Below are 81,542 nucleotides of genomic sequence, written 5' to 3' on the forward strand. Positions count from 1 at the left end.
TAGAAGTAAAAATATCGTCACGAACTACTTTTTCAGAAATTACAATCGCATCCTCAAAGTTGTACCCTTTCCAAGGCATAAACGCCACTTTCAAGTTACGTCCAAGAGCTAACTCTCCATTTTGAGTTGCGTAACCTTCCGATAGTACTTGACCAGCAACAACTCTATCCCCTTTTCTTACGATAGGTTTAAGGTTGATACTTGTACCTTGGTTGGTTTTTCTAAATTTAATTAGATTATATGTTTTTTCATCTGGTTCAAAACTAACCATTCTTTCTTCCTCAGAACGATCGTATTTGATAGTGATTATATTAGCATCAACGTACTCAATAACTCCATCACCTTCAGCATTTATCAATACTCTAGAATCAGAAGCAACTTGACGCTCTAAACCTGTACCTACAATTGGAGCTTCAGGACGAATCAAAGGAACCGCCTGACGCATCATGTTAGATCCCATCAAGGCTCTGTTCGCATCATCATGTTCCAAGAAAGGAATCAAAGATGCAGAAATAGATGCAATCTGGTTCGGCGCAACGTCAGTATAATCAACTTTTGAAGGCTCAATTACTGGGAAATCACCTTCTTGACGAGCAATAACATCCTCAGCAGTAATTTTACCAGCAGCATCCATTTGAATGTTAGCTTGTGCAATCAACATACCTTCTTCTTCTTCAGCACTTAAGTAAACTGGAGTAGACTCTAAATCTACAACTCCGTTAGTTACTTTACGGTAAGGTGTTTCAATGAAACCCATTCCGTTTACTTTAGCATAAACACCAAGAGATGAAATCAAACCAATGTTTGGTCCCTCTGGAGTTTCAATTGGACATAAACGTCCGTAATGCGTATAGTGAACGTCACGTACCTCAAAACCAGCTCTCTCTCTAGAAAGTCCACCTGGTCCTAGTGCAGATAATCTTCTCTTGTGCGTAATCTCGGCAAGTGGATTTGTTTGATCCATAAACTGAGACAACTGGTTTGTTCCAAAGAAAGAGTTGATCACAGATGATAATGTTTTAGCATTAATCAAATCTATTGGTGTAAACACCTCGTTATCTCTAACGTTCATTCTCTCACGAATGGTTCTAGCCATACGAGCCAAACCAACACCAAATTGTTGAGACAATTGCTCACCAACTGTTCTTACACGACGATTAGATAAGTGATCAATATCATCAATCTCAGCTTTTGAGTTGATTAATTCAATCAAATATTTAACAATAGTGATGATATCCTCTTTGGTCAAGACTTGCTTTTCCATTGGGGTATCTAAACCTAATTTTTTATTAATTCTATAACGACCTACTTCACCTAAGTTATAACGTTGATCAGAGAAAAATAATTTATCAATGATACCACGAGCAGTTTCCTCATCAGGCGGTTCAGCGTTACGTAATTGTCTATAGATATGTTCAACAGCCTCTTTTTCAGAGTTTGTTGGATCTTTTTGTAACGTATTATGAATGATAGCATAATCACCTTGATTTGCATCTTCTTTGTGCAACAAAATAGATTTAACGTTAGAATCTATGATTTCCTCTACATTATCTTTATCGATAATTGTATCTCTATCAAGGATTATTTCGTTACGTTCGATAGAAACTACCTCACCAGTATCTTCATCAACAAAATCCTCATGCCATGTATTCAATACACGCGCCGCTAATTTTCTACCGATATATTTTTTAAGACCTGTTTTCGAAACCTTAATTTCTTCAGCAAGATCAAAAATTTCAAGAATATCCTTATCTCTTTCAAAACCAATAGCTCTGAATAAAGTTGTTACAGGAAGTTTTTTCTTTCTATCAATATACGCATACATTACACTATTGATATCTGTAGAAAATTCAATCCAAGAACCTTTAAACGGAATTACTCTCGCAGAATACAATTTTGTACCATTTGCATGGAATGATTGACCAAAGAAAACTCCAGGCGAACGATGTAATTGAGATACAACTACACGCTCAGCACCATTGATCACAAAAGTACCACTTGGTGTCATGTAAGGAATTGTTCCTAGATAAACATCTTGAACAATCGTTTCAAAATCTTCGTGTTCTGGGTCAGTACAATATAGTTTTAACCTTGCTTTTAAAGGTACACTATAAGTAAGCCCTCTTTCTATACATTCTTGAATTGTATAACGTGGTGGGTCTACAAAGTAATCAAGGAATTCTAATACGAAATTATTTCTCGTATCAGTAATTGGAAAATTCTCCATGAAGGTATTGTAAAGCCCTTCGTCACCTCTTTCGTCTGATTTAGTTTCTAATTGAAAAAAATCTTTAAACGATTTAACCTGAACATCTAGAAAATCTGGATAGTCAGGAATGTTTTTAGTTGAGGCAAAATTCAATCTTTCAGTCTGATTTGTTAGCATCAATGAACAAAATTTTGATTAAAAAGTAATTTTATTATACAAATAACAAGCTATTTGTATGCTTATTTTACAGTCATTACATCTTTAAAAACTAATTAAGGATAACTACTTTCTTATTATCTATTAATTTTTTTTCATCGTAATGGGTAAAATATATTTCGATAAATAAAATAAGTATCTAAAAAACACTAGATTTTAATTATACGAAAAAATGGTTTAGGTCAAAAGGTGATTAAACCCATGACCTAAACCGTATTCATTAAACGGAGTTTAATTATTTAAGCTCAACAACAGCTCCAGCTTCTTCTAAAGATTTTTTAAGACCTTCAGCCTCTTCTTTAGTTACACCTTCTTTAACGTTACTTGGAGCGCTATCAACTACATCTTTAGCTTCTTTCAAACCTAAACCTGTAAGTTCTTTAACTAATTTTACAACTGCTAATTTAGAAGCACCAGCCTCTTTCAATACAACTGTAAATTCAGTTTGAACTTCTTCAGCAGCAGCTTCACCACCACCTGAAACTACTACAGCTGCAGCAGCTGGTTCGATTCCGTACTCATCTTTTAATATTGTTGCTAATTCGTTAACTTCTTTAACTGTAAGGTTAACTAATTGTTCTGCGAATTGTTTCAAATCTGCCATTTTTTTATCGTTTTAAAATGATTTGTAAAATATAATTTATTTATTGTGCGCGTAATTCGAATAATATTAGATAAAATCTAAAATTATTAAGCTTCAACTTCCTCAGAAACCTCTTCGCTACCAGCGAATTGGTTTTGTAAAGCAGAAATAACTCTCTGTGCAGGTGATTGTAATAATCCAATGATTTCACCAATAAGCTCTTCTTTAGATTTGATAGTTGCTAATGCATCTAATTGGTCATCACCTAAATAAATTTCAGAGTTAATGTAAGCACCTTTTAAAATAGGCTTAGCTGATTTTTTTCTAAAATCTTTAATGATTTTTCCAGGAGCATTAGCCACATCTGAAATAAAGATAGCGCTATTACCACTCAATACTGAAGGTAAATCACCATAATCATTATCAGAAGCTTCCATTGCTTTTGCAAGCAACGTGTTTTTTACAACCTCTAATTTTATACCTGCTTTAAAACAAGCTCTTCTTAAACTTGAAGTAGTTTCTGCATTAAGTCCTGAAATATCAGATACATATATAATATTTGTACCAGCTAACTGTGCAGTTAAATTTTCAATCGCGATTGATTTTTCTTCTCTAGTCATACTAAAAGTTATTAACTACCAATTATACTGCTTTAGGATCCAATGCAATAGCAGGACTCATTGTGCTTGTAAGGTGTATACCTTTAATGTATGTACCTTTAGCAGCAGTTGGCTTAAGTTTAATTAATGTTTGAATAATTTCGTGTGCATTGTCATAGATTTGCTCAGCTCCAAAAGAAACTTTACCAATTCCAGCATGAACAATTCCAGTTTTATCAACTTTAAAGTCAATTTTACCAGCTTTAACCTCTTGAACAGCTTTAGCAACATCCATAGTTACTGTACCTGTTTTAGGGTTTGGCATTAAACCTCTTGGTCCTAATATACGACCTAAAGGACCTAATTTACCCATAACAGCTGGCATCGTGATAATTACATCAACATCTGTCCAACCATCTTTGATTTTTTGTAAATAGTCATCAAGACCTACATAATCAGCACCAGCTGCCAAAGCCTCAGCTTCTTTATCTGGAGTAACTAATGCTAATACTTTTACATCTTTACCAGTACCGTGAGGTAATGTAACAACACCTCTTACCATTTGATTCGCTTTTCTTGGATCTACACCCAAACGAACTGCGATATCAACAGACTCATCAAATTTTGCAGAAGCTATAACTTTGATTAATGCAGCAGCATCTTTCAAAGAGTATAGTTTATTCTTCTCAATTTTAGAAGCAGCCTCTTTTTGCTTTTTTGTTAATTTTGCCATTTCTTTCTCTTAATTAAAAAGGAGCATCTCCTGATACAGTTATACCCATAGATCTAGCAGTTCCAGCGATCATGCTCATTGCAGATTCGATTGTGAATGCATTTAGATCTACCATTTTATCTTCAGCTATCGCTTTGATAACATCCCAAGTAACACTAGCTACTTTTTTACGATTTGGTTCACCTGATCCAGACTTTAGCTTTGCAGCCTCCAATAATTGAACGGCAGCTGGAGGAGTTTTTACAACAAAATCAAATGATTTGTCTTTATACACAGTAATTTGTACTGGGCATATTTTGCCAGGTTTATCTTGTGTTCTAGCATTAAATTGCTTACAGAACTCCATGATATTAACCCCAGCAGCTCCTAAAGCAGGTCCAACCGGTGGCGACGGATTCGCAGCACCTCCCTTAACTTGTAGTTTAACTACCTTACTAATTTCTTTAGCCATTTTTTAAAAAATTTAACACCATAATCATTGGAAGCGATTACAGTGGATATTATAGATGTAACAAAAATTATACTTTTTCAACTTGCATAAAACTAAGTTCTAATGGTGTTTTTCTACCGAAAATTTTAACCATTACTTCTAGTTTACGCTTTTCTTCATTTATTTTTTCAACTGAACCATTAAATCCATTAAATGGACCATCAATTACTTTAATTGTCTCTCCAACATTAAAAGGAATAGATCTAGTATCAGTATTTACAGCAAGTTCATCAACCTTACCTAACATTCTGTTAACCTCAGACATTCTTAAAGGAACAGGCTCTCCACCTTTAATCTCACCTAAAAAACCAATAACGCTAGTAATTGATTTTATAATATGAGGTATTTCTCCAACAAGATTCGCTTCTATCATGACATAGCCAGGAAAGTAAACTTTATCTTTAACTAATTTTTTTCCCTCTTTAACAGTTACTACTTTTTCAGTAGGAACTAGAACTTGAGAAACATAATCAGTCATTTCTAATCTTGCAATTTCAGTCTCAATATAAGCTTTAACTTTATTCTCTTGGCCACTTACCGCTCTAACGACATACCATTTTTTTACATTCACATCTGCCATAACAAATAAATTAAGCTTTTATCCAGTTAAAAAATCCAGCTAAAGCTTTTGCGAAAATTTCATCAACTCCCCATGTTCCCAAGGCAAACAATACAGAAAATACAGCCACAACAATCGTGAGACGCTGTACCTCAGACCATTCTGGCCAAGTTACATTTGATTTCAACTCTTCAAATGCTTCTGATATGTAATTTACAACTTTTGTCATTGTGATATATTTTTTTGCACGGGCGGAGGGATTCGAACCCCCATCAACGGTTTTGGAGACCGCTATTCTACCCTTGAACTACGCCCGTAGAATAAAAAACAATGTCGTCGTTAAACGACACTGTTTTTGAATTTATTTTTTTGTAGATTAACCTACAATCTCAGTAACTTGTCCAGCTCCTACTGTTCTACCACCTTCACGGATAGCGAAACGTAAACCAACGCTCATTGCGATTGGGCTTAACAAAGATACATTGATAGTTAAGTTATCTCCTGGCATTACCATCTCTACACCTTCTGGTAAAGTAATAACTCCTGTTACGTCAGTTGTACGTACGTAGAACTGTGGACGGTAGTTGTTATGGAATGGAGTGTGACGTCCACCTTCTTCTTTTTTCAAGATATAAACCTCAGCTTTGAAAGTTGCGTGTGGCTTAACAGATCCTGGCTTAATGATAACCATTCCTCTTTTGATAGATTCTTTATCAACACCTCTTAATAATAAACCTACGTTATCTCCAGCTTCACCTCTATCAAGGATTTTACGGAACATCTCAACTCCAGTGATAGTAGAAGTCAATTTTTCAGCTCCCATACCAATGATTTCAACTGGATCTCCTGTATTAGCAATACCTGTTTCGATACGACCTGTAGCAACAGTTCCACGTCCAGTAATTGTAAATACATCCTCAACTGGCATCAAGAAAGGTTTTTCTGTATCTCTGATTGGCTCTTCGATCCAAGAATCTACAGCTTCCATCAATTCAAGAATTTTAGGAACCCAAGCAGCATCATTATTCAATCCACCTAAAGCAGAACCTTGAATAACTGGACAGTTGTCACCATCATATTCGTAGAAAGACAACAAGTCTCTAATTTCCATTTCAACAAGCTCTAATAACTCAGCATCATCAACCATATCCACTTTGTTCATGAAAACTACCATTCTAGGGATACCTACTTGGCGACCTAAAAGGATGTGCTCACGTGTTTGTGGCATTGGTCCATCAGTTGCAGCTACAACAAGAATAGCTCCATCCATTTGAGCAGCTCCTGTAACCATGTTCTTCACGTAATCCGCGTGACCTGGACAGTCAACGTGTGCATAGTGACGATTAGCAGTTTCATACTCAACGTGAGATGTATTAATTGTAATACCTCTTTCTTTTTCTTCAGGAGCATTATCAATTTGATCAAATGATTTTGCTTGACAGTAACCAGCATCAGATAATACTTTTGTGATTGCTGCTGTTAAAGTAGTTTTACCGTGATCTACGTGTCCGATCGTACCAATATTTAAGTGTGGTTTCGAACGGTTAAAGGTTTCTTTTGCCATTTTACTTAATTTTAATCTTGTTATATATTAATTTTTATTTCCTACTTACTTGAGCCAACTACGGGAATTGAACCCGTGACCTCTTCCTTACCAAGGAAGCACTCTACCTCTGAGCTAAGTCGGCAGAACCTCTTATCAAAGAGCTCGAATTACAATTTGGGAATTTTTCAATCCACCAACCACAATTCAAGTTTTTCTTGTGGGGAGAGCAGGATTCGAACCTGCGAAGTTCACACAGCAGATTTACAGTCTGCCCTCGTTGGCCGCTTGAGTATCTCCCCAACTTTTTTTATTTTATACCTCAATAATTTGAGCCGGCGGAGGGACTCGAACCCACGACCTGCTGATTACAAATCAGCTGCTCTAGCCAACTGAGCTACACTGGCAAATCAATAAAAAAAGTCCGCTATTTCTAACGGACTGCAAATGTATAGATTTTATCTCTCAATCAAAACATTTTTTGAAAAAAATTTATATTAAATATGAGAACTAATCTTTTCTTTTCTCTTGAGCAACATTCGCTCTAGAGATTCTGAAGACAACTCTATCGCTTCTTCAAAGGTTTTACACTGCTTTTTTACCAGAAATTCATCACCTGGAACAATTATTTTTACTTCGGCAATTTTATTTTCTTTTTCACTAGTTTTCTCAACTTTCAAAAAAACATCCGACGATACAACCTTGTCATAGTACTTTTCTAATTTATCCAATCGCTCTTGAACAAAATCAACTAGCTTCTTGTCAACTGTAAAGTTAACTGCGTGTACACTTACCTTCATAATCTTCTTTTTTTTTAATGGTTCAAATTGTATTATTCTTTTCTCGCGGGTGCGCTTTTGCATATACATTTTTAAGCTCAGCTAAACTGTTATGGGTATAAACCTGAGTAGAAGCTAAACTTGAATGTCCAAGCAACTCTTTAACGGAGTTTAAATCAGCCCCATTATTTAACAAATGAGTAGCAAACGTATGCCTTAAAATGTGAGGACTTTTTTTTAACTTTTCAGATATATTACTAAAGTACGAATTTATTAATCGATACACAAAAGAATCACTTAATTTATCTCCTTTTTTAGTTAGAAAAAAACACTCTCCATCATTAATTACATCCAATGTTCTTCTTTCTTCTTGATAACGAGATATTTGATCTTTAAGTATAGGCAACAACGGAACTATTCGCTCTTTATTTCGCTTTCCTAATACTTTTATAGTGTTGTTTAACAAATTTACATCTGAATTTTTTAAATGTATCAACTCGGTCCGGCGAATACCGGTAGCATAAAACAACTCTACAACTAGAGCATTTCTTATTTGCTCAAAACCTTCAGCATGCTGGGTTTCAAACAAAAGATTTTGCATTTCATTTTCCGAAAAAGGTATTTGTACTTTTTTAGCTGTTTTGAGAGCTTTATGTTTTAGTAAAGGACTTGTCTCAATTTGCTTTATTTTCATTAAAAATTTAAAGTAGGCTTTAAGGGAAGCTACTTTACGATTGACAGAACTATTCGAAACCGACTTATCCACTAGTGAGACTATCCAGTTTCTTATTTGAGCATAATGAACATGATCTATAGTTTCTTGGTCAAATTCTTTTTTAATGTAATCCGAAAATGTATCTACATCCACACAGTAAGCCATAATGGTGTGTGCTGAATATTTTTTCTCAAAAGTGAGATAATCTCGAAATGCATCTTTATTAGTAGCCATAAAAAAACCGTTAGCATCAAAGTTATTAAATTTTGATCACTAACGGTTTTATTTTTCTGTAAAATAGATTAACTCTCTAAGTTATCTCTCATATTTTGGATATAAGCCGCTTTTTGAATTTTGATTCTATTCGTTACTGAAGGCTTAATAAAAGCAGTACGTGCTCTTAATTGACGAACAGTTCCTGTTTTATCAAATTTTCTTTTGTAACGTTTTAACGCTCTATCGATATTTTCTCCGTCTTTAATTGGTATAATTAACATAATATAGACACCCCCTTTCTTTAGGCTGCAAAAGTAGGATAATAAAGTGAACTAACAAGTGTTTGGATAATTTTATTTAATTTTACCCATAAAATAAAGTTTATGTGGTTTATCGTAATTTCTACCCTATTGCTTTTCGCAAGTATTTTACCCTATATGCCACTCACACATTGGTTCTATAGATTTTTTGAGTTTGGCAAAATTCAGATACTTATTTTACAGATTACGGCTTTAGTCTGTAGTTTTATCTTAATCGACGAACTATACAGATTCTTCAGTTATTGACTTTAATAAGCATTATAATCCATCTTGCAGCCCTTTATAAGTATACCTCTTTTCACAAGTCAGTACAAAGAGAAGCTTGTGATATTTCTTCAGAATTAATTACTGTCCTTTCGGCAAACGTATTTCAAGAAAATAAAGAACATGAGAAATTTATAGCTTTAGTTCACAAATACAATCCTGATATTATTTTAACCATGGAATCTGATGAAAATTGGGAAAAGGCACTATTAGTTTTGGATCACAAATACAAATACAATGTCAAAGTAGCCTTGGACAACACCTATGGAATGCATTTATATTCTAAATTAAAAATAACAAATCACAATGTTCATTATTTTGTGGCGGATGATCTGCCCAGTATTGAGGCTAAAATAAGAACTGCTGACAATTTTGAATTCACTTTCTTTGCCGTTCATCCTCCACCGCCAAGTCCTACTGAAGAAGAAAATTCTAAAGAGCGTGATGGAGAACTTTTGAGTATTGCAAAAAAAATAAAACAAAACGCCGATACCTGTGTTGTAGTTGGGGATTTCAATAATGTAGCTTGGGCAAAATCCTCAATCCTTTTTAGAAAAACCAGCGAGACAATTGACGGAAGAATTGGTCGCGGATTCATTTCAAGTTTTCATACCAAATATTGGTTTTTAAGATTCCCTATTGATCTAATGTTTCACACACCAGATGTATTTATTGATAAATTAAAAAGTTTAGAACATTTTGGATCTGATCATTTTCCAATATATGCAAAGTTTTTCATCAACAAGAAAACATCCGTACAACAACACTTAACAGAAAACTTAGAAGAAGGAGAGCATGAGATTGTTCAAGAAATAATCGAAGAAGGCATAAACGAAAAAAGCGACAATCGTAACTGATTGTCGCTTTCTTTATAGTTTTAAAAAATACTGACGCATTATACAACTTTTTGTAAATCGCTATTTCTTTAATTTAACTATTTTTTTATCTCCAAAAATTAGAAAAATAGAAATTTTTTAAACTCAATATCCTTTGTTTGAAATAATTTCAGACCAGCTATTATTTCACAGCCGGCTCATAATTTTGATTATCAATAATCATTTTTCCTAAAATTTCTTTTAAGATTTCTGATGTTCCTCCACCAATAGGCCCTAGACGACTATCTCTAAACAAGCGTGCCAATGGATACTCTTCCATGTAACCGTAGCCTCCTAACATTTGTAAACAACTGTAAATGGTCTCATCGGCTACTTTTGTAGATTTTAATTTTGCCATTGTTGCTTCTTTAACTACATATTCCCCCTTATCAAGACGGGCTACTGCAGCATAATTGAAAATTTTACAATGCTCTACGTCCGTTGCATGTTCTACAAGCGTATGTCTTAATGCTTGGAACTTACTGATTTTTTTACCAAAAGCCTCACGTTGTGACATATATTCAATAGTATAATCAATAGCATATTCACCTCTAGCGTGTGCATTAATTGCCATAATCAAACGCTCTAAAGCAAAATGCTGCATGATATAAGGAAATCCTTTACCCTCTTCACCCATTAAATTTTCAGCAGGGATTTCTACATTATCAAAAGCAATTTCAGCTGTATCAGATGCTCTCCAACCTAGTTTATCAAGTTTTGAAGCTGATATTCCTTTCAAACCCGTATCCATCAAAAAAATACTAATTCCCTTGTTACCAAGTTCTGGATTTGTTTTGGCAGCCACAATGTAATAATCAGCATATATACCATTAGTAATAAATGTTTTTGATCCATTAATTACATAATTGTCCCCTTTTTTAACGGCGTTAGTGCGCATTCCCGCAACATCGCTACCTCCAAAAGGTTCCGAGATACATAAAGCACCTATTTTCTTTCCAGCGATACTCGGGACCAAGTAATCTTGTTTTATCCTTTCATCACCTTCGGCATTTAAGTGTGTCATAGCCAAATAAGCATTAGCCCACATGGCTGCAGCAAAACCTGATGATTTTATTTTTTGTAATTCCTCAAGGAAAATAACCGTGTAAAATAAGTCTAAACCAAGACCGCCGTATGCCTCTGGGTAAGCTATACCAAAATAACCCATTTCCCCGAATTTCTCCCAAATAAAGCGCTCTATTGTTCCTGTTTTTTCCCATTTCTCAATGTGCGGAACTACTTCTTTTTGTAAAAAACCTTTTAAACTTTCTCTAAATGCTTGATGCTCCTCTGTGAAGTAAATTGAATTCATATGTTTTTTTTTCTTTTTAACAAATTTTAAATTGATAGAAACTAGATACAAAGTCAGTTTCTTGATAAGTGCCAAAAAATCAAAATTGGAAAGAACAATAAAATAACATTTTACAAATTATGATAAAAAAACGTACTTTTTATTCTAGTTTTTTGATAGTTCTATTTAAAGTCCAAATATAAGGCAATTATTTTTGCTTTATCAACAGGAAATCCCTTAATTTTTGTTAAATCCTCAATATTTTTTATGTTTCCATTCATACTTCTATATGTTACAATTTCTTTAGCAAGTGCATATCTAAAGTAATGAAACGTGCTAAGTTCTTTTAAAGACGCATTATTGATGTCAACTTTCTTGATATTAGGAAGTGTTCCAACTTTAAAATGAATGTTCAGTTTTTCTAAAACTTCTGGTGACAGTCCCCATATTTCATCCATTTGCTCCATTGAGACAAACCCTCCAAGAGTTTCTTTTTGTTTTAAAATTCGGGTAGAAATAGCATCTCCTATTCCGTAGACCTTCATCAAACCTTCTTTATCGGCTTGATTGATATCTAATACTGATACCTTTTCTTTTTTGGCGAAAGCCTGATACTCCTGATTTTTATATTCTTTATAAGGAGACGTGCCTTTTTTATACTCAACCCAATTAGGGAACTTAAACAAGGGAGACATGGTTTCAAGTAATGAATCTGAAATTTGTGTTACCCGCTGAAATTCTTCTGGGGAGTTCACAAATTTATTCTGCTTTCTAAAAGCAAGTAACCTGTCTATTTCTTGTGTAGACATTCCTAATTTATAGCCTATGTAATCTGAAATAAAATTGGGATTGAATGCATACTGTTGTTTTGGTAAATTTTCAGTAACATTCTTCTCATAATCTAAAGTTGACTGCAACGCAATCCACTGTAACTCCTGCGGTGACTGTTTAATAGTAGTACTAAAATCATAACAATAATAGCATATTTGTAAAAAAATAATGATGGTAAATAATGCTATAATTCCAAAACGTTGTTCTTTATTGAACTTTAAAAAGGATTCAAAAGCTTTGAAGTTCATAATTTGATTGAAATCATTAAAAGTTAAATGAATATAAAAATAAAAAAAATATAGAATCAATCCTTAAAAAATATGAGTATTTAAACCAAAAATATAAGAGTAATTATAATAAATTGACAAAAAAGACATGAAAAAGGATTTTAAAACATTTTTTATGAGTTAAAAATCAATTATTGTTTTTATTTTTTATAAAAAACAATACATTTGGAGCTTAATAACTTAAAACATTAAACAACCATGTCAATTTGGAGAGTTAAACCAGTATCAGCTTTTGAAGCTGATATGAAAAAAAGTCAATTAAAAAGAGTTTTAGGAAAGTGGAGCCTTACTGCAATTGGTATTGGAGCTATTATCGGAGGAGGAATATTCGTTCTTACAGGTACAGGAGCCTATAATCATGCTGGACCAGCACTAGCACTTTCATTTGTTATTGCGGGTATTGCCTGTGTATTTGCAGCGTTGTGCTATTCTGAATTTGCTTCTATTTTACCTGTAGAAGGATCTGCTTATGCCTATGCTTATGGAACTATTGGAGAAATATTTGCTTGGATAATTGGCTGGGGATTAATACTTGAATATGCTATGGGATCTATGACTGTCGCCGTTTCGTGGTCAGGCTATTTCAATAAAATGCTGAAAATGTTTGGTATAAAACTCCCTGAGTGGCTTACCACTGACCCAGCGAGTTATACTGGCGAAGGATTTTCAATGAACTTACCCGCTTTTTTAATTGTAATTTTGGTCATATCTTTATTAATAAAAGGTACTGAAAAGGCAGCTAGCGCTAACAACTTTATTGTAATCTTAAAAGTATCTGCTGTAATTTTTGTAATTATTGCTGGTGCATTCTTCATAAATGTAGACAACTGGTCTCCATTTATACCTGATGTACAAACTATTATAGTTGATGAAAAACCGCATCAAGCTTACGGACTCAAAGGTATTATATCCGGAGCTGCGGCCATTTTCTTTGCATATGTAGGTTTTGATGCTGTTTCTACTCAAGCTGGTGAAGCAATCAATCCTAAAAAGGACGTTCCATTTGCTATTATTGTATCATTATTAGTATGTACAATTCTTTACATATTAGTATCATTAGTTTTAACAGGTATGATTAGCTACCAAGACTTTAACCCACTAGGAAAATATCCTGAAGCTATTAAAGCTCCCGTAGCTTATGCATTTGATATTGCTGGACAAGCATGGGCTGGTTATATTATTACAATAGCTGCTACTGTAGGTTTGATATCAGTATTAATGGTAATGATCATGGGACAGTCACGTATATTCTTAGGAATGTCAAAAGATGGTTTGATTCCTCCTGTTTTCTCAAAGGTTAATCCTTTATCTGGTACGCCAAAAACAAACTTGATGATCTTAGGTGGATTTATTGCTACTGTTGCTGCCTTTACACCGATTAGTAAATTAGCAGAAATGTGTAGTTTTGGAACTTTATTCGCCTTTACAATGGTATGTGTCGCTGTGTGGATTCTGAGAATTAAACAACCTGGTTTAGAACGAACTTTTAAAGTACCTGCTTTACCAGTAATTGCTGTTTGTGGTATAGCAATTAACATTTATTTAATGACTCAACTAAGTTTAGATGCTCAAAAATTCTCGATGGGCTGGTTAGGAATAGGTCTCTTAATTTACTTCCTTTACGGAAAAAGAAATTCTAAATTGAACAACCCACAAAACTAAAATTAAAAAGGCTCCTAATAATTAGGAGCCTTTTTTTATTTATTTTACAAATCAAATACTGAAGTTCGTTTTGCCCTTATGAGATCTTTTAACTTCATCCAAAATGCGAGCGTAAGATACACTGCAAACCATAATCCAGCAGTGACAAAGGAAAGGTATATAAAAAAAAGACGCACACTACTTGCCCGCATTCCAAGAGTATCTGCTAATCTGGAAGAAACATGAAATCCGTGTTTTTCGAAAAAAAATTTTATTTTTAAAATTGCTGACATCTAGGAATGAATTTAATAAATACAAAAATACAACTCTATAATCACATCTTCTTATTCTTGTCTATTTGTTTTTGAGCAAATCCATACCGATACTACATTGTAAACACAAACTTTGGTTGCAATACTCATTTTTCAATTGCAAAAGTGATTGTGAATAAAAAGCATTTTTTGAAACTATTCCGAAAGAGGTAAACTTATCCACAATCGAATTTTTCTCTGGTGCAATTTCCATAAGCAAATTGATAAAATCCTCTGCTATTTCTTTACCCTGACTCTTTAGATAGGCAAATTGTATCGGAATTATGGTATTGATTACAATCAAATCAACGAATGATTTAGAGAGCCTTTTATTCTTTTTAGGACTTACTTTATCAAACTGATAATGTGTATTCCAATACAACGATGAAGGAATTTGAAACAAATTATAACAACTTTGTAAAGACTTTAAAGCACTAATTTTTGAAAATAAATTTTGATGTAAATGGTACAAATTTGACAATTGAGAAAGTCTAATTGTGGGAAAATTATCTGGGCGATGTTTAAAAAACTGAACAGGCTCTATAATTTCTTTATCAAGCTGGTATTTATGAAGTAAATAAAAATACCTGAATTTCAAATCCTTAAAATAGTTATCCTCTTTATCAGCATCTAATAAACCTGCGGTACCAAAAATTAAAGCTTCTAAATTTTCAACTTCAAAACTTTCTTTTCTAATGGTAGCAAATGGAATAGATTGTGCAATTTTTAAAAAAGTGTCTCCGTTGGTGTTTAAGCCAAAATTTTTGGCCAAAAGACAAAATAAAACCGCTTCCCAATCTTGATTAGTTTGATTTAATAAATCGAAAATAGGTTTTGATTTACGTTCTAAACGTTCAAAAAACAATCGTTCTTGCCAATTTTTCAATACAAACTCATCAACTTGATTAATTTGTTTCTCGCAGAAAATCCAAGATTTAGGAGCTACAAGAGATTGATAGTTGCTAAGAATTGAGGGATCAACATAATTTTTAAGCTCTAAAACTGGTATTTCGGTATTGTTTTTTCGGTGAATTTCGGTGTCATGTTCCCAAACTACATGCAAAATAACACTATCGTAGGCATCGTCTTTTTCGTGATGATGTACATACCAATCAGAAGATTTTATATGTATTTCAACATTTCCAGCCCATTTTTGACCCTCAATAAGGATTTGAGCATTAAAAAAATCAGGGCCCGAAAGTTCTAAATACTGCCCAACATTTATGATAGTCAAGGATTCACCTTGATGTGTTTTCAAATCTAGAATATTGAATTTTTTAAATCTCCAGATGTAATGAAGAAAATCTTCTTTCATATTGTTTATATTTCACTACTTACTAAATTAGTGAAATAATCTATTCTGAGCAAAACATAATTCGAATTTAAGGTAAACAAGCTAAGTACTATCTATTTCAATAAGTACAATTGTGCACAAGCTCGCGCATCAGACAGCGCTTCATGGTGGTTAAGTTCTATGTTCATTTCTCGACAACAATCACTCAGTTTTGTAGGCTTAAATCCTTTTCCTCGGTATATTTTGACCGTACATTCCCATCGATCAGCGATATTTAGATCCGAATAATCTAAATAGTTATTCGCCATGGACTTAGCCAAAACATTCCTATCAAAACTCTCATTATGAGCAACAATTACACGATTATAAAGCCTTTTGTGGATTTCAGGATATATTTCAGCAAAAGTCTTTGCGTACTCTGTATCGTATGGATGAATACCATGCACTTGAATTGTGTATGGGGAATAGTAATTATTAGGTGGTTGTATCAAGGTAACAAATTCATCAACAATGATACCGTTTTCAACGGTTACAATACCTACAGAGCAAGGGTGATAACCAATTGCTGTTTCAAAATCTATTGCAGTAAAAGTCACTTTATTTCTATATTAAGGTAATATTTACAAATATACATCAAAAATAAGTTCCTCATACTCCAAATAACTTTTAACCTATTCGTGAAATAATTTCAATAAAATAAAAAAAGCCTACAAAGTAAAAACAATGTAGGCCTCTAATACTATTTATAACTATTTATTTAATAGAACCAATAATATCATATTTAGTAATAATATGGTGATTCCCATTTGCTAATTCAACTAAAACAGCTTCGTTTTCTTTTGTGAATAATTTAGAAACCTCTTCAATAGGTGTTCCCTGCTTCACTATTGGAAAAGGTTTACCCATAACCTCTTTTATCGGTTTATCAGCTACATTTTTATCAGCAACATAACTTTGAAACAAATCACTTTCGTCAACAGAGCCTACAAAACCAGTAATGTCAATTACCGGAATTTGAGAAATCTTGTATTTACGCATGCGCTCAATAGCATGTGAAACCAACTCTTCGGTGCGAACAACAATAAGTGGCTTATCAATATGATCTTTTATAACATCTTCTGCCTTAGTTACTTCTTCTTCTAAAAATCCACGTTCACGCATCCATTCATCATTATACATTTTCCCTACGTAACGGCTTCCTGAATCATGAAAAAGCACAACAACTACGTCTTCTGGCTTAAAATGTTCTTTTAATTGAAGCAAACCTTTAATGGCAGCACCTGCCGAGTTCCCTACAAAAATTCCTTCTTCAAGTGCAATTTTCCGAGTGTAAACTGCCGCATCTTTATCTGTAACTTTTGTAAACCCATCAATAAGGGAAAAATCAACATTTTTAGGAAGAATATCTTCCCCTATACCCTCGGTGATATAGGAATAAATTTCGTTTTCATCAAAAATTCCGGTTTCATGATATTTTTTAAATACAGATCCGTAAGTATCAATTCCCCAAATTTTGATGTTTGGATTTTGTTCTTTTAAATATTTAGCAGTACCTGATATCGTTCCACCCGTACCAACACCTACCACGAAATGGGTAATTTTACCGTTAGTTTGTTCCCAAATTTCTGGACCCGTTTGCTCATAATGCGCAATTGCATTAGATGGATTATCGTATTGATTGACATACCATGAATTAGGTGTTTCCTCAGCTAGCCGTTTTGAAACTGAGTAATATGATCTTGGATCAGTAGGCTCTACATCAGTAGGACAAACAACAACTTTTGCTCCTACGGCACGTAGAATATCCATTTTTTCTTTAGATTGTTTATCAGAAATAACACAGATTAATTTGTATCCTTTAATGATAGCAACTAGTGCAAGTCCCATTCCTGTATTCCCTGAAGTACCTTCAATTATGGTTCCTCCGGGTTGTAATCTACCATCAGCCTCGGCATCTTCAACCATTTTAACTGCCATTCTATCTTTTACAGAATTTCCTGGATTAAAAGTTTCTACTTTTGCAAGTACAAGAGCATCCACTTCGGCGGTTACTCTATTTAGTTTTACTAAAGGTGTGTTGCCTATTGTTCCTAATATATTTTCGGCGTAGCGCATTTGGTTATAAATTTTAAATGATATATTGTAGTCTATAATGGTGCAAAGATAACATTTTTGCAAGTAATATTCTTGTATAAGACAGATTGCGTTCGTGATAGAAGCGGCATCCTTTTCTTGCTTTCTTTAAGCAAGAAAAGATATAGCGCATAGCACGGAAAAACGCCCTAAAGAAAATTGAAATTAATTGAAAAAGTTCCAGATTAAACCAAAACGAATTGTGAAATCACGAGATGGATTATTAGGTGAAGCATAAAAATTATTACCCGTAAGGCTTGAATTAAAATGTTCTGCTTTTAAGTAAATTCTAGTCCTTTGAATTTTGGCATTTATAAAAAAATCTAAATTTGGGTGATTCCCAATTTGTTTCTCGTTTTGAACAAAAAACTCGCCAATTAACGGGTTGTATTCATTCGCAAAGTAATTTGAAAAATAATTTAACGAAACTCCCGTTTGTAAAAACAATGCATTTTTGAAGAAATAATTAGAATAATAAATCGTATTTCTTGTTACCACTTCCGGCACGTTTAAAACAAGTTCATCTTGTGTTGTTTTTTGAAATAAAACAGTATTGTCAAGAGCAAAATTACCAAAACTAATTTCTTTACTTAACTTTAAAGAAGCATAATTTATAGTTCCATTATACTGAGCAGGTGTCACAATTTGAGTCCGAACACTTTTTTGCTGGTTGTTTGCAATGTTAGCAAAGTATAAATAATCATTAAGTATGGTATATTGAAAATCAATTTCAACCCAAGGAGAAACTACATTAGCATTTATTCTATTGATTTTTTCATTTTTAAAATCATTAGACCAGTTGTACTGTATATAACTACTTTGGTATAAGTTATAATTATTATTTGGCAACTTATTCAAATTTTGATATTGTAAAGACAGTTGAAAATCTTCATTAAAATTAAATATAAAATTTGCATCTAGATTTGATAAAGATTGCGGTGTTATGGATCGTTGATACGAGAAATCACCAGAGATTTTTTTTTGATAAAAAGCGTATTTACCTGATATGGTATTAATATCTTGACTTAAGGAATTAGGAATATTAGTTTGATTGTTAAAAATTAAAATCCTATTGTAATACGAATTTGATCTAAAATCATCAATAAAAAAATAAAACTTACCCAATAAACTGTTTTCTAACGTCACCCCTACTTTATTGTACAATTTATTATAGCGGGTTTGGTCGTTTATATTGGAATTAATAAACGAATCACCAAAACGTTCAACAGCTGAAGAACCTACCGTTGAGGGAACTGTACGCTGATTGTATTCGAAAAATCTATTCTCATAATTAACTTGATGCGAAACATACAAATTTGTATTCCCTTTTTCCGGATTTATTCTAAAATTATGATCCAGAAAAACTCTTTTCCCTTTTAGGAAAGACTTTGCATCTGTAAAATACACTTCAAACCGCTGTCTATTATTAAAGCTTGTGTTTTCACTTTCAAAATCTTCAATAGTAGTAATGCCACCATTCTCTTCATTTAAAATGTCTTGAAAAGTGTAATGCGCCTTTGCAAAATAACGCTTGTTCTTTGTATTATAGCTAGTAGTAAACCTAAAATTACCCGTACTAGATAATTGGTTCAGATATTCCCCCTCAGACCGAAGTCCCTTATATGCAATAGAAAAATTAAGATTTTCTGACGTATTCAGAGTAATAAAAGCGTCTACAGATTGACCTCTATTTATGGTAGTTTTAAAATACAACTCGGTAACAGGCGTAGCAACCGAATAATACCGTAAATCCTGTGCTTCTAAAAAATTAAAATGCTTGGCTTTAAAGCCAAACTCAGGTAATGGGTTGTACTCTCTTAGGCTATACTGTAAGGTATTATATGTTTGCCCATCATTTGCAAAAGGAAGTAAACCAAAAATATCTTTTCGAAGATAGTTATGACTATATTCTTTTTGAATGGTCAAAGAAGTGTCTATATAAGTAGTGTCGTTATCAATCGTGATTACTTTATAAAGATCAATTGATGCTATTTTTTCTTTTTTCGATTTGATAGGTTCCGTACTTTTATATGCATCAACATTACCCATTTTTCCAAGCTTACGCCCTTGCGAGTAAAACAAAGCTGGCAGTGATAAAAAACAAAACAATAATAATATTCTCATTTGAAAGAAATCTAATTAGTAGATTGTAAATATATTTTATTCCAACAAAGGTAAATGAAAATACTATTTAAAATAAAAAAACCCGCTATAAAGCGGGTTTTACAAAATTATATTTTGATTAATCAATAAAAGGATTATTCAATGTTTCTTGTTGAGGAATTAAAAAAGATAAACGTGGATCATCAAAAGCAAAACTTTGTCCTTTTAAATAAAGGTGATTGGTTGCTCTTACACTTCCTTTTTTATTACGCTTCATCGCTAAATACACTTTACCTTCACCCCACAACTCTCTACGAGTTTGTGTATAAATTTCGTTTTGCAACGCAGTACCAGTTAAAGCATCAACGTATGCATAATCAGCTGGCGCATTGAAACGGATACTCAACAATTTTTTTAAACTTGTAATCGCTGGACCATCAAAGCCTAACTTAGCATTTGCCTCAGCGTTCATTAATAAGAACTCATCTGATCTCATGTAGATATAGTCAGTTTCGATTACTCTTTGTCCACCAACTACACGTTTAGGATCAAAAAATTTACTTGAAGGTCTACCAGATGCAGAAAACTGTGTTCTTCTAATATCGGTCGTAGGGATGGAAAGAAACAAATCTCTATCGATATTTTTAGGATCTCCAGCCCATGCATAACTATAGGTAAAGAAATCCATTTGTCCCCACCAAGAAATTAAATCAAGATTGATTGCGTTAGTTAAATCAACACCCCACATCCAACTAGGAGTATTAACATTATTAAAACCAGAATCAGGATTAGTTAAAGCACCAGTTCCTGAAAGAACTGCAGCAGCTTGACTTTTAGTAGTCAATGGGTAGGCAGCTAAAATATCATTAGTTAACGAAACTACTTTCCCTAAATCATCAGGAGTTGCACGTGAACTATATACATATGCTAACAATCCTTTAGCAACATTTTTATCAATATTAAATTTTGCACTACGAGAATAGCCATCTAAATAAGAAATAGACTCTGTCAAATCTTTAACCATCAAAGCATAAACATCTGCTGTGCTACTCTTTGGTTGATTTGCTGATTTTGCATCAGTGTATATAGGCAATATCAAAGCGCTAGCATCGTACTTAATTGCATATAATTGAGACAGATAAAAATATCCGTATGCACGAAGAGCTTTGGCTTGACCCATAATAAATTTTGCCTCTTGATCTACAGGAACAGCATTAGTGCCTCCTAAAGCGTCTATAACTTGGTTAGCACCAAAAATAATTCTGTAATAATATCTCCAAGGCTTATAATTTTCATTATTAGCAAAGTTTGGAGTGGCAGTCAATTGCGTTATACCTTGATACCACCCATAATTATTTGCCGTATAGGCCATATCAGAGGTTAATAAATCTAAGGTAATGTCAACACCTTTTTGACCAAAATCACTATGATCGCCGGTACCTCCACTTCCAGTGGTGTACATGGAAGAGTAAACACCCGAAAGTAATGCGTTTAAGACTTTAGGGTTGATTTCTGCAATATCTGCCAACTGTGCATCAGTAGTAGTGGCACCATCAGGTAGTGTATCTAAATACTCTGAATCACAAGAGATAAAAAGTGTGGAGACCACTAAACTAAATATTAATATTTTTTTCATAATTTAAATTTTTTAAAATTTTACACGTGCTCCAAATGAAACTGTAGAAAGGGGTGAATAACGGTAAGTATCCGAAGAACCTGCCTCACTTGTAGATGGATTAAAACCATTTCTCTCTGACTTCAACCATAAATTATCTCCAGAAACCCAGAAATTTAAATTGGCTAAACCTATTCTAGAAACAATCTCTTTTGGAAGAGTATAACCTAACTTCACGTTATTTAAAGAAATATAGTCTGCTTTTGTAAGGAAACGAGTAGAAGCTGAATTTGCATTCGCATCGTTACCATTTGACAATCTTGGAACATTAGTGATATCCCCTGGTTTTTGCCAACGAGCTTGTATGTCCTCGTGCCAGTTATTTGAACCCGCTTGACCAGTACTCATTAAACCAGCGTATGCACCATCATATGAATAGCCACCGAAACTATACAATAACTGAACAGATAAATCAAAACTTTTAAAACCTGAGCTAAGATTTAAAGCACCTCTAACCTTAGGCACAGCCGTTTTACCTACATACTTTACAGCAGCTTGGGCATAAGTCTTAGTTACCGTTTGAGCTATACCGCTTACATTGTTTGGATTAGTCTTAACATATTCTTCCATAGATGTTATAAAAGGCTCTGTTGCTGCGTCACGAGCACCATTTGCATTGGCATCGAAATAATACGCATTCCATTGAGCACGACCATCAGTAGGATCTACTCCAGCCCATTCTCTCAGATAAAAATCAAATATAGAATGCCCTACTGCTCTACCATAAATACCATCAATATCAATAATTTTTTGTTGATTAGTCGCCGGATCAATAGGCATACGTGTTAATTTATTTTCAATGATCTCTCCATTCACAGTTACATCCAGGAAGTAATCATTCCCTTTCAGTACGTGTCCTGTTACATCAAATTCTAAACCATTATTTACTAAAGCACCATCGTTCACAAAAATTGAAGCATATCCTACTGAAGGACCAACACGTCTGTTAAAGAATAAGTTGTCTGTCACTTTGTTGTAGTATTCAACATTCACGTCTAAAAACTTACCCAATCTAAATTCAACACCAGTTTGAAACATGTTAGAGGTTTCCCATGTTAAATCAGGATTACCTTTAGAATTAAATCCTATCGAGATTTGATCGTTTAAGTTATTAATTGAATAAGAATCATATCCAGAATATAAAGAGGCACCCCCTTGATCACCTATTACACCATAACTTGCTTTTAACTTCAAGTATTTCATCCAACTTGAGTCTTGTAAGAATGCTTCATTAGAAACTACCCATCCAGCTCCAACAGCTCCAAAAGTTCCCCATTTTTCGTTAAGAAATCTTGATGACCCATCTCTCCTAACAGTTCCTGAAAGGTAATAAGTGTCTTTTAAACTATATGACAATTGTCCAAAAAAGCTCTCTAAAGTGAATCTATCTGTAAAAGAGTCCGAAGGATTACTAACCACAGCATTTCCTAACTCAGTTCCATCAGGATCTAATAAATTATATTTAGATGCCGTCAAAACTTTGTTTTCATAATTCGTATTTTCATGAGCTAAGAGCGCATCAATTTTATGATTTCCAAAAACCTTGTTAAATCGCAATAACTTTTGAAAGTTGTAATTCAACAATTCCGTATTTTGCTTGTATACTGAACCATTTTGCGAAGCAGAAGGGCCATAAAATGGATTTTCTTGATTTGTATAAGCGTTATTGTAGTATTGCGCTCCAAATTTAGTTTCAAATTTCAGGAAATTTGTAATTTTAAAATCCAATGAAGTATTAAAATTAAGCTCGTTGCGTTTTGTTTCGTTAGTGCTACGAATTGCATCTGAGATTGCATTTGTCAAACCACCAAAACCTCTTGTTTCTCCATAATCATAAATTCCACCGCCATAGATAGGATCTTGTATGATAGCACCTGAAGCATCACGCTTGAATAATGGATAAATTGCAGGAAGGTTATCTACGAACCAGAAAACGCTTCCCGAATCAGAAGATTGACCATTATTGTTTGTTGTAGAATTGGTGTAACCAAAATTCACATTTCCAGACAACCATGGTTTCACCTGATGTGTAACATTTAAACGTGTCGTAATACGGTCAAAACTTGAATTAGCAATATATCCCTGGTCATTCAAATAACCGATAGAGCTATAATATTTTGTGTTTCCTTGACCTCCAGCCATTGTTAAATTAGCCTCTTGACGAATAGAATTCTGGAACCCAAAATCTGCCCAGTTTTCTGGATTATAACGGCGAGTCACACCTGCTTTTACAAGGCCAGTAGTAGGATCAATCAAACCAGCACCATCCGTTACATTCCACATATTGTAAGTAGGGTTAATACCTCCATTAGTAGGATTAAATAAACTTTGATTGGCATAAGTAATAGAATTTGCTGCTGACAAATTATTTACGTAAGTTCCTTGATTCTTTAAAGACTCCCAAGCATATTGAATATATGTTTCAGGAGATCGAACTGTATTGTACCTAGGTAGTAAAGAAAAATTAACCCCAATTTTAGTATCTACTTCAATGTAGCTTGAATTAGTCTTACCTGCTTTAGTAGAAATAAGAATAACACCATTAGCTCCTCGCGAACCGTAAATAGCAGTAGCCTCTGCATCTTTCAATACAGTCGTCGAAGCTATATCAGTTGGGTTAATTGAGTTTAAAGTACCGCTGTATGGTATACCGTCTACCACATAAAGTGGAGCTCTATTACCGTTAACAGAACCAATACCACGAACACGAATAGTAGCCGAAGCACCAGGCTGTCCAGAGGTGTTAATTACTCTAACACCGGCTACCTCACCAGCTAAAGCTTGTGAAATATTTGATACGCTCTTTTTTTCGATATTTTCGGCTTTGATTTGTTTGGCAGAACCAGTAAAAGATCGAGTTGATACTGTTCTATAACCCACAACAACAACCTCCTCTAGACTCACTCCGGTGTCCAACCTTGCATTTAAAGTAGTTGAAGCTCCAACAGTTAGAAGTTTATCATTCATCCCTACAAATGAAAAAACCAAAACATCTCCAATTTTTGCTTTAATCGAATACGAACCATCTAATGTGGTTTGCACACCAGACTTAGAACCCTTAATTAAAACGTTCACTCCTGGAATCGGACCTGACGCATCTGTTACAGTCCCCGTAATAGTTCTCTCCTGTGCAAAAGCAAATTGCATTGACAGTGCCAATAGCAACGAAAAAATCCATTTGAATTTTGATCTCATAAATTTATTTTTTTTTGAGTTTGTTAAAACACAAAACTATTAATTAATTATTAATTAACAAACTTTTAATAGTTAATATTAATAATTCCCTAAATATAGTCACAAGTCGGTAATAGATTGTTAAAAAAAAACAGAATCTGAATTTTGTGCTATTATATTTATTAAAATATTGGTTTTTATCAATTTCCTATATCGATTACTTTTAAACTTGTTTAACTACAAGAAAATAAATTTTTTATTATCGTACTTAAACGTAAACAGAAGCAGTATTTAATACATTTTCACCATCTATTTTCTTAACGGAGCGAAGTTTTTCTAATTTTTTAAAAATTTAAAAAGCTATATCCTCATTTGATTAATACGCAAAAACTTCATTGAAGATATCGTTTATTGAATTAGGCCTAATCTTTATTTATAAAAAAATAGATTTTACTCTATTTAATATGTTTTGATCAACACCTGATAAAATCAATAAAAAGTCGATCCTATCTACCTCCAAATATCTTTAAAGAATAACTGTAAAGTAATAACACCATTGGAAGGATTATTGACATCTAATTTTTTAAGCCACTCTACAACAATCTTTCTACATTGAATACTATATTATTTGTAGCTTCTGTAGTAGAGAGTTGACCATGCTCTATTTCTTGAACAATTTGTAATTTAAAAGACATCGAGTAATCTTTTTGAGTACGCTTTACATAGCGACTTACTTGATGATTTTCCATAACGGTACTTTTTGTGTATCACTATTTCAGGACAAGACAAAGTTTACAAAAAAAACCTTCTCAAAATCGAGAAGGTTTTCTATTATTAATGTACTGGATTTTAAACACAAAGATTATTGTAAAGCAATTCATTTAAAGGAATTAGCTATAAATACTACCTATCTGTTGATAACGCAGCATGAGTAGAATCTTTTGTATCAAAATTTTTACCAAGTCTCATGATGTCAGGTCAGCTAAAGCTTTCTCGTAAAAGTTAAATACATCTTTCTATTGCGATTTGATTTAAAAGTGATTGTAAAATAATAAAAGCTACAAGTAAACTTGCAGCTTTTATAAAAAAAATCAATAAACCAAACTACCAACCCGGATTTTGTTGTCCTTTCAAAGTTGGGTTTGAATTAGTTTCTAATATTGGTATTGGCCATATAAATTTAAAGTCTGAGTAAGGAATGGCATTCACAGTTAACGCTCCAGTATAAGGCGTTCCTAATGCATATGCAGGCGCTGCAAGTGCTAAACTTGAAAATCCACCATTTGCAACTTTTGCAGGTATACCTACAATTGGAGCTAAGTCATCATTTTGCAACCTGCTAATATCTGCCCATCTACGCCCTTCCATTACAAATTCTATTCTTCTTTCTACTAAAATGGCTCTCAATAATTCTACATTGTTAGCAAATGAAGTAGCAGTATAAGATTGAGTTGCTGGCGTTGCTAACGAACGATCTCTAACCGAGTTCAAACGTGCTAATCCATTAACCACATCATTTTGTCTAGCATAAGCTTCAGCCATATTTAAAGCAACTTCTGCATATCTGATAATCGGCGCAGCATCTGTCTTATTTACACCATCTTTATACTTTTTAGTAAATTTAGTTCCTGGATAATACCCAGTTATTCCAGTTAAAACCATAGTTCCTTCTGCTCTACGTTTATCATCAGATAACCAACTTGAATTTCTCCAAATTATTGGACTGATCGCTACTAGACCTCTACCATTTGAGGCAGCAGGAACAGGAGGATGATACATATTTGCTAATGCACCGTTTGCACCAGGATTATTAACTGCACTTTGAGCAAGAGAGAAAATTGACTCTGTATTGCTTAAGTTATTCGAGAAAGGAGTATCAGGGTTAGCCGTCATTGTATACGATCCATTTAGTTTAATTCCTTCTGAAATTACCTTATCCCATCTGCGCATGTGCAAATATACTCTAGTTTTGTAAGCGATTGCTGCTTCTTTAGTTATTCTCTCAATTTTAGCTGTACCCGCTCTAACGCTTTTTGAGGCAGTTAATGTTTCCGCATCATCAAGGTCTTTTAAAATTTTAGTATAGCATTCAGCAACGGTATTTCTACCTTGTAAAAGACTTGCCTCAATATTTGTAGCAGTATTATTTGGAATTTCTCTGTAGGGAATCCCAAGATTAGTACTTGGATTATCTTGGAATGGTCTCGCATGATGTATTAAAATTTCATTGTGTGCAATAGCTCTAAAAAACTTTGCTTGTCCAATGTAATCATCAGCAACTGCTTGAGTAATAGTACCAGCTTTTAATGCATTAGTTACTCCTTCAATTATTATGTTAGCTCTGTTGATTAAACGATATCCATCAGCCCAATAATAGGTATTATTAGCAGTTGTCGTGTCGTAGGTTCCTGTATAGGTTAATTGATAAAACGTAGCTAAGTTTACAGCGTCTTCACCTCTATTATCTCCTTGTTGCACAAATGCAGCACCAAAGATATAACCTCTGGGATTTCCACCATTAAAGTCTCCTAGCGCAGCAGCGTTGTACATTCCCGTTACAGATAGTTCTATAAGTGCAGGTGTAGTAAATGCAGCATTTTCAGAGATACTGTTAAACGGTTCTAGTTCGATGGTTTTTTCCTCACTACATGACGTGAATAACGTAGTTGTCAAAAATACTGAAGCTAAAAATTTTGAACCCCAACTATTTAAGAATTTATTTTTATTTTTCATCTTATTTATTTTTTGAATTAGAAACTAACATTTAGCCCCATTGTAAATATTGTCGTTCTTGGTGTTCCATTTAAATCTACACCTCCAATTTCCATTTCTGGATCTAAACCTTTATACTTTGTAATTACAAGTAGATTTTGTCCTTGTACATAAAATCTAAATTTATCAATATTTAATTTTTCTGTAAATTTTCTACCAAAACTATAACCAAGTGTTATATTATCAAGCTTTACAAAGTCACCATTTTCTATGAATCTAGTTGATGCTTGATTGATGTTAATAAAGGTTTCTCTGTCATCTCTAAGTCTAGGTGTCCATCCATCTCCAGGATTTGCAGCACTTTGCCATCTACCAAGAATTTCAGTACTGTTATTGTTAAAGTTTTGTCCTAAACCTTCTCTTCTTGTTGCATTGAAAATTTTATTTCCTCCACTAAAACGAAACATGAAAGTAAAATCTAAATTTTTATACTTCATTGTGTTTATAATAGACCCAAAGTAAGTAGGAAGTACATTACCTATAATGCTTTTGTCTGCTGCTGTCAAAGATGATGCGACAGAGATATCAGCTGGATTGGCTGGGTTAAAAACCCTGTACGCTTGAGTGTCAATATTTCCTTGAACTAATGATCCATCGTTTTTGTAGTATACTGGATTTCCGTTTGCAGGATTCACTCCGAAATATTTAAATCCAAAAATAGCGTTTGGTGATTCGCCCTCTCTAAGTAAGTTGTCACCAGTTAATATGTCTTGCCCATTAACCAATGTTACGACTTCACTTTTAACAAATGATACGTTAGCGTTGATGTTCCAATTAAATTTTCCACCTCTAAAAGCGTCAAAATCCAAAGAAAATTCATGTCCAGTATTTTTTAAAGCTCCAATATTTTGAGATATTGAGTTTCCTGGTACACCTAAAGAAATTGGTTGTGGCACTGCTAAAATTAAACCATTCTGATTATTAATGAAGTAGTCATAAGTTAATCTTAAGCGATTACTAAATAAACTTAAATCAACTCCGTAGTCTGTTTTTAGAGATGTTTCCCATCTTAATTGATCGTTTCCTGCTTGTGAATAAGCAATACCGTTATAATCTGCATATTTTGCATTATTATATAATCCTAGATAAGGGTAGTTCCCTATGTTCACATTCCCAACTTCAGCATAAGATGCTCTTAATTTAAAGTCAGAAACGATATTTTCTAGACCAGCCATGAAGTTTTCTTTACTTACTGTCCAACCGGCAGATACCCCAGGGAAAGTTCCCCATTTATTTGCTGTCGGTAATGAAGAAATTCCATCTGTACGGATAGAACCTTGTACAAAATATTTCTCTTTGTAATTGTAGTTTAATCTAGCCGCATAAGATATAATTCCATTTTCTGAAAGTGATCCTCCCGAAATTGGTGTCGTGTATGATCCAGAAATTACATTTTGATTGAAGAAAGTTGATGATAAACCATTACCACCAGCAAAGAAGTTACTTACTCTTTGTTGTTGCGCCTCATATATACCCGTCGCTGATACATTGTGTGATTCTCCAAATGTTTTATTATAAGATAAAACGTTTTGAACATTCCAACGCGTTAAGTTAGAAAAGTCATTTCTGATCAATCCAGCTACACCAACTCCATCTCCATTAATAGGATTTAAATAAGTAAACCCTTCAGTTCCAATTGCATCAACACTTGCTTGAGTTTTAAAGTTTAAGCTGTTAGAAAATTTAATATTTGCGTACAAGCTTGCCAAAGTTCTATCTATTTTAGATCTTAAAACATTATTATCTAAAACATATCTTATGTTTGGTATGTTATTTGCAATAATTGATAAATTTTCTCCTTGCCCTACAGACGGACCGCTTATGTTATAGCCAGTTGGATTTGTTACATCAAATACTGGCGTATTTGGCAATTGTCTCGCTGCATTAAACATTAATCCAGATAAACTGTTCGTACCAACATTTAATCCTGTGTTTGTAGTTCTAGAAACAGCAATATTTGTTCCTATTGTTAACCAAGGTCTAATCTTTTGATCAACATTTCCTCTAAGATTGTATCTTGTTTGCTCATTAGATAGCGCCACACCCTCTTGATTGTTGTACCCCATCGAGAAGTAATAACTTGTTTTATCTGTTGAACCAGATAGGGATAAATTGTGATCTACTTGTAAAGCATTTGATCTAAGAACAGCTTTTTGCCAATCAGTGTTGAAAGCAGTTCCGTTAGCCCATGCTGAAACTCCTCTGTTGCTTCTTTTCTCGTTCGAAATCGTTATGAAATCAGGAGTTTTTAATAAATCTAGGAACTTTACTGGTTGTAAAACACCAATGTAAGTATTGTAGTTTGCTGTAAATCTACCACCTTTACCTTTTTTCGTTGTAATTAAAATTACCCCGTTTGCAGCTCTAGATCCATAGATAGCAGTCGCTGATCCGTCTTTAAGAACTTCAGTTGATTCGATATCTGCTGGGTTGATATCTCCTAAGGCGTTTGTGTTAGCGTATCCACCTACATCGCCAGTAAAAATTGGCACACCATCTACCACTACTAATGGAAAAGTACCAGATGAAATAGATCCAACTCCACGGATACGAATTACAGGTGCTTGACCTAATACTCCAGAGTTAGTTGTGACTTGTACTCCGGCAGCTCGACCAGCAAGTTGCGATTCAAAACTAGGCGTAGCTAAATTCGCTATAGCACTACCCTTAATTGATGTAATAGCGCCTGTTACGTCTTTTTTCTTTTGTGTACCGTAACCTACAACAACAACTTCCTCTAATGTATTATTTGCATCTTGCAATTTTACATTAACTGTTGATGTCCCTGTAACTTCTACAACAGATTCTTTCATACCTATGAATGAAAAAACCAATGTCTGTCCTATTGATACCTTAATAGTGTATTTACCTGACAAGTCAGTTTGAACACCAACCTTTGTTCCTCTAACAAGAACATTCGCTCCAGGTATCGGTCCAGTAGCATCTGATACTACACCTGAGATAGTTCTTTCTTGTGCAAAAGAAAACTGCATAGAGAACGCTAGTAAAAGCGTAAAAATCCATTTAAATTTTGATCTCATATTAAATATGTTTTGATTTAGTTATGTAACAAAAATCATAATAAATTCTTAAAAAAACAAATTTTTAGAGAATTTAACACAAATCATGTTATTATTAAATTAAAAATCCTGCAGATTACTCACACATCTTACCCGAAAGATTCATACTCTTTCAATTTTAATCCTAATTTTACAAAAAAAATATATGTTGCTATCTCACCATTTGAGTACATCCCTAGAAGCAGGAGCCGACGAAGCCGGTAGAGGCTGTCTTGCTGGACCTGTAACCGCGGCAGCTGTCATACTTCCAGTTAACTGTGAAATCCCAATGTTAAACGATAGCAAAAAATTATCCGCAAAAAACAGAAATGAATTAAGACCTATTATTCAAGAAAAAGCGCTGTCCTATGCTGTTACGCATCTTGAACCTTTAATTATTGATGAAATCAATATTTTGAATGCATCAATAAAAGCCATGCAGGAATGCGTATTAAAATTAAATCCAAAGCCTTTATCCATAATTATAGATGGTAACTCTCCTTTTTTACCTAAAACTGGAATTAAAAATCGCGGCGGTTTACTTTTTACTGCAGATGAAATAGACTTCTTAACTAACACGCCAAGTGCATGTATAATAAAAGGTGATGCAAAGTACCAAAGCATAGCTGCAGCTTCAATACTAGCCAAAACGTATCGGGATGAATACATGAACCGTATTCATGAAGAATTCCCTATGTATAACTGGAATAAAAATAAAGGATACCCCACTAAAGACCATAGAGAGGCGATAAAAAAATATGGTATCACAAAATACCATCGTTTGAGTTTTAAACTTCTACCTGAACAATTAAAGCTTAATTTATAAAATGGCCAATCAAATTACTATAATTATACTTTTTTAAAACTTTCAATGAAGCCTATATGAAGTTATATATTTCATGAAAAATTCTACCTATATATATAATCAAAAAAAAAGTTTCATTTAAGACAAAAAAGTTGACAATTGAAAAATAGACTTGAGTTCATCTATACCTTTTTATAAATTAGAAATAAGTCTATAAACTTATTAAAGTTTATTCTTTAACCAAAGTACATTCAAAAAGATTTTTAAAATGATGCAGGATTTTTTCTTTTACTTCTTTTTCATTTACCCGATCTACTCCTAGCTCTACGTTTAAGGAGGTCACCGCTTTTCCTTTTATACCACACGGAATAATATTGTCAAAGTATCCTAAGTCTACATTTACATTCAATGCAAACCCATGCATGGTAACCCAACGCGATGCTCGAACTCCCATGGCACATATTTTTCTAGCAAATGGTGTTCCTACTCCAAGCCAAACACCAGTCTCTCCTTCGCTACGGCCACAGGCAAGACCATATTCTTGTAGTGTAAGAATAATTGATTCTTCTAATAAACGAAGGTACTTATGAATGTCTGTGAAAAAATTTTCTAAATCGATAATTGGGTAGCCTACTATTTGTCCTGGACCATGATATGTAATGTCACCACCTCTATTAATTTTATAAAAAGTAGCGCCTTTGGCTTCCAGTTGCTTTTCAGATAAAAGCAAGTTAGTCAAGTCACCGCTTTTACCAAGAGTATATACATGCGGATGCTCTACAAAAAGAAAATAATTAGGCGTAGCCAATTCAAGTTCCTCTCGACGATTCTGAATTTTTAAATCTACAATACCCTTGAACAATTCTTCCTGGTATTCCCAAGTTGCTTTGTAATCTTTATTTCCTAGATCTTGAAGTTGGATTTTTTTATTCATTTTATTTAATTTTCAAACAGCACTTTAAATCCTAGTTGATCACTATTCGCTTTTAAGTTTTCTATAGGAATCTCAACCACAAAGCTTTTTTTATCCTCTGAAATCTTAGCGTCCTTTAATGAGATACTTTTTATTTTTTTGGGGAAATGATATTCTATAGAATATTTACATTCCTTAAACATATCCTGCATTTTTTTTGAGAATTCATCATCAGCTTCTTTTTTAGCACTCTTTTTTTTATTCTTAGCAACAGAAGTTGAATTTTTTATTTCTTTATTATTTTTATCTAATACTTTCTTTTCAAAACTAGCACCATCATAAGCAAACGAAGTTCTAAAATCATTCTCGTCCTCTGATTTTTTAGAAACCTTACCTCCTAACCTTTTATCTGATAATGATAATACCTCAGCACTTTTTAGAGGAGACACCATATTTTTCAAGCTATCTAAAGACGCAAAATCAAATGCCATATTGTACTCAAACAGCTGTTTTTCTTCATTGACTTTTAAATTGATTTTAAAATCCTCAAGCAATTTTAACTGCTCTTTTTCTACCAAAGAGAGTTTACCAATGCTGTCACTCATTTTTGCAAACATTTCCTTGAATGTAAAAACGGTATCTACATTTTTAGAAACTTTTGCAGAGTCACTTTTTGGTCCTCCCATTTTTAATAAAGCAGCCATATCAAAACCATACGAAAATGTTCCTGAACCGTTTTCATTTATTACCATTTTCTCTTTTATGGTACAACTCACTATTGAAATGAGAATCAAAAGAAATACTACTATTCTTTTCATATTTTTTTTTGTTCAAATATACAAACTCTTTACAAAAGAATCCGAACTCATTATTACTCCAAAACCACCTCCAGATTAGTACTGTCTGGATTGTATAGACAATCTGTGATTTTAAAATCTAATTGCAATGATTTTTGATCAGAACTAATTTTAGCATTTGGGTTTGAAACTGATTTTATTTTTAATGGAAACTGGTATTTGAGCACAAAATTTTCTACAAGTTTTAATGAAGCGTAATATTTTTTGTTAGCCTCTACTCTTGCTTGCTCCGTTTTAAGTCTTTCTGGATCTGTGATTTTAACAATCCGTTTGAAAACTTTACCTTCATAGCTATATTGTACACTAAAATAATGTTCCTCAGCAGCCAATGCATAATTATGAATAATATCGCTTACATAATTTTCGGTTTTTAAAAGGTCGGCTACTTCTTCAACTACCTTAAATTCTTGCGTAAAAGTAGTTTTGAAATGTTTTTCGATTGAACTCTTTTTTATATGAACCGTTACTGGATTGAATTTTCCGAAAACCTCTTTTTCAAATTTTGTTAGTCTCGAAAAAGTTTCTTGATTTTTCGCGATGACATCCTTAAAAACATAGGTAGTATCTTGGTATTCTTCTTCTTTAGAATAGTCTTCCCCCATTAACAATTGGTAGCTTTGCTCATCTCTTACAACTTCTTGTGTTATTTTACCCGATCCGTCGCTATTTATAGTAAGTGTTTCGGTAATTTGACAACTTGTCAATAAAATGAAGCCTATTAAGCCTAAGTATTTTTTCATAAGAGCTACGGTGATATAAATTGAAAACAAATATACATGAATTATACTACTTTTAGACTCCTGAAAAAATAAATTTTCTAGTATTGCCCTGATAGTAGCGGCATCCTTTTTTTCTTGTTTTTACAAGAAAATAAGATAGAGCGAATAGCAGGAATGGACACCAACTGAAAGGTAATTGTGTGCATCAAAAAAGAAAAAAAAGGGGCCTTGATAAACTTTAATTTTTAAAACTTAAATAGTATCTTTGCAGACTTAAAAACAGCATATAATGGCATTATCTGAACAAGAAATATTACGTAGAGAGGCACTCACAGAATTGCGAAACCTAGGCATTGAGCCTTACCCAGCAGCAGAATTTGTTACAACAGTTTACTCTAGCGAAATCCTTGCTGACTTTGAAAAGTACGAAGGTAAAGAGGTTGTTTTAGCAGGTAGATTGATGGGGAAACGCATTATGGGGAAAGCTTCATTTGCTGAATTGAAAGATGCCGAAGGACGTATACAAGTTTATGTATCTCGTGATGATATTTCAAATGATGAGGAGAAAACTATGTACAATGTTGTTTTCAAAAAATTATTGGATATTGGAGATTTTATTGGTGTGCGCGGTACGGTTTTTAAGACACAAGTAGGTGAAATATCGGTGCATGTGCATGAACTTACTGTTCTATCTAAAGCTCTAAAACCATTACCAGTTGTAAAAACAGATGCTGACGGAAAAACTTACGATGCCTTTGCAGATCCTGAACAAAGATACCGCCGTCGTTATGTTGATTTGACTGTTAATGATCATGTAAAAGCTACTTTTATCAAAAGAACTAAATTGTTTAACGCCATGCGTTCTTTTTTTAATGATAAAGGATATCTTGAGGTTGAAACACCTGTTTTACAACCTATTCCAGGTGGTGCTGCGGCTAGACCGTTTATTACACACCACAACTCACTTGACATTCCGCTTTACATGCGTATTGCAAATGAATTGTATTTAAAAAGATTGATTGTTGGTGGATTTGATGGGGTTTATGAATTCTCTAAAAACTTTCGTAATGAAGGAATGGATAGAACGCATAATCCAGAATTTACCGCTATGGAAATTTATGTAGCCTACAAAGACTACAACTGGATGATGAAATTTACCGAAAACCTGCTAGAACATTGCGCAATATCGGTTAACGGAACTAGCGAAGCTATTTTTGGCGAACATACGGTAAATTTTAAAGCACCTTATGCGCGTGTTACTATGACGGATTCTATCAAGCATTTTACCGGTTTTGATATTTCTGGTAAAAATGAAGCCGAATTGTTTGCAGCAGCTAGAGGTATGGGAATTGACGTTGACAAAACCATGGGGAAAGGGAAACTTATTGATGAAATTTTTGGCGCTAAATGCGAAGGAAACTACATTCAACCTACTTTTATTACCGATTATCCTAAAGAAATGTCTCCGCTTTGTAAACAACACCGTGATAATCCAGAACTTACAGAACGTTTTGAATTAATGGTTTGTGGTAAAGAAGTTGCCAATGCCTATTCTGAATTAAACGATCCTATTGATCAAAGAGAGCGTTTTGAAGATCAAATGCGCTTAGCAGAAAAAGGTGATGACGAAGCGAACGGTACTATTGATGAAGATTTCTTGAGAGCACTGGAATATGGTATGCCTCCTACGTCTGGATTAGGAATTGGAATGGATCGTTTGATGATGTTTTTGACTAATAATTCTTCTATTCAAGAAGTACTGTTGTTTCCACAAATGCGTCCTGAGAAAAAACAAGTTAAAATTGAGCTTGAAGAAGATGAAAAATTAATTGTAACACTTTTACAAGTAAATAACAATCAAATGGAATTTGGTTTGTTGAAAATCCAATCTCAATTGAGTGGTAAAAAATGGGATAAAGCCATGAAAAACCTTTCTTCATTAGGGATGACCGAAGTTGTAGTTGATGGTGATGTAAAATCTTGTAGATTAAAAGAATAAGTCTGTTCTAAAACTATATTTATAAAAAAGAGCTTCAATTGAAGCTCTTTTTTTTGTTTTTAAAATAAACTTGAAAATTTCAAGTCTGTTTTTATTAAGCTGTCACTAATTTTGGAATCTCGATAGCAATCAGTGCACCTTTACAAATATTAAGTTGACTCTGCATCTTATTTTTAATGCTTTCAAAAAATGGAGTTTTTGAAAATAAATCTTCATAATATTCAATCCCTTCCAGCAAATTATTTTTAAACGAATTCCATTTTTTAATTTGTCCCAAAGTTATTTCTTCAGTAACCGCGGTGATTTCGTTTTTCAGGTAATCCAAATACATTTTTAACTCTTTCACAAATAGATTTGGTCGATCAGTAACCGTCAATACAGAAGCGTTTCCATAAATATGCTGTACCATTTTAGACAGCGATACTTCTTTATCAAAATACGCCATATTTGGTCCTGGGCAAATGATTACACCTTGCGCCTGTCCTTTTATCTTGATTTCATTTTCAAGATACGAAGCATTTGCTAAACCCACGCAAAGACAGGCTTTCTCCGTGATACTATTTTTCTTTTTTTCGAAAACTTCCGCAGTCAAAATATCTTTTTCGAGTAGCAATTCTTCTAGTTTTAAATCTTGGTATTTCTTAGAAGATGTACAAATTCCTTTCGCATCGTATTCTTTGCTTAACGCCAAAAATCGTTTTGGACACGAACTTCCTGCTTTGCTTTCCTGAATTCGTTTCAATTTTAATTTTTCATTCGTCGTTCCTCGCAACGTATTGAAAGGAATTCCCAACGGCGAAATATGACTTAAATATAAATCATCTTCCTTGGCTCTAGCCAATAGCGCTCTGGTGTGTGTATCAACCGAAGTGGCTTCAGGAACCAATAAAAACGGGGAACCCCAACCCACAGAATCAATTTCATAATGTTCCAACAGGAAATCATGTTCTTCAGCAGTCCCTACGCCACCTTGAACCGTGATTTTTAAATCCAAAGGTTGTTCCGGAACATCCATTTCTTTTTGCCCCAACGCTTTCACCAACAACTCATGCGAAGATTGAATCAATTCCTCTTTTTTCTGTTTGAATTCTTCCAGAATGGGTCCCAACAAATAACCTTCGGTAGCAAAAGCATGTCCGCCACAATTCAGTCCTGATTCGATTCGATATTCAGAAACCCAAAGTCCTTTTTTAGCCAAAAAATTCCCTTGAATCATAGCCGAACGAAAGTCACTCACTTTTAGTGTAATTTTCTTTTTCAGTGTATTATTCGCATCTGGAAAGAAAGCTGAAAAACTTTCGAAGTAGCTGTATAATCTTGGATTCATACCAGCCGATAAAACAACCGAAGATTCTAACGTACTGTTCGCAAACCCGCGAAGTGCAGCATGTGCATCATTAAAAGCAATTGGCAATTGTTCGTCTTTGATAAAATTGTCCTTATCTAATTTGGTCATAATATTAACATCAATATCACCTGGGAAAAGATTTTTCTCCAGATAATTTTTGATATTTTCTTTAAAAGCAAAACCGTCCTGCATCAAGTTTTGTAGACCCGCTTTAATCGTTGATTTGTTAGGAAGCATGGCGATATAATTTTCCAAAGCTGATTTACTTTCGGATAATTCCGTTTTGAAATTTTCGAATTTTTGCTTCACGATTTTGTCTACCAAATTCAGATAAGAAGAAATACGTTCTGCCCGATAGTCATGTATTTTTTGGGTTATTCCCTGATACGGAAAATCGAATTTCTTACTGTAAAAAGCATTCATTTTTTCGATAAGTTCATCATCCATAATTGAAATCACGGAAGAAATTCCATACTTCGCCACTCGTATTGGGCTATCAATCGTATAAGCAAGTCCCATAACTGGGATATGAAAGGTGTGGAGTGGTTTACGTGTAGTCATGCTAAAATGAGTTTATATATAAACCACAAAAATCGCGAAAGAAAACCGTTTAAAAACTGATAAATATCATGCTTTCAATGCTATAAACAGCATTTATTTTGTGCTTTTTAGAAAAACAACATCAACTATACATTTTGTTAGTTCAAGTAAAAAGTGTAGCAGATGCATTAAAAACACTTGCAGTTAGCTGACGCATTTTTCGAAGCAGACAAGAAAGTTAAATCTGTCTTAAAAATCATACGTAAATAAGTTTAATTTCTACTTTTACTGGAAAAAATAGATATGAAAAAAATTACAACAACATTATTTGCATTATGCGCATTTGCATTTGCAAATGGACAAGCAAAAGACGGTCAGCTCTTAAAAGGAAAGTGGCTTATTGAAGCCAATACTGGTTTTGGTAACAATGTAGGTTCTACAGCTTTATATTTTAGCAACACTAATGGTGTAAACGCATTTAACATTGGCGCTGAAGGTGGCTATTTTATAAAAGACAACCTAGCTTTAAAGTTAGGATTGGGTTATGGAGAAATAGATGGTGTAGGTGAACCAATTGCCTACAAAGTTGGTGCTAAATATTATATCAAAGGCATGATTCCTGTTGAACTTTCGTATAATGGCATCGGTTTTGGTCAAGCTGATTTAAATCCTACTTATTTAGGAACTCAAATTGGTTATGCTGTATTTTTAGGAAAAAATGTGAGTATTGAACCTGGAGTACGATATAATTTTGCAACACACAAGCAGTTTTATGACAATACGTTCCAGTTAAACATTGGTTTTGCATTGCATTTTTAAAATAAAAAGTAATCAAAAAAACAAGCCGACTCCCTGCAAGGAGTCGGCTTACTAATTCAAAACAAAACTAACTAAATATTAAAAACCTAAACCTACAGCCATTGCAGTAGCTTGAACATTTACATCTGTGATTTTTGTGGCAGCTCCTGTAGTAAGATTGATGCTGTATACAGAGGTAACGTTATTAACTTTAAGCAATGCAAATGCTGTTGCACTATTTCCTCCAATATCAAATCCACTATCAGCATCTACATTAATCCCTAAACTTCCTATGGATACAAGAGTTCCGTTATTAGGTGGATCTTGACTGAAAAGAGTATCTGTCTGTGAGTCTATTACAAATAAAACCGTTGTTGTTGCACCCGCTATATTATTTGTGTAAGCACCCGCAGTAACAGCTGGAGTTCCAGGATTTAAATTTCCGTCAACTGCTGCAACCGTTCCTAAATCTGGGTGTAAACGTAAATTTTGACCTGTATTACTCACTAAACGTATTCTATCAACAGTAGGATTAAAATCAAAACCAAACGCAGTCCCTACTAACGCAGTTCCAAATGTAGAACCTACAACAGTTAAGGCACCGTTTGCTGTATTCACTGTAAAAAGTCTACTTTGATTTGAAACAGCATACAATCCACCATTTGCAGGTCTAAAATCAAGTCCTACGATAGATTCATTTGTTGCTAAACCAGTTAGAGCAACTGAATTATTAGTACCAGTTGTTGGGTTAAAACGAAACAACATATTAGTACTTGTAGTAGCATAAGCAATAGGATTTGTTTTAAAAGCAATACTAATCACCGAATTTGCAAATTTACCAACATCAACTGCTTTACCTGTAGCTAAATCAATAGTGAATAATGTAGATAGATTAGCATTGTTGGTAACCGCTAATGCGGTAGAGTTATCAGGTAAAATGTCCATATCTCCTACCCCCTGAAAGTTAACGCCTAGATCCCCCACAACTTGCAGTGTCCCATCATTAGGAGGATTTTGCAAATACAATTTATCCTGCTCAAAATCAATGTCATACAACATGGTTGTTGTAGCTCCAGCAAAACTATTAGTATATGCTACGGCACCAATTTTTGCATTTGTACCGCCATTTATAACGCCATCGGTAGTAACTACTGTTCCTAACTCAGGGTGCAATCTTAAATTTTGACCAGAATCTGTAACCAATCTAATCCTATCTACAGTTGGATTAAAATCAATTGATGCATTAGCTGATGCAATTACAGGCGCAAAAGAAGTAGCGCCAATTGCAGTTGCTACCCCACTTTTTTCATTGATAAAATACAACCGACTTGACGAACCCAATCCGTACAATTGTCCCGTTGCTGGTCTATAATCAATACTCACAATATTTTCTGAGGTGGGTAATCCAACAATTGCCACACTAGAAGTCGAAGTAGATAGATTGCGCGCGTTATACGTAAGAATGGTGTTATTACTCGTTAAAGCTGTAAAATTAACATCAGGAGCAACTGCTGCTACCATCATATCATTTGAATCATCGTCATTACATGAAATTGCTGTAAGGGACAAAAATGCTACTCCTAGTAAGGAAGCAAAACCTAAATTAAGTTGTTTCTTTTTCATCGTTTTATATATTTAGTTATTTAGTTATTTAGTTATGTCTTTATGTACGACAAGAAGTATAATTTGGTTTTCTTGATCTAAAAATTATTATAAATTACTGTAAATGAACACCAACTTGATTTTTTCCTTGGAGTAAAACATAACAATCATTACAATAATATTTAAGAGTTATAGTAGAATAAAACCTGCAGAAACGCTTTATAATTAATAGAGAAATGTTTAATTAACATTAATCGTTTTTTGTTTGTGTATTTTATGCAAAATAAATTGAATGACTCTGTAATTATTCTAAAAAATAACTTTCAAACAACAAGTTAAATCATAAAAAAAATAAAATTGAAAGAAAAAAATTCCTTTAATCAATTCATTTACAGCTAAATTTATGTTAAGGACTAAACTTTTTTGTTTTGCATTTGTCTTATAACAATACATCTTAAAACTAAAAAAATGAAAAAATTATTGATTGTATTGGTTTTGGCTTTTGGAATAACAAGTCAAGCACAAGAAAGAAAAACAAAAACTGAAAGCGCTAAAATGGAACGCATGAGTGCCGAACAAAAGAGAGCCTTACAGGTCAAGAAAATGACTCTTGAACTAGATCTCAATGCATCGCAACAAAAAGAAATTAGTTCACTTCTTGCAGAACAGAGCACTAAACGTGAAGCGATGCTTGCTGATAGAAAAGCAAACAAAACAGCAGAAAAAAAACAACTGACATCTAATGAGCGTTTTGAGCTTAAAAACCAAATGCTGGACAATCAAATTGCAATGAAAGAACGTATGAAAAAAATTCTTTCGAATGATCAATTTAAAAAATGGGACGCTTCTAGAACGGAGAGACACCAGAGAGCAAACAAGAGGTTAGCCTATCATCAAGCTAAAAAAGCAAATCGAATGGAAACCAATAAAAAATAATTTCAGAGAAAAATAAAAAAACCCCCAAATCTATAGTGATTTGGGGGCTTTTTATAATATTTTAATTTAAAAAGTTTTAGACACTTTATCAATAGCCTGAATGGTGAAATCTAGATCTTCATACGTAAGCGCATCAGTGATAAACCAAGTTTCATAAGCAGAAGGCGCTATGTAAATTCCTTCTTGGAGTAAGCCATGAAAGAATTTCTTAAAGGTTTCATTGTCTCCTTTTGCAGCTGTTTGAAAATCTACAACTGCGTTTTCATCAAAATGCACCGATATCATAGATCCAATGGTATTGATGGTAAAGGAAACATTATTATTAGTTAACACTTTGTTGATTCCTGCCGCTAAATAAGCTGTTTTATCTTTTAATCGAATAAACACGTCTCTATCTGCATCTAAGGCTTTTAACATAGCTAATCCTGCAGCCATAGCCAATGGATTTCCAGACAAAGTTCCGGCTTGGTAAACAGGACCTAATGGCGCAAGATAATTCATAATTTCTGCACGTGCTGCAAATGCTCCTACCGGTAAACCTCCGCCAATAACTTTTCCAAAACAAACAATATCTGAAGTAACTCCAACAAGGTCTTGAACTCCGCCTGCTGCAAGTCTAAAACCGGTCATAACCTCATCAAAAATAAGTAGGATTCCATTATCTGTACACAATTGGCGTAAGCCCTCTAAAAAACCTTCTTTAGGTGGAATACAACCCATATTCCCCGCCACAGGTTCAACAATTATGGCTGCAATTTCATTAGGATTTGCTGTAATTAATTCCACAACATTATCTAAATCATTGTATCGCGCAAGCAAGGTATCCTTAGCCGTTCCAGCGGTAACACCAGGGCTATTAGGAGAACCAAATGTAATAGCGCCACTTCCTGCTTGGATCAAAAAAGAATCCGAATGTCCGTGGTAACAACCCGCAAATTTGATGATTTTATCTCTTTTAGTATAACCTCGCGCTAGTCTGATAGCACTCATACAAGCTTCTGTTCCTGAATTTACAAAACGAATTTTGTCAATATTAGGCACCATTTTTATGGCCAAAGCAGCTATTTGGGTTTCAAGCTCAGTTGGCATCCCAAAAGAGGTTCCTAATTTTGCTCTTTCAATTACAGCTTCAACGACTGGCTCATACGCATGGCCTAAAACCATTGGTCCCCATGAATTGATGTAATCTATTAGTTTATTTCCATCTTCATCATACAGGTATGCGCCTTTGGCACTTTTTACAAAAATAGGTGTACCACCTACTGCTTTAAAGGCACGAACAGGAGAATTGACACCTCCAGGAATTACTTTTTCTGCTTCAGCAAAAAGCTGACTACTTCTTTTATATAACATCTAATGAATACTAATTATGTGTTTATACTTATTTTACAATTAACCGCTGACCAATAGCGAGCGCGTTATCAGTGAGATTATTTTTTTGTTTTAAATCTTCTACTTGTAAGGCAAATTTCTTTGCAATAGAATATAAAGTGTCTCCTTTTTGAACTTCATAACTATCAGAATTCCAAGCTACTGAATTTTTATTAGAAATATTTAATTCATCGGTGATTTCCTTAATTTTAATATTTGAATTGATCCCTAAAACCAAATCATCATATTGATGCAAATTATATCTTTCTATATATGAAATTAATTTATCAGGATATTTAGGATCAGTGGCGTAACCTGCAGCCCGTAAGCCTTTGGCCCAAGCCTTGTAATCGCCTTTTTGATTTTCGAATAATTTAGCATACCTGTTTCTACTAGTTAAAAACAACGCATGATCTTTAAAAGACTCTGATGGATTTTCATATTTTCTAAAACATTCCTGAGAAGCATCATCATCGTGATTGACTGATTCTCCAGTCCAACCAATATGGCATTTTATCCCGAAGTGATTGTTAGCACTCAAGGCCAAATCACCGTTTCCTGCCCCAGATTCAAGAATACCCTGAGCAAGGATAATACTCGCCGGAATGCCATAGTTTCTCATGTTTCCCATAGCAATATCCTTGAATTTTGAAACGTATAACACAATGACATCACTGGTCACAACCGTTTTAGAGGTAGAAACTATGACTTCTTTTGGTACATTATGTACTGTTGCTTTTGATTTTTGAGATACCGCAACGCTTGGTTTTGTTGGCACTTTGGCAACAGTCTTTTTAGCTGGTTTATAGGTTTCGGGTTTTCCCTTTACAACAGTTGGAACACTTGCTCTTGGCGTGTTTTTTTTAGTTACAATAACGGGTTTAGTCGTATTACAACTTGCTAATACTAGCACTACAAGCAAGACTATATATTTTTTAAACATGTATATCAATAGTTGGTAATTGTTTGTTTTTTAACTTGATATTCATGCCTTGAATACCTTGTAAACCTCCTGTATGGATCATTAAAATTTTCGAATTTTCGGGAAAATAATTTTTCTCCATCAAATCAAGAACACCATAAACCATTTTACCGGTGTAAATGGGATCTAGTGGGATTTGAAAATCAACATTAAATTGATTTATAAATTGAACTAAAGTATCATTTACCTTACCATACCCCCCAAAATGATACTCCGTATTTAATTCCCAATCATTATTATTTACAAAATTACGAATTTCCTCTTTCAAAAAATCACCTTTTAAAGCAGGAAAGCCTAAAACTTTTTGATGAGGCAAAATACTGTTTATAATACCTGAAATTGTCCCCCCTGTTCCAACGGAGCAACAGATATAATCAAAATAACTATCCTCCTCATTTAGTATTTCCTCACACCCTTGTATGGCTAATGAATTTGTTCCGCCCTCTGGAATCAAATAAAAAGCACCCCATTTTTCGGTCCATTTCGCTAGATTTTCTGGTTCATTCTTACGCTGATAATCTGATCGTGAAACAAATTCAAACTCCATTCCGCATTGCTTTGCAAACGTTAATGTGAGATTTAAAACCGTTTGGTTCTTTAATTCATCCCCTCGAATAATACCAATAGTTTTAAAACCATTTTCATAACCTGCATATGCTACTGCGGCAATATGATTTGAAAATGCACCGCCAAAAGTGAGCAACTGCTTTTCTTGCAATTTGTTAGCTTCAAGAATATTATATTTAAGCTTTCTGAATTTATTCCCTGAAACAAATGGATGTAACAAATCCTCTCTTTTGATGTATAATTCAATGGAGTTGGAGAACAGTTTCGCTACTTTTTGATTCAAAATATTTGATTTTAATACAAAGGTAAAACTAAAATGTATAAAAAATGCAACCTTCTCAGATTGCATTTAGATTTTGTATGCTATTGAAATTAATTTTTGATAATTATTTTTTTGCCGAAATTTTTATTGTCTTTTGTAGTCAACTTCACAATATAAATACCATCTCCATAACTGGCTGTTGAAAAAGTTAAAGTTGCTTGATCACCCAAATCATCTTGGACAAAAATCAATTTTCCTGCCACATCATAGATTCCGCAAGATGCTAATTCTATTGAGTTTGGATTGCTTATTGTTAAGCTTTTTGAAGGATTGTTTTGGTAGACCATAAAGTCCTCTTTTGCGTTAGAATCTACTCCTAATGTTTTGTTGTCTTTAAAAGTAATCTCAAATTGTGTATTATTTTTACCAGCCGGCAACACCATTTCATGAAAACTATTTTTGATATCATGATAGGTATCTTTGATTTTGTCATGTAAATAAACAGCATTAACAGTAGGAACATTTACAATCTCTGAAACTGTTATTTTAAAATTAGCCTGTTTAGTGTTTTTGAATCCAATTGTGATTTTTTTATCTAGATCAAAGTTTACTGCATTAATTACATATTCAGAATCTTGCAAAACAAAATAAACATCAGCAGGAGAACTATCGCTTGATGACATAGCATCCATGGCGCGATCTACTCCATCTGTTGCTTGAGGAATAAATGCAAGTGCTAACTGTCGAACCCCTTGGTTATTCATTAAGGTATTTAATCTTATTTGTGGTGTAAGCTCCGTACTTACCGTTTTATAATCAAATCCAGAAACAGATTGAATTTTAGACAAAAACTCAAAATCTGGATTCGTCTTTTTATTACCAGAAGTTTTTTCAAATTGAGAATTGTTTGCTACCCCTTCTTTTACAAAAACTCTATAACTGTTTTTCATTTCAACAGTTCCATTTACTCTTCCATTAATCATAAAACCTTGTCCAATAGGTGAAAAACGCCTTTGAAAAATACTCCCCAAACCAGCTATACCACCGCTATTTCCTGATCCATCATAAGAATAAAAAGTAGCTGGCACATAAACGCCGCTGCTACCTAATGTTCCTGGGGAAAAAGTACCATAACCTCCCTTATAATCCGTAATATAATGGGAATTTACGGTTTTGTCTTGTTCCCAAAAATAAGCAATACCTGAACAGTTTGTTTGTTCAAGCAAGAATGCAGAAAGATCAATCGCAGATGGATATGGATTACCTGTGAGAGTGAACTGCGACAAGCCAACGGATATTTGTATTGTACCATCATTAGGTTTTCCTCTAAAATCATAACGTTGCTTACTTCCAGGGTTGTTTTGAACTCCATTTACAGTTATCGCATTTGTCCCCGAAGTGCCTTTCATTGTAAATCCTTCACCCGCATTTATAGTTGCTGCAGAACCTACTGCCAACCAACTCGCATAACTAGATGAGCCTATTAATTTATTAATCCAAAAAGGGGCAATTCCAAGCGGACTTGCAGTTCCATTATAGCTATTTGAGGCTAATATATTAGGCTCGTTAAACCCAATAATACTAGTTACGTCCTTCAATTGACTTATACCAAAAGGGGAATTTCCTGTAGTAGCAGCAGCCCCACCTACCGGCGAACACCAATAATTATACTGAAAATTATTTGTGGAACCTTCTTGATATACAGATAAACTACCTAAACCACTGTTGCCTGTGTTGGTTGTAGTGCCTTGTAAAAGTTGCGCACTATCTCTCAAATAAAAATTACTTGTAGCAGCTTTGAGTTCTAATTGCTCTTTTATAAAAACCAACTCATTTGTAGCAAATACATAACTATTTGGACTCACATACATTTGTGCCTTACTTTCATTTTGAAAAAAAATGAATAGAAAAAAGAAAGCTCCTTTTTGAAGTATTGATGTGTTCATAAGCTTTTAAATTAGAAAGTATTAATTTTTTATATAAAAGCAGCTTTGCTAAATAGTTTTAAAATGTAGGTTCTAAAAATTCAAAAACAAAAGCATAAAACTGTTTTTCATTACCTAAATTTACAAAAAAAATAAAATACAAACAGACAAAAAAGCCGATAAAAAGTATAAATAATCGATGAAATACACTTTTTTAGTTTTAAAATATGTTTTTTCTTTCAAAAAACAAATAGACATAAATACTAAAAGTACTACCATTTTAGTTCTCATCTTAAAACAATAACGAAATGAAGGAGGTATAAAAACGTATACTATTTAAAAATAAATTTTAAAAAATTAAAGAAAGTACGTTTTTTTAAGAAGTTTAAATCTTGTTCATGCGTATAACATTCCCGCTCAAAGGAAATGTTTTTGTAAGCGAGATAACTATTTTTATAATGTAACAATCGTATGCAATACTCTAAAAGGTACCAAATAAAAAAAGGGAGAATTAGCAACTCGATTTGTTGCCTGATATGTATGCGTTCATGATTTAGTAAAATTGGATTTTCTTTATCTTTCTTGAATTTTACTATTACAAAAGGAAAAATCGTTAATCCACGATATCCTTTTGGAATTAAATATTTGGACACAATCAAAAACATTAGCACTAAAATTTATAAATTTGTAATCATACAAAACCTTAAAAAACTAATATTTTGCGGAATTGTAAAATTATATTCTCCAAAGTAGTATCAAAAAATAATGAGCCAAAGTAATGAAAATAAATTGATAGAAGGGGAAGATTTCTATTACACACCGGAAGGATATAAATGTTTTACCGAGAAACACCACCTTAAACGAGGTTATTGTTGTAAAAATAACTGCCGACATTGTCCTTACGGCTTTGATAAAAAAACAGGAACCAATAAAAAATAATCACATTTTAGAATCTAAATAACAAACAATATTAGAGTGCTGGTTTAAAAAAACACATACATAAAATGGATATTTGTTCACAGAAATATAGAATCAAAATTCACAAATCCTACCATAGGTCGGATATTCGTTATCCTTAGTTGTTTCATTTTTCACAAGAAGTAAGTGCTTCTTTAACGAATTAGTGTATAAAAAATAACGAAACAACATTAAAAATGACTTTTCAAGAACAAATAGTACAAGGAATTCCTTCGGTTTTACCAAATCCAAAACCTTATGATATAAAGCGATTAGCTGACCTAACGACACAAACCGAAATTAATCATGCGCCAAAGCGAAAAGAAATCCTTTCGGATGATGAAAAAAAATTAGCACTAAAAAATGCTTTGCGCTATTTTGAGCCGAAACATCATGCAGAATTACTTCCTGAATTCAAAGCCGAATTAGAAACATACGGAAGAATTTATATGTATCGCCTACGTCCTGATTATAAAATCTATGCGCGACCAATTCATGAATATCCAGGAAAATGCGAGCAAGCAAAAGCCATTATGTTGATGATTCAAAATAATTTGGACTATGCCGTAGCGCAGCATCCGCATGAATTAATTACGTATGGCGGAAATGGAGCAGTATTTTCAAACTGGGCTCAATATTTATTGACCATGAAATATTTGGCAGAAATGACCGAAGAGCAAACGTTAGCCATGTATTCTGGTCATCCCATGGGATTATTCCCTTCTCATAAAGAAGCGCCGAGAGTAGTTGTTACTAACGGAATGGTTATTCCAAATTATTCCAAACCGGATGATTGGGAAAAAATGAATGCTTTGGGCGTTTCTCAATACGGACAAATGACTGCCGGAAGTTACATGTACATCGGTCCACAAGGAATTGTCCACGGAACTACCATCACAGTTTTAAATGGTTTTAGAAAAATTAAGAAATCGCCAAAAGGTGGATTATTCGTTACTTCTGGACTTGGCGGAATGTCTGGCGCACAACCAAAAGCAGGAAATATTGCTGGTTGCGTAACCGTTTGTGCCGAAGTAAATCCAAAAATTACACACATTCGTCATTCTCAAGGTTGGATTAATGAAGTGATTGAAAATATCGAAGAATTAGTTCCAAGAGTTAAAAAAGCTTTAGAAAAACAAGAAGTAGTTTCCATTGCTTATCTCGGAAATGTAGTCGATGTTTGGGAACGTTTTGACCAAGAAAACCTGCATATTGATTTAGGTTCTGATCAAACTTCATTACACAATCCTTGGGCTGGAGGTTATTATCCAATTGGATTTACTTTCGAAGAATCCAATGATTTAATGGCAAACAATCCTGAAACATTCAAACAAGAAGTTCAAAAAACACTACGTCGTCATGCTGATGCAATCAACAAACATACTGCTAAAGGCACCTATTTCTTTGATTATGGAAATGCGTTTTTACTGGAAGCCTCTCGTGCTGGAGCCGATGTTTTTGCAGAAAATCACATCGATTTTAAATACAACAGTTACGTACAAGATATTATGGGACCAATGTGTTTCGACTACGGGTTTGGACCATTCCGATGGGTTTGTGCCTCAGGAAATCCAGAGGATCTAGCCAAAACTGATAAAATTGCTTGTGGTGTTCTGGAAGAAATGATGAAAAATTCTCCTGAAGAAATCCAGCAACAAATGGCGGATAATATTCAATGGATTAAAGGCGCACAAGAAAATCAATTGGTTGTTGGCTCACAAGCCAGAATTCTATATGCGGATGCCGAAGGACGAATTAAAATAGCCGAAGCCTTCAATCAAGCTATTGCTCGAGGAGAAATTGGATATATCATTTTAGGACGCGATCATCACGATGTTTCTGGAACCGATTCACCCTACAGAGAAACATCCAATATTTACGACGGCTCAAGATTCACTGCTGATATGGCAATCCAAAACGTAATTGGCGATAGCTTTCGCGGTGCTACATGGGTTTCCATTCACAATGGTGGCGGTGTTGGCTGGGGCGAGGTAATTAACGGTGGTTTTGGTATGGTTCTTGATGGTACAAAAGAAGCCTCAAAACGTTTAGAATCAATGCTTTTCTGGGATGTAAACAACGGAATTTCAAGAAGAAGTTGGGCAAGAAACGAAGGAGCAATTTTTGCAATAAAAAGAGCCATGGAAACGCAACCTTTATTGAAAGTTACCATCCCTAATGTTGTAGACGAAGATTTATTATAATTTCAGGTTTCAAGTCAAACTTTTCAAACCTGAAACCTCAAACTTGAAACAATAAAATAAAACATTATGAAAACAATAAAATTTATTCCCGTACTATTACTCTTTGTATTTGCCTCATGCAGTTCGGTTAGAGTGTACTCTGATTTTGATAAAAAAGTAGATTTCACTCCTTACAAAACGTATGCGTTTCATAAAAACGGAATCGACAAAGTTGAAATTTCACAATTAGACAAGAAAAGAATTCTAAACGCTATAGATCGTGAATTGAGTGCAAAAGGCATGACCAAAAGCGAAAATCCAGATCTATTAGTCAACATTTTCACCAAAGAAAGAGAACGAGTTGATGTCAACCAATTCAACTCTGGATGGGGTTATGGCTGGGGTTGGGGTTGGAGTCCTTTTATGTGGGGCGGACAAAATACAATTGCTAGCACTTCAACTGAGGGCACCCTTTTTATCGACTTAATTGATGCTAAAAAGAAAGAACTCATTTGGCAAGGTGAAGGTGTTGGGAATTTAACTCAAAACCGAAGAGACAAAGAAGAGCGAATCAACGAATTTGTTGCTAAAATTTTAGAACAATTTCCTCCAAAAGAAGAATAGATATTACTACAATCAAACATAAAGCCTACCTTTGCGTAGGCTTTTTTTATAGAAATTATGATACCACAAACCGATATTGCTTCCTTAGAGGACATTAAACTCTTAGTCAATACTTTTTACGCTCAAGTGCAAAAAGATGAAATAATTGGCCCTATTTTCAACGAAAAAATAGGCAACCGTTGGCCGGAACATTTAGAAAAAATGTATGGATTTTGGGAAACTATTTTGCTAGAAGTTCACTCTTATTCTGGAAGTCCCTTTCCACCTCACAAACAGCTCCCTATTGGCAAAGATCACTTTAACCGTTGGATGGAACTATTTACACAAACTACCAATCAATTATTCCAAGGGCCACTGGCAGATGAAGCCAAATATAGAGCAAAAGCCATGGCTGATATGTTTCATTACAAGATTGACTATTTCCTAACGTTGAAAAAAATCAGATTAATCCATCGTAACGTTATTAGCTGCAGCTATCTTATTTTTATCTAGTACACAATCAATTCTATGCGCAAATTACTTTTTTTAGTTGTTCTTCCTGTATTTCTTTTCTCTTGTGCCAATGTAAAACAAATCGCTGAACACATTCACATCCCGAAATTAAAACTATTAAACACTATTGAAATTCCGTTTGATACCCAAATTCAAAACACCAAAATTGGTGGCTTATCTGGTATTGATTATGATCCAAAAAAAGAGTTGTATTACATCATTTCCGATGATCGATCGATTTTTAATGAGGCTCGTTATTACACTGCCACCATTGCTTTGGAAAATGACCTTCTAAAAAATGTCATGTTTCAAAGTGTAAGTACTTTAAAAAACGAAACCGGAAAAGTATATGGCAACTGGAACACTACACGAAACACATCAACAGATCCAGAAGACATCCGATTTAATCCAAAAACAAACACTTTAGTATGGAGCAGCGAAGGAGCTCGAGTAGTGACCGCAGATAAGGAAATTTTGCAAAACCCTGCCTTGAACTTCATGACTACAAAAGGTGATTTTATAGGAAATGTAACACTACCAGAAAATCTAAAAATGCAAAAAATAGAAAAAGGTCCAAGAAACAATGGCACTTTGGAAGGTCTTACTTTTGATAAAAACTATAAAAACATTTACACCAATATTGAGGAACCGCTATTTGAGGATGGTAACCAAGCCATAACTAGCAAAGGAGGTTTAATAAGGTTGTACCAGTTTAATGCCAAAACTGGAAGAAATACAGCTCAATACGGCTATCTTTTAGAACCTATTGCCCGCGAACCCAATCCGAGTGGTGCTTTTGCTGTCAATGGAATTTCGGCAATTCAGTATTACAGTAAAAACAAACTTCTTGTTGTGGAACGCTCCTACTCTACGGGAACACAAGAATGCACCGTAAAAGTTTTTTTGTGTGATCTAAAAAAAGCAACTAATGTTAAAAATAACTCCTCCTTACTGAATCAAAACATACAATTGGGATCTAAAAAACTGGTTCTAAACATGGATGATTTGGGAATTTTTATTGATAATATCGAAGGAATTACGTTTGGTCCCAAGTTGGCTAATGGCAATCGATCTTTAATCTTGGTTTCTGACAATAATTTTGCGGAAAAACAGAAAACACAGTTCTTTTTGTTTGAAGTGATGGAGTAGGAAATCCGAAAATATCTTATCATTCGCAACTCCCCTAGCCCCGATTGCAATGGAAAGCTTTTTGAAAAAGCCGTTTTGATTTTTCCTGTTTATAAAAAGCGACCGCAGGAAGCTCTTTTATAAACTTTAGAAAAACAAACGGGTTTGCAAAAACTTGCAATGAAAAGCGGGAATTAGCTCCTGAATTTCGTATTTTTGCATAAAAACTACACCGTTTTCGACATGAACACAACTATAGAAAGCAATCCGTTATTAGACCGATTACCAAAACACTTACAACAATTTATTAAACCTCAGGATTATAGCGATTATACGCCCATAAATCAAGCGGTTTGGCGTTATGTGATGCGCAAAAACGTGGATTATTTATCTAAAGTGGCGCATAATTCGTACCTAGAAGGGTTAAAAAAAACGGGAATTGAGATAGACAATATCCCGAGTATGTATGGCATGAACCGCATTTTGACCGAAATAGGCTGGGCTGCAGTTGCAGTTGATGGTTTTATTCCGCCCAATGCTTTCATGGAATTTCAAGCTTATAATGTACTTGTAATTGCATCGGACATTCGCCAACTAGAGCATATTGAATACACTCCTGCACCAGATATTATTCACGAAGGTGCTGGTCACGCACCTATTATTGCCAATCCAGAATATGCGGAATACCTTCGTCGTTTTGGAGAAATAGGCTGCAAAGCAATTTCTTCGCACAAAGATTACGAAATGTACGAAGCTATCCGACTGCTTTCAATCGTAAAAGAAGCCGAAGGTACGCCACAAGCTACGATTGATGCTGCCGAAAAAGCAGTTGAAGATTTGCAAAATAACATGGGCGAACTCTCAGAAATGGCGCAAATACGCAACTTACACTGGTGGACGGTTGAGTACGGATTAATTGGGACGGTTGAAAATCCTAAAATATATGGTGCTGGTTTGCTTTCCTCTATAGGCGAGAGTGCGCATTGTATGACTCAGGAAGTAAAGAAAATACCTTACGATATCTCAGCAGCCAATCAAAGTTTTGACATTACAAAATTACAACCGCAACTGTATGTTACACCTACATTTGCCTATTTAAATTTAGTTTTAGAGGAGTTTGCCAATAAAATGGCGTTGCGTACTGGTGGATTATCCGGTATTAACAAATTGATTGATTCGAATGCTTTAGGAACGATCGAATTGAGTACTGGATTGCAAATTTCAGGAGTTTTCAGCTCAGTTATTGAGCATGAAGGCAAACCCATTTACATTCAAACTACCGGAAAAACGGCGCTCGCATACAGAGAAAAAGAATTAGTAGGTCATGGAACATTGACACATGCTGAAGGTTTTGGTAGCCCAATAGGTAAACTTCAAGGCATCAATCTAGCTATTGAGGATATGAGTCCAAAAGACTTAAACGCTTATGACATACTCGAATCAAAAACGGTGACATTAGAGTTTGAGGGCGGCATTACGGTTAAAGGTGAAATTATTACAGGCTCCAGAAATTTACAAGGTGAAATTACTTTGATTCGTTTTAAAAATTGCACGGTCACACATGGTGAAACGGTTTTATTCCAGCCAGAATGGGGCGTTTATGATATGGCGGTGGGCAAGAAAGTAACTTCTGCGTTTTCTGGGCCTGCTGATGTAAATAGTTTTGATTTGATTTCGCATTTGCCATCGAGTACTACCATAAAAGCAAAACATAGCGCTGAGCGTGATGATTTAGAAATTTTATATCAAACAGTTCGAAATATCAGAGAAACAAAAGATAAAGAAACGTCTTTGAGACCCATTTTCGAAAAAATACAGAGCAATCATCCTAACGATTGGTTGCTTGCGGTAGAACTTACAGAACTACTTAAAGACAGAAGCGAACCTCAATTACTGCAAGAAGTTTTGGTGTTTTTAGATCAAATGAAACTGAAAAGACCTGAAGTATCTCATTTAGTTATAGGAGGTTTGGACTTGATTTTTGATAAAGCGAAAGCTTAAAAGCAATAAACCGCAGATTCGCAGATTTTAAATACTTCTAAAAATCTGTGAATCTGCGGTTATTTTTTTGTGTTACAATTTTATTTTTTGTCCAAATTCTTTTTCGGTTGTGATAACCTGTCCCTCGTATTTTAAAGTCCAACCCAATTGACTTGTTGTGATTAATAGTTTAGACAACTCGCTGATCAATCGGTTTTGAGCATTTGTTTTTAAACTTGATTTTTCAACTTTCTTAGCCAGATTTGCTTTAACAGATTTGTTTATTTTATTGTAATCATCGCCTGTAAACGGATTCAACTTACTTTGTTCTACATCATAAAACTGAATATCCGGACTGATTTTGATTTCTTCTTTGGGAATACTCACAATTGTAATTGTTTTGTTGATAGAGTCGATGTCGTACTTCATAAGATGTAAATCATAGGCCACAGTAACATCCGCATTAACAACAACTAAGGCTTTTTTCTCAAAAGAAAGCATGTCCATCAAATATTTCTGTTGATTTTTATATGTTATCACTTCAGAGAAATGCCCTTCAGTAACAACCAACTTGCCCACGTTAAGAATTTGCTGCTGAATGAGATTGGTATTATAGGTAATATCTTGATCCTCATTTTTCTTAAAATCGCAATATTTAAATAATAAAAAGACACCAATAATAATTCCGATTCCGATAAGTATTCTTTTGAGCATAATTAAAATTTCATGAATGAATATTGATTTTCTAAGATAGTTATTTTTTCCTTAAGTCTTGTCTTAAATTTAATATGACTTTCAGATTTGGGGTTGAATGGCTTGTGAGCTAGGCTTTTTTGGATCGCTTCTACCTCATCCATCAGAGTGTGAGCCGTTTCAGAAATGGTAGTTTCTTTAAAGCGTTGCCAAATATAATCGACAGCTAGAGTATTAGGGTGCAACATATCGTCTGCATAAAACCGATAATCTCGCAGTTCGTCCATCATGATCTCATACGAAGGAAAGTAAGCCCCCTCCGCCCCCGAAGGGGGAACTTGCAAAACAGTGTGCAAAGCAGAAATTATATTAGCTTTGCTCTTTTGGTTTTCAACAAAACCGTCTTTGATGTGTCTTACTGGTGATACTGTAAAAATAAGCTTGCAATCAAGGTTTAGAGTACGAATTGAATCCACTGTCCTCGTTATACTTTCTTGTATTGCTGCAACAGAAAGTAATTCTTTGTGAAACTGTTTTTGCGGTACCTTATGACAATTTGCCACGATGGCTTGGCTTTCTATATTGCGATACACCCATGAGGTTCCGTAGGTGATTATGATATGCGTTGATTCGATTATTTGTCGCTTTGTTACTGTAACAATCTCATTCAAGTTATGGAGTAAATCGTCTTTATTAGCATGACTCCAATCTGAATGTACATCAAAACAATGCCAACGTTCGTTATAAAAAAATACATCTTCTTCTGTAAATTTCTTTTCGGAAACAGCAAAATATATGAGTTTTTCAATTGCCAAAGGATGAAACAAAATCCCAAAAGGATTACAGCTGTTTTGAAATTTAAAAAGATCCAGTTTTTCGGCCATGTTCACCGCAAAACAAGAACCTATTGACATGATTTTAGAATTATAATCAATAGGATATTTACTGGTAGGAATGGGGATTTCGGTTCTGAATTGCATGGAATTGTATTTGGAACAAATTTCAACAATTTTAGCGAATTAAATGAGATTTTGTTCTTTATTCCTGATTCATGATAATAAAAAAACCCTTTCAAAATTTAAACTTTGAAAGGGTTTTTTTTGAGTAATTTTATCTTAATAAAAATATTCCACTTTCAAATACCCCACGAATCCACTAGATAAAGGCGTAGATTCAGAAACTCGTTCTTTAGGATAATTTTCTAAATCATAGGTAAATGCGTTTTTATATGTTGTAGCAGATGATGTAATTTGACCGTTTATTGAAGTACTCGTAATTACTGTACTGATAACATTATTATTGATAGAAATTTTATCATTTTGATTTAATAATTCTTTGAACCCTGCAATATTAAATAACGGATTTTTCTTTGAATCATAATCAAAACTAATGCTATACTTAGATTCCTCTCCCGCTGGAGAATTATCATAAATACGCTCTTCTTTGATTAAATTACCATTAGAAAGCAGTATGGTTCCGTGATACTCTTTAACCTCAACATTTCCTGAAAGTAGCATAAGTTTTTCAAAAGAAACTGTTTTATCAGCATTATGGGTGTACTTTATTTTATATTTTCCTACAGAAGAAACGCTCACTAATTTCCCTTTAAAATAGCTGTATTCAATAGTTTCAAGAAGTTGGTTTGTTTTATTAAGTTTAACCATTTTAGAAATCAAACCATCGGTGTATGTAAAGTCTGTGCGTTCCTGAGTGCCATCAATACTAACTATCTGGCTCCCATTATAAACATATACATACGTTTGCGTATTTCCTCTTGCAGTAGTTTCAATTACTTTTTGAAGCAATTTAAAACTATCGTCAGTATCATTTGCACATGAAACAAATGTTAAAATAATAAAAGACAAAAAGAAATTTATAACTATTTTATTTTTCATAATAAATCAATCACTTCTCCCATTAATTTTTGGCATAAAAGTTTACAAATTTAGACAAATTTTTTTTTATAAAAAATTCATCGTCATAATCCTAATCTTTCGGTTGAACTGCGCTATTGAAAAGAATTTCCATTTTATTTTAAAGATTCAACAACTAAGGTGTTCATAAAAAACAGAATGTATTCCTATTAGGACTCATGAGAAAATTTAAGTTTTTCACTACCATAAATCCATTATTTCTTTCTACAATGTTTATTTAATTACGTATACATTTTTTTCATTTTCCAGATTCGAAAAAAAAGTATCCACAATCAATTTCCTTAATTAACATTCCCAATTCTATAATAACAATTTCTGCATTTATCACTTTTTCCGGGTTTTTCAATATTTATTTTATTTTCGTTAAAAAAAATCATCTTATTTAAAATCAGGTATTTATACTTGCTTTGAGTTTTCTCAATTGTATTAGTTTTGAAAAGAATAAAATTTATTCTTTTCAAAATTTAAATTAAACCGAATTCGAAACATTGTTTTTGAAGTAGCCCCAATGAAACAATAAAAACCAAAAGCTGACTTAAACTCAGCCATAAATGGAATTTAACAACTAAACTTAACCCTAAATCAATACTATGAAACAATCAAATTCTAGTTTACTTAATTATGTAAACTTACTTTTATCAAACGATGACGCATTGAACACCTTCTTGGTTGACCCGATAACGGAAGCAGAAAATGTTCATGGAATAACGAAAGCAGAACGCGCAGTACTACGAAGAACAATTGCTCATTTAAGCAATAAATCAGCTAATGGTTACACGGTAGCGAGACACCTTCAATCTTACAGACGTTCTTTAAGACTTTTACAGAACGTACTTCATAACGTAGGTTCGAAAATGGTACAAGATGCAATACCAGTAAACGAAGACGCTAACAGTGCTGCTTTGTATACTTTTTCTATTGTTTACAATTTACCTAAGGTAACAAATGGTCCGGTAGATTTTACTTGCAAAACAAATGGATTTGTCGAACAGCCGCAGTATGGAGGACCTTACGCCATTTCGACTCCAGCGTACACTGTTCAACTAAGCAATCCTAATCCGAGTATCAAAGATGTTATGGATGCAGTAAACCAACGCTATTTTGGCTACATGCCCTACACAACAGTAACCATCGGCGGACAGTTGTATGTTAAATCATTAATACCTTTTTCAACTTATGAAATCACAGCAGATCTTAGCAGCAGTTGTTATGATTTAACCAATCCAAATGCAGATTATGTATTTTGGTTTTATTCCATCAATGGTAAAGCAAATCCTTATAATTCTGGCAAAATTGGAACATCTTTTGCAACGCACATACTGAAGCCAAACCAAACCGTATTTTGGCAACTAATTGCTCCAGATTACGAATATGGATTCCAAAAATGTTTACCTACCGAAGGAAACAAATATGCCATGAGCAAATAAAATATCTTTCATAATAGAAAATGCGGCTATTACATTTTAGGATGTTAGCCGCATTTTTAGTAGTAAAAATAGAGTCCTAATTCCAACAACTATTTGAATATGGTTTTAAAAATGATTAAAATTTGTATTTAACAATCATTCCTAATTTAAGAATCCAAAAGTGCACATTTATTTGATATTTTTGCATGGGCAAAAACCCACGCAACTACTCTTGAATTACTATGAAACTATTATATTCTTATCTTAAAAAACATAAAGCCTTACTATTTATTGCCTTACTTATGGCCGCAATAAACATTTGCTTTAGCTTATCTGACTCGATTATTACTGGAAAATTAATGCAGGATTGCGGTGTTGGAATTTCAAAATACAAAGGGAACGAAATAGGTTTTTTAAAATCGGTTTCATTTTGGCTAGGATTATCCCTTGGAGCAGCAATGATTTCCAGAATTACGAAAAACTTTCAAGACTATTTTACCAATATTGTCATTCAGCGCACTGGTGCAGCTATGTACACAGAGGGCATCAAAAAATCGCTCGATTTGCCATATGAACAATTTGAAGACCAGCGAAGTGGTGAAACTTTAAGTAAATTAACTAAGGTTCGTCAGGATTCCGAAAAATTAATTACACTCTCTATTTCGTTAATATTCCAGACCGTTATTGGGTTTGTTTTTGTAGTGGTGTATGTTTCGCAAATTGATTACCGAATTTCACTCATTTTCTTAATTACAGCCCCAATTATTGCATTGGTAAGTTCTTATTTAGGCAAAAAAATAAAGGTAGTTTCAAGAAAAATTGTAACCCAAACAAACACCTTAGCAGGATCAACTACAGAAAGTTTACGCAATATTGAACTTGTGAAAAGCTTGGGATTAACGTATCAAGAAGAAAAACGTCTGAATTTAAACACCCTTAAAATTTTACACCTCGAATTACAAAAAATTCGTTTTATTAGAAGTTTAAGTTTTATTCAAGGAACAACGGTTCATTTTCTTAGAACATGTGTTGTTTTTACCTTGTACTATTTCTTGTTTGGAGGCAAAATTATTGTTGGTGATTTATTGACAATGGTCTTTTTTACGTTCTTTATTTTTGGACCGTTACAAGAGTTAGGAACATTCATAATCGCGCTGAATGAAACCAAAGTTTCAATGGAAAACTTCAAAGAATTATTAAATGCACCCACAGAATTTCGTCCAAAAAATGCTAGAAATGTTGGTGCAATACAATCTTTAGCCTTTTCTAATGTGAGTTTCAAGCACAAATCAGCAAAACACAATGCTGTTGAAAACATAAATTTTGAGATTAAACAAGGAGAAACAATTGCCTTTGTTGGCCCGTCAGGTGCAGGAAAAACAACTTTGGTTAAACTTCTTGTTGGATTGTACCCTCCCGAAAAAGGAAATGTGCGTTACAACGACATGGATTCTAAAGAAATTGATTTGTTAGATTTGAGAAAACAACTCGGATTTGTAACACAAGATGCACAATTATTTAGTGGTACAATTCGAGAAAATTTATTGTTTGTAAAACCATCCGCAACTGATGAAGAACTACTTGAAGTGCTACACAAAGCAAGTTGTCATACATTATTGGCGCGTGCCGAAGACGGTTTAAATTCTACTATCGGTGAAGGCGGTATTAAAGTTTCTGGTGGCGAAAAACAACGTTTATCTATTGCTAGAGCCATTTTGAGAAATCCGAATTTATTGATTTTTGATGAGGCAACTTCTGCTCTTGATTCTATTACCGAGGAAGAAATTAATACTACAATTAGAAATATATCCGACCAAAACCGAATTACTGTTTTAATTGCACACCGATTGTCAACCGTTATGCATGCTGATAAAATCTTTGTTTTGGAACAGGGACAAATTATTGAACAAGGCCAACACGAAGCATTATTAGAAGAAAAAGGGTTGTATTATGCCATGTGGCGTCAGCAGATTGGTGAGAGAAAGTAAATTTTAAGGTTCAAAAAATTTAAGTCGTTAACTAAATAAATTAAAGGTACTATTTGTCTTTTCGAGGGAGGATAAATGAAATAAAATAAGAAAGAAGCATAAATACGACAAACAAAAACCCGACAGCTTTAAAACTTGTCGGGTTTGATTTTATAAAAACTTTGCAGTTCTGCGTCCTGCGAGATTAAAGTAATTACTACTTCAGAAACTCAACTGCCTTAGCCAAAGTCTCAGCAATCCCGTTTACATTCTTTCCTTTTCCAGAAGCGAAAAACGGCTGTCCACCACCATTTCCATCGATTAATTTCCCTAATTCTCTAATTACAGTTCCTGCATTTAACGCTTTTTCTGCAACCAATTCTTTAGAAATATAGCAATGAATATTTGGTGTGTTATCTTCAATTGAAGCTAAAAATACAAATGAATTTGGTTTAGCAGTCCCTATGGCTTGCGCCAAATCTTTAGTAGAGCTCATTGATAAATCTACTTGCTTTGCCAAAAAGTTAATACCGTTTACCTCTTGAAAATCAGCAACTAAAACATCCTTTAATCCGTCGATTTTCTCTTTTAATAATTGCTCAATTTGTTTTTTTAACTTCGTATTATCGTCTTGCAATGAAGTTACTGATTTTAAAACATCTTGTGGGTTTTTCAACGTTTCTTTGATTTCCGCCAAAGTATTTTCTTGATTTTGATAGAAATTCTTCACTGCATCACCCGTAATGGCTTCAACTCTACGAATTCCTGCTGCTACTGCACCTTCAGAAATGATTTTGAAATGCCAGATTTCAGCTGTGTTTTTTACGTGAATTCCACCACAAAGTTCTTTGCTTTCGCCAAATTCTATCATTCGAACTGAATCCCCGTATTTTTCTCCAAACAAGGCCATTGCACCTTTTTCTAATGCTTCTTTTATTGGGATATTACGGTGTTCTACCAATTGCAACTGCGCTTCAATTTGTGCATTCACACTTGCCTCTACTTGACGTAATTCCTCATCTGAAACTTTAGAAAAATGCGAAAAGTCAAAACGCAAATAGTTTGGATTTACTAAGGATCCTTTTTGCTCTGCGTGCGTTCCTAAAATACTTCTCAAAGCCAAATGCATCAAGTGCGTAGCCGAGTGATTCTTAGAAGTTGATGTTCTTAAATCCGTATTTACTTTTGCCGTAAAACCTGCTTCTATATTTTCTGGAAGCTGTTTTGCAAAATGTAATATTAAGTTATTTTCTTTTTTTGTATCAATGATGTCAATCGTTTCATTAGCAGAAACTAGTGTTCCTTTATCACCTACTTGTCCTCCACCTTCTGGATAAAAAGGTGTATTGTCTAAAACGATTTGATATAAAATTCCGTCTTTTTTAGAATCTACTTTACGAATACGAGTAATTTTTACTTCGTTTTCTGTTTGATCGTAACCCACAAAAGTTTCTACATTTCCAGGAATTAAAACCGACCAATCTTCGGTTGAAACTTCAGAAGCAGCACGCGAACGCGCTTTTTGTTTTTGCAGTTCAACTTCAAAATCTGTTTCGTTGTAGGTGTATCCTTTTTCTTTTAAAATTAAAGCGGTTAAATCTTTTGGAAAACCGAAGGTATCGTACAATTCAAAAACTTTTGCTCCTAAAACTTCATTTCCTGATGTTTCAGCAACCACTTTGTCTAACAATTGCAATCCTTGTTCTAAGGTTCGTAAGAACGAAGCTTCTTCCTCTCTAATTACATTGGTAACCAATTGTTGTTGGGCTTTAATCTCTGGGAAAAATTCTCCCATTTGATTTGCCAAAACCGCTACCAGTTTATTGATAAAAGGTTCTTTGGTATCCAAAAATGTAAATCCGTAACGAATAGCACGACGCAAAATTCTACGAATTACATAACCAGCACCTGTGTTTGATGGCAATTGTCCGTCAGCAATTGCAAACGCTACGGCACGCACGTGATCTACAATGACACGAATGGCAATATTAGTTTTATTCTGTTCCTCTGAAATGTTTTTCACTTCATCAGATGTGTATTTAAAACCTGTAATTTGTTCTACTTTCTCGATAAGTGGTGTAAAAACATCCGTGTCATAATTAGATGTTTTGCCTTGCAAAGCCATACACAAACGCTCAAATCCCATTCCGGTATCTACGTGCTGTGCTGGAAGTTTTTCAAGAGATCCATCGGCTTTACGGTTGAACTCCATGAATACATTATTCCAGATTTCAACTACTTGTGGGTGGTCATTGTTTACGAGACTTTTTCCTGAAACCAAAGCCTTTTCAGCATCAGTACGCAAATCAACGTGTATTTCAGAGCATGGGCCACAAGGTCCTTGATCTCCCATTTCCCAGAAGTTGTCTTTCTTGTTTCCAAGGATGATTCGGTCTTCATCAATTAACGTTTTCCAGATATCCCACGCTTCTTGATCAAAAGGAACATTATCTTCTTTACTGCCTTCAAAAACAGAAACGTATAAGTTTTCTTTTGGGATTTTGTACACTTCGGTCAAAAGTTGCCAAGCCCAATTGATGGCTTCTTTTTTGAAATAATCACCAAAAGACCAGTTTCCAAGCATTTCAAACATGGTGTGGTGGTACGTATCAAAACCTACGTCCTCGAGATCATTGTGTTTTCCTGATACGCGCAAGCATTTTTGAGTATCGGCTATTCGATTATTTTTTGGAGTTCCGTTTCCTAAAAAGAACTCTTTGAACTGAGCCATTCCAGAATTATTAAACATCAAGGTGGGATCATCCTTCAGGACAATAGGTGCTGATGGAACAATTAAATGCCCATTTGAGGCGAAAAATTCTAAAAATTGCTTGCGTACGTCTTGTGATGTCATTGATTTGATTTAAATAATTTAAAGATTGCTACGAATTGAATTTTTCAATCTTAATAATCTTTCACTCTTTTTTGCCCCAGATAGTAGTGGAAAGCTTTGCATTTTTGCCAACTATTTTTTCTGGAACTGGCAGAGCGACCGTAGGAAGCTCCTGCTGGATCCAAAGAAAAAAAGAGGGCAAAAAGGTAAACTTGCAACGAATAGCTGGAACAGGCACCTAATTTATTTATTCTAAAAAAAGATGGTAACAAATGAAACATTTCTTAAATTTGTTCGTCTAACCCATTATAGTGTGCAAAAATAGGGTATTTTAAAATATGTCGAAAGTAAAATATTATTACGATTCTGAAAATCTAGCCTACAGGAAAATAAAAACACAAAAAAGGAGAAAATTTGGTGTTGTTATTCTATTTATACTAGCTGCCGCGTTGTTTGGTTTTTTGAGTTTCATCGTTTTATTGAACACGCCTTTTTTTGAAACACCAAAAGACCGCTTGCAAGCCCGAGAGATTGAAAATTTAAAATTGAATTATGCCATTCTCAATAAAAAAATGGATCAGGTGAACGGTGCGCTTGACGCAATAGAAGAACGTGACAACAATGTTTATAGGGTGTATTTTAACAAAACTGCAATCCCAGACTCTATTAGGAAAGCTGGTTTTCAGGGTAAAAATAGATATGAATTGCTGGAAGGTTATAATAATTCACAATTAGTCATCAATACCACTAAAAGGATTGATGTTATGAGTAAACAATTAGCCATTCAATCAAAGTCACTAGACGAAATTTTAAAATTAGCAGCAGCTAAAAGTGAATTTTTGTCAGCTATTCCTGCCATTCAACCGGTACGAAATGAGAACCTAAAACACATGGCATCTGGTTTTGGATACCGAACAGATCCTTTTACGAAAGCGCGTAAAATGCATGAAGGCATGGATTTTACAGCTAAAAGTGGAACACCTATTTATGCTACTGGTGATGGTGTTGTGGCAAAAGCGGACAACACGGCATCAGGCTACGGAAATCATATTGTAATTCGGCACGGATTTGGATATGAAACTTTGTATGCACACTTGAGCAAGTACAATACAAGAGCAGGACAGCGTGTAAAAAGAGGCGACATTATAGGTTACGTAGGAAGTACTGGCCGATCAGAAGCTCCGCACTTACATTATGAGGTATTGAAAGATAAAAAGGTAGTGAACCCACTTAATTTTTATTACGGAAACATATCGGCGGTTGAATATGTAGCTATTTCACAATTAGCGAATCAAGAAAATCAGTCGCTGGATTAAGATAGTGGAATGTGAGATGTGAAAAATGAAATTTCATTGGACAACAAAAATTAGAATTACAAAAATTAGAAAATAGATAAAAATGCACATTGAACTTTCAAAAGACAAACGATACTATAGCATAGGCGAAGTAGCCAAAGCTTTTGATGTAAATGCATCACTCATTCGGTTTTGGGATAGTGAGTTTGATATTTTGAAACCAAAGAAAAATGCAAAGGGTAATCGAATGTTTACGCCTGAGGATATCACTAATTTGCAATTGATTTATCACCTTGTCAAAGAAAGAGGATTTACACTAGAAGGTGCTAAGACTCATTTGAAAGAAGGCCAAAAGAAAACTTTGGATAAATTTGAAATTATTAGAAAGCTAGAATCAATACGAACGCAATTAACCAACATAAAAAACGAACTTTAAAACAAACCTCACCCGTGTGAGAAAAACTAAATAACTAAATTTTAAACACTAAATTAAACAAACATGAGAAGATTTTTGCCTTGGATTATAGTAGCAGTTGTAATTTTTGTAATGTACAGCTGGGTTAAAGGAATCAACAACACTGCCGTAACTTTAAATCAAGATGTAGAACAGTCTTGGGGTGATGTACAAACTGCTTATCAAAGAAGAAATGACCTTATAGGCAACTTAGTAAACACTGTAAAAGGAGCCGCTGATTTTGAAAAAAGCACATTGACGGCTGTAATTGAAGCGCGCTCTAAAGCAACTTCAGTAAAAATTGACCCAGCCAATATTACACCTGAGCAATTAGCTGAATTTAACAAAGCGCAAAGCGGAGTAAGCAGCTCTTTATCAAGATTATTGGTATCTGTTGAAGCGTATCCTGAATTGAAAGCTAATCAAAACTTCTTGAAATTACAAGATGAGTTAGCAAGTACTGAAAATCAAATTTTAACGGCAAGAACACGTTTCAATGAAGCTGTTAAACCTTACAACTCTCATATCAAAACATTCCCAAACAGTCTTTTTGCAGGTCTTTTTGGTTTTAAAGAGAAAACCTATTTTACTGCTGTTGAAGGTGCTGAAAAACCTGTTGAAGTAAAATTCTAAACCTTATTTTTTATTTTGAATAACGATTTTTGATTACTACTAGCAAACTAGTGGGATTGAAAATCGTTATTTTCACTCAAAACTATTTCCGATGTCAAAAGTAGAAGATTTTTTAACCAAAGAAGAGGAACAAGAAATTGTAACAGCTATTTGTAATGCTGAGAAAAACACTTCGGGCGAGATTAGAGTTCACATCGAAAAAACCACCACTATGGATCATTTTGATCGTGCTATGGAAGTTTTTAACGAACTTAAAATGGATGCAACTGAACTCCAAAATGGTGTTTTAATCTATTTAGCGGTTGAAGATCGAAATTTTGTCATTTGCGGTGATAAAGGAATCAATGATGCTGTAAAAAGTGATTTTTGGGACAGTACTCGTGATGTAATGGTAGCGCACTTCAAACAAGGTAATTTTAAACAAGGACTTATTGATGGCATTACAAGTGCTGGGCAACAATTGCAACACTATTTTCCTTGGCAAGAAGGTGATACAAATGAATTATCAAACGAAATATCTAGAGGATAATGGTAGTACAAAAAAAGAATGCCTTGTTGTATCTAAAACTATTTGTCACTTTATTTTTCGCACAAATAAGCTTTGCCCAATTTGCAATTCCTGAAAAACCAACTTTTCAAACTTCAGTATATGATTATGCTAAGGTTTTAAGCGAAAGCGAAAAAGCGCAGCTTGAGGAAAAATTAGTCAAATATGCGGACTCTACCACTACTCAAATTGTGGTGATTACCATTGAAAGCCTTAAGGGCGAAGACATAGGGATTCTAACTCCTAAATGGGGGCAAACTTGGGGAATTGGTGGTACTGCACAAAATGATAATGGTGTTCTTATTTTATTAGCTAAAGCGGAACGAAAAATATGGATTTCAGCAGGATACGGTCTTGAAGATCGATTGACAGCTGGAATTGGCGGTGAAATAACTCGAAACATCATCATTCCCGAATTTAAAGCCGGAAGTTATTACAATGGACTTGATAAAGGAACTGATGCACTTTTTGATGTTTTTAAGGGGAAATACAAAGGGAAACGCGTAGAGAAATCAAAAGAAAAAAAATTCCCCATTGTTCCCATTATTGTGATTATAGTAGTTATCATCTTACTAGCTTCCCGAAATAAAGGCGGTGGTGGCAACTCTGGAAATCGCGGCGGTGGCTTTGGCCCTAGCCTTATGGATGTCATCATACTTAGCAGTCTTGGCCGTGGTGGCGGAGGTGGAGGTTTTGGTGGTGGTTCTTCTGGAGGAGGATTTGGCGGAGGAGGATTCGGTGGTGGATTTGGCGGAGGAGGATTTTCTGGAGGAGGATCTGGAGGCGACTGGTAAAACACATATATTAATTAAAAGCTGCAACTGCAGCTTTTTTTGTTTCTAAACAGCACTTTACGATAGTTTATTACTGTTTAAAAGGCAGCACCTTTATAGAAAAATTAAATCTCTTTTTAATTTATTTAGTAGTAATAATTTTATCTTTGAATAAAAAACTAAATTTTAAATAATGAAAAAATTAAAATTATCGCATGGTATTGTAATCCTAATGTTGTGCATTGGATTTCAAGGTTACTCCCAATTTAACGGTTGGAAAGAAAAAGTATTACAAGCAGGCGCTGCATTAGGAGCCAAAAAAATGGGACTTGATCAAGTACTAAAAAAACCAGAATCTATTACAACCTCATTTGAAGATGTAGATCAAACAGGATCAAAATTACCTGATTTACTGGTGGTCAAAAATGTACAGCCTTTATATTTATTACCAAAAGCTGCTGAAGGCGGTTTTGTATTGTGCGATGGCTTTTATGAAATGAGTGCCAAAAGTTATTGTTTAAAAGCAGGTACCTTCGCCCCATCTCAAGGCGATGGGTACATGTACGCACCCACTCTAGGACCTAAGCAAGAAATTGTAACTACAATTTTAAAAAATGCCGAAAAACATCCTGAAATAAAGCAGCAGAACATACAAGAATTATTATGGGCTATAATTGCTAAATCCCGTTTTGCCGATTTCAGTGGACAACTAAAATTAACAGCTATCGCTCTTTTGAGTACAGCTGAATTAACACACCTTGAAGGTGGAATGCTAGGTGTATTGCCTGCTAGCCTTATGAATCAAGCAAAATCAAAACTTCCTGAAGCGGTTCAAAATGTTTTTGAAGCCGAAAATAACATTCGACAAATGGTTGCTAATGGAAATTACACCTATGCCGAAATGGAAAAATATGCCATTATTGCGGGTATGGCACCTGTACGCACAGATATTCCAAGTGGGATTTGGACTTTACATCCTGATGGATACTACATTCGGTATTACCCGTCTGGTTACGCTATAACCAAAGTGCAAATTTATGTTCCAAAAACACTATTAGCCACTGGAAAACGAATCGTTTATGATGCGACTAATGACATTGCCTGTCCGGCAAATGTAGGTTCACAACGACTAGCACAAACAAACGAACCGTTAAATCCAAATTACGCTATTAAATTGAAAAGCAGCTGCAAATAAATTTGTAAAATACCCTTAACTCAAAAAAGGATAAAGCTGCTACAGGCTTCTTTATCCTTTTTTAATTTAACGGTAAGCAATCTTATTAATGATAACAATCCTGAAGGTCTGAAAACTTCATCGTTCAAGTTGATTCGTTTAAAAAAACAAGTATCTTTAACCTCGTTTTTAAACAGTAAAAAAAGCTTAATACGAATACCAAATGCTTTCACAAAAAACCAAATATGCCCTTAAAGCACTGCTCTATCTAGCCGAGCAGGACGCAAACCATATTTCTAAAACAATTGAAATTGCTGAGGCAGCTTCTATTCCAAAAAAGTTTTTGGAACAGATTTTATTGGATCTAAAACGGGGTCATTTTGTAGGTAGCAAGCAAGGGAAATTTGGAGGTTATTATCTTTTAAAATCAGGAAATGACATCACGCTAGCTGAAATACACCGCTTGTTTGACGGAGCTATTGCATTATTACCTTGCGCTTCTTTAAATTTCTATGAACCTTGTTCTGATTGTAAAACAGAGTCTGAATGCAGCCTGCGCCATGGTTTAATGATTATTCGAGATGAGACCTTAAAGGCCATGCAAGGTATTACCATAGCCTCATTAGTCAAAAAATAAAATTTTATTTTAAACTCTACTATTTTTATAGAATTTATATATATTTGCACCGAAATATTAATAGTAACTCTATTTAAAGCAAGATGAAAAAGATGCAAGTACAAAAATCCCTAGAAGTTTTCAAAAAATTAAACCACAAATCAACCCTTTGTATGATGTGTATGTGCTAGAAATAAAAAAAATTATTTTAAAACTCTACTAATTACATATACATAATATAAATGAAAAATATTTATCTAAAATTAAGCACAACTTTATTATTTTTTCTAGTTTTCTCCACTTCTTTTGCTCAAGTACTTCTTGAAGGAAAAGTAAAAGACGAACAAGATGCCCCAATTGCAGGAGTCAATATCGTTTTAAAAGGCACTACAAACACTACTACAACGCTAGCTGATGGAACTTTCAGTATTGAAGCAAAGTCACTTCCCTTCACGCTGATTGTACAATATGCCGGCTATAATACCAAAGAAATTAAAATTACCGAATTGCCTACCAACATAAAACCGCTGGAGATTATCATTTCATACGGAGAAGAAAAAGTACTCTCTGAAGTGGTTGTTACCTCTCGCAGAAGAATAGAAAAAGCACAAGATATCCCAATTGCTGTATCTGTAGTAACCGGAAAACAAGCCGAACAAGCAGGTGCTTTCAACGTAAATCGTGTGAAAGAATTGATTCCTTCGGTACAATTGTACTCCTCCAATCCTAGAAATACGGGTATCAACATTAGAGGACTTGGTTCACCATACGGACTTACTAATGACGGGATTGATCCTGGTGTTGGTTTTTATGTTGATGGTGTGTATTATTCGCGTCCAGCAGCCACTACTTTAGACTTTGTAGATATTGACCGCATCGAAGTATTGCGTGGACCGCAAGGATCGCTTTTTGGCAAAAACACCACCTCAGGTGCTTTTAACATTACCACCAGAAAACCAAGCTTTACATCTGGTGCTGATTTTGAAGTAAGCTACGGAAATTACGGTTTCCTTCAAGCTAAAACATCAATAACTGGTGCGTTAAGTAAAAAACTGGCTGGTAGAATCTCATTTTCGGGAACACAAAGAGACGGATTAATTGATAATGTAGTGACTGGAAGAGCCACAAATACCTTAAACAATCAAGGAATTAGAGGCCAATTATTGTACAATGCGACTGAAAACACGAACATTTTATTCGCAGCTGATATCACCACACAACGTCCTGATGGATACGCGCAAGTGATTGCTGGTGTAGCGCCAACGCAAAGGGCTGCTTACCGCCAATTTGATGCCATCATTGCCGATTTGAATTACCAACTCCCAAGCAGAAATGCTTTTGACCGTAAAATTGACCACGATACACCATGGCGCTCTGGACAAGATTTAGGTGGAGCATCGCTTAACGTAGATACTAAAATAGGTAAAGGAACTTTAACCTCAACTACAGCATGGTGTTTTTGGAACTGGGATCCTTCAAACGATAGAGATTTTACAGGACTTCAAGTTTTGGCTAAATCACAAAATCCAGCCAGACATACGCAGTTGACACAAGAAATTCGCTATGCAGGACAAGTATCTTCTAAGTTAAGCGGAGTAATTGGTGCCTTTTTTATCGATCAAACGGTTAAGATTAGAGGAACAGAAGAATCTGGGAATGCACAATGGCGTTTTTCTCAATCGCCAGTAAACTACAACAATAACGGGGTTTCAACTCCTGTACCGCTTGCTAGATGGGCTGAACCAGGTTTGCTTGAAGGCTACGGAATACGCACCATTGCTGATATTCATGCTGTGAGTGCTGCTTTATTTGGTCAATTAGATTGGCAAGTTACCGATAGATTGCACATTCTACCGGGATTACGATACAATTACGACAAAAAAGAATCAAATTACGACCGTCAAACATATGGTGGTTTACAAACCAACGACCCACAATTATTGGCAATAAAAAGAGCGGTGTACACTAACCAAACCTTCTCTGCTAACAAAGATAAGTTTGACTTTTCAGGAAATATTACAGTGAATTACAAAGCGACTGATAAAATTAATGGCTACGCTACTTATGCTAAAAGTTACAAACCAGTGGGTGTAAACGTAGCTGGTTTGCCTACTCCTGCTGCAGGACAAACATTAGCTGATCTTGCTGTTATTAGACCTGAAGACGTAAATCATTATGAAATTGGAATAAAAACCTCTCCATTCAAAAGAGCTATTTTAAACCTGACTTTGTACAATACGGATATCAAAGATTTCCAAACCAATGTACAAGCAGCTGAATTAGGAGTAAATCGTGGTTACCTAGCCAATGCAGACAAAGTACGTGTACGAGGTGCTGAAGTTGATGCTAGTTTTGTAATCAATGAACATTTTGCCTTCAACGGTGCGTTGAGTTATACGGATGGAAAATATATTAAATTCACCAATGCTCCACTACCTCTTGAAGAAACAGGAGCTCCTATATCTTTCAAAGATGTGTCTGGAAGTACGTTGCCAGGAGTTTCAAAATGGGCCGGAAGTTTGGGCGGAGAATATACCAAATCAGCTAAGTTTTTTAGCAACCTAGGTAAATTCTTTGTGGCAATTGACTCGTATGCGCGTTCTGAATTTTCATCTAGTCCGTCAGCTTCAAAATACTTGATAGTTCAAGGATATGCTATCTTTAACGGTCGTTTTGGATTTAGAGCAACCGAAGGATTATCTGTAAACTTTTGGGGTCGAAACCTCTTGAACAAAGATTACTTTGAGCAATTATTACCAGCTGGCGGAAATTCTGGACATTATGCTGGCGTTTTAGGCGACCAAAGAACCTACGGAATTACCTTGAAGTATTCGTTGTAAACAACAACTTCAGTCTTTTATAACACAGCACCGCTATCCTATAAGTTAGCGGTGCTTTTTTTTTATGGGTAATAAATTGAATCAACAAATATGTAACTACTTTAAAATGGCTGACTTTGTGTACATTTGCAAGCATTTTAAAACTAATGACTCAAAAATTCCTTTTCTTTTGTGCACTACTCTGTTTGGGGTTGCAAGCACAAACCGTAAAAAAAGTTGACCACCAAAGTATTGTTTGGACGCGCTACTACAATCAATTGCTGTTGAGTGAAAAATGGTCTTTACATTCTGAAATTGACAATAGAGTTTTCACAAAACCCATTCAGCAAAACGTTTATGTGTTGCGCGTACAAGGACGTTACAAAATAAACAGCCAGCTAGAAACAGGTGCTGGCTTGGCTCATTTTTCGGTTACTACACAAATACCTGAAATCAATCCCGACTTTAGAATTCCTGAATACCGCGGGCAACAAGACTTGACTTGGAGAATCAGCGGCAAAAAAATAATACTCAATCAGCGTTTTCAAGTGGAAGAACGTTTTATTCACAATGCTAATGCCGCGGGATTACTGCCAGGAAGTACTTTTTCATGGCGTTTTAGATACCGCTTGCAAGGAGATTATACGTTTTGGAAAAAAGAAAACCAAGCTGTAAAAGCCATTCTCTCTGATGAAATCATGTTCAATGCTGGAAAATCAACCCGTAAAAACACCTTTGACCAAAACAGAATTTACGCAGCGATACACTTTCAAGCCAGCAACCATTTTTCGTATGAGTTAGGCTACCTCAACAGTTATCAAAGGCGACCTAGCGGCGTCGATTTTTTTGATCGTGATATTATTCGATTGAGTATTTTTCATCGTTTGAATTGGAAAAATAAATCCTAAAAAAAAATCCCGGATTGCTGCGGGATTAAGGTTTTGAGAGGTTCCGAACTTTCTAACCGAGTATTTTCTGTTACTGCAAAGTTTCTTGCTAAAGCTAAACGTGAGTTTACCTCAGATTTCGCCATTTTATGAAACCGCCATTAGCGGATTCCTTTATTGCTAAATATTAATAATTGAATTTGCTACTCTTTTTTCGCCGCCAATATGTGTTGTGTAAAATCGTTGTTCAATTCCCCACAAAACAAATTTTAAATCATCATCATTTTCAATTTTGAATTTTCCATTTTCATAAGTTACTTGTCCATATTCATTTGTGTAATCATATATTGCAAATTTTTCATTATCTGATAAATTATTTAATGTCTCATTTACAAGTGCGATCCGTTTTCTATTAGGAATTGTTACTGAATTTACACTATAAACAGCTGATACATCTAAAAATTCTGATTCAAGAAATGTTTGAGTTTCAGCTTCAGTCGCTTCTTTATAAAGTTGGTCCATTCCTTTAAATATTTTTTGAGCCGCTGTTAATTTCTTAAAGTAAAGAGTGTCATTAACTTTATTATAAATTGCATCAGCAAAAGGATTTATTGTAACTATTGGTTTTTCTGTTTCTAAAGTAAGTTCGTCAATAGAAAACCATTTTTTGCTTATAAAAAAACTAGAATTTATAATTTGAAAAAAATACAAATTATCTTGAATTGTGCATATAAAAGATAATTTTTTTAAATCTGCTTTTGTGATTTGGTCAAAATCAACAGTATTTAATTCTTCTTTTAAAAAGTCCAAACAATATTCAGTGTCAGAGAAACTTGTAATTTGATAGATTTCCTCATCATCAATTAATGTTGCAGGATTATAATTTATCCCATTTAACACTAAATTTGCTGTATCATATACATCTTCTTCAGTTTCAATGATTCTAAAAAACTTTTGCTTTCTTTTTACTTTTCCAAAAATATAATTTGTCATAATTTGTTAGTTATAAATCTATAAATGTGTAATTGTTTATTCTTCTTAAATTTTGAAATCCTATTTCGCCAGGAGTTTTTAATTGCTTCTTGGTAATTAGGAAAATTTTTATGCTTTTATTGGTTTTAATAAAATAGAAATGATATCCAAAAATTAGAAAAATTGGATTAAAATAAAGTGTTTGAGATAAATAAGTAAATATATAAATCATAATAAATACAACTACCAACGTTGGTATATCGCTTATCCCTAATGAAACAAAAAAATAGCCTAAATAGGTTGGCAGAAAATTATTGTTTGCTAATTCAATTTCATTAATAGCTGTATTTATTAATTGGTCTTTAGGAAGTTTTAATGCTATTTTAAAACTGAGAGATGTTAAAATAATTGGAAATAAAATAAAAATTACCCAAGAATAGTAAATTGAATAATTATCTATAATATTTAATATGTACTTTTCTTTTATTAAATATACTACAACAATTAACCAAGTCGAATTAAAAGCTAAGAATAATTGATAAACATATTTCATTGATTTGGAATTAAAGTAAGTTATTTTCCTGTGCGGTTTTCAATAGGATTTCCACCAACATTCTCTCGTTCCAAGAGACTTGGCTTTAAAAATACGTAATCTTTCAATTAATGACTAATCTCGTGAGTGAAAAATCGTATTCAAATTAAACCAATTGCCCAATATCTATTATAGTAAGTGTTATGCGTTCGTTATTATTTCATACTAACTAAACATTGAGAATTGATAGGTTCTTTTACAATGCTTGTTTCAACATAATCTGTTTCTATTATTGTATTATAACAACTTTTATCGCCATAATCATTTCCTGCAACATGATTGCATTCGACATAGCTTTTTTTACAAATAGAACATTCTGTTATTTTTGCAATTCCAGTAACGCTCATTCCGTTAAGTCTTTTTTGCTTAATTCTTTTTTTAATTATTTTGTCTGTTATAATTCCCTTAGCTTTTAATCCCTTATCATCTGCATAAAGAGAACACCAGCCAATAATCTGCGGTTTATGTTCTAAAAATATTGGTGTAGGAAATTCAGACTTTGGTGAGATGATTTCAAAACACTTTGCAAAACCATCTTTTAGCTCTTTACATTTTTTTTTGATTTTATGCTTCTTTTCATTTAAAAATTTCTCACCTAAATAGTTATGTGTAGAGTTGTCAATTTGAATTATCAGATGATCTTGATTTATTTTTTCTTTTTTGTTACCGCTATCAATCAACTTCTGAATTTTATTTGAAACAATAGTTGTTATTATACCAATTGGAATTCCAATAAGAGCGATAAATACTGGATCAGCAAAAAAATCAGCAAGTCCTTTTTTGTAAAGTATTTCAATCGGTTGGTCATTATCTGGTAATACTTTAACTTCGTAACCTTCTTCTCTTAAATACTTCATAAGTATTAAAGTTTCCCGAGTTACCAATTTTCTATTTGGAAATCGAGATTCATATGGGTTAAAAGATTCTATTTCTATAATTTGTTTACTCAATTTTTTGCTTTTAGTTACGACTTAATAACATGACCCACAACTCTTTTTTATGCACTTTAAAAAACTCCAATCTATCCTAATATAGATAGCTTCACGTCATTACACTAGCTCTTGTTTCTACGAATATAACTACAATAATTATAGTAAAAAATAAAAAACCTACAAACAACAAATAAATCTGTTATCTGGTTTAAAAAGCAAAAAAAATAGCCTAAAGAAGTATCCTTGGGCTATTACAACAAACAATAAAAAAACCACTTCTTTACAAAGTGGTTTTCTATTCTTATTTCTCTCTAATATAAATATTTAATACTAAAAGTCAATTACTTAAAATATAAAAGTACAAATAAGGCACAGATATTTACAGATATTTCATTTTTACAATGTTTTAACTTATTTAACAACGTTAAACAGGAGCGTGAACAACTCCCGTTTTTTTATGCTCATTTTTGAAATAAAAAAACCGCTCACTTTTGAACGGTTTTAATTGGTTTATTTTAATTGTGGAATCATTTTAATTTATTGATCAAAATTATATTCATCTCATTTGTACATCCCCAAAAAATTTGAAAATTATCATTGGTTCTCCATGCCATTGTGATTACAGAATTTTCAAGAAATAAAGAAATACTTAAATTGTGAAAATCTCTCAATCCATCGATATTCTTATCAATTAGTGATTTATCAACTTCTGCTTCCATAATATCTAAATCAAAATGTGCAAGTACGTTTTTTAATTCGTCATAACTTTGTTTATAACCAACTGGTGTTGGTTTCGTTGCAAATGTTTCTACACCCTTATTTAAAAACCAATTGTTGAAAATGAAAGTAGTACTTTTTAATCCCTTGTTATAAGAACTTATTTGTGCATTTATTGTTGAGCAAAATAAAATGAAGATAAATATTAACGTGTTTTTCATTCTGTTAGTTTTTTATATATTACAAAGATACGCTTTTCAAGAACGTAGCTACAATACCCATTTTTAGTGATATTAAAATAAAAAAAAGGCGTTCCGCTATCGTTCGTATTTTATTTTAACATTAACCTACCATTTTCATCTCTTAGGTTTTTTGGATGATAAAAACATCTGTGAAAACCATTTGTAATTTCACAATCTTTCAATGGAATAGGCATTTTTATTAATGCATCTTCAAAAGTCAATTGTACTCCGTCTAACTTTTGACATTTTCCACAAGCAGGTGAATGACCATCTGAAGAAGCTATAATTTGAACAACAGAAACAAATCTAGATTCTAAACTTTCAAAATACAATCTTTTTAGGTCAGCCTTACATTTTTCTCTTAACAAATAATCAAAGGGCTTTCCCTCTTGGAATAAGTAGATAGCCATAGAGAGATATAAATTTGATTGTGCATGATAATCATTTGAGTTCTTAATTAACAAATCATTAAATAATGACCAAATAACATCATTGTCATTATTTTCAATACCTGATTTTAAGAATAATTCTTTTTTTCTGGTGTAAAATGTATCTTCTTTTACTCCATATATCTTTAATTCGCTTAACCACCTATCTCTAAATGAAATTCTTTTTTGTTCAAATTCATAACTATTTTTTTCCTCTTCTGTTACAAGTTTTTTTTCTGTATAATTATTGAATTTCAAAATATAAATACTCTTTCCGCAATTAAAACATGTTGTCTTTCTAACTGGGAATTTCTTTAATACTGTTTTACAATAAGGACATATTGCTTCAGGTTCAATTTCGTGCTTTACAATCTCAAAATTATTTTCTTGACTTTCAATTTGTTCTGCGTCCACATTCTTATTACCAAATAGCCATTTTATAATTCTCATAAAAATATCAGCTTCAAATTAAGGGATATTAATTCAGTTATAATTCACTCTTAATTTTACCAGTCTGATTTGGATACTTTCTTAATCGTAAACAATTCTAATAAATGAGGGTTCAATCTTTCGGTCAAATTATTTTTTGATGACGATTCTCTAATTTGACCATCCTTTTTAATCAAAGCCCTCTCAATTGTAAATTCCGAAATTGTTTGCATTAAAAGTCCTCCACCATATATTCCAGCTGGCTGTACAAAGAATTTTATATTAAAAACAGAAACACGGTATTTTCCTTTTTTTGTTTCGATCTTAAACTCTGCAGTTAACTGATCAAGTTTTTTATCTTCGAAATTAGTTTTTTTAATTCTTCCAGTTGAATCTGTAACAAACTCTAGTCGAGGATTAGACTTTAAATTAGATATACTTGATGAATCTTCATAAACAAGTTTCCAAAATATAAGCTTGTCTTCAACTGTAAAGTTCTTATTTTGACCAAAAATGAACGAACTAAAGAATAAGCAAAACCAAATTAATAAATTTCTCATGTTTTAATTTTTTTCCAAATATAATAATTTCGTAGGTAAATATTTATTTTAAAAAATAACACATAAAAAAAACCACTTCGTTACAAAGTGGTTTTTTAGTTTTATTTCTCTCTAATATAAATATCGATTGGCACTCCTGAAAAATCCCAATTTTCTCTAATTTTATTTTCAAGGTAACGTTTGTACGGTTCCTTAACATATTGTGGCATGTTGGCAAAAAATACAAACTGAGGTGTTTGTGTAGGCAACTGCATGCAATATTTAATTTTTACATATTTCCCTTTGGTAGCTGGTGGCGGATAAGCCTCAATTACCTTAAGCATGAATTCGTTAAATTTAGAAGTCGCAATACGCTGCTGTCTGTTTTCGTACACTTTTACCGTAGCTTCTAACGCTTTTAGCAAACGCTGCTTGGTCAAAGCCGAAACAAAAAGAATTGGCACATCCGTAAACGGCATTAATTCTTTCTTGATTTTCTCTTCGTAATCGCGGGTTGACATGGTATCTTTTTCAACCAAATCCCATTTGTTTACTAAGATTACAACACCTTTGCGGTTTTTTTCGGCCAACCAAAAAATACTTTGGTCTTGTCCTTCAAATCCACGTGTCGCATCAATAACAAGGATACAAATATCAGCATGTTCAATAGCACGTACAGAACGCATTACCGAGTAAAATTCTAAATCTTCCTTAACCTTAGCCTTACGACGAATTCCCGCCGTATCCACCAAGTTAAATTCAAACCCAAAACGGTCAAACTTCGTATCAATAGCATCACGCGTAGTACCCGCAATGTCCGTAACCATAAAACGTTCTTTACCAATCAAGGCATTGATAAAACTTGATTTACCAGCATTTGGTCGCCCAACTACTGCAAAACGTGGCAATACCACTTCCTCCTGAACAGGTTCTGGTTTTACCGGAAAAGCATCAATTAATGCATCTAGTAAATCTCCTGTTCCACTACCTGATATACTGGCAAACGTGTAGTATTCACCTAAACCTAAGTTGTAAAACTCCAAGGCATCTTTCTCACGCATGGCGTTGTCTACCTTGTTTACCGCTAACAAAACTGGCTTAGTCACTTTACGCAACAAGCGCGCCACAACATCATCCATAGGCGTAATGCCTTCCTCTACATCAACCACAAAAATGATGACATCGGCCTCATCAATAGCCAGTTCTACTTGCTTGCGGATCTCGCCCTCAAACACGTCATCAGAACCTTTTATGTATCCTCCGGTATCAATTACAGAAAATTCTTTTCCGTTCCACTCGCTTTTACCATAGTTTCTATCGCGGGTCACCCCAGATACTGAATCTACAATAGCTTCTCTTCTTTGTATCAGCCTATTAAAAAGGGTCGATTTCCCTACATTAGGTCTTCCTACTATCGCAACAATGTTATTCATAATATAATTTGAAAATTCGTTTTTCCGAAACCTTATTTTTCCGTTTCGGGTGGCAAAGGTAGTGTTTAAAAGCGTGATTATCAATTTTTTTCGAATATTAGCCACATTAGCAGAACCTAACCACCTCATCTTCAAAACAAAACTCACAACGGCACCACTACCCTTTGTATTTATTCGTTCTTCGAATATTCTAAAATATCGCCTGGCTGGCAATCTAAGGCTTTACAAATAGCCTCCAAAGTACTAAAACGAACCGCCTTAGCCTTTCCTGTTTTTAATATGGATAAATTAGACAAGGTTAAATCTACCTTCTCCGAAAGCTCGTTCAATGACATCTTGCGCTTGGCCATCATCACATCTAGGTTTACAATTATTGCCATAACTTAAATGGTTAGTTCGTTTTCTTGCTGCATTTCGATTCCCTTTTTTATAATTTGCCCAATTACCAATAAAATTACACTCATAAACCACCACACATCGCCACCTCCAAAACTTAAATCGGCAATGTTAGGCATTTGTAGTCCGTCTTCAATCAAATTCTTGGTAAAGCCTGCTCCCCACAAGGAAAATAGCCCAATTCCAAAAGAAATCGTAGCCACCAAATCGATAAATTTTTTCAGAGAATCATTAAAAGGCTGTGCCAAATCAATTTTTTTACTATGAAAAACAAGTACAATATTGTAAAACAATACCGCTTTTAACACCGTAACAATACACATTAAAACAGTCAAAGTCACATAATGCGACTGGTTGAAATGATACAAAGCTGCCAAATCAACTTCTGTCCAAAACTTACTTGCCCCAGCTGGATTGAGCAGTAACGTAAAAACAGTATTAAAAATAAAGCCACCCGCCTGGATGCAAAGACCCACAAAAATAATCCAAGATACCACTTGCAGTACTTTAAAAACAAAATTGGTTTTTCTAGACATGATACAAAGTATTTAAAATTAAAAAACAAATATATTAATATTTATTGAAAAACAATAAAAATACATCATTTATCAAAATATATTTATTGCTTTTAAAATCTTCAGAAGCTTTTCCAGCGCTACAATACAACTCCTCGCGCCTCAAGGAGCTGTTGCAAAGCCCGTGCAGGAGCTTCCTTTGGTCGCTCTACACGAGCAGCAACACCATCCTTTTTTCGCTGCGGGGTTTCCTTTTCGCTCTGGGCTAAAAAAAAAATCAATACAAGAGAGTAACTCTAGTACTGATTTTAATGTTTTGCTGCTTTAGTAAGTTAGGGATTTAGAAGCACTTACTTTCAAATTTGAACTAATGCTAATTCGAAAACCGAATGTTCAATGTAGGACTAAACCCGGCATTTTATATAACTGATGTTGTGCGTTCGTATTTCTTAAAATCGCTTTTCAAAAGCCTTTCCGTTAAACTTAAATATATTTCCGTCAGCCATCCCAAAAAGCAAATTGTTTTTATTGTCTTTATAAATAGTCCAAATCATTGGTTTAGATGGTTTGTCACTAACAGAATAATTTGTCAAAGTTTTACCGTCATATTTCCAAGCTCCATTATATACATCTCCAAACCAGATATTGCCTTCTGAATCTTCTTCAATAGCAAAAGCGTGTTCAAGTGTTCCTGGTTTTGATTTATCTCCTCTTCTAGTGCTTGTTGGGTGAATTAAATTATTCTTTTCAGAAAAATTAATTATTGAATTACCTTCCATTAACAAAACGCCAATTCCATTATTTTCTATCCAAATTCGTCCTTTTGAATCTGCTAATACACTTCTTATATGCAAAAGCTCATTATCTTTTAGGTTTAATTTTTCAGTATCAAATATATTTACCCTTTTACCATCATAGCTGAATAGTGCTGCATAAGTTGCAATCCAAACTTTACCACTTTTATCTTTTGAGATACCCGTTACACCATAAGATTTATCAGGATTTTTGGGTTTGGGGAAAATCAAATAGTTCATATTTATCCCATCAAAACGATTTATTCCGTCTTCTTCCCACGAATAAAACCATAAATCGCCATTGGTTTCATTCCAATCTAATATTGGGTTGTTATTTTTAGGAGGATAATTAGCAAACTTTCCTTTGTCATATACACTTATTCCATTAGCAGTTCCAAACCAAATTTTACCATTGTCGTCTTCTTGGATTGAACGGATTTGATTGTCGGATAAACCTTCATTAGTTGTAAAGTATTCAAATGATTTTCCATTATAAAAACTTACGCCTTCATTATGACTTCCAAACCAATAATTACCTTTACTATCCTGGAAGATAGCACGTATTGCAGAAGTAAATTTTAAGGTATCGGTTTTTGGAGTTACTACCAATTCAGGTTTGTTAGTTTCTTTTTCTGTTGATTTCTTTTCAACACAAGAAAAGTTTAGTGTCAATATGAGTATTAAATAAATCAATTTTATTTTTTTGTTCATTTCTGATTTTTAAAATATGACGCACAACTCTTGTAATTGAATGAAAACTAAAAAAACCAGTCACTTCACTTCTCACTACTGATTATATCCAAAACGTTTTAACATATTCGCGTTGCTTCTCCAGTTTTTGTTCACTTTTACGTAAAGCTCAATGTGAATTTGTTTTCCAAAGAATTTCTCTAAATCTTCACGCGCCTCAGTTCCTACCTTTTTTAAGGCAGCACCTTTGTGACCAATCACAATTCCTTTTTGAGTTTCGCGTTCCACCATAATCAAAGAACGAATGCGAATGATATTGTCGTCTTCAAAAAATTCTTCGGTAACAATTTCAACTGCGTACGGAATCTCTTTGCTGTAATTCAGCAAGATTTTTTCACGAATGGTTTCATTTACAAAAAAACGCTCCGGCTTATCCGTCAGTTGATCTTTTGGGTAATACGCTGGCGACTCTGGCAAAAGTGTAATGATTCTTTGAAAAACTTCAGGAACATTAAAATTTTGCAACGCTGATATTGGATATATTTCAGCATTTGGCACTTTCTCTGTCCAAAAAGCCACTTGTTGCTCTAATTGTTCTTGGTTCGAATTGTCAATTTTGTTAAGCAATAGCAAAACTGGAATTTTCGAGTGGATGATTTTATTAAAAAACGCTTCGTCCTTAAGTTCCTGCTCCCCTATTTCGACCATGTAAATTAACACATCAGCATCTTCAAAAGCCGATTTCACGAAGTTCATCATCGATTCCTGCATTTCATAGGCAGGCTTAATGATTCCTGGCGTATCCGATAAGATCATTTGAAAATCCTCACCGTTTACAATACCTAGAATTCTATGACGAGTTGTTTGTGCTTTTGAAGTAATAATTGATAATCGCTCTCCAACAAAGGCATTCATTAATGTTGATTTACCAACATTTGGATTCCCGATGATGTTTACAAAACCTGCTTTATGTGACATTTCTACTAAAATTTATGCCACAAAGGTAGTCATATCAAGTGAATAGACGAAATAAAACATTTTTTTAAATTTATGTTGTAAAATGCAGAAATTGATTGTATCTTTGCACCCGAAACAACGCGGGATAGAGCAGTAGGCAGCTCGTCGGGCTCATAACCCGAAGGTCACAGGTTCGAGTCCTGTTCCCGCTACTA

The 81,542-nt window shown here is 34.0% G+C and carries 70 protein-coding genes and 5 tRNA genes (1 of these 75 only partly in view); 24 read left to right on the forward strand and 51 right to left on the reverse strand.

The features are described from left to right. The 15 genes from rpoB to rpsU form a co-directional block, all read right to left on the reverse strand. Positions 1 to 2,386 carry the 5' portion of a DNA-directed RNA polymerase subunit beta gene (rpoB, locus tag IQ05_RS01290; RefSeq protein ID WP_144889109.1) on the reverse strand. Its footprint begins 1,427 nt before the window's first position, so the window shows 2,386 of its 3,813 coding nt (coding positions 1–2,386); its start codon is at positions 2,384 to 2,386; its stop codon lies beyond the left edge, outside the window. 274 nt (positions 2,387 to 2,660) lie between these two features. Then, positions 2,661 to 3,029, reverse strand: a complete 369-nt coding sequence (rplL, locus tag IQ05_RS01295; protein WP_114754963.1) for a 50S ribosomal protein L7/L12 — start codon at positions 3,027 to 3,029, stop codon at positions 2,661 to 2,663. An 86-nt stretch (positions 3,030 to 3,115) separates the two neighbouring features. Next, positions 3,116 to 3,628: a 50S ribosomal protein L10 gene (gene rplJ, locus IQ05_RS01300; protein ID WP_086455316.1), complete on the reverse strand. Its 513-nt coding sequence runs from the start codon at positions 3,626 to 3,628 to the stop codon at positions 3,116 to 3,118. A 22-nt stretch (positions 3,629 to 3,650) separates the two neighbouring features. Beyond that, the gene (gene rplA, locus IQ05_RS01305; RefSeq protein ID WP_039111376.1) at positions 3,651 to 4,340 is read right to left on the reverse strand and encodes a 50S ribosomal protein L1; all 690 of its coding nucleotides are present in this window, start codon (positions 4,338 to 4,340) and stop codon (positions 3,651 to 3,653) included. A 13-nt stretch (positions 4,341 to 4,353) separates the two neighbouring features. Continuing rightward, positions 4,354 to 4,791: a 50S ribosomal protein L11 gene (gene rplK / locus IQ05_RS01310; protein WP_007807442.1), complete on the reverse strand. Its 438-nt coding sequence runs from the start codon at positions 4,789 to 4,791 to the stop codon at positions 4,354 to 4,356. Between the two features lie 67 nt (positions 4,792 to 4,858). Continuing rightward, positions 4,859 to 5,410, reverse strand: coding sequence for a transcription termination/antitermination protein NusG (nusG, locus tag IQ05_RS01315; protein ID WP_086455317.1), 552 nt, complete (start codon positions 5,408 to 5,410; stop codon positions 4,859 to 4,861). A 10-nt stretch (positions 5,411 to 5,420) separates the two neighbouring features. Continuing rightward, entirely contained in the window at positions 5,421 to 5,618 is a 198-nt protein-coding gene (gene secE / locus IQ05_RS01320) for a preprotein translocase subunit SecE (RefSeq protein ID WP_086455318.1), read from the reverse strand. A 17-nt stretch (positions 5,619 to 5,635) separates the two neighbouring features. Beyond that, a tRNA-Trp gene (locus tag IQ05_RS01325) sits at positions 5,636 to 5,706 on the reverse strand. Positions 5,707 to 5,765: 59 nt separating this feature from the next. Continuing rightward, positions 5,766 to 6,953: an elongation factor Tu gene (gene tuf / locus IQ05_RS01330; RefSeq protein WP_144889110.1), complete on the reverse strand. Its 1,188-nt coding sequence runs from the start codon at positions 6,951 to 6,953 to the stop codon at positions 5,766 to 5,768. Positions 6,954 to 7,005: 52 nt separating this feature from the next. Then, positions 7,006 to 7,077 (reverse strand) — tRNA-Thr (locus tag IQ05_RS01335). A 76-nt stretch (positions 7,078 to 7,153) separates the two neighbouring features. Next, positions 7,154 to 7,234, reverse strand: a tRNA-Tyr gene (locus IQ05_RS01340). A gap of 31 nt (positions 7,235 to 7,265) precedes the next feature. Beyond that, positions 7,266 to 7,339 (reverse strand) — tRNA-Thr (locus tag IQ05_RS01345). Between the two features lie 90 nt (positions 7,340 to 7,429). Then, complete coding sequence (gene hpf / locus IQ05_RS01350; protein ID WP_144889111.1) at positions 7,430 to 7,732, reverse strand: ribosome hibernation-promoting factor, HPF/YfiA family; 303 nt, start codon at positions 7,730 to 7,732, stop codon at positions 7,430 to 7,432. 22 nt (positions 7,733 to 7,754) lie between these two features. After that, a complete protein-coding gene (locus tag IQ05_RS01355; protein WP_144889112.1) occupies positions 7,755 to 8,660 on the reverse strand; it encodes a tyrosine-type recombinase/integrase in 906 nt (301 codons plus the stop codon). Positions 8,661 to 8,728: 68 nt separating this feature from the next. Then, complete coding sequence (rpsU, locus tag IQ05_RS01360) at positions 8,729 to 8,923, reverse strand: 30S ribosomal protein S21 (RefSeq protein WP_035670421.1); 195 nt, start codon at positions 8,921 to 8,923, stop codon at positions 8,729 to 8,731. A 281-nt stretch (positions 8,924 to 9,204) separates the two neighbouring features. Here rpsU and IQ05_RS01365 point away from each other — a divergent pair, with 281 nt between their 5' ends. Continuing rightward, positions 9,205 to 10,083 carry an endonuclease/exonuclease/phosphatase family protein gene (locus IQ05_RS01365; RefSeq protein WP_244289509.1) on the forward strand — a complete coding sequence of 293 codons (879 nt, stop codon included), beginning with the start codon at positions 9,205 to 9,207 and terminating at the stop codon, positions 10,081 to 10,083. A 160-nt stretch (positions 10,084 to 10,243) separates the two neighbouring features. Here the strand turns inward: IQ05_RS01365 and IQ05_RS01370 are convergent, their stop codons facing one another. Both IQ05_RS01370 and IQ05_RS01375 read right to left on the reverse strand, forming a co-directional pair. Beyond that, a complete protein-coding gene (locus IQ05_RS01370; RefSeq protein WP_144889114.1) occupies positions 10,244 to 11,413 on the reverse strand; it encodes an acyl-CoA dehydrogenase family protein in 1,170 nt (389 codons plus the stop codon). Between the two features lie 161 nt (positions 11,414 to 11,574). Next, entirely contained in the window at positions 11,575 to 12,471 is an 897-nt protein-coding gene (locus IQ05_RS01375) for a ComEA family DNA-binding protein (protein WP_144889115.1), read from the reverse strand. 237 nt (positions 12,472 to 12,708) lie between these two features. On the opposite strand from IQ05_RS01375, the gene IQ05_RS01380 reads away from it, so the two are divergent. Further along, on the forward strand, positions 12,709 to 14,172 hold the full coding sequence (locus IQ05_RS01380; protein ID WP_144889116.1) for an amino acid permease: 1,464 nt from the start codon (positions 12,709 to 12,711) through the stop codon (positions 14,170 to 14,172). A gap of 44 nt (positions 14,173 to 14,216) precedes the next feature. Here IQ05_RS01380 and IQ05_RS15480 read toward each other — a convergent pair whose 3' ends face one another. From IQ05_RS15480 to IQ05_RS01425, 10 genes are all read right to left on the reverse strand, one after another. Beyond that, complete coding sequence (locus IQ05_RS15480; RefSeq protein WP_144889117.1) at positions 14,217 to 14,444, reverse strand: PspC domain-containing protein; 228 nt, start codon at positions 14,442 to 14,444, stop codon at positions 14,217 to 14,219. A gap of 61 nt (positions 14,445 to 14,505) precedes the next feature. Continuing rightward, complete coding sequence (locus IQ05_RS01390) at positions 14,506 to 15,777, reverse strand: DUF2851 family protein (protein WP_144889118.1); 1,272 nt, start codon at positions 15,775 to 15,777, stop codon at positions 14,506 to 14,508. A gap of 92 nt (positions 15,778 to 15,869) precedes the next feature. Beyond that, positions 15,870 to 16,352 (reverse strand): 3'-5' exonuclease, encoded by a 483-nt coding sequence (locus tag IQ05_RS01395; protein ID WP_144889119.1) that lies wholly within the window; start codon positions 16,350 to 16,352, stop codon positions 15,870 to 15,872. A 157-nt stretch (positions 16,353 to 16,509) separates the two neighbouring features. Next, positions 16,510 to 17,871, reverse strand: a complete 1,362-nt coding sequence (locus IQ05_RS01400) for a pyridoxal-phosphate dependent enzyme (protein ID WP_144889120.1) — start codon at positions 17,869 to 17,871, stop codon at positions 16,510 to 16,512. Positions 17,872 to 18,054: 183 nt separating this feature from the next. Next, positions 18,055 to 20,013, reverse strand: coding sequence for a putative porin (locus IQ05_RS01405; protein ID WP_144889121.1), 1,959 nt, complete (start codon positions 20,011 to 20,013; stop codon positions 18,055 to 18,057). 118 nt (positions 20,014 to 20,131) lie between these two features. Beyond that, the gene (locus IQ05_RS01410; RefSeq protein ID WP_144889122.1) at positions 20,132 to 21,628 is read right to left on the reverse strand and encodes a RagB/SusD family nutrient uptake outer membrane protein; all 1,497 of its coding nucleotides are present in this window, start codon (positions 21,626 to 21,628) and stop codon (positions 20,132 to 20,134) included. Positions 21,629 to 21,640: 12 nt separating this feature from the next. Beyond that, positions 21,641 to 24,862 carry a SusC/RagA family TonB-linked outer membrane protein gene (locus IQ05_RS01415; RefSeq protein WP_144889123.1) on the reverse strand — a complete coding sequence of 1,074 codons (3,222 nt, stop codon included), beginning with the start codon at positions 24,860 to 24,862 and terminating at the stop codon, positions 21,641 to 21,643. Between the two features lie 572 nt (positions 24,863 to 25,434). Then, complete coding sequence (locus IQ05_RS15325) at positions 25,435 to 25,590, reverse strand: hypothetical protein (protein WP_158634564.1); 156 nt, start codon at positions 25,588 to 25,590, stop codon at positions 25,435 to 25,437. Positions 25,591 to 25,945: 355 nt separating this feature from the next. After that, the gene (locus tag IQ05_RS01420) at positions 25,946 to 27,574 is read right to left on the reverse strand and encodes a RagB/SusD family nutrient uptake outer membrane protein (protein ID WP_144889124.1); all 1,629 of its coding nucleotides are present in this window, start codon (positions 27,572 to 27,574) and stop codon (positions 25,946 to 25,948) included. 17 nt (positions 27,575 to 27,591) lie between these two features. Continuing rightward, positions 27,592 to 30,654, reverse strand: a complete 3,063-nt coding sequence (locus IQ05_RS01425; protein WP_144889125.1) for a SusC/RagA family TonB-linked outer membrane protein — start codon at positions 30,652 to 30,654, stop codon at positions 27,592 to 27,594. A gap of 184 nt (positions 30,655 to 30,838) precedes the next feature. Between IQ05_RS01425 and IQ05_RS01430 the strand changes: the two genes are divergently transcribed. Beyond that, positions 30,839 to 31,498, forward strand: a complete 660-nt coding sequence (locus IQ05_RS01430; RefSeq protein WP_144889126.1) for a ribonuclease HII — start codon at positions 30,839 to 30,841, stop codon at positions 31,496 to 31,498. A gap of 208 nt (positions 31,499 to 31,706) precedes the next feature. On the opposite strand, the gene lipB is transcribed toward IQ05_RS01430, so the two are convergent. The 3 genes from lipB to IQ05_RS01445 are packed head-to-tail and all read right to left on the reverse strand — an operon-like array spanning position 31,707 to position 33,987. Further along, complete coding sequence (lipB, locus tag IQ05_RS01435) at positions 31,707 to 32,411, reverse strand: lipoyl(octanoyl) transferase LipB (protein ID WP_144889127.1); 705 nt, start codon at positions 32,409 to 32,411, stop codon at positions 31,707 to 31,709. A 5-nt stretch (positions 32,412 to 32,416) separates the two neighbouring features. Further along, positions 32,417 to 33,208, reverse strand: coding sequence for a hypothetical protein (locus IQ05_RS01440; RefSeq protein ID WP_144889128.1), 792 nt, complete (start codon positions 33,206 to 33,208; stop codon positions 32,417 to 32,419). 53 nt (positions 33,209 to 33,261) lie between these two features. Continuing rightward, on the reverse strand, positions 33,262 to 33,987 hold the full coding sequence (locus tag IQ05_RS01445; protein WP_144889129.1) for a hypothetical protein: 726 nt from the start codon (positions 33,985 to 33,987) through the stop codon (positions 33,262 to 33,264). Between the two features lie 268 nt (positions 33,988 to 34,255). Here IQ05_RS01445 and lysS point away from each other — a divergent pair, with 268 nt between their 5' ends. Next, the gene (gene lysS / locus IQ05_RS01450; RefSeq protein WP_144889130.1) at positions 34,256 to 35,965 is read left to right on the forward strand and encodes a lysine--tRNA ligase; all 1,710 of its coding nucleotides are present in this window, start codon (positions 34,256 to 34,258) and stop codon (positions 35,963 to 35,965) included. A gap of 94 nt (positions 35,966 to 36,059) precedes the next feature. Here lysS and IQ05_RS01455 read toward each other — a convergent pair whose 3' ends face one another. Continuing rightward, positions 36,060 to 37,874 (reverse strand): hypothetical protein, encoded by a 1,815-nt coding sequence (locus IQ05_RS01455; protein WP_144889131.1) that lies wholly within the window; start codon positions 37,872 to 37,874, stop codon positions 36,060 to 36,062. Positions 37,875 to 38,156: 282 nt separating this feature from the next. Here IQ05_RS01455 and IQ05_RS01460 point away from each other — a divergent pair, with 282 nt between their 5' ends. After that, on the forward strand, positions 38,157 to 38,672 hold the full coding sequence (locus IQ05_RS01460; RefSeq protein ID WP_144889132.1) for a hypothetical protein: 516 nt from the start codon (positions 38,157 to 38,159) through the stop codon (positions 38,670 to 38,672). 78 nt (positions 38,673 to 38,750) lie between these two features. Here the strand turns inward: IQ05_RS01460 and IQ05_RS01465 are convergent, their stop codons facing one another. Then, positions 38,751 to 40,274 (reverse strand): DUF4394 domain-containing protein, encoded by a 1,524-nt coding sequence (locus tag IQ05_RS01465; RefSeq protein WP_144889133.1) that lies wholly within the window; start codon positions 40,272 to 40,274, stop codon positions 38,751 to 38,753. Between the two features lie 447 nt (positions 40,275 to 40,721). On the opposite strand from IQ05_RS01465, the gene IQ05_RS01470 reads away from it, so the two are divergent. Continuing rightward, on the forward strand, positions 40,722 to 41,189 hold the full coding sequence (locus IQ05_RS01470) for a hypothetical protein (RefSeq protein ID WP_144889134.1): 468 nt from the start codon (positions 40,722 to 40,724) through the stop codon (positions 41,187 to 41,189). A 66-nt stretch (positions 41,190 to 41,255) separates the two neighbouring features. Here the strand turns inward: IQ05_RS01470 and hemL are convergent, their stop codons facing one another. The 4 genes from hemL to IQ05_RS01490 form a co-directional block, all read right to left on the reverse strand. Beyond that, on the reverse strand, positions 41,256 to 42,542 hold the full coding sequence (hemL, locus tag IQ05_RS01475) for a glutamate-1-semialdehyde 2,1-aminomutase (RefSeq protein WP_144889135.1): 1,287 nt from the start codon (positions 42,540 to 42,542) through the stop codon (positions 41,256 to 41,258). Positions 42,543 to 42,570: 28 nt separating this feature from the next. After that, positions 42,571 to 43,503 (reverse strand): glucosaminidase domain-containing protein, encoded by a 933-nt coding sequence (locus IQ05_RS01480; RefSeq protein WP_144889136.1) that lies wholly within the window; start codon positions 43,501 to 43,503, stop codon positions 42,571 to 42,573. Next, complete coding sequence (locus tag IQ05_RS01485) at positions 43,496 to 44,392, reverse strand: 1-aminocyclopropane-1-carboxylate deaminase/D-cysteine desulfhydrase (RefSeq protein WP_244289510.1); 897 nt, start codon at positions 44,390 to 44,392, stop codon at positions 43,496 to 43,498. The genes IQ05_RS01480 and IQ05_RS01485 overlap by 8 nt, the downstream gene beginning before the upstream one ends. A gap of 89 nt (positions 44,393 to 44,481) precedes the next feature. Beyond that, complete coding sequence (locus IQ05_RS01490) at positions 44,482 to 46,317, reverse strand: T9SS type A sorting domain-containing protein (RefSeq protein WP_144889138.1); 1,836 nt, start codon at positions 46,315 to 46,317, stop codon at positions 44,482 to 44,484. A 744-nt stretch (positions 46,318 to 47,061) separates the two neighbouring features. On the opposite strand from IQ05_RS01490, the gene IQ05_RS15330 reads away from it, so the two are divergent. The 6 genes from IQ05_RS15330 (at position 47,062) to IQ05_RS01520 (ending at position 53,681) form a co-directional block, all read left to right on the forward strand. Continuing rightward, positions 47,062 to 47,235 carry a DUF5522 domain-containing protein gene (locus tag IQ05_RS15330; RefSeq protein ID WP_220485246.1) on the forward strand — a complete coding sequence of 58 codons (174 nt, stop codon included), beginning with the start codon at positions 47,062 to 47,064 and terminating at the stop codon, positions 47,233 to 47,235. A gap of 215 nt (positions 47,236 to 47,450) precedes the next feature. Continuing rightward, on the forward strand, positions 47,451 to 49,457 hold the full coding sequence (locus IQ05_RS01500; RefSeq protein ID WP_144889140.1) for a urocanate hydratase: 2,007 nt from the start codon (positions 47,451 to 47,453) through the stop codon (positions 49,455 to 49,457). Between the two features lie 66 nt (positions 49,458 to 49,523). Beyond that, entirely contained in the window at positions 49,524 to 50,060 is a 537-nt protein-coding gene (locus IQ05_RS01505) for a DUF4136 domain-containing protein (RefSeq protein ID WP_144889141.1), read from the forward strand. Positions 50,061 to 50,117: 57 nt separating this feature from the next. Next, positions 50,118 to 50,552, forward strand: a complete 435-nt coding sequence (locus IQ05_RS01510; RefSeq protein ID WP_144889142.1) for a group III truncated hemoglobin — start codon at positions 50,118 to 50,120, stop codon at positions 50,550 to 50,552. A gap of 15 nt (positions 50,553 to 50,567) precedes the next feature. Beyond that, a complete protein-coding gene (locus tag IQ05_RS01515) occupies positions 50,568 to 51,701 on the forward strand; it encodes an esterase-like activity of phytase family protein (RefSeq protein ID WP_144889143.1) in 1,134 nt (377 codons plus the stop codon). A gap of 222 nt (positions 51,702 to 51,923) precedes the next feature. Beyond that, the gene (locus IQ05_RS01520) at positions 51,924 to 53,681 is read left to right on the forward strand and encodes an aromatic amino acid hydroxylase (protein ID WP_144889144.1); all 1,758 of its coding nucleotides are present in this window, start codon (positions 51,924 to 51,926) and stop codon (positions 53,679 to 53,681) included. A 72-nt stretch (positions 53,682 to 53,753) separates the two neighbouring features. Here IQ05_RS01520 and IQ05_RS01525 read toward each other — a convergent pair whose 3' ends face one another. The 3 genes from IQ05_RS01525 to IQ05_RS01535 form a co-directional block, all read right to left on the reverse strand. Beyond that, on the reverse strand, positions 53,754 to 54,374 hold the full coding sequence (locus IQ05_RS01525; protein WP_144889145.1) for a DUF4230 domain-containing protein: 621 nt from the start codon (positions 54,372 to 54,374) through the stop codon (positions 53,754 to 53,756). Positions 54,375 to 54,376: 2 nt separating this feature from the next. Beyond that, positions 54,377 to 55,333 carry a GSCFA domain-containing protein gene (locus IQ05_RS01530; protein ID WP_144889146.1) on the reverse strand — a complete coding sequence of 319 codons (957 nt, stop codon included), beginning with the start codon at positions 55,331 to 55,333 and terminating at the stop codon, positions 54,377 to 54,379. A gap of 135 nt (positions 55,334 to 55,468) precedes the next feature. Further along, positions 55,469 to 56,248, reverse strand: coding sequence for a hypothetical protein (locus IQ05_RS01535; RefSeq protein ID WP_144889147.1), 780 nt, complete (start codon positions 56,246 to 56,248; stop codon positions 55,469 to 55,471). A gap of 629 nt (positions 56,249 to 56,877) precedes the next feature. On the opposite strand from IQ05_RS01535, the gene IQ05_RS01540 reads away from it, so the two are divergent. Both IQ05_RS01540 and IQ05_RS01545 read left to right on the forward strand, forming a co-directional pair. Further along, positions 56,878 to 57,714, forward strand: coding sequence for a hypothetical protein (locus IQ05_RS01540; RefSeq protein WP_144889148.1), 837 nt, complete (start codon positions 56,878 to 56,880; stop codon positions 57,712 to 57,714). Between the two features lie 221 nt (positions 57,715 to 57,935). Further along, entirely contained in the window at positions 57,936 to 59,681 is a 1,746-nt protein-coding gene (locus tag IQ05_RS01545; protein ID WP_144889149.1) for an ABC transporter ATP-binding protein, read from the forward strand. Positions 59,682 to 59,877: 196 nt separating this feature from the next. Here the strand turns inward: IQ05_RS01545 and alaS are convergent, their stop codons facing one another. Continuing rightward, entirely contained in the window at positions 59,878 to 62,514 is a 2,637-nt protein-coding gene (gene alaS, locus IQ05_RS01550; protein WP_144889150.1) for an alanine--tRNA ligase, read from the reverse strand. 317 nt (positions 62,515 to 62,831) lie between these two features. On the opposite strand from alaS, the gene IQ05_RS01555 reads away from it, so the two are divergent. The 9 genes from IQ05_RS01555 to IQ05_RS01595 all read left to right on the forward strand — a co-directional run bounded on the left by IQ05_RS01555 (position 62,832) and on the right by IQ05_RS01595 (position 71,712). Continuing rightward, on the forward strand, positions 62,832 to 63,809 hold the full coding sequence (locus IQ05_RS01555; protein ID WP_144889151.1) for a M23 family metallopeptidase: 978 nt from the start codon (positions 62,832 to 62,834) through the stop codon (positions 63,807 to 63,809). Positions 63,810 to 63,891: 82 nt separating this feature from the next. Beyond that, positions 63,892 to 64,224, forward strand: coding sequence for a MerR family transcriptional regulator (locus IQ05_RS01560; RefSeq protein WP_144889152.1), 333 nt, complete (start codon positions 63,892 to 63,894; stop codon positions 64,222 to 64,224). Positions 64,225 to 64,287: 63 nt separating this feature from the next. Further along, on the forward strand, positions 64,288 to 64,875 hold the full coding sequence (locus IQ05_RS01565; RefSeq protein WP_086454137.1) for a LemA family protein: 588 nt from the start codon (positions 64,288 to 64,290) through the stop codon (positions 64,873 to 64,875). 91 nt (positions 64,876 to 64,966) lie between these two features. Then, complete coding sequence (locus tag IQ05_RS01570; RefSeq protein ID WP_144889153.1) at positions 64,967 to 65,404, forward strand: TPM domain-containing protein; 438 nt, start codon at positions 64,967 to 64,969, stop codon at positions 65,402 to 65,404. Then, positions 65,404 to 66,216 (forward strand): TPM domain-containing protein, encoded by an 813-nt coding sequence (locus IQ05_RS01575; RefSeq protein WP_144889154.1) that lies wholly within the window; start codon positions 65,404 to 65,406, stop codon positions 66,214 to 66,216. The genes IQ05_RS01570 and IQ05_RS01575 overlap by 1 nt, the downstream gene beginning before the upstream one ends. Positions 66,217 to 66,388: 172 nt before the next feature. Beyond that, positions 66,389 to 67,390 (forward strand): hypothetical protein, encoded by a 1,002-nt coding sequence (locus IQ05_RS01580; protein WP_144889155.1) that lies wholly within the window; start codon positions 66,389 to 66,391, stop codon positions 67,388 to 67,390. Positions 67,391 to 67,592: 202 nt separating this feature from the next. Continuing rightward, positions 67,593 to 68,006, forward strand: a complete 414-nt coding sequence (locus IQ05_RS01585) for an RrF2 family transcriptional regulator (RefSeq protein ID WP_144889156.1) — start codon at positions 67,593 to 67,595, stop codon at positions 68,004 to 68,006. Between the two features lie 221 nt (positions 68,007 to 68,227). Beyond that, entirely contained in the window at positions 68,228 to 70,825 is a 2,598-nt protein-coding gene (locus IQ05_RS01590; protein WP_144889157.1) for a TonB-dependent receptor, read from the forward strand. 146 nt (positions 70,826 to 70,971) lie between these two features. Beyond that, a complete protein-coding gene (locus IQ05_RS01595; RefSeq protein ID WP_144889158.1) occupies positions 70,972 to 71,712 on the forward strand; it encodes a DUF2490 domain-containing protein in 741 nt (246 codons plus the stop codon). Between the two features lie 159 nt (positions 71,713 to 71,871). On the opposite strand, the gene IQ05_RS01600 is transcribed toward IQ05_RS01595, so the two are convergent. From IQ05_RS01600 to era, 11 genes are all read right to left on the reverse strand, one after another. Beyond that, positions 71,872 to 72,684: a hypothetical protein gene (locus IQ05_RS01600; protein WP_144889159.1), complete on the reverse strand. Its 813-nt coding sequence runs from the start codon at positions 72,682 to 72,684 to the stop codon at positions 71,872 to 71,874. Positions 72,685 to 72,694: 10 nt separating this feature from the next. Beyond that, complete coding sequence (locus tag IQ05_RS01605) at positions 72,695 to 73,216, reverse strand: hypothetical protein (RefSeq protein WP_144889160.1); 522 nt, start codon at positions 73,214 to 73,216, stop codon at positions 72,695 to 72,697. Positions 73,217 to 73,410: 194 nt separating this feature from the next. Continuing rightward, positions 73,411 to 74,205, reverse strand: a complete 795-nt coding sequence (locus IQ05_RS01610) for a hypothetical protein (RefSeq protein ID WP_144889161.1) — start codon at positions 74,203 to 74,205, stop codon at positions 73,411 to 73,413. A gap of 509 nt (positions 74,206 to 74,714) precedes the next feature. After that, a complete protein-coding gene (locus tag IQ05_RS01615) occupies positions 74,715 to 75,125 on the reverse strand; it encodes a hypothetical protein (protein WP_144889162.1) in 411 nt (136 codons plus the stop codon). 110 nt (positions 75,126 to 75,235) lie between these two features. Further along, positions 75,236 to 76,024: a hypothetical protein gene (locus tag IQ05_RS01620; protein ID WP_144889163.1), complete on the reverse strand. Its 789-nt coding sequence runs from the start codon at positions 76,022 to 76,024 to the stop codon at positions 75,236 to 75,238. A gap of 56 nt (positions 76,025 to 76,080) precedes the next feature. After that, the gene (locus IQ05_RS01625; RefSeq protein ID WP_144889164.1) at positions 76,081 to 76,563 is read right to left on the reverse strand and encodes a hypothetical protein; all 483 of its coding nucleotides are present in this window, start codon (positions 76,561 to 76,563) and stop codon (positions 76,081 to 76,083) included. 101 nt (positions 76,564 to 76,664) lie between these two features. Beyond that, positions 76,665 to 77,975 carry a ribosome biogenesis GTPase Der gene (gene der / locus IQ05_RS01630; protein WP_144889166.1) on the reverse strand — a complete coding sequence of 437 codons (1,311 nt, stop codon included), beginning with the start codon at positions 77,973 to 77,975 and terminating at the stop codon, positions 76,665 to 76,667. A gap of 170 nt (positions 77,976 to 78,145) precedes the next feature. Continuing rightward, the gene (locus IQ05_RS01635; protein WP_086453359.1) at positions 78,146 to 78,355 is read right to left on the reverse strand and encodes a helix-turn-helix domain-containing protein; all 210 of its coding nucleotides are present in this window, start codon (positions 78,353 to 78,355) and stop codon (positions 78,146 to 78,148) included. 3 nt (positions 78,356 to 78,358) lie between these two features. Continuing rightward, the gene (locus tag IQ05_RS01640) at positions 78,359 to 78,907 is read right to left on the reverse strand and encodes a DUF2975 domain-containing protein (RefSeq protein ID WP_144889168.1); all 549 of its coding nucleotides are present in this window, start codon (positions 78,905 to 78,907) and stop codon (positions 78,359 to 78,361) included. Between the two features lie 428 nt (positions 78,908 to 79,335). Beyond that, positions 79,336 to 80,391: a ligand-binding sensor domain-containing protein gene (locus IQ05_RS01645; protein WP_144889170.1), complete on the reverse strand. Its 1,056-nt coding sequence runs from the start codon at positions 80,389 to 80,391 to the stop codon at positions 79,336 to 79,338. A gap of 75 nt (positions 80,392 to 80,466) precedes the next feature. Further along, positions 80,467 to 81,348 (reverse strand): GTPase Era, encoded by an 882-nt coding sequence (gene era, locus IQ05_RS01650; RefSeq protein WP_144889172.1) that lies wholly within the window; start codon positions 81,346 to 81,348, stop codon positions 80,467 to 80,469. Between the two features lie 118 nt (positions 81,349 to 81,466). Here era and IQ05_RS01655 point away from each other — a divergent pair. Beyond that, a tRNA-Met gene (locus IQ05_RS01655) sits at positions 81,467 to 81,539 on the forward strand. Positions 81,540 to 81,542: the final 3 nt, after the last annotated feature.

The sequence above is a fragment of the Flavobacterium tiangeerense genome (genome assembly GCF_007830355.1).
Taxonomy (GTDB): domain Bacteria; phylum Bacteroidota; class Bacteroidia; order Flavobacteriales; family Flavobacteriaceae; genus Flavobacterium; species Flavobacterium tiangeerense.

Excerpts from the sequence above, each read along its gene's own strand:
- rplL (WP_114754963.1), bottom strand. The coding sequence starts at position 3,029 with ATGGCAGATTTGAAACAATTCGCAGAACAATTAGTTAACCTTACAGTT.
- rplJ (WP_086455316.1), bottom strand. The coding sequence starts at position 3,628 with ATGACTAGAGAAGAAAAATCAATCGCGATTGAAAATTTAACTGCACAG.
- rplA (WP_039111376.1), bottom strand. The coding sequence starts at position 4,340 with ATGGCAAAATTAACAAAAAAGCAAAAAGAGGCTGCTTCTAAAATTGAG.
- rplK (WP_007807442.1), bottom strand. The coding sequence starts at position 4,791 with ATGGCTAAAGAAATTAGTAAGGTAGTTAAACTACAAGTTAAGGGAGGT.
- nusG (WP_086455317.1), bottom strand. The coding sequence starts at position 5,410 with ATGGCAGATGTGAATGTAAAAAAATGGTATGTCGTTAGAGCGGTAAGT.
- secE (WP_086455318.1), bottom strand. The coding sequence starts at position 5,618 with ATGACAAAAGTTGTAAATTACATATCAGAAGCATTTGAAGAGTTGAAA.
- tuf (WP_144889110.1), bottom strand. The coding sequence starts at position 6,953 with ATGGCAAAAGAAACCTTTAACCGTTCGAAACCACACTTAAATATTGGT.
- hpf (WP_144889111.1), bottom strand. The coding sequence starts at position 7,732 with ATGAAGGTAAGTGTACACGCAGTTAACTTTACAGTTGACAAGAAGCTA.
- IQ05_RS01355 (WP_144889112.1), bottom strand. The coding sequence starts at position 8,660 with ATGGCTACTAATAAAGATGCATTTCGAGATTATCTCACTTTTGAGAAA.
- rpsU (WP_035670421.1), bottom strand. The coding sequence starts at position 8,923 with ATGTTAATTATACCAATTAAAGACGGAGAAAATATCGATAGAGCGTTA.
- IQ05_RS01370 (WP_144889114.1), bottom strand. The coding sequence starts at position 11,413 with ATGAATTCAATTTACTTCACAGAGGAGCATCAAGCATTTAGAGAAAGT.
- IQ05_RS01375 (WP_144889115.1), bottom strand. The coding sequence starts at position 12,471 with ATGAACTTCAAAGCTTTTGAATCCTTTTTAAAGTTCAATAAAGAACAA.
- IQ05_RS01380 (WP_144889116.1), top strand. The coding sequence starts at position 12,709 with ATGTCAATTTGGAGAGTTAAACCAGTATCAGCTTTTGAAGCTGATATG.
- IQ05_RS15480 (WP_144889117.1), bottom strand. The coding sequence starts at position 14,444 with ATGTCAGCAATTTTAAAAATAAAATTTTTTTTCGAAAAACACGGATTT.
- IQ05_RS01390 (WP_144889118.1), bottom strand. The coding sequence starts at position 15,777 with ATGAAAGAAGATTTTCTTCATTACATCTGGAGATTTAAAAAATTCAAT.
- IQ05_RS01400 (WP_144889120.1), bottom strand. The coding sequence starts at position 17,871 with ATGCGCTACGCCGAAAATATATTAGGAACAATAGGCAACACACCTTTA.
- IQ05_RS01405 (WP_144889121.1), bottom strand. The coding sequence starts at position 20,013 with ATGAGAATATTATTATTGTTTTGTTTTTTATCACTGCCAGCTTTGTTT.
- IQ05_RS01410 (WP_144889122.1), bottom strand. The coding sequence starts at position 21,628 with ATGAAAAAAATATTAATATTTAGTTTAGTGGTCTCCACACTTTTTATC.
- IQ05_RS01415 (WP_144889123.1), bottom strand. The coding sequence starts at position 24,862 with ATGAGATCAAAATTCAAATGGATTTTTTCGTTGCTATTGGCACTGTCA.
- IQ05_RS15325 (WP_158634564.1), bottom strand. The coding sequence starts at position 25,590 with ATGGAAAATCATCAAGTAAGTCGCTATGTAAAGCGTACTCAAAAAGAT.
- IQ05_RS01420 (WP_144889124.1), bottom strand. The coding sequence starts at position 27,574 with ATGAAAAATAAAAATAAATTCTTAAATAGTTGGGGTTCAAAATTTTTA.
- IQ05_RS01425 (WP_144889125.1), bottom strand. The coding sequence starts at position 30,654 with ATGAGATCAAAATTTAAATGGATTTTTACGCTTTTACTAGCGTTCTCT.
- IQ05_RS01430 (WP_144889126.1), top strand. The coding sequence starts at position 30,839 with ATGTTGCTATCTCACCATTTGAGTACATCCCTAGAAGCAGGAGCCGAC.
- lipB (WP_144889127.1), bottom strand. The coding sequence starts at position 32,411 with ATGAATAAAAAAATCCAACTTCAAGATCTAGGAAATAAAGATTACAAA.
- IQ05_RS01440 (WP_144889128.1), bottom strand. The coding sequence starts at position 33,208 with ATGAAAAGAATAGTAGTATTTCTTTTGATTCTCATTTCAATAGTGAGT.
- IQ05_RS01445 (WP_144889129.1), bottom strand. The coding sequence starts at position 33,987 with ATGAAAAAATACTTAGGCTTAATAGGCTTCATTTTATTGACAAGTTGT.
- lysS (WP_144889130.1), top strand. The coding sequence starts at position 34,256 with ATGGCATTATCTGAACAAGAAATATTACGTAGAGAGGCACTCACAGAA.
- IQ05_RS01455 (WP_144889131.1), bottom strand. The coding sequence starts at position 37,874 with ATGACTACACGTAAACCACTCCACACCTTTCATATCCCAGTTATGGGA.
- IQ05_RS01460 (WP_144889132.1), top strand. The coding sequence starts at position 38,157 with ATGAAAAAAATTACAACAACATTATTTGCATTATGCGCATTTGCATTT.
- IQ05_RS01465 (WP_144889133.1), bottom strand. The coding sequence starts at position 40,274 with ATGAAAAAGAAACAACTTAATTTAGGTTTTGCTTCCTTACTAGGAGTA.
- IQ05_RS01470 (WP_144889134.1), top strand. The coding sequence starts at position 40,722 with ATGAAAAAATTATTGATTGTATTGGTTTTGGCTTTTGGAATAACAAGT.
- hemL (WP_144889135.1), bottom strand. The coding sequence starts at position 42,542 with ATGTTATATAAAAGAAGTAGTCAGCTTTTTGCTGAAGCAGAAAAAGTA.
- IQ05_RS01480 (WP_144889136.1), bottom strand. The coding sequence starts at position 43,503 with ATGTTTAAAAAATATATAGTCTTGCTTGTAGTGCTAGTATTAGCAAGT.
- IQ05_RS01490 (WP_144889138.1), bottom strand. The coding sequence starts at position 46,317 with ATGAACACATCAATACTTCAAAAAGGAGCTTTCTTTTTTCTATTCATT.
- IQ05_RS15330 (WP_220485246.1), top strand. The coding sequence starts at position 47,062 with ATGAGCCAAAGTAATGAAAATAAATTGATAGAAGGGGAAGATTTCTAT.
- IQ05_RS01500 (WP_144889140.1), top strand. The coding sequence starts at position 47,451 with ATGACTTTTCAAGAACAAATAGTACAAGGAATTCCTTCGGTTTTACCA.
- IQ05_RS01505 (WP_144889141.1), top strand. The coding sequence starts at position 49,524 with ATGAAAACAATAAAATTTATTCCCGTACTATTACTCTTTGTATTTGCC.
- IQ05_RS01510 (WP_144889142.1), top strand. The coding sequence starts at position 50,118 with ATGATACCACAAACCGATATTGCTTCCTTAGAGGACATTAAACTCTTA.
- IQ05_RS01515 (WP_144889143.1), top strand. The coding sequence starts at position 50,568 with ATGCGCAAATTACTTTTTTTAGTTGTTCTTCCTGTATTTCTTTTCTCT.
- IQ05_RS01520 (WP_144889144.1), top strand. The coding sequence starts at position 51,924 with ATGAACACAACTATAGAAAGCAATCCGTTATTAGACCGATTACCAAAA.
- IQ05_RS01525 (WP_144889145.1), bottom strand. The coding sequence starts at position 54,374 with ATGCTCAAAAGAATACTTATCGGAATCGGAATTATTATTGGTGTCTTT.
- IQ05_RS01530 (WP_144889146.1), bottom strand. The coding sequence starts at position 55,333 with ATGCAATTCAGAACCGAAATCCCCATTCCTACCAGTAAATATCCTATT.
- IQ05_RS01535 (WP_144889147.1), bottom strand. The coding sequence starts at position 56,248 with ATGAAAAATAAAATAGTTATAAATTTCTTTTTGTCTTTTATTATTTTA.
- IQ05_RS01540 (WP_144889148.1), top strand. The coding sequence starts at position 56,878 with ATGAAACAATCAAATTCTAGTTTACTTAATTATGTAAACTTACTTTTA.
- IQ05_RS01545 (WP_144889149.1), top strand. The coding sequence starts at position 57,936 with ATGAAACTATTATATTCTTATCTTAAAAAACATAAAGCCTTACTATTT.
- alaS (WP_144889150.1), bottom strand. The coding sequence starts at position 62,514 with ATGACATCACAAGACGTACGCAAGCAATTTTTAGAATTTTTCGCCTCA.
- IQ05_RS01555 (WP_144889151.1), top strand. The coding sequence starts at position 62,832 with ATGTCGAAAGTAAAATATTATTACGATTCTGAAAATCTAGCCTACAGG.
- IQ05_RS01560 (WP_144889152.1), top strand. The coding sequence starts at position 63,892 with ATGCACATTGAACTTTCAAAAGACAAACGATACTATAGCATAGGCGAA.
- IQ05_RS01565 (WP_086454137.1), top strand. The coding sequence starts at position 64,288 with ATGAGAAGATTTTTGCCTTGGATTATAGTAGCAGTTGTAATTTTTGTA.
- IQ05_RS01570 (WP_144889153.1), top strand. The coding sequence starts at position 64,967 with ATGTCAAAAGTAGAAGATTTTTTAACCAAAGAAGAGGAACAAGAAATT.
- IQ05_RS01575 (WP_144889154.1), top strand. The coding sequence starts at position 65,404 with ATGGTAGTACAAAAAAAGAATGCCTTGTTGTATCTAAAACTATTTGTC.
- IQ05_RS01580 (WP_144889155.1), top strand. The coding sequence starts at position 66,389 with ATGAAAAAATTAAAATTATCGCATGGTATTGTAATCCTAATGTTGTGC.
- IQ05_RS01585 (WP_144889156.1), top strand. The coding sequence starts at position 67,593 with ATGCTTTCACAAAAAACCAAATATGCCCTTAAAGCACTGCTCTATCTA.
- IQ05_RS01590 (WP_144889157.1), top strand. The coding sequence starts at position 68,228 with ATGAAAAATATTTATCTAAAATTAAGCACAACTTTATTATTTTTTCTA.
- IQ05_RS01595 (WP_144889158.1), top strand. The coding sequence starts at position 70,972 with ATGACTCAAAAATTCCTTTTCTTTTGTGCACTACTCTGTTTGGGGTTG.
- IQ05_RS01600 (WP_144889159.1), bottom strand. The coding sequence starts at position 72,684 with ATGACAAATTATATTTTTGGAAAAGTAAAAAGAAAGCAAAAGTTTTTT.
- IQ05_RS01605 (WP_144889160.1), bottom strand. The coding sequence starts at position 73,216 with ATGAAATATGTTTATCAATTATTCTTAGCTTTTAATTCGACTTGGTTA.
- IQ05_RS01615 (WP_144889162.1), bottom strand. The coding sequence starts at position 75,125 with ATGAAAAACACGTTAATATTTATCTTCATTTTATTTTGCTCAACAATA.
- IQ05_RS01620 (WP_144889163.1), bottom strand. The coding sequence starts at position 76,024 with ATGAGAATTATAAAATGGCTATTTGGTAATAAGAATGTGGACGCAGAA.
- IQ05_RS01625 (WP_144889164.1), bottom strand. The coding sequence starts at position 76,563 with ATGAGAAATTTATTAATTTGGTTTTGCTTATTCTTTAGTTCGTTCATT.
- der (WP_144889166.1), bottom strand. The coding sequence starts at position 77,975 with ATGAATAACATTGTTGCGATAGTAGGAAGACCTAATGTAGGGAAATCG.
- IQ05_RS01635 (WP_086453359.1), bottom strand. The coding sequence starts at position 78,355 with ATGGCAATAATTGTAAACCTAGATGTGATGATGGCCAAGCGCAAGATG.
- IQ05_RS01640 (WP_144889168.1), bottom strand. The coding sequence starts at position 78,907 with ATGTCTAGAAAAACCAATTTTGTTTTTAAAGTACTGCAAGTGGTATCT.
- IQ05_RS01645 (WP_144889170.1), bottom strand. The coding sequence starts at position 80,391 with ATGAACAAAAAAATAAAATTGATTTATTTAATACTCATATTGACACTA.
- era (WP_144889172.1), bottom strand. The coding sequence starts at position 81,348 with ATGTCACATAAAGCAGGTTTTGTAAACATCATCGGGAATCCAAATGTT.